At 59.5% G+C, this 112,568-nt stretch carries 118 protein-coding genes (1 of these 118 running past the window's edge); 40 read left to right on the forward strand and 78 right to left on the reverse strand.

What is annotated here, in order from left to right:
* Positions 1-8 precede the first annotated feature (8 nt).
* Positions 9-395, reverse strand: coding sequence for a hypothetical protein (locus J4D97_RS15205; protein WP_243900341.1), 387 nt, complete (start codon positions 393-395; stop codon positions 9-11).
* Positions 396-955: 560 nt separating this feature from the next.
* Between J4D97_RS15205 and J4D97_RS15210 the strand changes: the two genes are divergently transcribed.
* Both J4D97_RS15210 and J4D97_RS15215 read left to right on the forward strand, forming a co-directional pair.
* Positions 956-2,761: a GmrSD restriction endonuclease domain-containing protein gene (locus J4D97_RS15210; RefSeq protein ID WP_208308281.1), complete on the forward strand. Its 1,806-nt coding sequence runs from the start codon at positions 956-958 to the stop codon at positions 2,759-2,761.
* On the forward strand, positions 2,751-5,105 hold the full coding sequence (locus J4D97_RS15215) for a DUF262 domain-containing protein (RefSeq protein ID WP_208308282.1): 2,355 nt from the start codon (positions 2,751-2,753) through the stop codon (positions 5,103-5,105). The genes J4D97_RS15210 and J4D97_RS15215 overlap by 11 nt, the downstream gene beginning before the upstream one ends.
* A gap of 8 nt (positions 5,106-5,113) precedes the next feature.
* Here J4D97_RS15215 and J4D97_RS23875 read toward each other — a convergent pair whose 3' ends face one another.
* Both J4D97_RS23875 and J4D97_RS15225 read right to left on the reverse strand, forming a co-directional pair.
* Positions 5,114-5,332 (reverse strand): integrase core domain-containing protein, encoded by a 219-nt coding sequence (locus J4D97_RS23875; RefSeq protein ID WP_208308283.1) that lies wholly within the window; start codon positions 5,330-5,332, stop codon positions 5,114-5,116.
* Between the two features lie 63 nt (positions 5,333-5,395).
* On the reverse strand, positions 5,396-5,713 hold the full coding sequence (locus J4D97_RS15225) for a hypothetical protein (protein ID WP_208308284.1): 318 nt from the start codon (positions 5,711-5,713) through the stop codon (positions 5,396-5,398).
* 503 nt (positions 5,714-6,216) lie between these two features.
* On the opposite strand from J4D97_RS15225, the gene J4D97_RS15230 reads away from it, so the two are divergent.
* The 15 genes from J4D97_RS15230 (at position 6,217) to J4D97_RS15305 (ending at position 22,380) form a co-directional block, all read left to right on the forward strand.
* Positions 6,217-6,786 (forward strand): restriction endonuclease subunit S, encoded by a 570-nt coding sequence (locus tag J4D97_RS15230; protein ID WP_208308285.1) that lies wholly within the window; start codon positions 6,217-6,219, stop codon positions 6,784-6,786.
* Entirely contained in the window at positions 6,783-7,118 is a 336-nt protein-coding gene (locus tag J4D97_RS15235; protein WP_208308286.1) for a hypothetical protein, read from the forward strand. Before J4D97_RS15230 ends, J4D97_RS15235 begins: the two co-directional genes overlap by 4 nt.
* Positions 7,119-7,131: 13 nt before the next feature.
* Positions 7,132-7,440, forward strand: coding sequence for a hypothetical protein (locus tag J4D97_RS15240; protein ID WP_208308287.1), 309 nt, complete (start codon positions 7,132-7,134; stop codon positions 7,438-7,440).
* Between the two features lie 86 nt (positions 7,441-7,526).
* Complete coding sequence (locus J4D97_RS15245; RefSeq protein WP_208308288.1) at positions 7,527-9,050, forward strand: type I restriction-modification system subunit M; 1,524 nt, start codon at positions 7,527-7,529, stop codon at positions 9,048-9,050.
* 9 nt (positions 9,051-9,059) lie between these two features.
* Positions 9,060-10,262: a restriction endonuclease subunit S gene (locus J4D97_RS15250; RefSeq protein ID WP_208308289.1), complete on the forward strand. Its 1,203-nt coding sequence runs from the start codon at positions 9,060-9,062 to the stop codon at positions 10,260-10,262.
* A gap of 12 nt (positions 10,263-10,274) precedes the next feature.
* Positions 10,275-10,892 carry a hypothetical protein gene (locus J4D97_RS15255; protein ID WP_208308290.1) on the forward strand — a complete coding sequence of 206 codons (618 nt, stop codon included), beginning with the start codon at positions 10,275-10,277 and terminating at the stop codon, positions 10,890-10,892.
* 48 nt (positions 10,893-10,940) lie between these two features.
* Positions 10,941-11,729 (forward strand): hypothetical protein, encoded by a 789-nt coding sequence (locus tag J4D97_RS15260; RefSeq protein ID WP_208308291.1) that lies wholly within the window; start codon positions 10,941-10,943, stop codon positions 11,727-11,729.
* Positions 11,730-11,829: 100 nt separating this feature from the next.
* On the forward strand, positions 11,830-15,048 hold the full coding sequence (locus J4D97_RS15265; RefSeq protein ID WP_208308292.1) for a type I restriction endonuclease subunit R: 3,219 nt from the start codon (positions 11,830-11,832) through the stop codon (positions 15,046-15,048).
* Positions 15,045-15,794 carry a M48 family metallopeptidase gene (locus J4D97_RS15270; protein WP_208308293.1) on the forward strand — a complete coding sequence of 250 codons (750 nt, stop codon included), beginning with the start codon at positions 15,045-15,047 and terminating at the stop codon, positions 15,792-15,794. The genes J4D97_RS15265 and J4D97_RS15270 overlap by 4 nt, the downstream gene beginning before the upstream one ends.
* Positions 15,795-16,249: 455 nt before the next feature.
* Positions 16,250-17,287, forward strand: a complete 1,038-nt coding sequence (locus J4D97_RS15280; RefSeq protein ID WP_208308295.1) for a type II TA system antitoxin MqsA family protein — start codon at positions 16,250-16,252, stop codon at positions 17,285-17,287.
* Between the two features lie 320 nt (positions 17,288-17,607).
* Positions 17,608-17,829, forward strand: coding sequence for a DUF2188 domain-containing protein (locus tag J4D97_RS15285; RefSeq protein ID WP_208308296.1), 222 nt, complete (start codon positions 17,608-17,610; stop codon positions 17,827-17,829).
* Between the two features lie 107 nt (positions 17,830-17,936).
* Positions 17,937-19,169, forward strand: a complete 1,233-nt coding sequence (locus J4D97_RS15290; protein WP_208308297.1) for a nucleotidyltransferase domain-containing protein — start codon at positions 17,937-17,939, stop codon at positions 19,167-19,169.
* A gap of 3 nt (positions 19,170-19,172) precedes the next feature.
* Complete coding sequence (locus J4D97_RS15295; protein WP_208308298.1) at positions 19,173-19,586, forward strand: hypothetical protein; 414 nt, start codon at positions 19,173-19,175, stop codon at positions 19,584-19,586.
* Between the two features lie 42 nt (positions 19,587-19,628).
* A complete protein-coding gene (locus J4D97_RS15300) occupies positions 19,629-20,846 on the forward strand; it encodes an SAVED domain-containing protein (RefSeq protein ID WP_208308299.1) in 1,218 nt (405 codons plus the stop codon).
* A 346-nt stretch (positions 20,847-21,192) separates the two neighbouring features.
* Positions 21,193-22,380 carry a DUF4105 domain-containing protein gene (locus J4D97_RS15305; RefSeq protein WP_208308300.1) on the forward strand — a complete coding sequence of 396 codons (1,188 nt, stop codon included), beginning with the start codon at positions 21,193-21,195 and terminating at the stop codon, positions 22,378-22,380.
* A 259-nt stretch (positions 22,381-22,639) separates the two neighbouring features.
* Here the strand turns inward: J4D97_RS15305 and J4D97_RS15310 are convergent, their stop codons facing one another.
* The 4 genes from J4D97_RS15310 to J4D97_RS15325 all read right to left on the reverse strand — a co-directional run bounded on the left by J4D97_RS15310 (position 22,640) and on the right by J4D97_RS15325 (position 26,475).
* Positions 22,640-23,680 (reverse strand): RtcB family protein, encoded by a 1,041-nt coding sequence (locus tag J4D97_RS15310; protein ID WP_208308301.1) that lies wholly within the window; start codon positions 23,678-23,680, stop codon positions 22,640-22,642.
* A gap of 291 nt (positions 23,681-23,971) precedes the next feature.
* Positions 23,972-24,589, reverse strand: a complete 618-nt coding sequence (locus J4D97_RS15315) for a hypothetical protein (protein WP_208308302.1) — start codon at positions 24,587-24,589, stop codon at positions 23,972-23,974.
* 581 nt (positions 24,590-25,170) lie between these two features.
* Positions 25,171-25,383, reverse strand: coding sequence for a hypothetical protein (locus J4D97_RS15320; RefSeq protein WP_208308303.1), 213 nt, complete (start codon positions 25,381-25,383; stop codon positions 25,171-25,173).
* A gap of 129 nt (positions 25,384-25,512) precedes the next feature.
* Entirely contained in the window at positions 25,513-26,475 is a 963-nt protein-coding gene (locus J4D97_RS15325; RefSeq protein WP_208308304.1) for a site-specific integrase, read from the reverse strand.
* A 231-nt stretch (positions 26,476-26,706) separates the two neighbouring features.
* On the opposite strand from J4D97_RS15325, the gene J4D97_RS15330 reads away from it, so the two are divergent.
* Positions 26,707-27,675 (forward strand): tyrosine-type recombinase/integrase, encoded by a 969-nt coding sequence (locus J4D97_RS15330; RefSeq protein WP_243900342.1) that lies wholly within the window; start codon positions 26,707-26,709, stop codon positions 27,673-27,675.
* Positions 27,676-28,241: 566 nt separating this feature from the next.
* Here J4D97_RS15330 and J4D97_RS15335 read toward each other — a convergent pair.
* The 3 genes from J4D97_RS15335 to J4D97_RS15345 form a co-directional block, all read right to left on the reverse strand.
* The gene (locus tag J4D97_RS15335) at positions 28,242-28,907 is read right to left on the reverse strand and encodes a hypothetical protein (RefSeq protein ID WP_208308305.1); all 666 of its coding nucleotides are present in this window, start codon (positions 28,905-28,907) and stop codon (positions 28,242-28,244) included.
* Positions 28,908-29,163: 256 nt separating this feature from the next.
* Positions 29,164-31,608 (reverse strand): TonB-dependent receptor, encoded by a 2,445-nt coding sequence (locus J4D97_RS15340; RefSeq protein WP_208308306.1) that lies wholly within the window; start codon positions 31,606-31,608, stop codon positions 29,164-29,166.
* 7 nt (positions 31,609-31,615) lie between these two features.
* On the reverse strand, positions 31,616-32,533 hold the full coding sequence (locus J4D97_RS15345) for a DUF4249 domain-containing protein (RefSeq protein WP_208308307.1): 918 nt from the start codon (positions 32,531-32,533) through the stop codon (positions 31,616-31,618).
* 509 nt (positions 32,534-33,042) lie between these two features.
* Here J4D97_RS15345 and J4D97_RS15350 point away from each other — a divergent pair.
* From J4D97_RS15350 to J4D97_RS15360, 3 genes are all read left to right on the forward strand, one after another.
* Positions 33,043-33,249, forward strand: a complete 207-nt coding sequence (locus tag J4D97_RS15350; RefSeq protein WP_208308308.1) for a hypothetical protein — start codon at positions 33,043-33,045, stop codon at positions 33,247-33,249.
* A gap of 433 nt (positions 33,250-33,682) precedes the next feature.
* A complete protein-coding gene (locus tag J4D97_RS15355) occupies positions 33,683-33,946 on the forward strand; it encodes a CPCC family cysteine-rich protein (protein WP_208308309.1) in 264 nt (87 codons plus the stop codon).
* A complete protein-coding gene (locus J4D97_RS15360) occupies positions 33,930-34,307 on the forward strand; it encodes a hypothetical protein (RefSeq protein WP_208308310.1) in 378 nt (125 codons plus the stop codon). Before J4D97_RS15355 ends, J4D97_RS15360 begins: the two co-directional genes overlap by 17 nt.
* A gap of 47 nt (positions 34,308-34,354) precedes the next feature.
* Here the strand turns inward: J4D97_RS15360 and J4D97_RS15365 are convergent, their stop codons facing one another.
* From J4D97_RS15365 to J4D97_RS15375, 3 genes are all read right to left on the reverse strand, one after another.
* Positions 34,355-34,708 (reverse strand): helix-turn-helix domain-containing protein, encoded by a 354-nt coding sequence (locus J4D97_RS15365; RefSeq protein ID WP_208308311.1) that lies wholly within the window; start codon positions 34,706-34,708, stop codon positions 34,355-34,357.
* Positions 34,709-34,746: 38 nt separating this feature from the next.
* Positions 34,747-35,055 (reverse strand): type II toxin-antitoxin system HigB family toxin, encoded by a 309-nt coding sequence (locus J4D97_RS15370; RefSeq protein WP_208308312.1) that lies wholly within the window; start codon positions 35,053-35,055, stop codon positions 34,747-34,749.
* Positions 35,056-35,184: 129 nt separating this feature from the next.
* Positions 35,185-35,445 (reverse strand): hypothetical protein, encoded by a 261-nt coding sequence (locus J4D97_RS15375; RefSeq protein ID WP_208308313.1) that lies wholly within the window; start codon positions 35,443-35,445, stop codon positions 35,185-35,187.
* A 307-nt stretch (positions 35,446-35,752) separates the two neighbouring features.
* Here J4D97_RS15375 and J4D97_RS15380 point away from each other — a divergent pair, with 307 nt between their 5' ends.
* The 6 genes from J4D97_RS15380 (at position 35,753) to J4D97_RS15405 (ending at position 42,159) form a co-directional block, all read left to right on the forward strand.
* Positions 35,753-37,534 (forward strand): S41 family peptidase, encoded by a 1,782-nt coding sequence (locus tag J4D97_RS15380; protein ID WP_208308314.1) that lies wholly within the window; start codon positions 35,753-35,755, stop codon positions 37,532-37,534.
* Between the two features lie 778 nt (positions 37,535-38,312).
* Complete coding sequence (locus tag J4D97_RS15385) at positions 38,313-38,756, forward strand: hypothetical protein (RefSeq protein ID WP_208308315.1); 444 nt, start codon at positions 38,313-38,315, stop codon at positions 38,754-38,756.
* Positions 38,757-38,817: 61 nt separating this feature from the next.
* Positions 38,818-39,114: a hypothetical protein gene (locus tag J4D97_RS15390; protein WP_208308316.1), complete on the forward strand. Its 297-nt coding sequence runs from the start codon at positions 38,818-38,820 to the stop codon at positions 39,112-39,114.
* A 136-nt stretch (positions 39,115-39,250) separates the two neighbouring features.
* Positions 39,251-39,727: a hypothetical protein gene (locus tag J4D97_RS15395; RefSeq protein WP_208308317.1), complete on the forward strand. Its 477-nt coding sequence runs from the start codon at positions 39,251-39,253 to the stop codon at positions 39,725-39,727.
* A gap of 287 nt (positions 39,728-40,014) precedes the next feature.
* Positions 40,015-40,917, forward strand: coding sequence for a hypothetical protein (locus J4D97_RS15400; RefSeq protein WP_208308318.1), 903 nt, complete (start codon positions 40,015-40,017; stop codon positions 40,915-40,917).
* 867 nt (positions 40,918-41,784) lie between these two features.
* Positions 41,785-42,159 carry a hypothetical protein gene (locus J4D97_RS15405; RefSeq protein WP_208308319.1) on the forward strand — a complete coding sequence of 125 codons (375 nt, stop codon included), beginning with the start codon at positions 41,785-41,787 and terminating at the stop codon, positions 42,157-42,159.
* Positions 42,160-42,164: 5 nt separating this feature from the next.
* Here the strand turns inward: J4D97_RS15405 and J4D97_RS15410 are convergent, their stop codons facing one another.
* Complete coding sequence (locus J4D97_RS15410; protein ID WP_208308320.1) at positions 42,165-42,476, reverse strand: hypothetical protein; 312 nt, start codon at positions 42,474-42,476, stop codon at positions 42,165-42,167.
* A 323-nt stretch (positions 42,477-42,799) separates the two neighbouring features.
* On the opposite strand from J4D97_RS15410, the gene J4D97_RS15415 reads away from it, so the two are divergent.
* Entirely contained in the window at positions 42,800-43,489 is a 690-nt protein-coding gene (locus tag J4D97_RS15415) for a DUF932 domain-containing protein (RefSeq protein ID WP_208308321.1), read from the forward strand.
* Between the two features lie 52 nt (positions 43,490-43,541).
* On the forward strand, positions 43,542-44,315 hold the full coding sequence (locus J4D97_RS15420) for a hypothetical protein (protein WP_208308322.1): 774 nt from the start codon (positions 43,542-43,544) through the stop codon (positions 44,313-44,315).
* 600 nt (positions 44,316-44,915) lie between these two features.
* On the opposite strand, the gene J4D97_RS15425 is transcribed toward J4D97_RS15420, so the two are convergent.
* From J4D97_RS15425 to J4D97_RS15535, 24 genes are all read right to left on the reverse strand, one after another.
* Positions 44,916-45,926 (reverse strand): hypothetical protein, encoded by a 1,011-nt coding sequence (locus J4D97_RS15425; RefSeq protein WP_208308323.1) that lies wholly within the window; start codon positions 45,924-45,926, stop codon positions 44,916-44,918.
* A gap of 1,033 nt (positions 45,927-46,959) precedes the next feature.
* A complete protein-coding gene (locus J4D97_RS15430; RefSeq protein ID WP_208308324.1) occupies positions 46,960-47,328 on the reverse strand; it encodes a DUF3703 domain-containing protein in 369 nt (122 codons plus the stop codon).
* 185 nt (positions 47,329-47,513) lie between these two features.
* Complete coding sequence (locus tag J4D97_RS15435; protein WP_208308325.1) at positions 47,514-47,780, reverse strand: hypothetical protein; 267 nt, start codon at positions 47,778-47,780, stop codon at positions 47,514-47,516.
* Positions 47,781-48,040: 260 nt separating this feature from the next.
* Complete coding sequence (locus J4D97_RS15440) at positions 48,041-48,310, reverse strand: hypothetical protein (protein ID WP_208308326.1); 270 nt, start codon at positions 48,308-48,310, stop codon at positions 48,041-48,043.
* 97 nt (positions 48,311-48,407) lie between these two features.
* Positions 48,408-48,773: an STAS/SEC14 domain-containing protein gene (locus J4D97_RS15445; RefSeq protein ID WP_208308327.1), complete on the reverse strand. Its 366-nt coding sequence runs from the start codon at positions 48,771-48,773 to the stop codon at positions 48,408-48,410.
* Between the two features lie 173 nt (positions 48,774-48,946).
* Positions 48,947-50,146 carry a family 1 glycosylhydrolase gene (locus J4D97_RS15450; RefSeq protein ID WP_208308328.1) on the reverse strand — a complete coding sequence of 400 codons (1,200 nt, stop codon included), beginning with the start codon at positions 50,144-50,146 and terminating at the stop codon, positions 48,947-48,949.
* A gap of 56 nt (positions 50,147-50,202) precedes the next feature.
* Positions 50,203-50,931 (reverse strand): SDR family NAD(P)-dependent oxidoreductase, encoded by a 729-nt coding sequence (locus tag J4D97_RS15455; protein WP_208308329.1) that lies wholly within the window; start codon positions 50,929-50,931, stop codon positions 50,203-50,205.
* Positions 50,932-50,938: 7 nt separating this feature from the next.
* The gene (locus tag J4D97_RS15460) at positions 50,939-51,232 is read right to left on the reverse strand and encodes a hypothetical protein (protein WP_208308330.1); all 294 of its coding nucleotides are present in this window, start codon (positions 51,230-51,232) and stop codon (positions 50,939-50,941) included.
* Between the two features lie 23 nt (positions 51,233-51,255).
* Entirely contained in the window at positions 51,256-52,077 is an 822-nt protein-coding gene (locus J4D97_RS15465) for a ZIP family metal transporter (RefSeq protein ID WP_243900343.1), read from the reverse strand.
* 5 nt (positions 52,078-52,082) lie between these two features.
* Positions 52,083-53,495 (reverse strand): dihydrolipoyl dehydrogenase, encoded by a 1,413-nt coding sequence (lpdA, locus tag J4D97_RS15470; protein ID WP_208308331.1) that lies wholly within the window; start codon positions 53,493-53,495, stop codon positions 52,083-52,085.
* 25 nt (positions 53,496-53,520) lie between these two features.
* Entirely contained in the window at positions 53,521-54,417 is an 897-nt protein-coding gene (locus J4D97_RS15475; protein ID WP_208308332.1) for a cation diffusion facilitator family transporter, read from the reverse strand.
* The gene (locus tag J4D97_RS15480; protein ID WP_243900344.1) at positions 54,414-56,615 is read right to left on the reverse strand and encodes a heavy metal translocating P-type ATPase; all 2,202 of its coding nucleotides are present in this window, start codon (positions 56,613-56,615) and stop codon (positions 54,414-54,416) included. Before J4D97_RS15480 ends, J4D97_RS15475 begins: the two co-directional genes overlap by 4 nt.
* 52 nt (positions 56,616-56,667) lie before the next feature.
* A complete protein-coding gene (locus J4D97_RS15485; RefSeq protein ID WP_208308333.1) occupies positions 56,668-57,279 on the reverse strand; it encodes a hypothetical protein in 612 nt (203 codons plus the stop codon).
* Positions 57,280-57,297: 18 nt separating this feature from the next.
* Positions 57,298-58,491 carry an efflux RND transporter periplasmic adaptor subunit gene (locus tag J4D97_RS15490; RefSeq protein WP_208308334.1) on the reverse strand — a complete coding sequence of 398 codons (1,194 nt, stop codon included), beginning with the start codon at positions 58,489-58,491 and terminating at the stop codon, positions 57,298-57,300.
* 24 nt (positions 58,492-58,515) lie between these two features.
* On the reverse strand, positions 58,516-62,940 hold the full coding sequence (locus tag J4D97_RS15495; RefSeq protein ID WP_208308335.1) for a CusA/CzcA family heavy metal efflux RND transporter: 4,425 nt from the start codon (positions 62,938-62,940) through the stop codon (positions 58,516-58,518).
* A gap of 162 nt (positions 62,941-63,102) precedes the next feature.
* On the reverse strand, positions 63,103-63,426 hold the full coding sequence (locus J4D97_RS15500) for a DUF6660 family protein (RefSeq protein ID WP_208308336.1): 324 nt from the start codon (positions 63,424-63,426) through the stop codon (positions 63,103-63,105).
* 60 nt (positions 63,427-63,486) lie between these two features.
* Positions 63,487-63,972 carry a hypothetical protein gene (locus tag J4D97_RS15505; protein WP_208308337.1) on the reverse strand — a complete coding sequence of 162 codons (486 nt, stop codon included), beginning with the start codon at positions 63,970-63,972 and terminating at the stop codon, positions 63,487-63,489.
* A 16-nt stretch (positions 63,973-63,988) separates the two neighbouring features.
* A complete protein-coding gene (locus J4D97_RS23985; RefSeq protein ID WP_208308338.1) occupies positions 63,989-64,144 on the reverse strand; it encodes a hypothetical protein in 156 nt (51 codons plus the stop codon).
* 2 nt (positions 64,145-64,146) lie between these two features.
* The gene (locus J4D97_RS23990; protein WP_432207214.1) at positions 64,147-64,659 is read right to left on the reverse strand and encodes a transporter; all 513 of its coding nucleotides are present in this window, start codon (positions 64,657-64,659) and stop codon (positions 64,147-64,149) included.
* Positions 64,660-65,066: 407 nt separating this feature from the next.
* Positions 65,067-66,137: a tyrosine-type recombinase/integrase gene (locus J4D97_RS15520; RefSeq protein WP_208308340.1), complete on the reverse strand. Its 1,071-nt coding sequence runs from the start codon at positions 66,135-66,137 to the stop codon at positions 65,067-65,069.
* A gap of 34 nt (positions 66,138-66,171) precedes the next feature.
* Positions 66,172-66,303, reverse strand: a complete 132-nt coding sequence (locus J4D97_RS23750) for a hypothetical protein (RefSeq protein WP_279592445.1) — start codon at positions 66,301-66,303, stop codon at positions 66,172-66,174.
* A gap of 522 nt (positions 66,304-66,825) precedes the next feature.
* Positions 66,826-67,440 (reverse strand): hypothetical protein, encoded by a 615-nt coding sequence (locus J4D97_RS15525; RefSeq protein ID WP_208308341.1) that lies wholly within the window; start codon positions 67,438-67,440, stop codon positions 66,826-66,828.
* Between the two features lie 4 nt (positions 67,441-67,444).
* Complete coding sequence (locus J4D97_RS15530) at positions 67,445-67,666, reverse strand: hypothetical protein (protein WP_208308342.1); 222 nt, start codon at positions 67,664-67,666, stop codon at positions 67,445-67,447.
* A gap of 483 nt (positions 67,667-68,149) precedes the next feature.
* Entirely contained in the window at positions 68,150-68,539 is a 390-nt protein-coding gene (locus J4D97_RS15535) for a hypothetical protein (RefSeq protein ID WP_208308343.1), read from the reverse strand.
* Between the two features lie 215 nt (positions 68,540-68,754).
* Here J4D97_RS15535 and J4D97_RS15540 point away from each other — a divergent pair, with 215 nt between their 5' ends.
* Both J4D97_RS15540 and J4D97_RS15545 read left to right on the forward strand, forming a co-directional pair.
* Positions 68,755-68,985 carry a hypothetical protein gene (locus J4D97_RS15540; protein WP_208308344.1) on the forward strand — a complete coding sequence of 77 codons (231 nt, stop codon included), beginning with the start codon at positions 68,755-68,757 and terminating at the stop codon, positions 68,983-68,985.
* Between the two features lie 73 nt (positions 68,986-69,058).
* Positions 69,059-69,310, forward strand: coding sequence for a hypothetical protein (locus J4D97_RS15545; RefSeq protein ID WP_208308345.1), 252 nt, complete (start codon positions 69,059-69,061; stop codon positions 69,308-69,310).
* A 192-nt stretch (positions 69,311-69,502) separates the two neighbouring features.
* On the opposite strand, the gene J4D97_RS15550 is transcribed toward J4D97_RS15545, so the two are convergent.
* Complete coding sequence (locus tag J4D97_RS15550; protein ID WP_208308346.1) at positions 69,503-70,564, reverse strand: IS110 family transposase; 1,062 nt, start codon at positions 70,562-70,564, stop codon at positions 69,503-69,505.
* 667 nt (positions 70,565-71,231) lie between these two features.
* On the opposite strand from J4D97_RS15550, the gene J4D97_RS15555 reads away from it, so the two are divergent.
* Genes J4D97_RS15555 through J4D97_RS15570 form a run of 4 tightly spaced genes read left to right on the forward strand, consistent with a single transcriptional unit; the run spans position 71,232 to position 72,267 of the window.
* Complete coding sequence (locus J4D97_RS15555) at positions 71,232-71,480, forward strand: hypothetical protein (RefSeq protein WP_347879354.1); 249 nt, start codon at positions 71,232-71,234, stop codon at positions 71,478-71,480.
* Positions 71,429-71,764 carry an NAD(P)/FAD-dependent oxidoreductase gene (locus J4D97_RS15560; RefSeq protein WP_208308348.1) on the forward strand — a complete coding sequence of 112 codons (336 nt, stop codon included), beginning with the start codon at positions 71,429-71,431 and terminating at the stop codon, positions 71,762-71,764. The genes J4D97_RS15555 and J4D97_RS15560 overlap by 52 nt, the downstream gene beginning before the upstream one ends.
* 13 nt (positions 71,765-71,777) lie before the next feature.
* Positions 71,778-72,011, forward strand: a complete 234-nt coding sequence (locus J4D97_RS15565) for a GDCCVxC domain-containing (seleno)protein (protein ID WP_208308349.1) — start codon at positions 71,778-71,780, stop codon at positions 72,009-72,011.
* Positions 71,995-72,267, forward strand: a complete 273-nt coding sequence (locus J4D97_RS15570; RefSeq protein WP_208308350.1) for a hypothetical protein — start codon at positions 71,995-71,997, stop codon at positions 72,265-72,267. Before J4D97_RS15565 ends, J4D97_RS15570 begins: the two co-directional genes overlap by 17 nt.
* 150 nt (positions 72,268-72,417) lie before the next feature.
* On the opposite strand, the gene J4D97_RS15575 is transcribed toward J4D97_RS15570, so the two are convergent.
* The 17 genes from J4D97_RS15575 to J4D97_RS15655 form a co-directional block, all read right to left on the reverse strand.
* Positions 72,418-72,675, reverse strand: a complete 258-nt coding sequence (locus tag J4D97_RS15575) for a heavy metal-binding domain-containing protein (RefSeq protein WP_208308444.1) — start codon at positions 72,673-72,675, stop codon at positions 72,418-72,420.
* 79 nt (positions 72,676-72,754) lie between these two features.
* Positions 72,755-73,021, reverse strand: a complete 267-nt coding sequence (locus J4D97_RS15580) for a hypothetical protein (RefSeq protein WP_208308351.1) — start codon at positions 73,019-73,021, stop codon at positions 72,755-72,757.
* A gap of 60 nt (positions 73,022-73,081) precedes the next feature.
* Positions 73,082-73,246 (reverse strand): hypothetical protein, encoded by a 165-nt coding sequence (locus J4D97_RS15585; RefSeq protein WP_208308352.1) that lies wholly within the window; start codon positions 73,244-73,246, stop codon positions 73,082-73,084.
* Positions 73,247-73,498: 252 nt separating this feature from the next.
* The gene (locus tag J4D97_RS15590) at positions 73,499-74,866 is read right to left on the reverse strand and encodes an efflux RND transporter periplasmic adaptor subunit (protein ID WP_208308353.1); all 1,368 of its coding nucleotides are present in this window, start codon (positions 74,864-74,866) and stop codon (positions 73,499-73,501) included.
* Complete coding sequence (locus J4D97_RS15595) at positions 74,859-76,232, reverse strand: efflux RND transporter periplasmic adaptor subunit (RefSeq protein WP_208308354.1); 1,374 nt, start codon at positions 76,230-76,232, stop codon at positions 74,859-74,861. The genes J4D97_RS15590 and J4D97_RS15595 overlap by 8 nt, the downstream gene beginning before the upstream one ends.
* Entirely contained in the window at positions 76,210-77,505 is a 1,296-nt protein-coding gene (locus tag J4D97_RS15600) for a TolC family protein (RefSeq protein ID WP_208308355.1), read from the reverse strand. The genes J4D97_RS15595 and J4D97_RS15600 overlap by 23 nt, the downstream gene beginning before the upstream one ends.
* 10 nt (positions 77,506-77,515) lie before the next feature.
* Positions 77,516-79,408: an efflux RND transporter permease subunit gene (locus J4D97_RS15605; RefSeq protein WP_208308356.1), complete on the reverse strand. Its 1,893-nt coding sequence runs from the start codon at positions 79,406-79,408 to the stop codon at positions 77,516-77,518.
* Entirely contained in the window at positions 79,401-80,762 is a 1,362-nt protein-coding gene (locus J4D97_RS15610) for an efflux RND transporter permease subunit (protein ID WP_208308357.1), read from the reverse strand. Before J4D97_RS15610 ends, J4D97_RS15605 begins: the two co-directional genes overlap by 8 nt.
* A 159-nt stretch (positions 80,763-80,921) precedes the next feature.
* The gene (locus J4D97_RS15615; protein ID WP_208308358.1) at positions 80,922-81,311 is read right to left on the reverse strand and encodes an HYC_CC_PP family protein; all 390 of its coding nucleotides are present in this window, start codon (positions 81,309-81,311) and stop codon (positions 80,922-80,924) included.
* A 115-nt stretch (positions 81,312-81,426) separates the two neighbouring features.
* A complete protein-coding gene (locus J4D97_RS15620; protein ID WP_208308359.1) occupies positions 81,427-81,663 on the reverse strand; it encodes a hypothetical protein in 237 nt (78 codons plus the stop codon).
* Positions 81,664-81,699: 36 nt separating this feature from the next.
* The gene (locus J4D97_RS15625) at positions 81,700-81,918 is read right to left on the reverse strand and encodes a hypothetical protein (RefSeq protein WP_208308360.1); all 219 of its coding nucleotides are present in this window, start codon (positions 81,916-81,918) and stop codon (positions 81,700-81,702) included.
* A gap of 176 nt (positions 81,919-82,094) precedes the next feature.
* Positions 82,095-82,472, reverse strand: a complete 378-nt coding sequence (locus J4D97_RS15630; RefSeq protein WP_208308361.1) for a DUF6799 domain-containing protein — start codon at positions 82,470-82,472, stop codon at positions 82,095-82,097.
* 68 nt (positions 82,473-82,540) lie between these two features.
* Positions 82,541-83,152 (reverse strand): helix-turn-helix domain-containing protein, encoded by a 612-nt coding sequence (locus tag J4D97_RS15635; RefSeq protein WP_208308362.1) that lies wholly within the window; start codon positions 83,150-83,152, stop codon positions 82,541-82,543.
* Between the two features lie 50 nt (positions 83,153-83,202).
* Positions 83,203-83,742: a heavy metal-binding domain-containing protein gene (locus J4D97_RS15640; RefSeq protein ID WP_208308363.1), complete on the reverse strand. Its 540-nt coding sequence runs from the start codon at positions 83,740-83,742 to the stop codon at positions 83,203-83,205.
* Between the two features lie 389 nt (positions 83,743-84,131).
* On the reverse strand, positions 84,132-84,527 hold the full coding sequence (locus tag J4D97_RS15645) for an HYC_CC_PP family protein (protein WP_208308364.1): 396 nt from the start codon (positions 84,525-84,527) through the stop codon (positions 84,132-84,134).
* A gap of 169 nt (positions 84,528-84,696) precedes the next feature.
* The gene (locus tag J4D97_RS15650; protein WP_243900346.1) at positions 84,697-85,245 is read right to left on the reverse strand and encodes a hypothetical protein; all 549 of its coding nucleotides are present in this window, start codon (positions 85,243-85,245) and stop codon (positions 84,697-84,699) included.
* Between the two features lie 261 nt (positions 85,246-85,506).
* Complete coding sequence (locus J4D97_RS15655) at positions 85,507-85,758, reverse strand: heavy metal-binding domain-containing protein (RefSeq protein WP_208308445.1); 252 nt, start codon at positions 85,756-85,758, stop codon at positions 85,507-85,509.
* 425 nt (positions 85,759-86,183) lie between these two features.
* On the opposite strand from J4D97_RS15655, the gene J4D97_RS15660 reads away from it, so the two are divergent.
* From J4D97_RS15660 to J4D97_RS15670, 3 genes are read left to right on the forward strand one after another with little or no spacing between them, the layout of a single operon-like run.
* Positions 86,184-88,502: a heavy metal translocating P-type ATPase gene (locus J4D97_RS15660; protein WP_208308365.1), complete on the forward strand. Its 2,319-nt coding sequence runs from the start codon at positions 86,184-86,186 to the stop codon at positions 88,500-88,502.
* Between the two features lie 23 nt (positions 88,503-88,525).
* Positions 88,526-88,903 (forward strand): cupredoxin domain-containing protein, encoded by a 378-nt coding sequence (locus J4D97_RS15665; RefSeq protein ID WP_208308366.1) that lies wholly within the window; start codon positions 88,526-88,528, stop codon positions 88,901-88,903.
* A gap of 1 nt (position 88,904) precedes the next feature.
* The gene (locus J4D97_RS15670; RefSeq protein ID WP_208308367.1) at positions 88,905-89,522 is read left to right on the forward strand and encodes an AraC family transcriptional regulator; all 618 of its coding nucleotides are present in this window, start codon (positions 88,905-88,907) and stop codon (positions 89,520-89,522) included.
* Positions 89,523-89,832: 310 nt separating this feature from the next.
* Here the strand turns inward: J4D97_RS15670 and J4D97_RS15675 are convergent, their stop codons facing one another.
* The 11 genes from J4D97_RS15675 to J4D97_RS15720 form a co-directional block, all read right to left on the reverse strand.
* On the reverse strand, positions 89,833-90,129 hold the full coding sequence (locus J4D97_RS15675) for a heavy-metal-associated domain-containing protein (protein ID WP_208308368.1): 297 nt from the start codon (positions 90,127-90,129) through the stop codon (positions 89,833-89,835).
* Positions 90,130-90,221: 92 nt separating this feature from the next.
* Positions 90,222-90,347, reverse strand: coding sequence for a hypothetical protein (locus J4D97_RS23755; RefSeq protein WP_279592446.1), 126 nt, complete (start codon positions 90,345-90,347; stop codon positions 90,222-90,224).
* Between the two features lie 423 nt (positions 90,348-90,770).
* Positions 90,771-92,147 (reverse strand): NADH-quinone oxidoreductase subunit N, encoded by a 1,377-nt coding sequence (locus J4D97_RS15680; protein WP_243900347.1) that lies wholly within the window; start codon positions 92,145-92,147, stop codon positions 90,771-90,773.
* Positions 92,140-93,615, reverse strand: a complete 1,476-nt coding sequence (locus J4D97_RS15685) for a complex I subunit 4 family protein (protein ID WP_208308369.1) — start codon at positions 93,613-93,615, stop codon at positions 92,140-92,142. The genes J4D97_RS15680 and J4D97_RS15685 overlap by 8 nt, the downstream gene beginning before the upstream one ends.
* Positions 93,616-93,633: 18 nt before the next feature.
* A complete protein-coding gene (locus J4D97_RS15690) occupies positions 93,634-95,592 on the reverse strand; it encodes an NADH-quinone oxidoreductase subunit 5 family protein (RefSeq protein WP_208308370.1) in 1,959 nt (652 codons plus the stop codon).
* Entirely contained in the window at positions 95,589-95,900 is a 312-nt protein-coding gene (gene nuoK, locus J4D97_RS15695; protein ID WP_133658818.1) for an NADH-quinone oxidoreductase subunit NuoK, read from the reverse strand. Before nuoK ends, J4D97_RS15690 begins: the two co-directional genes overlap by 4 nt.
* 8 nt (positions 95,901-95,908) lie before the next feature.
* Positions 95,909-96,424 carry an NADH-quinone oxidoreductase subunit J family protein gene (locus J4D97_RS15700; RefSeq protein WP_208308371.1) on the reverse strand — a complete coding sequence of 172 codons (516 nt, stop codon included), beginning with the start codon at positions 96,422-96,424 and terminating at the stop codon, positions 95,909-95,911.
* Positions 96,421-97,323, reverse strand: a complete 903-nt coding sequence (locus J4D97_RS15705; protein WP_208308372.1) for a complex I subunit 1 family protein — start codon at positions 97,321-97,323, stop codon at positions 96,421-96,423. The genes J4D97_RS15700 and J4D97_RS15705 overlap by 4 nt, the downstream gene beginning before the upstream one ends.
* A 9-nt stretch (positions 97,324-97,332) precedes the next feature.
* Entirely contained in the window at positions 97,333-99,315 is a 1,983-nt protein-coding gene (locus tag J4D97_RS15710) for a hypothetical protein (protein ID WP_208308373.1), read from the reverse strand.
* 1 nt (position 99,316) lies between these two features.
* Positions 99,317-99,679 carry an NADH-quinone oxidoreductase subunit A gene (locus tag J4D97_RS15715; protein WP_243900348.1) on the reverse strand — a complete coding sequence of 121 codons (363 nt, stop codon included), beginning with the start codon at positions 99,677-99,679 and terminating at the stop codon, positions 99,317-99,319.
* 80 nt (positions 99,680-99,759) lie between these two features.
* Positions 99,760-100,104: a VOC family protein gene (locus J4D97_RS15720; protein ID WP_208308374.1), complete on the reverse strand. Its 345-nt coding sequence runs from the start codon at positions 100,102-100,104 to the stop codon at positions 99,760-99,762.
* Between the two features lie 450 nt (positions 100,105-100,554).
* Between J4D97_RS15720 and J4D97_RS15725 the strand changes: the two genes are divergently transcribed.
* Both J4D97_RS15725 and J4D97_RS15730 read left to right on the forward strand, forming a co-directional pair.
* The gene (locus J4D97_RS15725; RefSeq protein ID WP_208308375.1) at positions 100,555-100,815 is read left to right on the forward strand and encodes a hypothetical protein; all 261 of its coding nucleotides are present in this window, start codon (positions 100,555-100,557) and stop codon (positions 100,813-100,815) included.
* 13 nt (positions 100,816-100,828) lie between these two features.
* On the forward strand, positions 100,829-101,005 hold the full coding sequence (locus J4D97_RS15730) for a hypothetical protein (RefSeq protein WP_208308376.1): 177 nt from the start codon (positions 100,829-100,831) through the stop codon (positions 101,003-101,005).
* Positions 101,006-101,131: 126 nt separating this feature from the next.
* Here J4D97_RS15730 and J4D97_RS15735 read toward each other — a convergent pair whose 3' ends face one another.
* The 11 genes from J4D97_RS15735 to J4D97_RS15785 form a co-directional block, all read right to left on the reverse strand.
* A complete protein-coding gene (locus J4D97_RS15735) occupies positions 101,132-101,668 on the reverse strand; it encodes a DUF6122 family protein (protein WP_208308377.1) in 537 nt (178 codons plus the stop codon).
* Between the two features lie 291 nt (positions 101,669-101,959).
* A complete protein-coding gene (locus J4D97_RS15740) occupies positions 101,960-102,415 on the reverse strand; it encodes a DUF305 domain-containing protein (RefSeq protein WP_208308378.1) in 456 nt (151 codons plus the stop codon).
* A gap of 67 nt (positions 102,416-102,482) precedes the next feature.
* Positions 102,483-102,824, reverse strand: coding sequence for a VOC family protein (locus J4D97_RS15745; RefSeq protein WP_208308379.1), 342 nt, complete (start codon positions 102,822-102,824; stop codon positions 102,483-102,485).
* Between the two features lie 43 nt (positions 102,825-102,867).
* Positions 102,868-103,392: a hypothetical protein gene (locus J4D97_RS15750; protein WP_208308380.1), complete on the reverse strand. Its 525-nt coding sequence runs from the start codon at positions 103,390-103,392 to the stop codon at positions 102,868-102,870.
* Positions 103,393-103,557: 165 nt separating this feature from the next.
* Positions 103,558-106,137: a multicopper oxidase domain-containing protein gene (locus J4D97_RS15755; RefSeq protein ID WP_208308381.1), complete on the reverse strand. Its 2,580-nt coding sequence runs from the start codon at positions 106,135-106,137 to the stop codon at positions 103,558-103,560.
* 201 nt (positions 106,138-106,338) lie between these two features.
* The gene (locus J4D97_RS15760) at positions 106,339-106,548 is read right to left on the reverse strand and encodes a heavy-metal-associated domain-containing protein (protein WP_208308382.1); all 210 of its coding nucleotides are present in this window, start codon (positions 106,546-106,548) and stop codon (positions 106,339-106,341) included.
* 143 nt (positions 106,549-106,691) lie between these two features.
* Positions 106,692-107,024: a four-helix bundle copper-binding protein gene (locus J4D97_RS15765; RefSeq protein ID WP_208308383.1), complete on the reverse strand. Its 333-nt coding sequence runs from the start codon at positions 107,022-107,024 to the stop codon at positions 106,692-106,694.
* Positions 107,025-107,138: 114 nt separating this feature from the next.
* On the reverse strand, positions 107,139-107,723 hold the full coding sequence (locus tag J4D97_RS15770) for an AraC family transcriptional regulator (RefSeq protein ID WP_208308384.1): 585 nt from the start codon (positions 107,721-107,723) through the stop codon (positions 107,139-107,141).
* A gap of 10 nt (positions 107,724-107,733) precedes the next feature.
* Positions 107,734-110,955 (reverse strand): efflux RND transporter permease subunit, encoded by a 3,222-nt coding sequence (locus J4D97_RS15775; protein WP_208308385.1) that lies wholly within the window; start codon positions 110,953-110,955, stop codon positions 107,734-107,736.
* A 78-nt stretch (positions 110,956-111,033) separates the two neighbouring features.
* Positions 111,034-111,519: a YybH family protein gene (locus tag J4D97_RS15780; RefSeq protein WP_208308386.1), complete on the reverse strand. Its 486-nt coding sequence runs from the start codon at positions 111,517-111,519 to the stop codon at positions 111,034-111,036.
* 19 nt (positions 111,520-111,538) lie between these two features.
* Positions 111,539-112,568 carry the 3' portion of an efflux RND transporter periplasmic adaptor subunit gene (locus tag J4D97_RS15785; protein ID WP_208308387.1) on the reverse strand. The gene runs 116 nt beyond the window's last position, so the window shows 1,030 of its 1,146 coding nt (coding positions 117-1,146); the start codon falls outside the window, past its right edge; its stop codon occupies positions 111,539-111,541.

A 112,568-nucleotide genomic window follows, 5' to 3' on the forward strand; every position in this document is an offset into this window, starting at 1 on the left:
GAGCTGGACTACTTGGTAGCGGACTTTTTTTCGATGCTCAGGCCCAGCTCCTGCTCGGCCACCCGGATCACGTTTTTATAATAGAGCACCTGCAACTCGGCTTGCTCCAGTTGTTGTTGCAACTGCTTGACCTGTCCAGTGAGCGCATCGGCATGCTGCACCACGTGCTCGACGAGCGTGGTGGGTGGCTTTTTTCGGTTGTCTTCCATGGCATGGATACGGGCCTGCTCTTCCTGGCGGACACGTTCCAACCACTTGGTCACGGTCGAGCGAGTGAGCACCTGGTACTTGCTCATCGCCGACTCAATCGTGTGGCGGCCGCAGGTAATCTCCTCGACCATCTGACGCATTTTCAGCTCGTGCGCCTGCTTGCGAAACAGAAATAAGTGTTCCATCTGACTGCGATTGATGGTCAACCTATTTTAGGACAAGACAGCGAAAATTCGGCGCTACGATTCTACTAGAAATGTCTGTGCTTACTCTTGCGCTACTCCTAAGAAGGCCAACCAGTTGTGGGTATGCGATGTCACTTCCCTACTGCTGGTAGGCGGACCCTGGTACTACCTAGCCACCTAGTACAATTCTTGTTTGTAATGGGTGGTAGGCTGGCACCCAGCCGCGTAGATGCCCATCGAACTGGTGCTCAAGGCGCCGGAACAGACCCTGACCCTATGCCAGCTTGCCCCGGCCTTATTGCCCATGTCAATTGGGGCAGCCAGTACACCAGCCATGTCTGTCGCTAGCGCATCGAATAGAGCCCTAGTTGTTGCTTGAAGTAAGTATTTGAATTGGAGGCTACGACCTATTTAGACAACGCCGCACAACAAATAAGATTCTAATAATTAGGCAGCTTTTCGTACGCTATTAATCCGATCTGGATAGCTTTGCCACCAGCCAGATCTTACTAAACTCAATTGAAGGTCGAAAACTTCAGATCATTATATCTCAATACTTTATGACTGCACCGGCGCAACCGGCGGAGAATACGATTGGCCTGAAAGGCATCGCCGACCTGATAAACTTAAATTTTCTGGTGCCGCAGTACCAGCGGGGATACCGCTGGACGCAAACTCAGGTTACGGAATTACTAGAAGACTTGCTGCACTTTCGGAGTACTGCCCCTCCCAACACCTTCTACTGTTTACAGCCGGTGCTGGTAAAGCGTCGGGGCGACCAGTGGGAAGTGATAGACGGGCAGCAACGACTTACTTCCATCTACATTCTTTACGAGTTTATTCAACAGAATTACCTGCGAGGTGGCAAGCCGTTATTCACGTTGGAATACGCTACTAGGCCTCAAAGCCAGGAGTTTTTGGAAAACATCAGCGCGGAGCAAGCTGACAACAACATCGACTTTCATTTCATGTATCAGGCGCAGGCCAGTATGAAAGACTGGTTCGAGGCGCAGCAAATACCCTCGCTGGCGGCAAATAATATCTTCTCGGTCCTGCTGGAACGGACGCAGGTCATATGGTACGAACTGGACCCCACGCAGGGCGGGGAACATGAAGCCTTTATTCGAATTAACTCGGGTAAGATTCCGCTGACCAATGCGGAGTTGATAAAGGCACTTTTTCTCAAGCGGGCACAGGTAGGAGATGATAATGACCAAAGACGCTTTGAACAGCGGCAGTTGGAATTGGCTACCGAATGGGACATGATAGAGGCGCGCCTCCGTCAGCCGGAGTTGTGGTATTTTCTGAATGAAAATGCGAGCAACAAGCCGACCCGCATTGAATTCCTGTTCGAGCTGCTAGCCAGCTTAGATGAGAATTCTGCGAAGGAAAAAGCGGCCAGACCAGACGACTACGCTACATTCCGCTACTTCAACGGCCTACTGCAACGGGCTAGTACCGAAAAGCTGCTGGATGAGTGGAAGAAGGTTAAGAACCTGTTTTTGCTGCTAGACGAATGGTATAATACCCGGGACTGGTACCATCAGCTGGGCTATCTGATAACAACGGGTACGCCGATATCCGAACTGGTTAAGGAAGCACATGACAGCACCAAAACGCAGTTCAAGAGCCACGTGCTTGAACAGATAAAATTGAGTGTAGCCGGGCCGTTGGAAGAATGGACGTACAGGGACGACTACACGAAACTCCGAAACGTGCTACTGCTACTCAACATTGAAACGTTACAGCAGAATCCTGGGGCCAGTTATCGTTTTCCATTTCAGTACTACAAGGGCAATGGTCAGGAGGCTCGGCGCTGGAGTTTGGAACACATTCATGCCCAAAGCTCACAGGGCCTGAAGGGCAAACAGGCGTATCAACAATGGCTGCGCGATGTAATTCCCTACGTAGCCGAACAGCCGGATATGCTACCAGAACAGACCGCCTTGACTGACGGGCAAGGAAGCGTATTGACAGCAGCACAGGTACTGACAGAGATAGAGCGGCTGCTCGAACAGACGAACATCGAAAAAGATGATTTCGAGCAGGTGCAGCGGCAGATTTTTTCGCTGTTGGGTCAGCCAGAAGTTCACACCATCGAAAACCTGGCGCTCCTGACTACTAACGACAACTCAGCACTTAGCAACAAAGTGTTTCAGCAGAAGCGCCAGCGGATAATAGAGTTGGAGCGCGAGGGGTCGTTCATTCCAATTGCCACGCGAAACGTGTTTCTGAAATACTACAGCAACGACTTCGATCATCTAAGCTACTGGACTGCCAATGACCGTAACAGCTATGCTCAGGCCGTCCGAAAGACGCTGATTGATTATCTAACCCCTATCACGGCCCCAGCAAATGCAGACTAATTACTACACTCTTTGGACGTTGCTGCAAAGCCCAGAAATCGAGCGTATTCAGGTGCCGATTATTCAACGGGACTATGCTCAGGGTCGTAACGATGAGAAAGCCAAAAATATTCGTGGGCGGCTGTTGGACGCACTTTATACAGCGCTGGAACAGAAGCAGCCGCTGACACTGGATTTCGTGTATGGCGAGTTGCATGATAAGACCCGGCTATTTGTGCCGCTCGACGGACAGCAGCGGATGACTACGCTGTTTTTGCTGCACTGGTATTTGGCCCTAGTAGATGGCAAGCTATTTGACGCGAAGGAAGCGCTCGGCAAGTTCACTTACGAAACGCGCATCAGCTCGCGGAATTTCTGCGAGAAGCTGGTAGCTACCGAACTCGGCCCTTGGAACACCTACCATAAGCTGAGCGATGCGCTACGTGATACGACCTGGTTTCAGCCGGCGTGGGAGCGTGACCCTACGGTAGCAGCCATGCTGACGATGCTGGATGCAATAGACAAACGCTTTGGTAAGGAGCAAAATTGGTTTGAACGGCTAACTGATGCCGAGCAGCCGCTTATCGGATTCTACTTTCTGGATATGCCGAAAGTGGGCCTCACCGATGACTTGTATCTGAAGATGAATGCGCGGGGGAAGCCGCTGACCAATTTCGAGAACTGGAAGGCGGAATTCGACTTGTTGCTTCAGTGTCAAAAATGGTTTGACTTACAAGCTGATTTCGGGCAGAAGGCAGATGGCGACTGGACAGATTTATTCTGGAATCATCGCCACGAGGGTTCGGATTTAGTTGATGGAGTCTTTGAACAGTACCTGCATTTCGTTACGCGGATGCTGGCTTATCAAGGCGGCGAAAGCAGCCCCGAATTGGCAGCCGGTCAGCTCAGCTTCCAGTGGTTTAGTAGTGTCTATTCCAAGCGGGAAAATGTGGTGTTCCTATTTCAAACACTTGATTTTCTGGCCTCGGCACAGAAAGATAAGCCGGCAGGAATTGCGAGCCTGCTGGAAAGGCTGTTAACGAAAGACACTGAGTCGGAACGAGTACGCCTGTTCGGTAACTCGCAAACGAATATTTTCAGCCAGTGCTTACAGGAGTTCAACCCGGCTCGTTTGCTCCAGGAGCAGGTGCTACTATTTGGACTGCTGACTTACGGGGCAACCGTAGCCACCGAGCAATTTTCAGACGCTGATGCCCGCAATGTGCTGCGTGTGTTACGGAATCTGTTGGAACGGGCGCGGCAGCAGCAAGACACACAAATCGGCTCTAACCTGCGTGTCGAAGATTTACCGGCCTTCACCACTGCCTGCGCGTTGTTGGCTACGGCTGAGGGCGGGATCTCGCCACAAGTTTATGAGCGGCTGGCAGCTGGCGTAGTGCTACCAAATCTGCGCCGTGGTGTAGATCATGAGCGCAATAAAGCGAAGCTGTTGATAGTACGGCCGGAATTAACTTCAGTGCTGCACGAATTGGAGAATCAAGCTGTATTCAGGGGCGACCTACACAACCTGCAACCAGTCGAGAATGCTGACTACTTGACGGTTTTCGGGCAAGCCGTACGAGAAATCTGGTCGGGTAATATTGCGCAGAGCAGCATTATTCGGGCTTGGCTGACGTTGGGCGACTATTCGATAAGTCAAGATAGATGGACTGGTGGCGCAGAAAAATACTTCTTCGGTAATGATGCGAACTGGTACACCGTGCTGGTGTTTGACTTAGGCAATGGCCTGAATGATATGCTATCAGCATTCCTGCTGGCTTATAATAAAGTACCGGGCAACACGCCCCAACTGAAGTTGGAAGAGATGGCAGCTGATTGGCTGGATAACAACCAGAATTTCAACGATTGGTGTTACTACTTCATCAAGTACCCCGAGATGACTGAAAACTCACAAGGGTACTTTGCTTGGAATTCTGATTTTACCCTACGCTTGCTGCGTCGGAGATCAATAGGTAGCTGGCATATCAACCCCTATGTTCACACAATTCTGCGGCGAGGTAAGGTGGCAAATGCGGTAGTATCTGAGCAGTGGGTTTATAATAACTGGCTAAGCCCACTGCGGCTCCGAGATATTCCCGGTGTAGCAAACACTGATTGGGAAACTGCTTTGTATTGCACGGATGAGGGATGGAAATTGACTTTGCCCAGCAATTATTCTCTGTTGCCGCAACTTGAAGTGGATTTTGACTTGCAGTTAGATTCGGATGGTAAATACCTGCTGCGGGCAACGGCAGAACAAGACCGTATCGAGCTGGCCGAAGAATTCATTGCGGCCCTCCAGGCGCAGGGCGTTGAATACAAAGTGCCTGTAATGGATCTTGGTGCAGCCAACGAGCCAGGTTAGTCGAACCACTAATGAAGAGTCTCGGCCAGTTCTAGCCGGGTCTCTTCCAGGTCAGCAAAGTAGGCTCCGCGGGGCAATAGCTCGGTTTTAAGTGTACTCCATCCGCTCTCGTTCAGGGTGTTGTCATACGGACTACCGGGCCGGCTCAGGCTGGCAATGTCCTGGGTGCGGTCCAGCAGTTGGGTAAAGGCGTCGCTGGTATACTGGCTGCGCCAGTCGACGTGCACGAGCAGGCCGGGTGGGGCTGACAGACGGCCATCGCCCGGTTAAGTGCGCTCATAATCAAGTCTTTATTCAGTGATTCGCTCACGTGCCAGCCCACCCCTACTGGGAGAAAGCAGCGCGTCAGCAAGCCAGGTGTGGCCCGTAGCCAGAGCCAGGTAGGTGATGTCGCCCACCCAAATTTGGTTCGGGGCCGTGGCCGCGGGCCAGGTGGCGAGCTTATTAGCGCCGGCGATGGCCTGCGGGTCAGCCTGAGTAGTGCGCGGGGGCCGGCTGCTGGCGTTAGCTGCTATGACCAGCGTGGGTGGCGAAAACGCGCTGAGCCGCCACTTGCTAGGCAGGCAGCGCGTTTTCGCCACCCACTTGCCCAACACAGTCTCGCTCATGCCAAATGCTTGCGCGATCCGTGTCGCCGCCTGACCGTCGGCGGATCGCCTCGGTCCGAAACGCTGCACCATACTTCGTTCACTGCCGTTCACCGGCTGGTTTTTCTGCTTCCATGACAAGGGAAAGTTACTTTCTCCATGTCCACTTTTACCCGACCACCTCACACTTTCTTCTAAAAAGGTAGTGGACAAAAATTCCGGAATCATAGCACGTAATTGCTATAAGAATGCCATGCGGTTAGTAAGGAATAGCTGCTATTCTCTAAATCCTCAGACTCATTCTGAGATGACAGTTTCCATCCAAAAGCAGATCAGCAGGTTAAGTGAATATATTCTATTATGAATTTTATTGATTTATATTAAAAATTATATAACTGATAATCAATTAATTATACATTATTACGAATACAGTATAACTGTACTGACAACTTTTTTAGTGTTAGTGCCGATACAATCCTCATATTTGTAAAATAAAATACAGCATAACTATACTGATGATTGCTTTGCAGGAACTTGTCGACATTGTTTCCGGGGCTACGCTTCGGGAGAAACCAACCCCTGAACCCAATGGCTCCACCTACGTCATCCAAGTACGCGACGTTACCAGCCCCTACAACGAGCTGGCTGACGACCCGCTCCGCACCGAACTGCCCTCCGTCCCGAAGCAGCAGCTCCTGCAGCCCCACGATATCCTGTTCCTGGCAAAAGGGCCCCGCAATCCGGCCGTACTCTATACTAAGCCCTGGCCCCGAGCCATTGCTATGTCCTTCTTCTTTCGCCTCCGCGTCTATGACCCGACTACTGCCGATGCCGGCTACCTGACCTGGTACCTTAACTCTACCCCAGGGCAGGCTGCTGTCCAAAGCCTCCGCCAGGGTAGCAGTGTCGCTGGCATCACCAAGCCCATGCTAGGCTGCCTCGAAATCCCGGTGCCCAACCTGCAGGTCCAGCGCCACATTGCCCACGTCGCCGACGCACTCCGCCGTGAGGCAAAACTCGCCGATAACCTACGCGGAAAACGTGCCTGGGCTATTGAACAAGCACTTTTAAACCAAATAACTTCCTCATTATGAATGATGATCAACTAATTGTCAAGACCAATCTTGACCCGCTACAAGCCATTTGCAGATTCCTTATTGAAGGAATTGTCAATAAGATAGAAGTGGTCAAATCGGACACAGCCTATACTATGTCGCCTGATCTTCAAACAAGTAAGCTTATGCAATTGAAGAGCATCCTGAGCGAGCTTAAAGATGTTAAGAACAAGCTGGACATCATGCACGGTCAACTACTAAAGACCGATGCACTTGATTATGCTTCGCTTGATGCTGTCTATCCAGATTTCAAAGTAAAAGCACAGGACCTGCGGGCCGAGCTCATCATCATATACAACCGCAACATTTAATCACACTTGCACCATGACTAGAAAAGAAGTTCGCGCGCACGGGCATCGTCTTCATAAGCAGATAACGAGCATGTACATGTCAGCCGAAGATCTGCCGGAGGACAATGTAAAAAGAATCACTGCTATCGATGAGCTCGACAAAATAAAGAACGAGCTACATGAGCTGGAAATAGATCTAGAGGCTCCATCAGATGCTCTAGTTGATAGCGAAGCAGGTGTGCCTTTGCTCAACAAAACATCGAAGAATTTCCATGCCATTGAGCGTGGGCTAAATGCATTGCACCAGGAGTTGCGTGATGTAGTTGATAGAGCATCAGAATAATAAAAAGCCAAACTAAATATCACCAAAGCCCGCCTGGCTCCCCTCCTCCCCCTGGAGAAGGGGCCGGGGGTGAGGCCCACCAACCCATGACCCGTCCAACCCAAGATCAGATCAACGCTGCCCTCTGGCGCGCCTGCGACACCCTCCGTGGCCCCGTCGACAGCACCGAGTACAAGGATTACATCCTCATTTTTCTGTTCGTCAAGTACATTTCCGACGTCTGGAACGACAAGCGCGAGGAACTGCGCGCCCAGTACGGCGATGACGAAACCCTGCTCCAGCGCAAGCTCGGCCGCGAGCGGTTCGTCCTGCCCGAAAAGTCCAGCTTCCAGTACATCGCTGACAACCGCAACGATGCTGACCTAGGCGACCTTATTAACAAGGCCCTGGCTCGAATCGAGGATGCCAACAAGGCCAAGCTCGAGGGTGTATTTCGCGGCGTTGATTTCAACAATGAGTCCCGCTTGGGCTCGGCCAAGGACCGCAACCGCCTGCTCCAGCACCTCATCAGCGACTTCGACCAGCCCGTGCTCAATTTCAGCCGTGAAATTTGGGGCGATAAGCGCGAGGATATCGTGGGCAATGCTTACATGTACCTCACCGAGCGCTTTGCCAACGGTGCCGGCAAGAAGGGTGGCGAATTCTACACGCCTCACGCTGTGAGTGAGTTGCTGGCCAAACTGGTAGCTCCCCGCGAAGGCGACCGTATATACGACGGCATGACGGGCTCCGGTGGCTTGCTCATCGAGGCGGCCCAGGCGGCACGCGACGACCAGGGCCAGCCCACCCGCAACTTCGCCCTCTACGGCCAGGAAATCAACGGTAGTACCTTCGCGCTGGCTAAGATGAACATGTTCCTGCACGGATTCGACTCGGCCCGCATCGAGCGCGGCAACACGCTCACCAATCCGCTGCTGCTTGAAGGCGGCCGCCTCATGAAGTTCGATGTGGTGGTGGGCAACCCCCCGTTCTCCCTCGACAAGTGGGGCATCGATGTGGCCGAAAACGACCTGCACAACCGCTTCAGCCGCGGCCTGCCGCCCAAAAGCAAAGGCGACTACGCCTTCATCCTGCACATGATTGAAAGCGCCACCGAGGGCCGCGGCCGCGTGGGCGTCATCGTGGCCCACGGCGTGCTGTTCCGGGGCTCCTCCGAAGGGGCTATCCGCAAGCGCCTCATTCAGGAAAACCTGCTCGATGCCGTTATCGGCCTGCCTGGCAACCTGTTCTTCGGCACCGGCATTCCGGCCGCCATCCTGCTGTTCCGCAAAGACCGGGGCGACAAAAAGGACGTGCTGTTCATCGACGCCAGCCGCGACTTTGAGGCCGGCAAAAAGCAGAACCGCCTGCTCGACGAGCACCTCCAGCACGTGGTGGACACCTACCAGGCCTACGACTCGGTGCCGCGCTACGCCTACCGCGCCACCCTGGCCGAAATCCAGGAGAACGACTACAATCTGAATATCGCCCGCTACGTCGACACCTTCGAGGCCGAGGAAGCCGTGGATGTGCAGCAGGTGCAGCGCGAAATCCGCCAACTGGAAACCGACCTGTCCGGCGTGCGCCAGGAATTGGATGGGTATCTGAAGGAATTGGGTATTGAACTGTAAGCGGGCTGTATGAAGAATCTACCTAAAGGCTGGACGGCTTGTGAAGTCAGTACAGTAGCCGAGGTGAATCCTCGCAAACCCAAGGCGGCGCCTGAGGAATTGGTCAGCTTCGTTGGTATGGCTGATGTATCGGAGGAGATGCGCCTGGTTAATCATGCGCCCAGGCCATACGCTGAAGTAGCCAATGGCTTCACGGGGTTTGAAGACAACGACATACTGGTTGCCAAAATCACGCCCTGCTTCGAGAATGGCAAAGGCGCCTTGGTAACGGGTCTTACCAATGGCAAGGGCTTTGGCAGCACTGAATTTCACGTAGTGCGGGCCGAAGATGAAAGCACGCGCCGGCTACTGTACCATCACTTCAGCACGCATGAATTTCGAGTGCGCGGCGAAGCAAACATGACGGGTAGTGCCGGGCAGAAGCGTATTCCCACATCATTCATTAGCAAGTACGTGGTGCCTCTGCCTCCACAAGCAACGCGTGAGAAGATTGTAGCTATCCTCGATGCCTGCGACCGGGCCATTGACGGCACCGACAAGCTGCTGGAGAAGCAGGAGAAGCGGTTTGACGTCTTGCTGCATGGTCTGCTTGGTGATGAAGCGGGTAAGTTACTGGAGCGTGCCACCAGTTGGCCAATGACACCGCTCGGTGAGGTAGGCGAAGTGGTAAGTGGTGGCACTCCTGACTCGGCTAATCGTGCGTTCTGGGATGGTGATGTAGCTTGGTGTACCCCTACGGACATTACCGCTCTAAAAGGAGACAAGTACCTGTCTGGCACGGCCCGCAGCATCACGCCGCAAGGGCTGGCAAATTCATCAGCCAAGCTACTACCCGTAAATTCAGTGTTGGTCTGCACCCGCGCTACCGTCGGAGAATGTGTTATCAATACCATTCCGGTTGCCACCAATCAGGGTTTCAAAAATATCATTCCCCACAGCATACAGACCGAGTTCCTGTACTACGCGCTAATGGCACGGAAGCAGAAGCTTATCAGCTTGGGCAGCGGGAGCACCTTTCTGGAAGTATCTAAAAAGGACTTTGTAAAGCTCGAAATCCCGACGCCTGATGATGCCACGCAAACGGCAGTGTCTCGCGTTTTAGCTGCTGCTGACCGCGAAATAGCTATCAGTAAGCTGCTTATTCAGCAGCACCAGCAGCAGAAAAAAGGGCTGATGCAGCGGCTGCTGACAGGCCAGGCTTTCATCCACTAACTCCCATCATCGATGCCCGCCATCTACCTCACCGACTTCGTGGATTTCGTGGCCCGTAGTGGCCAGCCCAAGCTCACCAAAGTGCAGGAGCTGTTCTCGCGCCCCAACTACCACCCGGCCACCGACTTCTACAAGCCGCTGCGGGATGGTCTGCGCGAGCATCACCGCCAGGCCGGCACCCGCGCCGAGCTGCCCGGCCTGTTGCCGGCCCTCTCGCCCGACGTCCGCAAACAAGCCAGCTATGCCCTGCGCTTGGCCGGCTACGGCCGCTTCTGGGGTCGGCGCACGCTCAGCTGGTTCGAGCCACCCACCGCCTGCTGGCAGCACGCCACCCTCGACGTGAAGGTATCGCCCCACCTGGGCCTGCGCATCAACGACCAGCCCCACCTCATTCAGGTCTGGTTCAAAGACGAGCGCCTTAAGCCTACCCAGGTGCAACTCATCCTGAGTGTGCTCGAAACCGAGCTGGCCCCGCACACGCCCGTTGGCACCGCCTTTGGCCTGCTTCAGCTCAGCACCGGCAAGCTCCACGTAGCCGGCCCCCGCCGCCCCGACCTCGACCTGCTCCTTGCCGGTGAAGCCGATTCTTTCCTCCGCATCTGGGATGGCCTGGAGCAGCGGGCGGCGTAGGCTCATCCTCTCGCATCAACTATTTACCACCAAACCAATCTAATTTTTATGTACCATTCAGTTATTCCCGATGGCCAAAATGGTCATTATCACATTACCAAAGTTGGAGACTTCGAATTCGTTAGGCCTCTTGAAAAGTTAATGGAGCTCTTTATACCGTCGCGCATCCGATTCCTCAAGGCTGCAATAGATGTAGAAGCCAAAACAGGTGTAGGAGCAGGTATTCCTGAAGAAACATGGATGAAGGTCCTGCTAAGGGAGGCTATGGAAGCGTGGGAGGAAAAGAAAAAAGAGTACATGACTACGAAATCACCGCAGGCACTTTGGGACGTGTTGGCAGCTGGGTCTAAAAAAGACCAGGTAAAAGCTCTGCGTGGTCTTGCTCTTTCTTGGGATGAGTTCTTTGCCTTCGTATGCCAGGCCGGTGAGAACTTGGGCTTTACCTATAGCTCCTACAGAGCGCACCTAGACCACAAGGGACTCGATAGAACCAAGCTGCCCCGGTTAATACGCCTACACAAAAACAATGCAGTGGAGTCAGTAGGGCCTACCACACTCACTCCCGGCCAGCTAAAGCAGGTGATTACTGCTAGGAAGGTGATTAATGCCAAATTCCTGGATAAAGGCGACGAATGGCACTGCTTTTTCTACACCGAAAAAAGCATTGCTGGCAAGGAGAACTACCAGGGTGAACAACCCCATATCCACTATATCTCCAGTAAGTGGGGCATACCCCGAGCGGACATTATTGCAGCAATCCAGAGCGGAAACTACAAGGCAACTCCTGTTCATATTGATTTAATCAAGCGTCATCAGGACGAAGAAGACGAGGATTAATGTCTAAGTGTAATCTTCAATCATAATGCCCAATCCACGCCGCCGCGGCTCCCCCTCTCCCTGAGGAGAGGGGGCCGGGGGGTGAGGTCCTACTACCGCCATGTCCACGAACTCCTACGCCGAAAAATCCGACGCCGAAACCCCCGCCCTGCGCTTTTTGCAGCGCCTAGGCTACCAGCTACTCACCCCCGAGCAGGCAATGGAGGCGCGCGAAAACCGCCCTCATGCCGTGCTACTGGAAAACATCCTGGCCAAGAAGCTACGTGAAATAAATGGGTTTGACTACCTCGATACCCGCTACGAATTCTCCGAAGCCAGCATCCAGCTGGCTGTCCAGGCCCTGCGCGACATTCCCGACGAAGGCCTCGTGCGCACCAACGAGCAGGTGTACGAATTGCTCACCCTGGGCAAAAGTGCCCCCGAAACCGTGCAGGGCGACACCAAGAGCTACACTCTGCGCTACATCGACTGGGCCGAGCCCCGCAACAACGACTACCACGTAGTGCCCCAGCTGCTGGTGCAGGGCGCCCAGCACAAGCGCTGGCCCGACCTCACCCTCTTCGTCAACGGCATCCCCTTCGGCATCATCGAGGCCAAGCGCCGCGACGGTAACCATACCGTAGAAGAGGGCATCCGTCAGCACGTGCGCAACTACGACTACGAGGAGGGCATTCCGCGCCTCTACCACTACGCCCAGCTGCTGCTGGCCCTACAGCCCAACGAGGTGCGCTACGGCACCACTGGCGCAAAGCTCGATTTCTGGTCGGGTTGGCGCGAGCAGGGCCAATCGGAGGCCAGCCTGGAAGCCGCCGTGCAGCGAGTGCGCCTGCGCAAGCTACCCGGTCTGCCCCCCGAGCCCACCGATACCCTGCCCACCGAGCAGGACCGCCAGCTCTACTGCCTCTGCCGCCCCGAGCGCCTGCTGGAGCTCATCAACCGCTTCACCCTCTTCGATGGCGGCGTGCGCAAAGTCGCCCGCTACCAGCAATACTTTGCCGTGCGCAATACCCTGGAGCGCGTGCGCACCCGCAACACGGCCAGCGGCCCCGAAGGAGAGGCTCCGGCTTCGCGGCGCGGCGGCATCATCTGGCACACCCAGGGCTCCGGCAAGTCGCTTACCATGGTGCTGCTGGCCAAGGCCCTGGCCCTGCAGCCCGATATCCTGCGCCCCCGGGTGGTGCTCGTCACCGACCGCCGCGACCTGGACCGCCAGATCCGCAAAACCTTCCAGCAGTGTGGTAAGGAGGTAGCCCCCGCCCGCAGTGGCCAGCACCTCATCGAACTGCTCCAGGACCGCCGCGCCGACGTCATCACGGCCATCATCGACAAGTTCGACACCGCCCTGCGCGGCCGCGAGTTCCAGGACCCCGACGCCAACATCTTCGTCCTCATCGACGAGAGCCACCGCAGCCAGTTCGGTAACCGCCACCAGAAAATGCGCCGCCTGTTACCCTCGGCCTGCTATATTGGCTTCACCGGCACGCCCCTGCTCAAAGCCGACCGCAGCACCGCCCGTCGCTTCGGCGGCTTCATCGACAAGTACACCATCCGCCAGGCCGTGCACGACGGGGCCGTACTGCCCCTGCTCTACGAGGGCCGCCACCTGAGCTTCGACATCAACGCCCTACCGCTGGACAGGGGCGTAGACCGCGTAACCGAGTCCCTGCCCGAGTACCAGGCCCAGACCATCAAGCAGCGCCATGCCCGCCGCGTTACCCACCTCTACGGCAGCCCCCAGGTCGTCGAGGAAATTGCCCACGACATTGCCAAGCATTACACCGGCACCTGGCAGGGCACCGGCCTCAAGGCCCAGCTGGCCGTCACCAGCAAGCGCGTGGCCGTGCTCTACCACCAGGCCTTTCAGCGCCTGGCCAAAACCAACCCCGCCCTGCGCATCAACTCCGCCGTCATCATCTCCCCCCCCGACCGCCTGCTCGCCGCCGATGAGGATGTGAACGTGTACGAAGAAGCCGACCAGACCGGGCTTGTCAAGCGCTTCTGGGACGAAACCGTTACGCCCTACTACACTTCTCCCGAGGCCTATGAGGAGGATATCATTGACCGATTCAACTCGTCGTCCGATGAAGTGGAATTGCTCATTGTGGTCAGTAAGCTGCTCACCGGCTTCGACGCGCCCCGCAACACCGTCCTCTACCTAGCCCGCCACCTCGAAAGCCACACCCTGCTCCAGGCCATTGCCCGCGTCAACCGCCTGTTCACCGGCAAGCAGTTCGGCTACATCATCGACTACGCCCACCTGCTCGGCCACCTCGACAAAGCCCTGACGGACTACGACGAGCTGCAGGGCTTCGACGAGGAAGACCTACTCGGCACCGTCACCAACGTCGATGAGGAAGTCGAAAAGCTGCCCGACCACCACAGCGCCGTCTGGGCCCTGTTCCCTCGGGAGCTCAACCGCCCGGCCCTGGACCTCGAAGCCCTGGAGCGCCACCTGGCCCCCGCCGACCGCCGCGACGAGTTCCGTGCCTGCCTCTCCCGCTTTGCCCGCACCCTGCAGATTGCCCTGTCCGTGGCCGTGCCACCGGCTCACCTCAACCTCGATTACTACCGCCAGCAGCTGGCCCTGTTCACCACGCTGTGGCGTTCCGTCAAGGCCCGCTACGCCGATGATCAGGATTTCCGGGAGTACGAGGCCAGCATCCGTAAGCTGCTCTACACCCACGTTGGCGTGGTCGATATTGAGCCTATGGGGGAGCCCATCAGTATTTTCGAGCAAGTCGGAGAGCAGCAGCCCGAGCCCGCCGGTCCCGCCAAATCCCGCGCCTCCAAAGCCGACTTCATCGCCCACAACCTGAAGAAGGTCATTTCCGAACGCCTCGACCAGGACCGGGTGCTGTACGAGAAGTTCTCCCGGCTACTCCAGACCGCTATCAACGACTTCCACCAGCAGCGCACTTCCGAGGTAGAATACTTGCGCCAGGTGCAGGAGCTCACCAGCCTGGTAGGTCAGGGGTATGATGCCGGCATTCCAGCTGCTCTGCGCCACCAGCCCGAAGCCCGCGCCCTGTTCAACACGCTCAAAAAGGCCCTGAGCGAAGTGTCCGCCGTAGCTCAGCCCGCCCCCGAGCAACTGGCCTCGGTGGCCCTGGAAGTCGAACAACTGCTCCGCACCCTGCTCATCCGCGACTGGCGCCGCAACCCCGACGTCCAGAACCAGATGCACAACGCCGTAGAAGACTACTTCCTCGACCACCAGGTAGAGCTCGGCCTTGCTCACCTCATCGAGAAGGATAAATACGACCTGCTCGATAACCTCTGGGACCGTACCCTGGAAGTCGCCCGCAACAACTTCGCATGAGTATCGCGCTACACCATGTCTCCTATGGCACCCGCGAGTTGGGTTTTCAGCTAAGCTACTCTGCCCGCCGCCAGACCGTAGGTATCACTGTCCTGCCCGACGGCCGCATCAATGTCACGGCCCCCACCGATACCCCGCTCGAACAGGTGCAGGCCGCCGTGCTGCGCCGTGCCTCCTGGCTAGTAAGCCAACTGCAGTTCTTTGCCTCCGTACCAGCCCCAGTTGCCCCCCGCGAGTACGTAGCAGGCGAAACCCACCGCTACCTCGGCCGCCAGTACCGCCTGCGCATTGTGTCGCTGGTTGAGGAGTTCAAATCGGAAGTAAAGAAGCCCGTCGAGGCAGAGGGCGTGCTCCTGCGCGGGGCTTACCTAAACGTGTACACCCGCCGTCCCCAGGTGCCAGACCACACCCGCCGTCTGCTGGAGCGCTGGTATGCCGACCATGCTCGCCGCCGCCTCACTGAGCGCTATGCCCACTGCGCCGAACAGGTGCGCCGCTATGGCATCACTGCCCCCGAGTGGCAGCTGCGCACCATGCCCACCCGCTGGGGCAGCTACACCCGTGCCGGCCGTATCCTGCTCAACCCCCGCCTCATCCAGGCCCCCACTGCCTGCATCGACTACCTCATCATGCACGAGCTCTGCCACGTCGCCCATCCTCACCACGGCCCCGAGTTCTACCAACTACTTACCCGTCTGCTTCCTACTTGGCCCACGCTACGGGCGCGGTTGAACAAGTATAGTTAGCCTACTGTAAATGAATTATAATCAAAAACATCAACGAATAAGTTGAACTTATCGTAAATATCCATAGTTTTGATATCCAAAGGCCTACCTCCGCTTTCCCAAGTCGAACAATACCTGCGCGACTTTAAGGAAAAACTCCAGTTCTTCGGTTTTATCATCGTTGACCGTGATAAAAACAGTTCCAAAACGCTGCTCCAGCTCGGAATTAACGGCAGTAATGTTCGCGACTGCTTACTCGAGCTCCAAGCTACCGATTACTTTCAAGGTCCCATGCCTAACCAGCTAGCTGGTAATCCTGACGTATGGGTGTTCGGTCATGCTTGCCGCGGCCAGGAAATGTATATCAAAGTTCATCTCGGACGCCCCAGCCGTTCAGTCATCTGCATCTCGTTTCATTTGGCCGAGCATCCTATTCGATACCCACTCAAGCCCTGCCCTCCCCAAACGCTTTAACCATGATTAAGCCCCGCATCGAAAGCCCTTTCTCCGATGGTGATGCCACTCTACACTGGGAGGCCGATACGCAGGCATTCCGCAAGGAAGAGTTCCATTATTGCTACCATTATTACGAGTGCGACGAAACCGGCGAGCGTTTTGTCACCCCCGAGTTGGCCAATCTGAACACAGCTCAGATTTACAACCAGTACCGGTCCAAACACCGCTTTTTGTTTCCCGACCAGATTAAGGCTCTGCGCGAGCAGTATGAGCTGACGGCTGCCCGCATGTCCCTGGTGCTCGATTTAGGTGCCAACCAGTACCGGCACTACGAAGATGGCGAAATGCCCAGCGCCTCCAATGCCAATCTGCTACGGCTGGCCTCTGACCCCGCCGCTTTCCGCCGCCTAGTCGATGCCCACCAAGCCGACCTGCGTCCCACTGAATACCAGAAGTTGTGCAGTCGACTTGACCAGCTCAGTCAGCCAATTGCTTCATACGGCCAGGCAGCAGGCTTGCCCGTATCCACCGCCTTAGCTGAAGAACCCAACGAATTCACGGGTTTCGCAACCCCTGATTTTACCAAGTTTGCCGAAATGGTGCTCTTCTTCTTCCAGCCCCTCCGCCACTTGGGTACCGTCAAGCTCTGGAAGCTTATGTTCTACTCCGATTTCTGGCATTACCGCCTCACCGGCAAAGCTATATCCGGCTTCCGCTACCAAGCGCTTCCACATGGCCCTGTACCCCGTCAATACGAAATGCACATCGGCGCCATGGTAGATGAGCAGTTACTCAATCGGGTCATCGATACCGACCGTATCCGCACCGATGGTAATGGTCCCGTTATCTGGTATGCCCCAGCTCGCCCTTCCCAAACTGAGGTATTTACTGCTTCCGAACACACTGTATTGCAAGAGGTACTTCAAAAGCTGGGCTACAAGAAACGTTCGGAGGTCGAAGACCTCAGTCATGAAGAACAAGCTTGGCAGGACAACGAAGCTACTTTTGACCGCATCAGCTACCAGGCCTACGCCTATGATCTAAAGGCCTTGCTCTAATCAGTGCCTGAGCAATGCCATACCATTTAATGAACCTTGTATTATTTAAATGACTTAGCCCCTTTAACACGAAAACCGCCCGCCACGGGATGTGACGGCCGGCTTCATTCGCTCAAGTGCAACAGGCTCGATTTCTCAGGTCAGCGCCCGTTTGCCCTCGTTGAGAACCACCGGTTAGCCACCCGTGGCCCTCTCTCTTGCGACAATTCGTTTCGCGAAAGTAGTTGCTTTTTACGCAATTCGTCTCCTCGCGTTCGATTGTCTGGCTCGGTGTGCCCTCCCGTTGGGGGTAGTAAATCCTTTAAGTACAGTCAGAAATTATGGGCAAAAATGTCCACGTAACCCCCCGCCCCAACGGCTTTGCCGTCATCACAGCCGGCGCGCAGCGCGCCTCCGTTGTCAAGCCTACCCAGGCCCAAGCCATTGCCGTAGCGCGCTCCCAGGCTGCCCGCAATGGTAGCGAGTTGGTCATCCACCGTCCCAATGGGCAGATTCGGGCTAAAGACAGCCACGGCCGCGACTCGCGTAACATCCCAGGGTAATTCAAATGAGTAGCGCCACCCCTCAGCGGGTGGCGCTACTCATGCGCCTGCGCGAACGAGTTGCTAGCTCTATATGCCTTTTTACGCCTTTTCAAGTCTTTGGTACTATGCCTAACTATGACTACCTCACGCCGGCGGAAAGTCCGGCCCAACGCATTGCCCGCAAAAACGGAATTTTCGCGCTGCTCGACCAGATTGGTCAAGAGTTGGAAATACCTGAAAGTCGTTACCTGGAAGCAGAAAAACGCTACAACAGCATTATTGCTTACCTCAACGGCTGTCCCGTGCTTAGTAGGTTCAACCCCCATGCTTTCCCGCAAGGCTCATTCGCGCTCGGCACTACGGTGCGTCCGTTGCACGGCGAAGAGTACGACCTCGATTTTATATATCTGTTGCGCAAGGCATACCCTACCACCTACAACGAGCAGCAGGTATACGACTTTCTGTTTGCCCGTCTGAAAAGTAGTGGCATTTATGCGGGCATGGTCGAGCTGAAGAAGCGTTGCGTGCGCATCATCTATGCCAACGAGTTTCACCTCGATATTACCCCAGCTGTCAACAAGCATTCCTGTCCGCAAGGTAGCATCTATGTGCCCGACCGAAAGCAGCGTATTTGGAAGCCATCTAATCCACAGGGTTACGTTAACTGGTTTAAGCCCATTGCTGCACTGACGCCGCGCATCAGTCAACTCGAAAAGTCTTTTTCAGAAGGTCGGCACTTGGTCACGTTGGCTTCGGCCGAGCCGGTGCCCTCGCAGCATGAGCCTCGTGGCATTCTGCGGCGGGCCGTGCAGTTTATGAAGCGCCACCGCGACGTGTATCGTGAGAACAATCCGCACCAGGCCGATTTCGTGCCCATTTCCATTATTATTACCACGTTGGCTGCTCATGCTTACCGTACTGTAGTTAGCTTAGGTGAGTATGAATCGGTGTTCGACGTGCTAGAAGCGGTGGTGCGACTAATGCCGCAATTCATTGAAGTAAGTCAGGGCTGGCCGGATACGCGGACTTACACAGTGAAAAACCCCACGATTGACGGTGAGAATTTTGCCGACAAATGGCAGAATGATGAGGGAAAATACTATAAGACTTTCATGGCTTGGCATCAGGCCCTGCAAAGTGATTTGCTCAAGCTACAGAGCCTGCACGGGCGCGACGAGCTGCAAAAAACTCTACAGCTCACCCTTGGCGGCTCGGAAGTAATGCGAGTATTCGCCCGTCAGGTGCAGCAAGTATCGCAGGCCCGTGCTACCAACCAACTGGTGGTTCCGAAGCCAGCCCCTCTCGTCGCAGCGGCTGCCCCGCTGGTAGTGCCTCGTAATAATTTTTACGGTCGTTAGGCCATGTTCCAAGGGATCAGGCCGCTGACACTGGCTCAACAATTAGGCTCCCTCCGGCAAGACTGGCCGGAGGGACAAGGCCAGTTGACTAAGCACGGGCTAAGCTGGCTGATACCGCTCCAGCCCACTCCGCTCAGCCGCATCTACGTTATTCGGCTTACCTATTCTGCGCTTGGCCAATGGCCCCATGTCCACGTCGTCAGCCCATCGCTGCGGGCGCTGGCTGGTACTCGCAAGATTCCGCATCTGTACTGCCAGCGCACTATTCAACTCTGCCTGTTCGCACCCTGGCTACGCGAGTGGAAGCCTCAGCAGCGTATTTCGCGCACCTTAGTGCTGTGGGCTAAAACCTGGCTTTACTACTTCGAAGACTGGTTAGTCACCGATGATTGGCAGGGTGGTGGGATAGCGCATTAGCTTATTGCTGCTGGTAGCATTCAACCCTTATTGTCATTTTTTATGTCCAAAAGTACCCAAATTGCTCAGCCAGCTTCATCTGCTTCACAGCCTCAGCGCAAAAAGATCAAGCCTAAAGTGGAGAAGCAGCTGTACGTCCGAGCTGGTGGGCGTTGCCACATCTGCAACACGTATTTGTTGGAAAGCACTGATATAGGTTACTATCAGTTAAACCGAGGCGAGATGGCTCATATTGTAGGACAGAGCCAAGGCCCAAAGTCTCCTCGTGGTAATCATTCCCTCGCCAAAGAGCTACGTGATGAAGTAGATAACCTATTACTGCTCTGTGCCGACCACCATCATACTATCGATGATGTTGTGGCTAGGGGTGATTATACGGTTGAGCAGCTACACGAAATAAAGCGCCGTCATGAAGACCGTATTCTGCATGTAACCGGCCTGTCAGCACATAGTAGCAATACTACTATCGTCCGAATGCTGGGTAGTATCCGTGGTTACACTACACATCTTACCCGCGCCGAATGCAATAGCGCCACTATCTGGCATAATCCCTCTCGGTTCGCTGACTTCGCCCTCGATATTAACCGGCAAGGCACCGAAATAAACTTGGTGCCCTTTGATAACCCCGAAGGTGACGTTGAATTTTATTACAAGAATGTGCGCAAGTGCATAGATAGCGGCCTTAAATACATACGGCAGGGTATTGCTGAGAGGCAAATCGAGCACTTATCAATTTTTGGCTTTGCGCGCATTCCGGCGCTAGTTTACCTGGGCTTTAGCCTCGGCAATAAAGTCGGCAACACTTTATTTCAGCGTCGGCGTGTGGACGATAAGCATTGGCACTGGCAGGTTGATGCGCCAACCCATTCTTTCGAATGGCAGCTTATACAAGCAGGTAATGATTCCAAACGGGTTGCCGTAATCCTGAATGTTAGCGGAACCATTCACCCCACCGAGCTTCCAGAGCACATTGACGACAGCTATTATGTTTTTTTAATTACGGTAATAGGTATTACTCCTAGTCCCGATGTCATATTATCGGTAGAATCATTAGACAATTTTCGCTTGTGCTACCGCCAATGGTTGGCTCACCTGGAAAATGGGCATAAGCTTGCGCCTGAAATTCATTGCTTCTCTGCCATTCCCTGTGCTATTGCCATTGCGTGTGGTTTAGACTTAATGCCGAATGCTCATCCGGCTCTAGTAGTGTATGACCGTATGCCTCGTGATTTTGCAATTGCCCTAACTGTGAATGAATAATTGGCCTTGGACATTTTCTAAACGGTCCCCGTAAAATGTCCAAGTAGGATGTCTTCAGGTCAGCTGTTCCCGGCCCAACTGCCCCAGCATGGGCAGACACCATGCACTTCAGTGTCCCCGGGTTCTTTCTGCTGGGCCCAGCAGCGAACAGCACTTCAGCCATTCACGCGAGTAGAGCACTTGCCGCTGCCTACTGCCAGCCTCGTGGCCTTGCTCAAAGGGGTGGGGCAAAAGTTGATGGCTGTTCGTTAAGTTGGCAGACTGGAAACTCCTTGGCTCTTTCCCGCACAGCGTAGCTTGTCAGCGAAGCGAGCAAGAGGAGCCGTGTGCAACCCGTACCCCCTGTATGCTACCTCGCCCGCTCGCCTGGCTCCTGCTGTACTTGACGATGTGCGTGACGACGCCCCTGGCCGCCAGGCCCCGGCTGTTGTCGCCCGCCGCAACTGTTCGCCTGGTGACCTGCGCTCCCGGCACGGAAACGTATGCCTTGTTTGGCCACTCCGCCCTGCGTATCACCGACCCCGGGCAAGGGCTGGACCACGTCTACAATTACGGCACCTTCGACTTCCGCACGCCGAATTTTTATGGGCGCTTTCTGCGCGGGGATTTACGCTATTTTCTGTCGGCCACCTCGTTCGCCACGTTCTATGCGGCCTATCAGGCGGAGCAGCGCCCCCTCACCGAACAGGTCCTGGCGCTCCAACCAGCGGAAACACAACGAGTATATGACGAGTTGGAAGCCACGCTGGCCTCGCCGGCCCGCTTCTATCGGTATCAATTCTTTGCTGATAACTGCACGACCCGCTTGTATGAGCTGATCACGCGCAGCGTGACCGGCTCGCTGCAACTCGACTCCACTTACGTACCCGTTGGGCAAACCTACCGCCAGCTGTTGGCGCCGTACCTGGCCCCGGCTCCCTGGGTCAAGGTAGGGATGAATCTGGGGTTGGGCTGGCCCGCTGACCAACCCACCGTCTTCCGACAACGACTCTTTTTACCCACGGAGCTAAGTCAGGCATGGGCACATACGAGCCGGCAGCACCGCCCTTTTGTGACGCGCACCCGTTCCCTACTCGCCGCTCCGATCCTCCCGGACCAATCGCCGGGCTGGGGTACGCCTGGGCGAGTCTTGGGCAGCTTGGCTATCCTGTTTGCCCTCGCCGCCAGCCTACCGGCCCGCTATTCCCTGCTTGCAGCGGTGCTAGGGCGCGGCGTACTGGCCGTCGTGGGTCTGACCGGGTGTCTCATCGCGGGCCTGCACCTGTTTTCGCTGCATACGCCGGCGCACTACAACTACCAACTGTTGTGGCTGCTGCCCACACATCTGCTCGTGGCGGTCTCCCCCGTGCGCCGCTGGTGGCGGCTCTATGCGACGGGGGCCATCGGGCTGTTGGTGATAGGCAGTCTCCTGGGGTACGGGGTGTACTACGCCCGTCTGCTGCCGGAGATCGGGTGGCTGCTGGGGGTACTGTTGGGCCAGTTGCTGCTGCTTCGAAAGCAGCCGTTCGGCGTTGTTCAGCAAACGGGTGCGTGAACGCATGAACGGGCGAGCCCTTCACTCAACCCATCACCCTTCAGAGATAGATCAACAAGTGAACGATGATCAGGAGAACGTTTTCATCCGAAGCGAGCTAGGGAGCAAGAGCGAAGATCCGTCTTGTATCCTTACTTCAACACAGGATCGTGTTATGATAAGAGTAGATAGATGAGAGATCTGGGTATTAGTGTGTTGTGTCCTTACGTAGTACGCTGGCTCCTCACCCGTTTCCGTGCGAAGAACCAGCGTGCTTCGTCTAGATTCCCGTACTTTTCACCGTCACAATCGGCTTGGTTTCGTCACAGAGGATCAGGTGGGGTTGGGTCTGCAGCAACGCCGCCGCGTCTTTGTAGGCAAAGTCGAATTCCTGCAACAGGCTGCTGTCAAACTCGCCCTGTCGGTTGAGCAACTCCGGGAAGCGTTGCCGGTAGGCGTCCTTCTCGGCTTTCTTAAGCGAATGCCAGTGCTTGAGCGTATCCGTGCGGCTATAGCGGCGACCGGCCCCGTGCGCGCAGCTCCAGAGCGCTGAGGCCAGCGACGGCTGCCAGCGGTTGGGCTTGACGATGAGCGAGCCGCGACTCATCGACAGCGGGATCACTACCTCCACGTCGCCGACCAACTGCGTGCTGCCTTTACGATGGAGGACGCCGGCGGGCGTAAACTCGAGCAGGTTGTGGCAACTGTCAGCCACCACGGGTGTCCCGGCTCGGACATAGCCGTTGCGTTGCAGAAAGTCGTAGGTCTTTGCCAGGAACTGCTGACGTCGGCTGGCTGCATACGCCAGCACCCGCGCGTACTCACGCCGATAGGCCGGCGTCGCGAGCGCCAGCGGCAACCACTCCTGCCCAGGATTATGCTGCTCTAGTAAGCGGCAGTTCTCCTGATATAGATAGATGCCCAGGTTGCGGCTACCCGTGTGCACGATCACATACAGGTACTCCTCCGACGCTTCGAGCGCGAGGAAGTGATTGCCGCCGCCCAGGCCTTCATCGGTCATGTGGTGCACCTCCCGCTCCAGAGCGCGATAGTGTTGGACTTTGTCGAAGGAGCGGAGCACGTCCTGTAGGGGAATGCGCAGGTAGGCCACCCCGCAGCCTAGATCCTTGCCCGTGACCAGCGGATAGAAGACATCGGTGGTGTGGAAGGCCACCCCCACGGGGATGGCGCGTTCGGAGCAGTAGTGAATGTCGGGAAACACGGCGATCTGCCCGATGCGTTCGTGTTGCTCGAAATGGAGAAGGGATTGTAGCGCGTGCTGCTCCACGCCGCTACGATCCGTAAAATAGACGGTGTTCACCAGGTCTTCTTTACGTGATAAGAAAAGGACGCGCGCCGGGAAGCAGCCGCAAAAAGGGCGCGCGAGAAGGGAGCCTCAGCATGGGCTCGCACAAAGCTACACTAAATCCGTTCGGCAGAAAAGCAGGTGTGAGCTTCCTACTGCAAGAAGTCCGTTAGCCGGAGCGAAACCCCTTATTGTATCATTTCACAAACGTCGGTTGATAAAAGAGTGCGTCGAAGCGCTAGGACATAAAAAATATTTCATAATACATTGATATCCAAATTGTGATAGAACTCAACTTTCTTTGTCTTATCCTTTCCGCGAACGTGGTTTCGGGTCTAGGTGAAGCAGGTGTTGGTAGTGGCTCACGAGCGATGGGTCGAACGGTTCACGCGCAAAAAGAGTTATGCTGTCGGGGCTTTGTCGGATCAACCACGTCTCGTTCCTACCCCAGAAAATGAGGTCTTCCGGAAACGCCGGGTAAGCAGCCACCTGCAATACTTCGCACAACATGGCCGTCGGCAGCATGTGCTCGACTTCTTCCAGCATGTGCACCCATTGCTGGCGATATCCCGCCGCCCAGACCTCCGCCCACACGGCGCAATCTTCGACTATTCCATCAAAGCTTGATGCCTGCCGTTGGAACCCCTCGTAGTAACCGCCGTTTTCGTCCAGTGTAAAATCCGCTTGGTAGTCGGTGGCGGCGCACCGGAAGTGACGGACAGGGGTGTCGGCATCCGGCTCCCAGTAATCGGGTTCGTAGCGCGTAACCGGTGGGCGTAGCCACCGGTGGTGCACCTTGGCATGGACCAAGCTGAAGTAAATGGGCGTTAACCCGGCATAGAGGACCAGACCCGCATAATCCCGCTGAAAGGCTTGTAAGGCCGCACTGGGAACGAGTCCGGCGTTGTCAAATGCCTTCGCCAACTCCTGTGGGGTATGGTAAGGGTCCGTGCGCCGTTCTTGTTGGTGTAAATAAGTAGTTGCTCGGGGCGTTAGGTTCATTGGTTCGTTCCACGAGTGGCCTTCGTACAGCAGAGCAGTGAATGATCGGGTGGCTTCTACCCTCTAAAACAATACCCCTTTGAGTCATCAGCAGCCTATAGCCTAAACAATCGCTCGGTTTTGACGCAAGGAGGTAGGCTCACTGTTGAACCCTGCTGTTGCCTTGCTGTTGCCCTGCCTACATGTTGCAATAAAGCAACAAGTACTGGCTTTCTGCAGCGGTGTTCAAAAGAGGGTAGCGTACTCTCTATTCCTTGCTGCTTCAAAAAAGCTAACATGTCGTTAAGGTGTCGAGCGTGATCGGATCGGGGTATTGTCGAAATATCAGCTGCGAAAAGCGCCCTTCGAAGCGCTTTGCTATAAAAGTTACATACTAAGGAGGGTGGTCCTCAAGCTGTAACATGGGACTTAAGCACCGCTCGTCTACCGCTGGCTTGTTGTGGGTAATGAAAAAGCTTCGCCTATTGACGGAGCTTTCAACTATATGCTAGGTCTGTGCCGGGTTAGCGCACGAAGAAACCTTTGGCCAGCCAAGTGTCCACGTTCTGCGAGCGCACAAAGCGGGTTTCCACATGGCCCCACGCATCCACGTGGTACATGATGGTCTTGCCCACCTCGCGGGCCTGTAGCGCCGCCAGGTGTTCGGCCGGTGACAGGGAGGGAGCGGGTGATTCCGCGGGTTTACGCACCCGCGAGCGTTTGGTAGAGTCAGACATAGTAGAATAACACGCCGACCATCTGAAGGTTCCTGCTCCCTGCACCGTCGCTCGTCACCACTAGGTAGGACAAAGCGGGGCAAAGCCTTTGCTACGCTTAATTATGGTACATCTAAATCTTTTTAGTTGTTACAAGCCCAGCTTCTGGGCGGCATTGTGCTGGCGTACGTTATCGAGGCGGGTGTAGCGGCGGATCATCTCGGAGGTCTTATGCTTGGTCTGATTCATCACCTCCGAATCATCCGCCCCCGCCAGCTTGGCTACTGTGACAAACGAGGCCCGCAACGAGTGGGCCGAGAACTTCGCGCCTAGGTACCGCTGCACGATCAGGTTCAAATGATGGTCCGTCAGGCGCCGCTCGGTGAGTCGTCCGCCTTTACGGAAGGACACAAACACGGGTCCCTCCGTGCGATTCAGCCGCTGCAACCACGCCTGCAGGGTACGGATGGGGCAGAGTTTGAACTCGGGGGAATAGAAGATGGCCTTCTCTTCGGCCGCGCCCAGTTGGTTGGTCTTACTCTTCGTGAGGTTGACAATGAGTCCTTCCTCCGAGAAGGAAAGGTCTTCGATATTCAGCGCCGCCAGTTCCGAGCGGCGGAAGGCGCCGGTAAAACCCAGCAGCAGAATTACTCGGTCACGCAACCCAAATAAGCTCGTCGCATCCATGCTTTTTACCGTGCGTTTGAAGGTGGCCAGCGTAAAAGCCGGCGCTTGTTTCTGGCGCACGCCCTTCAGGCGACTGATGCCTTCGAGCAGTACTTTGAACTTCTTGTCATCGGTAGGCGAGTCCAGTCCCTTCAAAGCATGGGCCTTGGAGATGGCCGCGCAGTGGCGCTGGATGGTGGCCACCTTTTTGCCCGATTCCGCCAAGTGGGTGATGAAGCCGGCGAGCGTATCGACCGACGCCGGTAGCGGCTCCAACGCATGTTCTTGGCACCACGCGCCGAAGCGCTTCAAGTCGCCAGCGTAAGCCTTGGCTGTGTTGGGTGCGCCCGACAAACCGGCCGCCACATACTTGGCCGTGTGCTCGGTGAGGTCGACCAACGACAGACTAGAGGTCTTCGGAGCCGAGGGAGCGGGCAGCTGTTTCATGCGACCTATATATATAGGAGTGGCGAGACGATTTTGGTGGAAACTTACGAAAAAATGATAAGGTTCGATAAGTCTTAATTATCGTACCTTATTTCTAATAATTGAACGGTATCGAAAAGTAAATTATCATAACCAAGTGTAGTATCTTTGTAAGGCGTACTTTTTTCGCCTTTTCGCGTCGCGCTACTCCTATATTATATAGGTACAAGGAAGCGCGCTATTTTTTCTGCCATGAGCGAGTTGATTCCAGTCTCCGCGATGTTGCCCGCGGGCTTGTCCTCCGTCTCCGATGCGGTGGCCCGTTACGTCGAAGTCGGCTTGGCCGGTGCGGCCAACACACGCCGCGCGTACGCGGCCGACCTGCGCACCTTCGAGCAGTACTGCCAAGAGCGCGAGCTGGAGCACCTGCCCGCCGCCGTCACGACCGTGGCCCAGTACGTGACGCATCTGGCTGACCAGCCCCGCAAGCTAGCCACCATCCGCCGCCACCTCTCCGCCATTGCCAAAGCGCACGAGCTGGCTGGCTACCAAACCCCCACGGACTCCAAGCAGTTGGCCGTCGTGCTCGAGGGTATCACCCGCGTGTTGGGCAAGCGGCAACGGCAAGCCCCCGCCTTCACGGTCGACGAGCTCAAGTGGGCGATTGACACACTGGATCTGACTGCCCCGGCCGGGCTGCGTGACCGCGCCCTGCTGCTACTGGGCTTTGCTGGCGCCTTCCGCCGCTCCGAGTTGGTGGCCCTGAACGTGGAACACCTGGAGCTTACCCCGCAAGCGCTGCTGATCCACCTGGACAAGAGCAAGACCAACCAGTACGGCGAGGTCGAAGATAAAGCGGTCTTCTACGCCCCAGATGACCGCTACTGCCCCGTCCGCTCCGTGCAGGCCTGGGTGGACGTGCTGGGACGCGATACGGGGCCGTTGTTCGTTTCCTTAAAACGGGTACCCAAGCAAGTGTCGCAACCCTCCGCCTTTCGCCTCTCCGACATCAGCGCCAACAAGCTCGTGCAGCAGCACCTGGGCGCGCAGTACACGGCGCACTCGCTGCGCGCCTCCTTTGTCACTATTGCCGTGGAGGCCGGGCAGTCGAACAAGGCCATTAAGAACCAGACCAAGCAGAAGACCGACGCCATGATCGAGCGCTACGCCCGCCTAGAGGATGTCAAGCGCTTCAATGCTGCCAAGTTCCTGGGCTTGTAGACGCGCTACTAACTACAAGCCGGCCTTGGGCAGAGGGGGTGTTGAGGGCATCAGTAAGAGAAACCAGACCCACGTCCTGGAACTACGGCTTTGATTAAAAATTTGGTACAAATGTTACATTGCTACCATTTATCGCCTTGATTATCAAGGTAAAGAAACGAAAAAGGGCGTTTCAGGTACCGATTGTTCACTACTTCCCGGTGGCTGCTAGCAGGGCAAAATGCGGTACCCAAAACACATAGACATGATCAAAGTATCCGATAGGCGCATCTAGCGACTTTCTGATACTCTGATTCGGGTAGGCGGGCGGGCAATGTAACATCCGTACCAAACTTTTAACCAAGGCCACTAGTATCCAGCGCGGCCGATAGTAATTCCCTGCCTCCTACTTCTTCCAATCGGGCGGATTTACACGGTAAGCGTCCTACTGTTGTTTTCCGTTACTACTCTAGTCGTCCGGCAAATGCGACTTTTGGACCAAACTTTTAATCAAGGCCGACAAACAATATAGATAGCAGGGAATTCCGCGGATTTTGCGGCCTGTTCCCCGCAAAAGCGCCTGGCCACTAGCGGAACGTGCGAATACCGTTGTCGTAGTAAATCAGCTGACCGGCCTCGTCCTGATAGTAAGCAAATGGATACTCCTGATTTTTCAGGCTCACCCGCCAAGCTTTGACCAGCTTTTCAGGGGCGTAGCTGATACCCGCGTTCAAGTTATAATATCCAAACTCGGCACTCACGCACTGGCGCTGCACTTCTTTCAAGCGGTCGGCATCGAACTCAGTGATGGTGGCCTGAAAAAGGTCGCGCACCTGCCCGGCGCTGAGCATGGGCGAGGTACTAAGACTGGTGCCGCTGCTAAGCTGCCCGTTTTGGAAGTTGAACGACCCGTTTTTAAATGCGAAAATTGTTTGGCTCGTAAAGATGCGCAACCCGTTGGTGTATTGCTCCACCGTCACTACCTGTGAGTCGAAGCTGGCATAAGGCGGAAAATAGGTTTGCACTGATTCGCGCACGTAGCGCACGTAGCGGAGGTTGCGGCTATCGAGGCGGTTGCGAACGAACAGGCCGTTGATGGTTGCCACCTCGGCGCTGCTTAGGCCGTGGGCACTCACCGGCACGGCCAGCAGTTCGCTGCAACCCTTGTCGGGGCCCGCCTCCTGCTTGGCGCAGGAAACCAGGAGAAAAGAAGAGGCCAGCGCGGCGGGCAGCAGGGTGCTGAGGCGAATCATCGGAGCGGAAATTAAATATTCTATTACTGGAGCCCTGGCTCCTGACAAAGGTTGCAATGCGGCCTTCTTATAGCAGCGGGGGGATAAAACGGGCTGCAAATAGGCCCTTTACTCTAATCAACCTTACTCCTCCCTGTCACTGTCAGCACCTGAATGTAAGCCCGCTGCAAACATAGGATTACGCTAAGCCTACTGCCTGTTGGAACAGGTGCCAACCAGTCTTGGTGGCCACCTTACTGGCCAATGGCCACCATGCTCAGAAGCTGCGTTCGTAGCTGATGGCTGGCAGGATGGGAAACAAACTCAGCTGATAGAGCCGCCGCTGCCCCTTCGTGAAGTAGCTGTCGTTCTTGCCGGCGCTATAGTAGATGTAGTACGGGTTGTGCCGGCTGTAGGCATTGTAGGCACCCACCCGCCAGATTCGTTCCCCGTGCTTGACGGACTTGGTAAAGGTCGCGCCCAGGTCCAGGCGGTGGTAGGCCCGCATCCGGTAGCTGTTTTTGTCGCCATACACCTCGGCCTCGGGGTAGAGGTAACGGTCCGACGCGGTTCCGGCGATCAGCCCGTAGCTCTGGTCGATGACGTTGTAGTTGCCCTGGGCCAGGGTCAGGGCATTGCCGGTGCCGTACGTCCACGTTGCCGAGAGGGTGATATGGGGCCGCACCTGGTAGATGAGCACCACGGACGCATCGTGGCGGCGGTCATACTTGTAAGGGTACCACTGGCCTTGGTTGAGTTGGTCAAACTGCCGCTCGTTGCGGGCCAGCGTGTAGCCCACCCACCCGGTGAGGCGGCCCGTCTTGCGTTGCACCAGCACTTCCAGCCCCCGCACCTGGCCCCGGCCCCCGGTCACGACTTTGTCCTGCCAGTTCTGGGAGCTGTTGTAGAAGGTTGCGCCCTCGCGAAACTCGATCAGCTCGCGCATCGACTTCTGGAAGGCTTCCACGCTGACTTCCAGCCCCCACGCGGGGAGCGTGCGGGCCACGCCCAACGCCACCTGCCGGGCCCGCTGCGGCGCCACCCGCCGGGTAGCGGGCACCCACAGGTCCGTGGGCAGGCCGGCCCCATTGTTGGAGAGCAGGTGCAGGTACTGCTGCATGCTCGCATACGAGGCTTTCACGGCGGTGTGTTCGCCCACCCGGTACGTAGCCAGCACCCGGGGCTGCACGCCGCCGAAACCCTGCCCCTCGACCCAGTAGCGCACGGCCCGCAAACCCAGGTTGGCCGAGAGTCGGGCGGTCAGCCGGAGTTCATCCTCGCCGTAGAGGGCTACTTCCTGGGCGCCCACGCGCTGGGAACCGAACGTCGTATCGAGCGCTGCCACCGGGGTGCGGCTCGTGAAGAAGTTGCTGCCGGGGGTGAAGGCGTGCTGCACGGCCGTCGCCCCGAATCGTAGTTGATGGGCTGGGCTGGGGTAGTAGTCAAAATCGGCCTTCACCAGCACGTCCTGCACGCTGGAGATGAAACGTGCGCGGCTGTCCTCGCTCAGCTGACCGGTCGGCGAGCGGTCTTCCAGCTCAAAGGTTTGCTCGTTGGCGTAGCGAAAACGAGTCGCCGCCAGCGTCGCGTGGCCGAACAACTGGGGGGTAAGGGTTCGGTTCCAGCGTAGCGAAGCCAGGGCGTTGCCGTAGCGCAAATTACTGGCGTTCTGGTAGCGCAGCTCGCCCTGCGGGCCGGCGATGGGTTGCGGCTTCTGCGTCACAAACAGCCGGTCGCCGCCCAGGTACACGGCAGCAAAGAGCTGGTCGCGGGGCGTGAGCTGGTGGCTGACCTTGGCACTGGCATCGTAGAAGGAATACCCGACGACGCTGTTGCCCCCGGAGGAAAGCCGGCTGGCCACCCGGGAAAACAAGTCCAGGTTGCCCCGCCGGGCCGAAACGAGGAAGGTGGTTTTGCCCTTCTTCAGTGGCCCTTCCAGCGTGAAATGGGTGGCCAGCACGCCCACGCCCGCGTTGCCGCTCAATTTTTCTTGGTTGCCCTCCTTCAGGCGCACATCCAGTACCGACGAGAGCCGCCCCCCGTAGCGGGCCGGGAAGCCGCCCTTGATGAGGCGCACGTCGCTGATGGCATGGGCATCGAACACGGACAGGAAGCCGCCGACGTGGCTGACGTAGTAGAGGGGCACGTCGTCGAGCAGCGTCAGGTTTTGGTCCGGGGAGCCCCCGCGCACGTAAAGCGCGCCGCTGCCCTCGCGGCCGGCCTGCACGCCGGGCATGAGCTGGAACGCCCGCAGCACGTCGGGTTCGCCCAGCAACGCCGGCAGTTGCCGCAGTTGCGCGACCGGAATCTGGAGGGTGCTCATCTCCACGCGGCGCTCCAGCGGCACAGCGGCTGCGCCGCTCACCCGTACCTCGCTCAACTCGTTGCGGGTAACCAGGGAAAAGACGTAGGTCGTCGTTTGACGGCCGGCCAGTACGACGGTGATTCGCCCGTACCCCAGGTAGCTGGCCGTCAGGCGCACCGAATCCTGCGCCGGCAGGGTCAGCGAGTAAAAGCCGGCCGCGTTGGTCGTCGTGCCGACCTGGCCACCGGCCGTGTACACGGCCGCCCCCGGCAGTTTCTCACCGGTGCGGGCGTCCTGCACCGTGCCGCTAAACGTGACGCGGCCACTGGGGGCCTGGGCTTGCACCGTTGGCGGGTCCGCCAGCCACAGAAAGGCAGCGGCGGCAAAGGATGCCGCGTAAATAATCTGATGCATCATCCGGCTATCAGCGAACTGGTACTATTCTCACCTCTTGCGCGTGGCCCACGACCACCCCGTACCCGCTGTCCACGTTGGAGTACATCCGGGTGGGGTCACCCAGGAACAGCAGCTGGTTTACGTCGCCGCCCGGACCCTTCGTGCCTTGGTTATAGAAGTGCCGGGTCCAGCTCTTGCGGTACTGATAATAGGCGCGGCTGACCGAGCGCAGCACCACGTACACCTCACCCGATACGCTGGGACCTACGGGCAGCCCGTTGCGGATGCCCCCCCCGGTGCGGCCAAACGGCGCAAACGAGGCCCGCAGCTCAAACGCCTGGCCGTTGAAGAGCTTATCCGAGAAGACCAGCGACCCGGGGTTAAACGCCGCGTCGCCTTCCGCCGCCAGCGCGGCGTTGCCGCGCGCATCCAGCGCAAAGTCCTGACTCCGGTTATACCCTTGGCCTTGCCCCAGGGACTGTTGCTGGTAGGCGGTGATTTCGTAAAAATTAGCGGTTTGCGCCGGGTCCTCGAAACGCACGACGATGGTGCCCAGCAACTCGTTGTTGCGATCCGTCCCCGTGGGGTAAGAATGCCAAGCCTCCCGGATAGGCACCGCGGCGGGTACCGTGTCCGTGGCGCTGGCGGCCGGGTAGCCGTCGGCTTCGGCCCGCAGGGTGTAGGGTACCCCACTGACGGGTCTGTTGGGGCTGGCATACAGGCCCCGCCCCTGGTTGCGCAGCAACTCTTCTCCCCGACCAGGAGTCAGCAGGTACACCCGGGCCGAAGACACCAGGCGCGCAGCAGAGTCCACCGTACTGGTGACGCGGCTGACCTGCACCCGGAATATGCTGTCGGGCATGAGAATGGAATTCACCACCAGTACGTTGGGGGGCGCGGGCAAATCAGCACTGATTTGGTCGATACAGCCGACTAAAAGCAGCAAGAGGCTGGCAAGAATCGATCGTTGAAAGCACGTATAGCGTGGGGGCATAGGGCTAAGCTAGGATAAGGACTACGACAGCCAACGACAGCCAACGGGTAATCGTATGACGCCGCCCTGGGGTAAGCCGGCATTTACCAAGGGCCTGGTGGCAGTGCACTGATCCGGCAATACGGTAGCGTAGCGCGGCCTTATTCTCCCTGCGAGGCGATAAAAAGGCCCACAGGCAGATAAGAAAGCGTCCCGTCATTCGTTCTGGCGCTATGAGGACGAAGCAGTGGAGTAGCAGGATCGGAACGCTGGGACTCCTTTCAACCCTGATCGGCTGGCCGGCTACGGTGGCGGCCCAAACGGCGACCGCTCGCCTCGTCGTGTACCGCCCCTATGCCTTCACGGGCTTGCCCATGTCCTTTCTGCTCTGGCAGGATCGCCCAGCGCTCTGTCGCCTCCGCAACGGCCGCTACGTCACCACCTCCGTTCCCGCTGGGATGGTGACGTTGCGCTCGCACGTGGTGGGGGCTCTCTGGCCCGTGCAACGCGAGCGGGTCCTGCGCTTTCCGGCCCAAGCCGGGGCCACGTATTATGTGCAGACCGACGTCTCGTGGCTGATGAGCACGTTAACGATGGCCGTGGTCCCCGCCGCTTTTGCCGAAGCGCAACTCCGGCAGCGGCTGAAGCCGAGCCCCTGTACCGATGCCTGGCCGGTTGGGCAGCCCTAGCCCCTGCCTCGGCGACCCGCTTCGCCTGGCGCCTGGCGCTGCCAGCGGCCTAACAGGGCAGGCGACAGACTCTGGGCACGGGCCACATCGGTTTACCGGGCTCCGGCCGCCACTTGGCGCACGCACTCGGCTTGAAAGGCGGGCGTGTATTTTTTGTGAGTCAGCGGCGAACCGCTTGAATGTGTTTTATCGGGCATGGGCAGTGGAAGGTAAGACTTGCCACTGTCTGTTTTTACTCGACCACCTCACTGTTTTCACTAGACCACCTCAATCAATGAAATGTTTAAATCAGGTTTATAACATTTAAAGAAGACCCTTTGCTAAAGGTTATAGCCTGTTTACATGCTGCACATGGTCGTTTACAACACGTAAAAGACTTGCTGTCTTATTTAAACCACCGATTAAGCGAGCTTATAGCTCTACCTTTTAGGCCATGAAAGCCAACCGTTATGGCAGTTACCCATGCCCTTGCTGTGGGTTCTATACGCTGGATGCTCCACCGGCTGGCAGTTTCGATATCTGCCCAGTGTGTTATTGGGAAGATGACAGCGTGCAACTACATGACCCAACTTATGCCGGTGGGGCAAACAAGCTCAGTTTAGAACAAGCTCGCCTTCATTTTACGCAACACGGCACTTGTGAACCTGGCTTGCAGCGATACGTTCGGTCTCCCTTGCCCGATGAGCTTCCGGATTAAGTGGAGAATAAGCGATACGATTATGGTAAAGTACCACGTCGGGCGCAGCGGCTGGGCAGACCGAAAATCATTGCTTTTCCAAGGCGTGTCCGAGATGCCATCTTATGTTAATCAGCTTTTCCCAGGACCCGGCCACCTTGTCAGCTCGGCTGCTTTCTGGCTTTTATCTAGTTTAAGTCAACAGCAGAAAAGCAAGCGTAGCCCCTTTATATTAAAGACGGCGGTTCAACTACCGTTTGATCACCGCGACCCCTACATCAATCTTGTTCGTCGCCATTCCGCCTGGGGCTACCGTTCGCCCCATCAAATGGAGGCGGACCACTTGAAGCACCTAGCCTCGCTCACTGTCCGTGCCCGCTAGACCACCCCAGGGGTCTTACCTGATGGAAGACCCCTAGCAATAGGTAGCTAAGCCGTTAACTCTAAAACTTCTGCGGCTGGAATGCCCAACTTCTGGTACATCCGGCGCAGAAAGTCGACGTTGGCCGGGCGTCGGCCGCGCAGCACCTCGCTCAGGCGCGACTCGCCCACCTCCAGCAGCTGCGCGAGTTGCTTCTGCTTCAGCTGGCGCTTGAACATCTCCACCTGCAGCCGGCCGGCCACGGTGGTCGGGGGCCCGGGGTTGTGGCCGTTCGCCTCCTCAAAGGCGTGGATGGCGTCGCGTAGCACCAGCAGCTGGGCATAGTTAGCTTCTTCGTCGGTGGCCAGCGTCCGGAATTCCTTCACGGCGGCTTTGTGCTCGGCTTCGGTGGTCAGGGTCACAGTTTTGGGAGTTAAAACAAAAGGGAAGAAAGTCGACCTCACAGGTCCTGCAACTGCTTTTTACTGAGCTTGCTGTACTCGGCGTGGGTCATGATGCGCCGGATATCTACGGTTTTGAGGGAAAACAATACCTGGGCCACGAGGCGATAGTGGTTGCCCTTGATGTCAAACACGTAGCGGCCCTGGCCGATGTAATCCGCCGTGGCGAAGTCCGCCAGCAGGTCGTTGTGGTTTGCCCAGGTGCAGAGCTGCACCTGGGCAAACCACACCTTTAGGGCTTCCCGCGCCTGGGCATTCTTGCGGCCGTAGCTGGTGATAGTCTTTTCCTCGATGACTAGCATGGCCATGCAGTAAACATACGCAATCCGGAATTAAATTCCATATTGCGTAGAAAATACCTGACTTGTGGCCAACAGGGTCCGCTAACGGGGCCTTATCGTGCCCTATACCAGCGGATGCTCGAACGACCTCTTCCGTTAGTTTTTCTTTTTCGAGGGGATATCCCGGGCGCGCAGTAGGATGCCATCAGCAGGGCGTCCGGCGCGACGAAAGGCAGTGGTGTCTAGTTTCACGGCCGACACCGACGTCGTGCGCGGTGGCGCGGCGGCCCTTTTGGGGGGAGGGACTCTTTTCTCCGGGAGGGCGTTCGGTGCAGGCGTTGGCGTTGTTTGAGCGGAAGCAGGACCGGATAGGGCCACTAGCATCATGCCCAGCAGGAACATGGGGGTGGGTTTCATAACTAGAGAATAAGGTGAAAAGATGAAGATACTGATTATGAGCTGTATGGACGTTCATTCAAATGGTCGTATAACTCATTTCAGGTTTTACAAGAATCGATACATTTACTTTTATCGGGCCTTATTTAACATAAAAACGACTTCTCAGACAACTCTTGGAAAATTAGCGTTCTTGGTTGTCTAAGTTAAGCCCCTTATTGTAGAATTATTCTATGATAACCGCTTCAGATAATCTGTGAAGGTAAATGGGCTAAGCAACCTAAGTAGGTCATTAGGCATCTACTGATCAGTACTTTTTGTGGGCCTGATGCGCTTCCTTCTCTTTATCTGGGGTCTTTTCTGGAGCATAGCTGCTGCCAGCCGGACGTTACCAGTACCGGCTCAGCCGGCTCGTCCGCTCACGCCGCAACAGCTTCAGCACCTGGTGCTGTTTACGCGCTTGGCCGGCAGCATCCGGTATTTTTATCCCAATCAAGCGACGAGTCGGGCGGACTGGCAGGCGTTTTATGTCGCGGCTATTCCGCCACTGCTTCACGCGCCAACACCCGAGGCTTTTGTCGATACCCTCCGACGGACCTTTGCTGCCGTTGCGCCCGGCGTGGTGATTCAGCGGCCTGGGAACACACCCGCCCGCACTCCCCCAGCCGCCGAGCTGTCCTATCGATGGGAACATCATAGCCTCAACCTGGATAAGCAGGGGCTAGGGCTAGTACCGGTCCTGATGCGCCTGGCGCACCTGCCCTTCACGAGCCGCTTGGTGGTGGCCTCCTCGGCCACGGCCCCGTTGCCGGCCACCTATACCCTGCCGCTTAGTCATGCCGCGGCGGCTACCATCCCGTTGGTGCTTCCTGCTGCCCAAGCGTATGCCCCCATCGCGTTTGGCCAGCGTAGCCGCCGTTTCCAAGTGGCCCAACAGGCGCAGCGCCTTGCGGTGCTGATGCAGACCTGGAATGTGCTGCAACAATTTTATCCTTACCGGGAGCAGCTGCAACAGGTCGACTGGCCAGCGGCGCTGCAAGTGGGACTGCTCGCCGCCAACGCCGCCCAGACGGACCAAGCGCTACTGGTCGCCTGCCAGCAGATGGTTGCTCGCTTGGGGGACCGGCACGTCCAGATAGCCAGACGGACCCGCACGGGACTCTACATCACGCCCCCCGACTTTGCCTTGGCCTTTGAGTTACTGGCTGATGGCCGCACCGTCGTAGCCCGCGCACACGGAAAATGGGCCGCTACTTTTCCCCTAGGCAGCACCTTGGAGCAAGTCAATGGGCAGCCCATTAAGCAGGTGTTGGACAGCTTGCAGCGTCAGACCAGCGCCGTGAATGACGCGATGGCGCGCCAACTGGTCGTCCACCAGTTACTGCGCTACTTCTGGCAGCCGACCGCCACGGTTCAACTCACCGTGCGCACGGGGGAAGCGCTACAGAGCCACCCGGCCGCCTTTCGGCAGTTGCGCCTACCGCCTAGCCGGGCGGGGGCGTTTCGGTTCCTAGCGGATAGCCTAGTGTACCTGGATGCGGCCCGCCTCCAGTATGCGGATTTTGTGCGGCAACTCCCCGCTTTGCAGCAAGCGCGGGGTCTGATTGTCGACCTACGGCAGCGGCCGGCCTACGGGATGCAGGCTGCCCTCGCGCACTGGACGAAGGCGGCCGTACACTCCGACTGGTTTGCTACCCCCGTCTTGCAGGCGCCTGATTTTACTGCCGCCACCTATGATTCGGTGCGCAGCGTCACAGCCGCTCGCGCACCTCATCTAGCTACCCGCACCGTCTTTCTGATTGGTCCTGATACCTTTAGCTACGGCGAAACGCTGGTAGAACTCATTCGCCACTATCACTTAGGCCTGCTACTGGGGCAATCGACGGGCGGGACCAACGGCGAAATGAACTTTGCCAGCATTGGCCATCATTTCCGCTTAAGTTGGACGGGGCGGCTGGTGCGCAACCGGGATGGGCAGCCCTATCAGGGAGAAGGAATACCCCCAGACATTGAAGTCCACCCCTCGCTCGCGGCTATTCGCCAGCAACAGGATGTTGCGCTTCAGCAAGCCATTACTTATTTGATAGATTCCAAGTCGAAGAAGAACTGATTTTTAATTCGTAAACTGCTCATATTCTAGTATAAAACAAGTATTTTACATCTTGTAATTCACCGTTTCCAGAACGTAAAATGACGCGGTAAACGCTGGTTAAGGGCTGAATTAGAGACGTTTCCTTACTCATTTCTGCCCTTTCTTAGCTGGTGCAGGGTCATTGGCGGTGGGGAAGTACCGATAGGCCAACTGCGGTTGCTCTTTCAACAATGGGCGTTGTTAAACAAATAGGGCAAAACCTCCGACTCAGGAGCGCAGCTGCCCAAATTTCACATTTAATATACTGGATAACAATATATTACCTATATCCAGAGGCAAAGCGATAGTCTTAACGTTCGTTTTCGCTATTCTCCTTTGATGGCATTAAGGGGCGTGTAAAACTATCGTTCCTCACTACTCTTATGGCTCATTTGTGCCTTATCAATAGCATTCGAGCTATTTAGTCACCGAGTCGGCGGTTTTTCCCTAGTTGTTTAACAACACCCCACCTTCTACTAACGCCCCCCATCCCAAGCGAACCGCCCAGTGAATGCTTGGCTGCTTTCTGCTTGCCGGCTCACGTGGGCAAATGGCTGTGGGAGACGGTTGACGGGGAGTTTTGCGGCTTTTGCCCCTGCGGTCGGGTAGGTGATCCGCTCTGGGTGAAGGAGCACTACTATCAATTCGGGTACTGGCATTTAGATTGCCCGATTATTTCGTCTTAGAGACTGCTTCAGTAGATAGCCTAGTACCCAATCAAGTACGTATATGGCAATTCACCAACCAACTGACCAACTTGCGGAAGGTTAATCTATCGGGGTCTTTCTACCTGCCAGCAGAGCGGCCACAGGGAGAGCAGCAATTTCCTGCATTACAAGTGCTGGTTCGACTGTTGCAGCCATGGCGACCTGAAATAATAGCAGCAGTGGGAGAGGACACCGGGCAAGGGGCCAGTTGGTGGCTTTTAGATCATGGTACAGTGGAGGGACAAATTGAGTCCAGTAGTTTTTTAGAACAGTTAAACTCGATTGGCTCCCCCTGGGAGCAGGTGCAAATGGGCAAGAATCTCACTGTACTGGAGCACTTACCCAACGGCCGGCAACTTGTCCAGGAAGTAAATGAACAAACCTATTTCGTCAGGGAATATCATCATTCTTTTATAGCCGAGCTTAATTCAATTAACCGTTTAGATTTGTACTCTAAAGGCGTTACCGTTAAGCAACAGAATTCAGATACATAGGACTTCTGGTTTCAGGCTTTGCTATATTGGCTGCTAATATTCCACAATCTTAATTTTTCGTATGGACCAAACCCCCAAAAAGAAGGGCGACAAGGAAAAGCCCGAGGGACCGTTCAGCAAGATGCTCCGGGCTAAAAACCCTACGGAGCGAACGTTGATGATGGGACTTAAACTAGCGTACCGATCAATTCAGGACCGGGAATTCTTCCCGGAAAAGCTCACAATTGAAGAGCTGTTCCGCGTGTCTGCTTTGCTTAATATACCGCTCGATGAGGTTATTAATACCGTTGTCGGAGAGGTTCACCAGTCCGGCCGTATGCCAACCGTACGGATTAATTCTGAGCGACAGGAAGCTTAATGCTTGAATTGCCCGTACCCGCCCGCTAGGGCACCCCGCCCCATACCCGCTCCTTGCTACTATAATGCGCTCTTCACACCGGCCATTATACTTAACGGCTTGCCTAAGCCTATTTGCATCATCATTTACTCTAATCATGTTACAGCCTAGAACTTTTCGAGTGTTAGTTCCGCCAAAGAACCCAGAGCGTCTGGGGTTCCCCCGCGAAGCTGAGATAGAAGCTGGTAGTCTGTTAGAATTAGTTGAACAGAGCCCGCTTCGCTTAACTACTTTAGTGAAGCTGCTGGGCATCAACGTGCGCACGATCAAGAGTCACTTAGAAGCACCTGGTAAGCTGCGAGTGGACGAGATCATTACGCTGGCCCAGCAGCTGGGTCTTGAAGTAAGCGACTTATTCGAGTTTATCCGGGCGGAAGCCGCTGAACAAGCGGCAGTGAGAGCGAAACAGGAAGCGGCCGATGCTGCTTTGAAAGCCAGTAACCTAGAAGCGAAGGCGAAAGCAAAATCGAAAGCGAAAGCTTCCGCCAAGAAAGCGCCTGCCAAGAAAGTGTCCGGCAAAAAAGGTGGCGTTAAGGCCACCACCCGTTCGACCAAAACCAAACAGCAGGACTAAGCCTAGTGAGGGGTATCTCTGTAACTACAGCACCAAGGAGGCATTAGCCTCCTTGTTTTCGTTTTGACGGTACCAAGCTGCAGTTCAATTGAATACCGGTGCGTGTTACCAAAACAAAACATTCAGTGTATCTTCGGGGCACTTGAGTAACTAGTGTCCCCTGAGCACTAACTGAATCATTATCTCTACTCTTCTGCTTCCCCGACACAAAAAAACGGGAGTACTGCGGCAAACAGTAACTCCCGTTAAGCTTTGAGATTGACATGACAAATATATACCCTGTCTACTTGGATTCCAACATTTGTCGGACTCCCCATGTGGTGCGCAAGTATGGTCCGTATTACGGATTCGCGCTGGACTTGCTGCTATACGTGGCCAAACACAGCCACGACCCCAATTACCGGAAGAACCTGGGGGAGTTTCACCAAAACAAATCCATTCAGTTCTTTGCCAACGACTTTTACAATGAGTTTGGCCACAGCAAGTCCCACTTGCTGCACAAGCCGACACCAGCGGCCATCCAACGGATTTTCGGGGATGCCAGGGATGATGTTGCGGATCACGGTAAAACCGTACTGGAGGCCGCGCTATATGCCATGGGCGCCCGCAACCTATCCTTCAAGTATGGCTATGACATAGCCGACCAGAACCGGGGGGTGGCCCGCCGCACGGACTTCCTTCAGCTCTTCACCAGTATCGAAGTTAAACGGGGACGGAACACCTTATCCCAAATTCAATTCTCGATTGCCAGGGAATGGATCTGGAACAACCATCTGCGGCCCCAGGCAATCAACCTCGATAGGTATTGCGCTATCCGCACACCGGGCACTGAAAACGAGCCACGCGGCCGAAACTGGCCAGTAGGTCGCATGCTCTACCTCCGCTTGATCTATACCTGGGGTAGTGCCAATGCGGAGAAGCACAACTTAGCGCAGGTTAGCGAGACTTTTCAAGCGTTAGCCATCGTGGCCGGAGTTGACTTGCGCAGCAACTACAAGCACATGGCCAATGATCTCCGCCAGTGGTGCCAACGGGTCTGCGAGCTGGGCGAGTTGCCCTTCACCGTCGAGATTACCCCGACTGCTCGTGGGCCGGTTTTACTTCAAAGTGGTATCAAGCGCAGCCAGAGTCCCTATAGCGTCACCCTGCTTCGGAAAGCCTATCAAGGAAGCCTGAAATTGCAGGCATAAAACCAGTTAAAGAGCTGATAATCAGTAAACATAAGAGGTATAAAAAAGTCTATTCTGCATAATTGCGGGATAGACTTTTTTATGCTTTCTACTTAAGTTGGTTTTGCCTGACCAAACGTTGGTTTTACTTGATTTAAGGTTGGTTTTACCTGACCCGAGGTTGGTTTTGCCTGATTCACGGTTGGTTTTGCCTGACTACAGGTTGGTTTTGCCTGACCAACAAGGTTGGTTTTGCCTGACCGCAGGTTGGTTTTGCCTGACCGTACTCCTTATAGTATTGGAAAAGAAGAGAAAAAAGTATTAGAAACGGACGGTTCAAAATGAGCAGATCAGCCAAAAGACAAGCTTTTAGGGTGTCGTTCACTCGGCAGGGCGACCCCGACGAACAGGGCCAGGAAGGGCACGAAACGCACGCAGGGGGAATCTTCAGCAGGGGGCGGGCCGCGCCACTAGGTCAGAAAGCAACGCCAGCGTAGCAGCGTTTCTGAAGTAACTGAAGGGTCTGCCGCGTAAGCGTTCGTCCTGCTTTACTGCCAACTCGGACTAGGAATCTACCCAGAGAGAGTTGAGGCAGCAACTATCCCCCCGGAATTCACCCGCAAACGCGGGCTAGTAAGCCTATCGGGGGCTAGGCTTAGGTGCTACACTATCCGACGCGAGAGCGAGCCACAGCGGGCATAAACGACGGAAAGCCAAAACCAAACAAAAGGGAAGAAAAAGGGAGCCAGACGCATTACTATATCTTGTAAAAAATACATTTAAAATGTTGTTAATAGGTAACAAACCGCGTAAATTGAGCGTATTAAAAGAAAGCTTTAGCGGTCTTTTTCTATATACAAATCAACAATTAATCATATATAAATTGTCATGAGCCCCACCACCACCGCCAGCACTACCGAGATTACGACGTTCAAAGAATTGATTCGGCACAAGTCCCGCTATACCGACCGGGATTTAATGGCCATCATGAAGATATCCTTTACCACACTAAAGGAGCGCGAGCGTGATCCATCCAAGCTGAGCATGGAGCAGCTGTTTCGGATAGCAGCGCATTTCGACCAGTCGTTAGAGTATGTGATGGGACTGGTATTGGCTGAAGTCCAGGAGAAGGTGCAGCAAGAAACCGAAGCCTTGCGGGCGGGTAGCCAACAGCTGGGCCGCAAATACAAGCGCAAGGGCAGTGAGCCCGCTGCCGCCCCGGCACCGCTTAAGCCGAAAGGCCGTCGAGAAGCAGTAGGGTAGCCGTACTAGCGGCGAAACAGGGTGAACAGTTGGTGCTCGTGGAACAGGTTATGCAACTGGCAAACCGTGTACCGCTCTTCCAGTTCCGGCCACCGGATAGCACTGGTAATGCCAGCCCCTTCCACTATCCAGCCGCAGGCCGATTCCATCGTTTTCAAGGCCCGTTGTAAGAAGGGGAAGTAGGCCAGCGGTAATTCCATGCGCTCGCCCAGCTCAGCGACCGGGTGCAGGTTGATTAGCAGGGCTTGGTCACCGCCAAGTTCGACCAGCGTTACGTTCTGAATCCAGCAGGCAAGGTCAGAAGCAGCAGTTGACATATAGGGAGAGAGGGAGTTGAACAGAACCTAAATATAGGGACAACCTTGTACTATCAGTTGTATTTTGGTAGCGTTATACCGGTATTTTCTGCTAAATTTGCGACAGCGAAATAATTTATTTATTTGTAAATAATACATTAAAAGTGTTGTATTTTAGCAACAATAGTGTTATCTTTAGCTATACCAATAAACCTCCTGTGTTATGTTCGATATCGCCCAGCACCCCGAAATTTTCTTCCCGGTTGAGCGCCGGTCCTCCACAGAGCTTTTCACGGGCTTTGCCTTTACCGAGCCCCGAAAGCCAGGCTATCTACGCGCCCTCGATGCAGAAGCTAATCAACCTGTGCAGCACGGATTACGACCTGGTGACTAATCAGCAGCTCGTGGAGCCCGCGTATGATATGCTGGCCGGCATCTACGGCGAGCAGTACATTGAAGTCAAGACCCGCGCCATTGATGATCGTAAGTTTTACGTCGAGCTGGTGGTGAAGGCCCGGCTGTTCGAGGTGCAGCTAGGCGACCCGGTGCAGATCAAGATCGACATTGCCAACAGCTACGACGGCTCCCTGAAACACAGCTACGCCCTGGGCTGGGAGCGGTTGGTGTGCCTGAATGGGATGATGGCCTTCCAGACCGAGTACACCACCCAGCGCAAGCACTACGCATCCCAGAACTTCGATCCCCGGCCGGTAATCGAGATGATGAAAGACCAGATTCTGACGGTTGATACCCGCCTGGAGCGGTTCAAGAAGCTCACCGAGCGCCGGTTGCTGCCCGCCGAGGTGGAAGAGTTGACCAAGACCGTACTGGCCAAGACCAAGTTCCCGAAGAAAATGGTAGTAGACGTGCCCACCGTGGCCTATGGCGAAGCCGAGCGCCTGGATGTGCCTATGTCAAGCTGGCTGCTCTACAACGGCTTTAACTACCAACTCAACCACGGGCAAACCAAGCTGCATCCCGAGCAGAAGATAGCCATTGATGCCAGCGTGTTAGGTATCTTGGAACTTGCCTAGTAACCATAGTCCCGCCCGTTACAACGGGCGGGACTATTAACTATCCGCTACCATGCACATTGTCGAGAAGCACTATTTGGGATTAGAGCTGAAAAGCCCGGAGCGCGTTCCGATGCTACGAAAGCTCGCAACTTCTGTAGCGGGGTCTTGGCTGGATAAAATACCGGATAGTGACCCGGCCATACAGGAGGAAATTGTTAAAGGCGTCTGGCACTCTTTTGTGGGCCTTGATATTGATAATTTACTGCTGACCGAAACCGCGCAGGAAGTAGTTAGCAACATTAAAGTGGGGGAAGCCTTCGACGTAGAAATACTACGCGTTCTGCCGCCTAACCAAATGGTCTGCTATAATTTCCTGCTGGGGCCAAACCGAGTTATTAAATGCACCTGGAGCAATGAGTATTTAATAGCCATTGAGCTGACCCGACACGATGATAATGCCGGCGTCCATTGTGAATCAGCCATCACGTCGTTGGAGTCGAGTATCAACGGGTTTAACAGTGCGTTGGTCGGGGCCATCCAGTGCCTGATCTTTTTAAAGCTGACGGAGCCGGAAATTATTCACGTTGCGGCGGGGAAGAAGCACGGCACCCGCAAACAGGGCCACTATAACGCCTCTGCCTTCCCCGTAACGATTGTTGACAGCACTTGGAATAAATTCATTGTCCGAACGGAAGGATTCGGGGTTTCCGGTCACTTTCGGATGCAGCGGTACGGCAAAGGCAACGCGGATTTAAAGCTGGTGTGGATCAAGCCATTCCTGAAACACGGGTATGTTCGCTTGCCGAAATCACAAGCGTTAGAAGAAGGTAATGAGCCCGCCTAACGGTACTATTAAACGGCCAGATAGTATGTTCGCTCCCAACAACTCCGTGACGGCCTTAATTAAGGCGCTGGTTGAACGCTACAGCTGGCAGCGTGAAGTAACGCCCCAGTAGATCAGCGAGTGCCTATGCGACCAGTTTGCGCTCGATATACTGGTACAGGTTGGGGGAGGCCCCGCAACCTATACGCTATGCACCGAAGAAATTGTCTGTGATGATCTGGACTACGCGCAGGCTGAGTGGCCGGGCGACTTGATTCTGACCAGCCGGGCAGCCTGGTCCAAGACCGCGCTCGATGCGTACGGGTACCCAACCAGCGTGCTACTGGAGAACATCCGCCTCGGGGGCCATGTGTGGCTATTTCACGAGGGCATGCATTACGATGCCGAATGCCCGGAGGGAGTAGCCAACTTCTTCGACTTACCCATCAACAAGCGCTTACTGGGTTGTTGGGTGGCTAAGTTCAGCCACCCAACAACCCAAAGTAAGAAATTTAGAACTTCAGGTCGAACCGGCCGGCCGTCACTTGGATAGTAGCCGTGTTCGACCGCTCTACAGCTGAGAACTCAAAGGTGTCAGCCACCACGCGGGCCACAGGGCCATTACTCGCCAAGCAGGGGCTCTTGCAGCGCTTGGGCAGCTAGGCTGCTGCTACCCGTAGTTGAGAAGAAGTCCGCCAGCAAGTCGGTATTGCTCAGGCTAGGGAGTAGGGTAGTTAGGCACAACTCATCGAGTTCCCCTTCAGCAGCCAGGTCGAGGTGATACTTCAGCGCCGAGATACTGATAGAGTGGTTGGGCAAATCGGTGGCCAGCACCGGCAGTTCCGCTAAGCCCAGCTCCAGGAAGCCAGGGGCAGACAGGTTCGTTTCAGGGACAACCGGGCGCGAAGACCGGCCCAGCCAGTAACCGACAGCGAAAGTGGCACCCGCGAGCAAGGTTTGACGAATAATAGAGGCCATAGAAATAGAGGGAAAATGGGAGGTGAGAGAAGTTCTCGGACGACGGCCTACGGTTAGTAGCAGACCAGTTGCCACGCCCAGCACCGGCAGCAACCAGGGCCGCGCCGGCACCGACACGGGCCGCAGTTGGGGGACCGGGCTCAGCTCCGGGGCAGGAGCCTTCGCGTAGGGGTTGATGCGGCCGTGACGCTGGCCCTGTAAGCACGAGTAGCAGGTTGGATGATAGGGCGAAGCCCACTGGCCACAGCCGCCCGCGCAGGGAACCGAGTAGTAGGCGCTGGCTACGGCGGACGCCCCGGACGATTCATTGGCGTAGGCGCAATGTTTGGTGCAGCAGTATTTCTGGTTCCTGGCGTTGGGGATGAACGACACTTGACAGAACACCCAGGCGCAGGTAATGGGCGGCAGGCTGGGGCGCAGGGCGCGGGCGGCAGCGAGCCGGGCCTGACGCAGTGGCTTACATGTCGGGCAATACGCGCCCGTATACCGCCAGTAGGAGGCCACGTCGCCGCATTCTTTGCATACGCGGTAACGGCGGTGAAAGCTGGCTGCCTCTTGCCGGCAGTGTGTGCTACAGAAGCGGTGCTTTTGGTGCACGGGCAGCAGCAGGTTCAGGCAGAGCCGATAGGCGCAGGATCGGGGAAAAGGCTTCATAACACTACAGGCAGGTACAGGTTACCGTAATAGTGTTACCAATTTACAACAAAAAATTATCCACGGCGGCAATTAGGGCCGTCTTTTCTTCCCTTTCGTATAAACTTTGGGCTTGCTGCCAAGCAGCTTGCCCGTATTTTCCCCCAGACCAACCGTTATGAATAACGCAGCAGCAGAGTTCGCGCAGCACGTAGCTGAGGATACAGAATTGCTACACTGTTTTGAATGTGAGGTGCCCACCGCGCACCGGCACGAGGAAGTACTAGCCGTCCTACCGGGCGGCAGTATGAGCGAAGTAGAAATGAGTTGTGTGGTCTGCGATTCCCGGCGCACTTGGTTCGATGTGAACCCAGCCCGTAATTAGTTGGCGGCAGTGGGGCGGGCCAGCCACCGGGCCGCTACTCAGGGCGGGATGATGGGTTGATGCGAGTAGGGTTGCAGGGCCTGGGCCAATTCCGCAAAGATTTGCGTATAGGCCGGGCCAGCAATTAGAAAAACGTTGGAGGTAGGGGTAGCACAATAGTGGGAACAGAAATTCCCGCTAAGAGATAAAAAGGAGTCGCAACGGCTTGTAGTGCATTTGCTCCTCAACGCTGGCCACGTAGCCGAAGATGATGATTAAGATGGATCGTATTAAGAAACGTTTTGGCCCGCTTCACGGGGCTAGTGCCACGGCAGAAATTCATTATCCATACTCAGGGATACCTTTGCACGCCATACCCGGACCAAAACCGAACAAACAAGATGGTACAACCGATGAAAGAAGGCGGGTTACTCCAGAAAATCAACCGAAGCCCCCCGATTTAAAGCCTCACAAGCATAAGAAAGGCGCGTAATAGAATCACATCAGCAATCCAGCTGAAGTCGTGTCGACGGGATTCCGATGGCAGTTCTTCTCCGCCCACTACGCAAGAACCCTCGCACCAACTCCCCAAAGGTTAGTGCGAGGGTTCTGGGCTTTTGGCACTTTCGCCAGTGTCTGCGGATGTTGGGCAGCGCATGTTATTCGGGTAGCGCCCGTTTGGTGTTAAGGTCAGGAAGGAGCACTCCGGGCTAGAATGGCCTGCAAATCGGCTGGGATGGGCATGGACTGCTCCGCCGGCACGTTGGCCCCGCCGGTGTTGCCGGTGGGAATGCGGCCAAAAAGAGAGAGCGGGAATCCGCCGATGAGGCCCACGAACTGGCCCAGGATTTCGCGCCCGTCGCGGGTGCGCAGGCCGTGGCGCAGCATCAGCCGGTGCGTGTGGGTGTGCGGCAGCGCCCAGCGCTGGCCCAGAACGTGGGCGCGTTCGAGATGGGCGAAGGCGGCAGCCATGTTGTGGCGGCCAGTGGCGGCGCGGGCCGCGTGCAGCTCAGCGCGGTAGTACGGGCGCAGGTGGTAAGGGAGGCGAAAGTTGCGCATGGGGGCGGGGCTCAGCCGGGTGGTGCTAAGCCCAATTTACGCAACGCCGGCAGAGGCTACAACTGCGTACTGATGACCAGCATTCCAGCGAGTACATACAGGAAGAAGCGTTGCAGCTTATGGGCGGGTTTATGGTGTTCACACATGTGCCTGTAACAGCAGCTGCCTGGCTGCTGGTTCAGTATTTACTGGATTGTAGTGCCAACTAGGTGGCTGCGGGCTTCCCGCTCCCCCTGCTGGCTTTCGTGTTGCACGTAGTATTCCAGTTGAGTACCGGGGGCGAATACATCCTGGTCGTGGTAGGGCGAACGGGCATTGACGGCCACCCGCTGCCAGGGCCCAGACTCTCCGCCCACGCGGCGGAAAATGTGGGCCACTTCCAGCATCTCTTTGGAAAAAGCCAGGTGCCGGCCGGTGGGCGTCAGCGTAAGGTCGATTTTAGCGGTGTGCATAAGAGAGCATCAAAAAATGTGAGGCAGTGGTAGACAACGGCCTCTTAAGCTAACTTGGTAAGCCATAATGGCCGGTAAAACTGGGGCCTCAATCACGCGTTCCTAGCCCTCCGCTGCCCCACTGCCTCACACTTTTTGATGCTCTCTTATGCGAAAAGGAGAAAGACAGCAAGACCGCTCCTGATGAGGGGCGTAAAGCCAAGAAAGCCCATCTCAGGATGAAGATGGGCTTTCTTCCACAAGTGTTTCGCGCCGCCAGTCTATTGCTGGCCCCCGCGCTGCTCATGGGAATGCAGCGGCTCGTTATGGCCATGCTCGTGTGAGTGGTGCAGGGCTGCCTCTTCGGCGTGCTTCTGCGCGTGGGAAGCAAACCCGTAGGCCGTATAGCCGTGGTGGGCCGCTTTTTCGTGGTCGCCTTTTTTCAGGTGCTCGGCGGCGGCGCGGTGCTGCTGCTGCGCGTGCTCAAAATAGTGTGCGGCCTTTTCGTGGGCCTCAATAATTTTCTGGTGCTCTTCGGGATGGTCTGCCATAGCGTTAGTATTGATGGAAAGGAATGAATACCTACGTCTTACGCAACTAGAGTTGCATAGTTGGGACAAGGCCGAAGCAATCCCGTTCCTTTCTTGGCTACAACCTCTTTTCCTGTATCCAGCTTAGCGCTTGTTCCCGCTCCAAAAGATCAAAGTACTTAATTTCGGCACTGCTGAAAGGCTTCATGAGTTTTGTCATCCACTCCTCCCATCGTTCATCGCCAACCATAGCTATCTTTTTATAATCATCAGCGTGCCTGGCATCAAACTGCAGATCTTCCAAAAGACCTTCTGGCTGCCAGCCTGTAAAATCTACCATTTCCCAATAAAGATTGATTTTACCGTACTGACGAATTTTGTTTTCAAACTCAGGTATAAGACTCGCATAATCATGCTGATCGAGTTTGCCCGTGACCCTGATAGCCACTAATTCTTCGGTGTGCTCGTTTAGATACTGGAACATGGCGACTGCTTTGATTAATACTTGCTGTATACGGGGTTCCTGTTTTTTGAAAGGTCCGGCGTGGTAGTTGGACAGCCGGGCGCGGCCAGGCGTTGGCTTTGGGTAGGGTAGCGACGGGAGCGGGAAAAAGCAGCGGGCTGCCGGCCGGTCCGCACAGCCGCCTGTGCTGGGGGCTAGTAATTGATGTGTACGCCGTAGCTCTCGTCCCGGAGCACGTCTTTCCACTGAGCAATCAGGCGCTGATAGGCCACGCCGACGGGCCGCTGCTTGCGGTCCAGGTCGTAGAGGCCCAGCGGGTTCACGCGGCCGTTGTTTTCGCGCAGGGCTGTGTCCCAGTCCACCTGGTCGAGCAGCGAGTACCAGGTAAAGCCCACCAGCGGAGCGCCGTCCTGCTTGAGGCGGTAGGCGTTGGCCCACTGCCGCCACAGCCAACTCACCGAGTCGGGCTCCCACAGATTGGTTTCGGTGTGCATGATGGGCATGCGGTAGCGGTCGTAGTACTGCCTGGCAATGACGTAGTAGCCGAATATGTCGCCGGCCGGGTAAGTGCTGCCGTCCTCGCGCACCATGCGCTCGTTGGTGCGGTAGTAGTCGATGCCCATGATGCACTTGGCCTTGATGCGCTGGTCATCGAACCAGTGGTACTCGGCGTCCGTCATGCCGTTTTCAAGCAGGTACTCGTACATGGCCACGCTCACGGGGTAGCCGTAGGTCAAATCCAGCGACAGGAAGCGCTTCTGGTTCAGAAAGTCGGTCTGGGGCCGCGCGGCCGGCGTTTCGGGGTGGAAGTACTCGGCCGACTCGGCCTGAATGAAGGTGGCGCCCGGCTGCACGGCCAGGATGGCCTGCATGGCCAGTACACCCGCCCGGCAGGCGTGCTTGAGGGCCGTCACGAAGGCCTGGTCGCTGGCCAGGCACTCGTTCCACCACCCGTACTGGGCTGAAAACATGGTGGTGACGAAGATTTCGTTGACGGGCGTGTAGAACTGTAGGTCCGGAAACCGCTCGGCGAAGGCCTGGGCATAGGCGGCGAAGTGCTCCGGAAATTCCGGGTTCTGGAAGTTGCCCAGCCAGTCGGGCAGGCCGAAGTGCAACAGGTCCACGATGGGCGTGATGCCCAGCTCGCGCAGGGCGCCGAAGGTTTCGTCGGTGAAGGCCCAGTCGTACTGGCCGGGGCCGGTGTGCGTCCGGTAGTAGGGCGGGCCGTAGCGCAGAAACTCGATGCCCATCTCCTTGACCAGGGCAAAGTCTTCGCGCCAGCGCGCGTAGTGACCGGTTTTCTCCAGCTCGTCTACCCGGTGGGTAGTGCCATCGGGCAGCTTGATGGTGGGGTAGCTGTTTTCAATGCCGGTGGCAAACATGAAGGCGCTCATAAGCTTAGGAAGTAAGGATGACTGGCAAAGGAAGGCTACGGACGGGTAGGCGGCGGTTACAGAACGCTGAGCCGGCCGCCGTCCACGACCAGGGTGGTGCCGTTGATGTAATGGGCGTCGGTCGAGGCCAGGTAGCAGATGGCACCGGCAATATCTTCGGGGTGGCCCACTTCGCCCTCAATCTTCTCCTGGCCGCTCTTTACGTTCGGATTGTTCCACAGCATGGGCGTGTCCACGGCGCCGGGGGCCACGCAGTTGGTGCGCACCTGGCTGGCGGGGTATTCCTGGCTCATGCCCCGCGTGAAGGCTTCCAGGGCACCCTTGCTGGCGGCGTAAGGAATCACGTTGGCCGTGGTCTGCTGGCCGTGCACCGAGCTGATGTTGACAATGGCCCCACCCCGCATGTGGGGCAGACAAAGCTGGCTGAGCAGGAACACGGCCCGCAGGTTCACCGCCATCACCAGGTCCCATTCCGCCACCGTCAGCTCTACTATCGGCTTAAAAGTCATCATGGCCGCGTTGTTGACCAGCACGTCCACCCGGCCGTAGGTTGCCAGCACGGCGTCCACGGCGGTCTGCACGTCGGGCACCACGCCCAGGTCGGCCCGCACGGCCAGGCCCCGGCCACCCGCTTTTTCAATCAGGCGTAGGGTCTCTTGGGCCGTGGCTTCGTCGCGGTCAATGACGACCACCGTGCCGCCCTCAGCCGCCAACTGTTGGCAGGCCGCCCGGCCGATGCCGGAGCCGCCCCCGGTGACGAGGCATATTTTGTCGGTAAAGCGCATGGTGTTGCTAGTTGGAATTAGTGGGGGGCAAATTCAGGGTGGTGCGCACGATGTTGCTGTGGCCCACGAAGGCGTCCTGCTGGGGAAAGTGCTGCACGTGGTATTCCAGCGTAGTGCCCGCTGGCAAGGCCTCCGTATCGATGAAAGGAGAACGGGCGTTCGTGGCCACCTGTTGCCAGCCGTCGCCCTCGGCCACTACCCGGCGGTAGACGTGCACCTTCTCCAACATTTCTTTCGAAAAGGCAATGTGGCGGCCCGCCGGCACTAGGGTAAGTTCAATAAGGAGCTTGGGCGAATCCATACAAGGCAAGGAAAACGGGCCGGCTACACAAGCATGCCCAGAATAAGAAATACCAGAAACCCGAGGAAAAATGCGGACGTCAGCCAAGGCGATTCCGGCTCCTCGTGGGCTTCGGTCAGCAGCTCTTCGGTCACGAGGAACAGCAGGGCGGCCAGCCCGAAGGAAAGCACCAGCTCCATGACGTTGTCCGAAGCGCCATTCAGCACCGTGATGCCGACACCGGCCCCCACCACCAGCAGCGCCGAAAGGGCCGCCACGATGCCCACCGCGCGGGCTTTGGTCTGGCCCTCCTGCCGCAGCTCCACGGCCGTGGCCAGGCCCAGCGACAGCACCTCGATGGTCAAGGCAATGCCTAGCAGCAGGCCTTCCTCGGCCCCGGCCGCAAAGCCGATGCCCAGCAGCAGCCCGTCAATGAGGATGTCGATACCGACGCCCGTGAGCAGGCCCATGGGCAGCGGGCCGGCAACTGCGGTAGCCTTCAGTTCGGGTTGTGAGGCCCGCAGCGCGGCAGGCGGCGTAGGTGCCGCTTTCTCCTTTTCCGCTGCCTTGCGGGTCAAGGAGCGCAGGGCCAGCATGACGCCCACACCGATGGCGAAGCCCAGCCCGACTTCCAGCGGCCGGTGCCGGGCCACGATATCAGGCAGCAGCTCAACGGCCACCACGGAGAAGACCACCCCGGCCGCGAAGTGCAGAATGGCGCTGCGAATGGCCGCGCCCGGTGGGCGGATAATGGCAATGACGGCCCCGGCCACCATGACGGCGGCGGGCACCAGGGCGTAGAGCAGTACCTGGGTCCAGGAGGGGGTTACGTCCGGCGTAACGGCGAGCAAGAGAGCTGATAGCATACGGGTTACATGTTAAGGGCGCCGATGCCGGCCGCGTTGAGGCAGGCTTCTTTGAAGGCTTCGGCGTAGGTGGGGTGGGCGTGCGACATCAGGCCCACGTCTTCGGCCGCGCCGCGGAAGTGCATGATGCCCACGGCTTCGGCAATGATGTCGGCAATGCGGGCGCCTATCATGTGCACACCCAGAATCTCGTCGGTGTGCGCGTCGGTGAGCACCTTCACCAGCCCTTCCGTGTCGGCCCCGGCCAGGGCCCGGCCGGAGGCAGAATACGGGAAGGAACCCACTTTGTAGGCCTTGCCCTGCTCCTTGAGCTGCTCTTCGGTGTAGCCCACGCCGGCCACTTCGGGCCAGGTATACACCACGCCGGGGATGAGCAGGTAGTTGACTTCCGGCGCTTTGCCAGCAATAAGCTCGGCCACGTACACGCCCTCATCCGAAGCCTTGTGGGCCAGCATGGCCCCGCGCACCACGTCGCCGATGGCCCAGATGCCGGGCGCGGTGGTTTGCAAATCCTCGTTCACCTTCACCCGGCCCTTTTCGTCCAGCTCCACGCCGGCCGCGGCCAGGTTGAGCCCTTCGGTGTAGGGCCGGCGGCCCACCGACACCAGGCAGTAGTCGCCTTCCAGCTTGAGCTCGGCCGAGGGCCCGCCCTGGGCCGTGAGCGTCACCGTGTCGCCGCTGCGCTCCACGGCCGTCACCTTGTGGGAAAGGTAAAACTCCAGACCCTGCTTTTTCAGGCTGCGCAGCAGCTCCTTGCCTAGGGTGCGGTCCATGGTTGGGATAATGGCGTCGGTGTATTCTACCACCGACACTTTGCTGCCCAGCCGGGCATACACCGAGCCCAATTCCAGGCCAATCACCCCGCCGCCCACGATAATCAGGTGCTTGGGCAGCTCGCGTAGCGCCAGGGCCTCGGTGCTGGTGATAATGCGCTCCTTATCCAGGGCAATAAAGGGCAGGGTGCTGGGCTTGGAGCCGGTAGCAATGATGATGTTTTTGGCCGTGAGCTGCTGCACTTCTCCATTAGTTCCTTCCGCGGGCACCACCTGCACGGTGGTGGCGTTCACAAACGAGGCCACGCCGTGGAGGATGTCCACCTTGTTTTTCCTCATCAGAAACACCACCCCGTCGCACACCTTCTTCACCACCTGGTCCTTGCGCGCCATCATGCGGGGCAGGTCGGCGCGCAGGTTATCGGCGTCGATGCCGTGCTCGGTGAACTGGTGAGTGGCTTTCTGGTAGAGCTCGGTGGATTCGAGCACGGCCTTGCTGGGAATGCACCCCACGTTCAGGCAAGTGCCGCCCAGGGTGGGGTACTTTTCGATGATGGCCGTTTTCAGCCCCAGCTGGCCGCAGCGCACGGCCGCGATGTAGCCGCCGGGCCCGGAGCCGATGATGAGAACGTCGTAGTTGGTCATGGGAAAGAAGAGGAAGTAAGGCGGTTTACAAGTGGGTTTCGTGCTTAGCAAAGTCGCCGCGCTCCACCTGAATGGTGGCGTGCTGCACGGCGTGTTTACCCGTTACGTAGGCGTGGGCGCGGGCCAGCACGTCGTCGTGCTGGGCCCCGTCGGCCAGCACCACGTGGGCACTGAAGGCGTTGACGCCGGAGGTGAGCACCCAGGCGTGCAGGTCGTGCACGGCGGCCACGCCCGGCTCGGCCAGCAGCCCCTGGCGCAGGGCCTCCAGGTTCACATCGGCCGGGGTGCTTTCCAGCAGCACGGCCACGGCCTCCTTGAGCAGGGTCCAGGTGCGCGGCAGGATAAACAGGCCGATGCCGGCCGAGAGCAGCGGGTCGGCGTAGTACCAACCGGTGGTGAGCATGATGATGCCCGCCGCGATGACGCCGATGGAAGTGAGCATGTCCGAGAGCACCTCGAAGTAGGCACCCTTCATGTTCAGGCTTTCGCTCTTGCCCTGGCGCAGCAGATACATGCAGTAGAGGTTGATGACCAGCCCCACGCCGGCGACCCAGAGCATGGAGGTGCTTTCCACTTGGGGCGGGTCCAGAAAGCGGAAATAGGCCTCGTAGAGAATGTAGAGCGAAATCAGGATGAGCACCACCGCGTTGGTGAGGGCGGCCAGGATTTCAAAGCGGTAATAGCCGTAGGTTTTCTCCGGGGTGGCCGGCTTCTCGGCGAAGCGGATGGCCAGCAAGGCCAGGCCCACGCCGGCCACGTCGGTGAGCATGTGGCCGGCATCGGCCAGCAGGGCCAGGCTGCCGGTGAGGTAGCCGCCGACGACTTCGGCGACCAGGTAGGCCAGCGTCAGGAAAAACACGATGGTCAACTGGCGCTTGTTGCGCGAAGCGGCGCTGCCGCTCATGCCGTGGGCCCCGCTCATGAGTGGGTGGCTTTTGCTGGTGAAACGGCGGGGCCGGCCGGCGGCGGGCCGTCCGTGCCCGGCGTGGCGTAGTCCATGCGCTGAATGCGCACCGCGTTGAGGATGGCCAGCAGGGCCACGCCCACGTCGGCAAACACGGCTTCCCACATCGTGGCCAGGCCGCCGGCACCGAGCACGAGCACGATGCCCTTCACGATAAAGGCCAGCCAGATGTTCTGCCACACCACGTTGTGGGTAGCGCGGGCAATGCGGCGGGCGGTGGCAATCTTGCTCGGGTGGTCGGTTTGAATAACCACGTCGGCCGTTTCGATGGTGGCGTCCGAGCCCAGCCCGCCCATGGCAATGCCCACGTCGGCCAGGGCCACCACCGGGGCATCATTCACCCCGTCGCCCACGAAGGCCAGCTTGCGGCCCGCGTCCTTGTACTCCTGCACGTAGCGGGCCTTGTCTTCGGGCAGCAGCCCGCCGTGGGCCTCGTCAATGCCGAGCTCCTTGGCCACGCGCTGCACGATGCTGTCTTTGTCGCCGGAGAGCATCACGATTTTGGTGATGCCGTCGGCGCGCAACTCCTGCACGGTGCGGGCCGCGTCCTCCTTGGGCGCGTCGGCCACGGTCAGGTAGCCGGCGTATTTGCCATCCACGGCGGCCACCACGATGCTGTCTTGTATTTGGTCGACTTCGGCCGGATACGCCACGTTGAACTTGGTGAGCAGCTTGGTATTGCCGGCCAGCACATCGCGGCCGTCCACGTTGCCCCGCAGGCCGTGGCCGGCAATTTCCTCCACGTTCTCCACGGGCACGCCGCTCACCGCCGCCTCCACGTGGGTCACCACCGCTTTGGCAATGGGATGGGTGGACTTGGTTTCCAGGGCCCCGACCAGGCGCAGCAGCTGGGCTTCTTCCAGGCCCACGGGCTGCACCTGCTGCACGGCAAACACGCCCTGGGTGAGCGTGCCGGTCTTGTCCATGACCACCGTGTCGAGCTCGCGCATCGTGTCCAGGAAGTTGGAGCCCTTGAAGAGGATGCCCGCCTTGGAAGCCGCCCCGATGCCGCCGAAATAGCCCAGCGGGATGCTGATAACCAGCGCGCAGGGACAGGAAATCACCAGGAACACCAGCGCCCGGTAGAGCCAGGTGCGGAACACGTAGTCGTCGACCACGAAGTAGGGCACCGCCACCAGCAGCACGGCCAGCAGCACCACGATGGGCGTGTACACCTTGGCAAACTTGGTGATGAACTGCTGGGTTTTGGCCTTGCGGCCCACCGCGTCCTGCACCATGGCCAGAATCTTGGCCAGCTTAGTGTCCTGGTAGTTGGCCGTCACGGCCACCTGAATCAGATTTTCCAGGTTGACCATGCCCGCCAGCACCGGCTCGCCGGTTTGCTTGGTCTGGGGCACCGACTCGCCGGTGAGGGCAGACGTGTTAAAGGAGGCCGGGCCTTTCGCCAGGGTGCCGTCGAGCGCCACCTTCTCGCCGGGCTTCACCTCGATGGTGTCGCCGACTATGACGTCCTTGGGGTCGAGCACCACGGTCTGCCCCTGACGAATAACGGTGACCTCCGTGGCCTGAATCTCCAGCAGGGCCTTGATGCTGCGCTTGGCTCGGTTCACGGCCGCGTCCTGAAACAGCTCGCCCACGGTGTAGAACAGCATCACGGCCACGCCCTCCGGGTACTCGCCGATGGCAAACGCGCCCAGCGTGGCGATACTCATGAGCAGAAACTCGTTGAAGATGTTGCCGCTGGGAATGCTCTGCACGGCCGAGCGGATGACTTTCCAGCCCACCAATAGAAACGCTACCCCGTACCAGACCAGCCGCACGTAGCCGGTGAACCAGGCCGCGCCGAAGTAGTCCAGGGCAATGCCGGCCAGCAGCAGCGCCAGGCTCACGCCGGGCCAGAGGTAGGGATTGTCGCCGGCCGGGCCGTGGTCGTGGCCGTGGCCGTCGCCATGGTCGTGGCCGGCGTGCTCGTCGGCTGCTTTACCGCCCAGGTCCACTACCTTTTTGCCCGCCGGGTGGTGGTGGCCACTATGGTCGTGCGCGGCGTGGTCGTGGCCGGGCACGTCGTGGCCTTCGGGCTCCGTGGCAGCTTCGGGGGTGAGCTGGTCGCGGCTGAGTGCGCCCACGTTTTCGAGCTTGACCTGCTTGGCCGTGTTCAGCTCTTCGTTGGTGTCGGGGGAAGTTGGGTCAGGCATAAGAAGGAAGAAAGTATCAGGTGAAAGAATACGGTAGCGGCTGGCGGGGCGGCTACCAGTCCACGAAAAAGCCGGCCACGCCCACCAGCACGAGTACCGCCCCGGTAAGGCGGCGCTCGTAGCGGGCCAGCCCGTCGAGGTTCAGGCGTCGGATGCCCGAGTAGGCCCCCGCTACCAGTCCGCTCATGGCCCCCACGGACACGACCAGGTACGTGGCCATCACCAGCGCCAGGGCGGACGTGCCACGGGTGCCAGCGGCCAGAAAGAAGGTTTGAATTTCCAGGCAGGGCGCCAGAAACATGGTGGCCGCCAGGCCCAGCACCACCTGCCCCCGCGGCCGAACCGGTACCGGGGCCGGGTCGGGATGCGAGTGGCCGCGCCCGGAGAAGGCGTAGAGCAGGCCGATGCCGATGAGCAGCGCCGGGGCAGCTACCCCGGCAACCTGCGAGAACCGCGCCGACAGGCGCCAGCCCAGCAGCCCCAGGGCCAGACCCAGCAGCACCGTGCTCAGCACGTGGGCCGCCCCGGCCACCGCCGTTACCCCCACCGCCCGCCGCAACGACCAGCGCTCAGCCCGCGCCACGGCCAGCACCGGCGCCCAGTGATTGGGAATCGCGGCGTGCAGCAGGCTCAGCAGAAAGGCACCGGTGAGTAGTTCAAACATGGCGGTGGAGACGGAGATTTACTCTTCTTCTTCGGCGTTTTTCATTTTGGCCAGCAGTGAGTAGGCGCTAGCGGTCACGAAGGTGGTCGTGGCCGGCACGGTTTCGGGCAGCGTGATTTCGGTGTAGCCATCCTCGCTGCGGCCCAGCGTGACGGGCACCAGGCGGTAGCGGCCGGGGGCTTCCACGGCATAGGCGTAGTTCTTGCCCTCGAAGCGCACCAGCGCCGCGTCGGGCAGGGTAGCCGCCTGGCTGCGGCCAGTTTCAATCGTGGCCCGTACGTAGAGGCCGGGCAGCAGGGCGGGGTCGTTTTCCTGATCGAGGTGGCCGTGCACGCGCACGGTGCGGTCCTCGCCGATGGCCTTGCCCACCAAGTATACGTGGGCCGTGCGCTCGCGCCGGGAACCGGTGGAGTCGCTGGCTAAGGTGAAGCGTATCAACTGGCCTTTCTGCACCCGGGCTACGTCGCGCTCGAACACGGTCAATTCCACGTGGAGGTGCTCGGGGTCCACGATTTCAAACAGGGCATCGGTGGCCGTCACGGCTTGTCCTACCGTCACGTTCACGGCCCGTACATAGCCGGCGCGTGGGGCACGGATGCTCGCCGTGGTCACAATCTTGCCCCCGACGGGCAGGCTCGCGATGCGCAGCCGGGCGGCCTGCGCGTTGGTTTGCACCTGCAGCGCATTGTATTCGGCCTGGGCCCGCTGGTAGTTTTTCTGGGGGGCTACCTCCTGCTGATAGAGTTCCTTCTGGCGGGCCAGTTCGGTACGGGCGTACGCCAGGCGGGCGCGGGTTTCGAGGTAGTCTTGCTGCAGGGTCACAAACTCGGGGTTGCGGATGGTGGCCAGCACCTCGCCCTTGCGGACGCGGGTGCCTTGCAGCAATTCCGTATTGTCCACGAAGCCGCCCAGCGGAGCCGTGACGGAGACGGCGCTTTCCGGGGGCACGTCCAGCGTACCAGTCACCGCGAGTCCGGCACCCAGGGGGCGGGAAACCAGCTGACCGGTTTTCAGGCCACCAGCCTGCTGCTCGGCCGCCGAGAGGGTCACGATATCGGCGCTTTCAGCGCCCTCGGCTTTGCCCGCCTCACCCTCGGCTTCGTTGGCTTCGGTGGCGGCCGGCTCCGCGTCGGCGCCTTCTTTCTTATCGGCGCTGCAGCCGGCCTGAAACGTCAGGGCCAGCAGCAGGGCCAGGATTGCAATCTTATTCATGGAAATCAAGTCAGGGAAAAGAAATTATTGCGCCGCGGTGCCGAGCAAGTACTCCAGGTCGATGGCGGTTTGGTTGTGCTGGAGCAGGACGTCGAGGTAGGCCGTGCGCACGCTCAGGGCGCGCTCCAGGTTGAGCAGCAGTTCAGAGTACGTGGTTTCGCCGGCCTTGTAGGCGAGCTGGCTGAGGCGCACGATGACGGCGGCCTGGGGCAGGCCGGTCTGCTCGTAAAACTGCACCCGCCGGCGCTGCTCTTGCAGGCGCGTGCGCAACTGGTCGAGCTGCGCGGCGGCCTCCGCCTGATAGCGTTGGTAATTGGCGGTGGCCACCTGCTCCTGCAGCTTGGCGGCCTGCACCCGCGCCTTCTGGGGGCCGCGCAGCAGCGGGATGGCCACGCCGGCCTGCACGCTCTGGAACCGGTCGCCGGTGCCGTAGGTCGTAGTCTGGCCGTCTACTTCGTAGGTGCCCCGCAAGGATTGGTTGCTGTAGCCCACCGTTACCTGGGGCAGGCCTTGGGCCTGCTCCAGGCGGGTTTCGGCCCGGCGCTCGGCCAGTTGCCGCTGCAGCACCTGAGCTTGCGGCGTGGCCGCTAACACCGCCGTATCGGCCGCTGCTCCGGGTACGGGTAGCAGGCGCAGGGTGCTATCAGCAATGGCGACGGGACCGGCCGTTTGCAGCAAGGCCTGCAGCTGGCGCTGAGCAATGCTGTACTCGGCCTGGGCCTGGGCCAGCAGGTTCTGCGTTTCGCCTTGCTTAATCAAGGCGTTAGCCGGTTCCAGGCGGGCCACCTCCCCGGTCTTGAAGCGTAGCTGGGCCGAGCGTAAAAATTCGGCGTAGATGCTGTCCTGCCCGCGCAGCGTGCGCAGGCGGTGCCGGGCGTGCACGGCCTGTTCGTAGCTCAGGCGCACCTGCCGGCGCAGTTCGGCTTGCACCTGGGCGAGCTGCTGCTCGCGGGTGCCAATCTGAGCTTGGCTCAGCCTGGCCTGCGCGCGGTAGTAGCCCGGCAGGGCCACGGTTTGGCCGATGCTGAGCACATTGTCGTTGAGCGGGGAGTTCACTTGCCCGTAGTTGCCCAGAATCGTGGTACGGCCCACGTCAAAGGCCGTTCGGCGCAGGGCCTGCTGGGCTTCGAGGGAACGTTGAGCGGCCTGCACGGTACCGTTCGCCTGCAACGCCTGGCTCACCGCCTGAGTGGACGTCAGCGGGCCTTGCGCCCAAGCGGGCGTCGCGGCCAGTAATCGACCCAGCACGAGCACGAGCACTACCACCGACACCGGAACGGCCGACGTAGGCTGCGACTTTTCCTCTCCCGTTGGCTCGGACTTGCGTTCGGATAGGGCGTAGAGTACGGGCAGCACCAGCAAGGTGAGCAGCGTGGCCGTGACCAGCCCGCCAATCACGACGGTGGCCAGCGGCCGCTGCACTTCGGCTCCCGCCGAAGTGGACAGGGCCATCGGCAGAAACCCCAGCGAGGCCACGGTGGCCGTCATCAGCACTGGCCGCAGGCGCACCTGCGTACCTTCCAGAATGCGCTGGTAAAGGTCGGTGCGGCCTTCTTCCTTGAGCTGGTTGAAGTAGCCGATGAGCACAATGCCGTTGAGCACGGCCACGCCGAAGAGGGCAATGAAACCCACCCCGGCCGAGATGCTGAAGGGCATGCCCCGCAGCCACAGCGCGAGCACCCCGCCGATGGCCGAGAGCGGAATGGCCGTGAAAATCAGTACCGACTGCTTCAGCGACTGGAAGGTAAAGAACAACAGCACGAAGATGAGCAATAGGGCCACTGGCACGGCGATGCTGAGCCGCTCAGTGGCTTCGCGCAGGTTCTCAAACTGTCCGCCGTAGGTGGTGTAGTAGCCGGGAGCGAATTTGAGTTGCTGGTCGACTTTGCCTTGCAGCTCCTGCACCACACTTTCCACGTCGCGGCCCCGCACGTTGAAGGCCACCGTGATGCGGCGCTTGGCATCGTCGCGCTGAATCTGATTCGGCCCTTCCTGCAGGTCCACCGACGCGACCTGCTCCAGGGGAATCTGCTCCCCGGCGGGCGTGGCCACCAGCAGCTGGCGTACCTGGCTGATGTTCTGGCGCAGCTCGGGGGCCAGGCGCAGTACCACGTCGAAGCGGCGCTCCTGCTCGAAGAGCTGCCCCGCGCTCTGGCCGGCAAAGGCCGTTTGCACGGTGCGATTCACATCTTCGGCGTTCAGGCCGAAGCGGGCCAGCCGGTTACGGTCGAGCTTGACCACGATTTGCGGCAGGCCCGTGACCTGCTCCACGTACACGTCCTCAGCCCCTTCCACCTGGCGCACCAGGCGGGCGGCCCGCTCGGCGTAGGACGCCAGCTGCTGCAGGTCCTCGCCGTAGATTTTAAGCACCACGTCCTGCTTGGCGCCGCTGATGAGCTCGTTGAAGCGCATCTGAATGGGTTGCTGGAAGCCGAAGGTCACGCCCGGAATGACGCTTAGGGCGTCGGCCATCTTCTCGGCCAACTCCTCCCGGTTGCTGGCGGAAGTCCACTTGCTCTGGTCTTTTTCCAGAATCACCATCACGTCGGCCGCTTCCACCGGCATAGGGTCGGTCGGGATTTCCGCCGCGCCGATTTTGGCCACCACTTCCTGCACTTCGGGAAATTGCTTTTTGAGAATGCCCCCCGCCTGCTGGCTTTTCTCCACCGTGTAGCTCAGCGACGAGCCGGTGAGCGTGCGCATCTCCACCGCGAAGTCACCTTCCGAGAGTTGCGGGATGAACTCCCCGCCCAGCGTGCGGAACACGAGCAGGGCCCCGGCAAACAAGGCAACGGCTGAAATGAGTACCAGGGCTTTGCGGCGCAGGGCCCATTCCAGCGCGGGCCGGTAGCGGGCTTCGAGCCAGCCCATCATGCGGTCCGAAATGTTACGCTTGTGCTCGGTGTTACGGCTCAGGGCCAGCGCCGACATCATGGGCACGTACGTCAGCGAGAGGATAAAGGCGCCCATGATGGCAAAGGCCACCGTTTGGGCCATCGGCCCGAACATCTTGCCTTCGATGCCGGCCAGCGCCAGCAGGGGCAGGTACACAATCAAAATGATGATTTCCCCGAAGGCGGCGGACGAACGGATTTTCGAGGCCGCCTCGTAGGTGGCCTCATCCATTTGCTCCCGCGTGAGCTCTCCGTGCGCCCCTTCCGGGTGCGAGGCCGTGCCCACGTGGTGCTGCAGGCGGTGCACGATAGCTTCCACGATAATCACGGCGCCATCCACCACCAAGCCGAAGTCGATGGCCCCGAGCGAGAGCAGGTTGCCTGACACGCCGAACAAGCGCATCATGCTGATGGCAAAGAGCATGGCCAGCGGAATGACGGAGGCCACCACTAGGCCCGCCCGCCAGTTGCCCAGGAACAGCACCAGCACAAACACCACAATCAGGGCGCCTTCAATCAGGTTTTTAGTGACCGTATGAATGGCGCGGCCCACCAATTCGGACCGCTCCAGATACACGTCAACGGTCACGCCCTCGGGCAAGGACTTACGCACGGTCTGCATGCGCTCCTTAACCGCCTTGATCACTTCGTTGGCGTTGGCGCCTTTGAGCATAAGCACGATACCACCGGTCACTTCGCCCTCCGCATTGCGGGTCATGGCCCCGTAGCGCACGGCCGAGCCCAGGCGCACGTCGGCCACGTCGCGCACCAGCACGGGCACGCCGTCCTGCGTACTGCGCACCACAATGTTGCCCAGGTCGGCCGCATTCTCGGCCAGGCCTTCGGTGCGGATGAAGTAGGCGGTCGGCTTCTGGTCGAGGTAGGCCCCGCCGGCGTTTTGGTTGTTGGCCGCCACGGCGCGGTACACCTGGTCGATGGTCACGTTCAGGGAGCGGAGCCGGGCCGGGTCCAGCCGGATTTCGTACTGCTTGAGCAGCCCGCCGAAGCTGGTCACGTCGGCCACGCCGGGCGTGCCCAGCAGCTGGCGCCGCACGATCCAGTCCTGAATGGTGCGCAGCTCGCGGGCATCGTACTTCTTCTCGTAGCCGGGCTTGGCGCGCACCAGATACTGGTATATTTCTCCCAGGCCGGTCGATACTGGTGCCAGCTCGGGCCGGCCGGCCCCTTCGGGAATCTGGCTTTCGGCCTCGCGCAGGCGCTCGGCCACCTGCTGGCGGGCCCAGTAAATATCGACGTTGTCTTCGAAGACGATGGTGACCACCGAGAGGCCGAAGCGCGAGAACGAGCGCACCTCCTTGCGGTCAGGAATGGTCGCTACGCTTTGCTCGATGGGAAAGGAGACCAGGCGCTCGATGTCCCCGGCGGCCAGCGAGGGGGCCACGGTGTAGACCACGACCTGATTATTGGTAATGTCGGGTACCGCGTCAATCGGCAGCCGACTAAGGGAGTAGCTGCCCCAGGCAACGAGGGCCAGGGTCAGCAGCCCGATGAGGAGCTTGTTGTGAATGGAAAAATGAATGAGCCGGTCAAACATGCTGGCTGAGGGGTAAGGCTAGAAATCCTGAAAAAGGGCGGTCGGAGCCAAGTGGGGCTCGACGACGGTCGGGTTCGGCGGAACACAAAACGTGCGCATGCGCCAACAGAACCGGGCACCGCAATGTGCCCGGTCCCGCAACGGAACCGGAAAAACAGGAAACTAGGCTTGGGGCGGCTGCCAGATGCTACCCGGCCGCTCATGGGCGGCCGGCGGCACCAGCCGGGCGAATTGGTCCGGCAAAGCAAATGAGTCTGCTTCTGGCGGCAGGGCCACCACGGTGGCCACGGGCAATGAGGTGCCCGAGCAGCACTGACATTGGCATAGGGGCGAGCACCAGTCCAGGCGCGAGTGTGCCAACGAGTTATGCTGCGCAGCCGTCACGTACGTTTCCGTGCTGCGTGCTCGCACTGGTTCCGTGTCTGCACAAGGCAGGCAAGCCAGAACGGCCAGGTAGAGCGCAAAAAACACGGAGAAGAAACGCATGTCAGCAGAGGGGAGCGTGCAAATCTACGAAATAGGCACCAATAAGGATACAGCCGATGGTCAATGGGGTGCCTGCCACGACAGCGTGCGCGAGCTAATCAGCCATTGTCCCCGCTGGCAGAGAAGCACGGAAATGGCGGTGTAGCAGCGCCGCTGACGGCGCCGCGCTGCCCTAGAAACGGGCTCGGACAGGCAATAAGTTTCCACGGCCAGCGCGCGGGCCGAATCGGGCAGGATGCTTACCTGGTAGTTCTGCAGCGGTGGGGCCGGGCGGCACCAGCCGCGACAGCCCGTCAGGTACACGTAACGGGAGTGCACGGGCCGCTCCGTCTGGTCTACTATCCGGGCCGAAGGGGTAAAAGCGGCGATGGCCGCCGCAGAGTCGCCGACTTGCCGGGCGTGGTGGTACGAGAGCAGGGTTTGCCGCACGTCGGCTTCAATTAGGGAAGCACGGCGTGGCTCGCCTGCGGGCGTAGCGGGCAGGGGGCGCGCTAGCACTGGCAACATCAGCGCCGTAGCAAGCAGAAAGGGGGAGGAGAAGGACATGCCGTAGGTTGAATGATTATACAAAGCACGTGCGCCGGTCCGCCAAGGTTTCGCTTACTGGCCGTAGCACGAGCCCGCCATTGAGCGTGGTGCTCCAAGCTCGGTCCCAGGTGTCCCAGGCGGTGGCAATTTCCACGAAGCCACCCAGAGTCTTGTATAAATCGTGGCCCACCGTCAGCGTGGGAGCCAGTTCCAGAAAGTGTTGCCGAGTCTCGCTATCGCGGTTGAGGGTGGCCTGAAACTGCGTGCCCATGGTAAAATTGTGGGGCAACTGCACCGAAAACGGCGTGACGATGCCGCCCTTCCAGGCACCGTTGCCGCAGTTGCGGCCCGTGGGAGCTTTACAAAGGGCATAAGAGCGAAAGCCGTGGGGCCGCCGTCGTTGCCCCACAGGTTGCGCTTGAGCCGCAGGGTGACGTCGCCGAAACCCGCCCGCCGGGTACCCGTGTCGCCCTCGCCCTCCGTCTGCACCGTGTAGGACTCGACTACTACCTGCAGGTCCACGTTGTGGGTGAGGCCCAGTTTCAGGTTGGCATGATTGAACCTCAACTCCTGTTGCGCAACCGGCTGCCTCTTTAAGCGGGAGCGGCCTAGGCGCAGCACGTCGGTTTCCACCTGGAAGTGGCCCGCGTCCACCGAATAGGCGCTTTCCGTGACGTCGGGCCGGTCGGTGCTCAACAGCCGCATCAGGGCCCGTGGTTCGGGCTTGAACAAGGTGTGCTCCCGTTTGCGGGCCCGTAGGTGTCCATGCCGGCGGGTTCGGTGGAGGAAAGAGCATTCGCAAAACTACTGTTTCTCGAATGACTCCGCTACCAACCTTGCCGGTACTGAGAACGGCGTTTTGAGGGTCGGTTTTCGAGAGGGTTTTTCGAACGCTTTTTTCGGCGCCGTTGGAGCGCGCTTTTCCAGGTCCCACGGCCTGCTTTTCCGTACCTGTTCTCAGAGTATTAGAGATGACATATACTCTTAGCGGGAATTTCTGTTCCTACTATTGTGCTACCCCAAGCACTACACCTAAGCAAGATAGGTAGTTTTGTTGTAATGTGGCAACAATAAGATAATGTAAATATCCTTAGATAAATAGAGTAGTTAGGCTACAGTCTGATCTTGGAAGCGGCGTTCTCCACAATCACATTGTTAAGGCGCGTGTATCGGTCAATCATTTCGTTGCTCTTGTGCTTGGTCTGATTCTTAATGGTGTGGGTTGGTTGCCCACTCTGCACGGCAATCGTGATGAAGGAGGACCGGAGCGAGTGCGCCGAAAATTCCGTTCCGAAAAAGCGTTGCACGAGCCGGTTTACCCATTCGGCCGACAGACGGCGGGCAGAGGGTTGAGCCGACCGGTTCAGTGACACGAACAACGGGCCTTCCGAACGCTCCAGTAAGGCCAGCCAATCTTGCACGGCCCGAAGCGGGCAATATAACAGCTCCGGCGCAAAGAAGAATGCTTTGTCTTCCGTGAGCCCGTGTTGGTTGGTTTTACTGTGGTGCATATGCACGAGTAAGGCTTCCCGCCGCCACTCCAGATGCTCGATGTTAATAGCGATCAACTCACTCCGACGAAAGGCCCCGAAGAAGCCCAGCAAAAGCAAAGCGCGGTCCCGTATGCCAGCGGGCTTGGACAGATCCAGGGCCTGCAACACGCCGCGTAACTGGTCGAGCGTGAAAGCCGGCGCTTGCTTTTGCTGTTTGGTTTTGGTGCGGGTGATACCCTTCAGCACCAAAGCAACTCCTTCGGCATTGACCGGCGATGGATACCCGGTCAGCAGGTGGTGTTTGTGGATGGCGGCCAGGTGGCGGCGGATAGTCGATAACTTACGCTTCGGGGGGTCTACCGCGGCCTTGCCTTCCTCCTGCTTACTCTTACTGGCTTCTTCAGCTGTAGCCTTCTGATCCTGCTGCTGCTTCTTGCCCCGCACCGGCAAGGGCGAGTCCGCTAATTCAATAATGAACTTGGAAACAGTAACCGCATCAGCCGGTAGTGGGCACAAGCCCTGCTCGATGCAGAAGCGCTCAAAGTTGCGCAAGTCCGATAGATAAGCCCGCTGCGTATTGTTTGAGCCACGCAGGCCCACCTCAATGTAATGGGCTAGCGCACTGGATTGAGAGGCTAGATCGGCCCCAAGGGCACGATTGGCAGAGGATACGAGTAAGTCTTCAGGCATGAATAGGGCAACAGCAAGCGCATAGGCGCAATCATTAATTGTCTTCGTTTCGCTTATTGAAGCGGAAACCAAAGAATTCTTTCAGGCCCGCGCAAATGATGAGGCCCCCGAAAAAGCCTTGGGCGGTAATCTGGAGGAAAGTCGATAGCTCGAAAGTGGAAAACATAATCGTAGTCGTTAAAGTTAAAGTTAAAGTTAAAGGGTTGGCACGGGACCACGTTACCCCATAACAACAGGTACGACAAAGTTGCCCAGAATATGCACGGAAAATTCGGGCTTTTTTCCAGCTCAGAGTAGTAGAGCCACCAGTAAGCCACAATGCCGCTGCATAAGCTACTGATGCCACCCACCAGATAGAGCACATGAATCTGGCAATACGCGAGGCCCGCCGCCAGCAAGGCCAATACGAGTAGCAGATAAAACAACCCCAGGCTGATTACCACGTCCAGGTGAAAGACCCACACGGCCAGCATCTGCGCAGAGAAGGTACCGAGGGCGACACCCATCCGACGTGGTGACAACGCAAGTACGTTGAAAAAATATAATTATTATAAGTGTTCGAAACAATGGTAATTACGAATGGAAAGGCACTTATTTGTTAACCAAAAAGAACGTTTAACGGGTAAACTAAGCAAAGAGAATGCAGAGAAATTTTCCGGGCTCAGTCCCCTCTTTTTTCCCCTTTCGTTTACTTGAATCGGCTGTCGAGAATCGGCTGATTAGCTGGGTGGGTGAACTGGAAACTAGTAACGTGCCGGCCATAAGGGTTGGCGACAGTAACGGGTACCGTCTTTAGGGTGAGAAAGGCGACCAGCGGGTACGAGTGCACCATCCGGCCCGCCTGCATTACCTGGTTGCGGCTGAAGATGCGCGCCAGATACCGGCCCGCGGCTTCCGGCACTAATTGTATCGAGTCAAGCTGGCAGACTTGCCTGGCATCCTGTTTAGCATAGTAGTCGAGCATTCCTTCCAAGGCAAATTCCCGACGCACAACATTCAGAGCACTTGTATCACCCCAGGGTTGCACCTTGGCCAGTTGCGCGGAGTACGTTTTGCCGTCATGCGAAAAGAGCGTAACCACGAAGGCTTTCACAAACTCTTTAGTTTCGTTGTCATTGGGTTGCGCCGGGTGGGTAGCCGGGCTCGGGACGGTCTGTTGCCCAGTGAGGGGGACTTGAATTCGGGAAGGGGCCGCAGGCAAGCCACTGGAGGTATCACTTTGCCAGTAGGAAATGCCCAGCAGCAGGACAATACCGCCTAGCAGCACTTGCTTGCGGCGATTAGGGTCAAGGTTGAAAGCCATACAATCAAGCGAAAAGAGTGTAGACCAAAATATTACCGCCCCACGCCACGAGGTAGCCGACGCCCCGCCACCATAAAGGCTGACGCCGGCACCAGGCAAAAGGCAGGACGGTGATGAACTGCATCAGCAGGCCCAAGATCAACAGACCCAGATGAAGCCCCAGCAGCAGGGCGCCCCCGGTAGGCGGTACAGCGGGCGAGCCAAGAATGAGTAACGTGGCAGACATAGAACCAAAGGGAAGAAAAGATTCCGTCCGGTCAGCCCATTAACAAGAAAGGCTGGTCGGTACGAAACCAACCAGCCTATATAGACGAGGAAGAGAAACCGCTGTTAGTAGTAGCGACGGGGGCGATTTTGACCCTTGCCCACGAAACTGAAGATGAACAGCACGATAACACAGTTAACCGCAGTCTGGCCCCAGCTGGGACCGAGCGGGCTATAAAGGAAAATAGCCAGGGCGAGGATTGAGAGGAACCGAAGCATAATAGTAAGTAGGTATAATGAACGTATAAAACCGACTTGTACAAAACGGAACGAACATAGATAAGGAAAGTTCCGGTAAGTAAAAATAATTCATAGCGTAGTTGACGAACTTCAAGGCCAACGGGGCAATAGATAAATATAACGCGTGCCATAAAGCTGAGGAAAAGTAGCGGGCCAATTGGCCTAGTGGATAGTGGGCTTGATGAGGAACAGTTCTTTGTATTTGCTATTCGTCGGCTTCTAAGTAGTTATTGTTATGCTCGACCAAAGAAGCCGCCTTGTTGTAGTGCGTATCGCCGCCTAACCAGACCAAGGCCCAATCTATTCCTGTCTCGTACTTCAGGTAAGTAATAAATTCCACCCGCGCTGCTTCCGCTTCCTGGTGACGTTCACTTTCCAAGCTGCCGCCATCGGGAGCCACATAGCAAGAGCACTCACTGTTAAGGTTGGTATGCAGGATAGGTGAGATTAGAAGACTGCCATCATAGTTATCAGCAAAAGCCGACTGGAACAGCCCCACGGCAACAGCGCACACCGCTTCTAGTTCTGCTGCATTATTGGAGCGGCAAATGATCGACTTGGGATGATACGTACCCATAAAAACGGCTGAATTCATTAGGTGTGATAATTAAGACTTATCACACCTAAAGATACGGGTTTTCTCCGCATCTTGTTACCAAAATACAACGTTTTTTTTGTAGTTTCAATCAACTCCCGAAAACGGGCAGTCGCGGACCAGTCAACCGCGCTTACTCCTTATATATAGGCACACAAAATCCGAGCGATGAAAGAGCCACGCACGAGCACCTTTTCTGTTGCCACCAGGTCGAGGTGAAACACTCCAATCCGAAGTATGACAAGCGGCGTGGGAAAGTGGTCGATAAAATCGGGGGCGGCCTGTACGCCGTGCAGCTGCTGGAGCGCACCCGGACTGTTAATGGCCCCACTGGCAAAACTCGCTCGGTCACGGATGCGGCCGAGGAAAAGAAGCTGAAGCTGGGCTCGCTGCGACTACTAGCCGCCGTCGTAGCCAAAGCCGCCCAAGGCAGTCTTTTCGAGTAGCCCTTTTTGTAAATAGAAAACTTTAGCCATGGGTTACATCAAACGAGTCGAGTATTTTCAAGTCGGAGATCCTTTGCCCAATGGGCTCAAAGCGCAAAAGCGGAGCATCCTGTTTCAGTCCGACAACGGTTCCTTCTTGGTGGTGGATGATGAGTTGCTGATACCAGACAACTTCGAGCAGGCCGTACAGAAAATCGAGGCGACCAGTGATCTTATTCGCCGCGAGCACCTGGAATTGGTGCAGACCTGGGCTTACAACGAACTATACAACTGGTTTAAAGGGAATCCACCAGCCCTACAAGTCCAGGTGTATGCCGGCGTATAAGTAGGACAGCTACTTGGACTTCCAATCTTCTCTTTCACCGAAAGGCCCTGCTACACTTAGTGTAGCAGGGCCTTTATATTAGGAGTAGCACAAGATACTGTGTTAAAAGGATTGCCTTTCGGGCAGATACTTTCTACTTTTAGCCTTCCTAAAGGAGAGCTTTCGGGTTCATCCTGTGTAGCCTCGACCCACTCACGTGGTCGGGGCTACTTCTTTTTCAGCCAGGTGTGCGGGATGGTAGTGTGGGTCATACGGACAGTCATTCTTCCAGAGCGAGTAGCAGAGCACCAAAAGTTTACGCATCACGGCAATTACGCCGGGCTTGCCACTGGGCTGCCGCGCCCGCAGTCGGGCATAGAAGGCCATTTGCTGCGAATTATACCGTAAGCTGCTGACCGCCGGCAAGTAGAGCGCGGTACGCAGACGCACATTGCCGCGTCGCGAGATACGCGTGGCTGGGGTCGAGAGCCCACTTTGGCGCTGCACTACATCGAGCCCGGCATAGGAGGTGAGCTGGCGTTCATTTTCGACTAGCACAAAGCCGCTGGTTTCAGCGACGACGACGATGGCCGTGGTGAGCCCAATGCCGGGAATACTAGTCAGATGCGCCAGTTTGCGAGCCAGTTCTGGCTCGGCGGTGAGCAGGTCAGCCAAGTCCTGGTCAAGCGCCTTCAACTGGTGCGTGATTAATTGTTGCTGCGTAGTTAAGCGGGCTAAGGTTCGGCTATCGGGCTGGTAACTATGCGCGTAGGCATGGGCCCGGGTCTTGAGTTGGGCCCCTTGCCGAGTGAGTACTTGGCGCTCCCGGGCCAAGCCGCGCAGCTGACGCAGGGCCGGGGTGGGCGGGCGCCAGGCGGGCAAAACACGCTCCAGGCCCAGGCGGCAGAGCAGGCGCGCATCCAGTTGGTCGGTTTTACTCTTCAGCTCTGTGCTACGGGCGAAGTGCTTCACTTTATTGGGCAGTAGCACACTCAGCAGCTGCTGGTGATCGGCCAGGAAATAAGCTAGCTCCTCATAATAGACCCCGGTTGCCTCGACGACAAACCAGCGCGGGCTAGTCGAAGCGTGTTGCTTGGCCACCCAGCTGAGTAGCTCCGTAAAGCCAGCGGCCGTGTTATCAAAGGTGGTTTCTTTGCCAAAGTGCAGGTGCTGGCTAACTTCCAAGTACCCCAGGCAGGCGACGAAAGAGTCCTTGGCAATGTCGATACCCACCACATACTTCAGCGGGGTAATCGCGGGCTTTACAACGGGCATAAGCAGGTAGGTAATGAGGTGGAACCAGCAGCCAGACAGCCTTTTGCCGCAACTATCCTCGTACAAATGCGGGATGCTTTTCGCCAGGCGAAGCTCCCTCCAACCTGTGCAGTCTTCAGGCAAAAGGGAAACGAGACACCGTTTCTAACGCGCAATGTCAAGGCTGTCGCCTCGCATTTAGTAATTGGTGGTGACCTCGTTTCCTGTTCCGGCTACCTTTCGGCGAAAGGCTAAGAATCATACGAGTAATTGGACAAAGAATTACGGCAAGGACATAAGATACTGATTAACAGCGTTTTTTGCAGAAAAATGCAACTTGCGTTCCCTTCTGTCAGCCTTCTTTTGTAGTTGCTGGGAGCTTCACCTTCGCCAAGCGTGGAGTACAAAAACGAGCGTTTTCCGGTACCAACTGCCCAATGTTTCTCAGTGGCTATTAGCACGACGAAATGCGGTATCCGAAACCCGTAGCGACAATTAAAGTACCCAATAGGCGCTTTTAACGGCTTTCTGGTACTCTAATTCTAGTGAGTGGTAGCCATGTAACATTTGGACCAAACTTTTAACCGAGGCCAACTCCGCGCCGAATCGGCTGGACAACCCCTGACCCTTACCACGTCCACCGCCGTGCACGCCGCCGGCCGCGAAGCAGGCCCTGCAAGCGCTGGCCCTGGAAAAGGCTGGCGTGGCCTATGGCCCCAAGGGAATTGCCGTTAATGAGTACCTGCATAGCACCTCTCACCCCGAGGTGTACGCCATCGGCGACGCCGCCGACTCCGGCCTGCCCCTGCCGCCCGTAGCGGCCAAGGCCGCCTTCGTGACGCCAGCAACCTGCTCAAAGGCAGCCACGCGCCCGTCGACTACGGCGTGGTGCCCACCACCGTGTTTGCCCACCCGCCGCTGGCCGCCGTGGGCCTGACGGAAGCCGAGGCTACCGCCCAGGGCCTGAAGTTCAAGGTCAAGCACGAAGTCACCACCGAGTGGTTCACGGCCCGACGCCTGCGCGAGCCGGTTTCCGCTTACAAGGTGTTGATTGACGAAACTACCGACCTAGTGTTGGGCGCACACCTGTTAGGCCCCCACGCCGAAGAAGTCATCAATCTCTTCGCCGTCGCCATGCACACCCGGCTGCCGGCGCGCGAGCTCCAAAAGCTACTGTTTGCCTACCCCACCAGCACCTCCGACATCGTGTATATGCTCTAATCCCAGTTTTCTTATGACCCCGACCCAACCCGTCACCCTCACCTCCGTGCTCACCTGCCCCGACTGCCAGCACGCGCAAGCCGAGCAGATGCCCACCGACGCCTGCCAGTGGTTCTACGAATGCACGAGTTGCCACACTGTAATCAAGCCGCTAGCCGGCGACTGCTGCGTGTACTGCTCCTACGGCTCCGTGCCCTGCCCGCCCATCCAGGAGCAAGGCAAAGGCGCCTGTGGCAGCTGCTGCTAATCAACCCCAACCCTCATTTTTCACCTTTTTAAAGAAAGAATCCATAAAAAGCCTCCTGCTTGCCCTGGCCCTGTTCGCCGCCATTGGCACCGCCGCCACCAACGACAGCCAGCCCGGCAAAAAAGCCAAAAAAGTCACCGCTGCAACCAAGATGCAGTGCTCGAAAGACGAGAAAGCCGGCGCCAGCTGCTGCGCCAAGAAACTTGCCACGGCGACCATCGCCACTCCGGCCAATCCGCAAGTAGCCAAGAAGTAGGTGTCGTAGCTGGCGAATGGCCAAGCCCCGCTTTGACCCCATGAAAAAGCGCCTGACTACGGAAGTAAAGCGCTTTTTTGGTCGTGCAGATTATTTACGGAAGGGCAAGCTAGAAAAGTAGAATGAATACTAACTGCTTGGTCCGGGGGTCTATTTTTTCACCAGGTCCATGCCGCACTTGGGACACTTGCCGGGCTCGTTGGCAATGACTTCGGGGTGCATGGGGCAGGTATAGGTTTCGGCGGCCACGCCCGGGCCGGGGGTGCCGGCCGACTTCGCGGTGCTATCCGACGAGGCGGTGGCCGTGGTTGAGGTGGTGGTTTCGGTGCTGCCCTTGTTATCGGAGCAGGCCGTGGTGGCGGCGGAGAGGCCGGTGAGCACCAGGCCGAGGAAGAGAAGCTTTTTCATGAGGTATGAATAGGGTGATTAAAAACGGTTGCCGGATCGCGGCCCCCAACGGGTAATTGCTTGGCTTAGGGCTACATGCTTATGCCGTTCCTGCTTTGCTGCGCGCCTTGCGCAGCGCGTATTCGCATTGTAGCAGGGAGGCCCCTAACACGACGACCTTGGCCCCGGCCGGCAGGTCCGCCGTAACGGCCACGCTGCTGGCCGTGCCCTGGCCCGTGCTGACGTCCGGTACTGCCGGAGACTTCCTGCGCAGCCGACGAACCAGCCACACGGCGAAAAGGGTGAGGAGGACGATGCCTACCACCAGGGCCACGCAACATAGTATAATCGTTGTTTCGGACGTCATGGAAAAAAATCAAAAGGTGAAAAACAAGAATATTTTATCCGGGCCCCGAAGTAGGGTCCGCTAAGACCTGGCCACCACGATGTGGCCCCAGGCGTTGAGGTAGCCGTACGGGCCGGGGAAAGCCGAAAAGTCCACGTGCGCGAATCCCGCGGCTTGGAAAGCGGCGCGCAGCTCGGTTTTGCTGTACAGGTTGGCCTGCCACCATTGCTGAATGAAGGGAACCATGAGAGGGTTGTGGCGCTAAATGAAGACGACGAGCGTACCATGCCAGTGCCGGCGCACGCGCATGTTGGACTGCAAGAAATCGGCTTCCTGAAAAAAGCGGGTTAGTCCCTGCCGGTAGCCCAGCAGCCGAATCATGACTTCGTATAAACTGCTGCGGTGGTATATAGTCGGCGGGCGGGCGCCGGCGTGGGAAAGGATAAAGAAGTCACGAACATGGCAGAACAGAGCGTGAGAGAATACAGAGTGCACTTACTACATCTTCATGTTGGGGTCCATGGCGGGCGCTTTTTTCCCCTCCGCACTGGGCTTTTTCATGTCCATGCCGGGCATGTTGGGGTCCATGCCGCCCATGGGGTCGGCGCCCTGGTAGAGGGCGTATTCGCTTTCGAGCAGGTAGGCGCCGCTCACCACCACCTTGACGCCGGCGTCCAGGCCCCCGGTGATGGCCACGGTCTGGTCGGTTTCGGGGCCGGTGGTGACTTTAAGGCGGCGAAAATTGTTGGCGTTCAACTGCTGCCACACGTAGCTGCCCTGGCTGTCGCGCAGCACCGCGTCCTGGGGCAAAGCCAGGGCCGTGCTGCTGGGGCCGGCCAGGTTCACGTTGGCCTGCATACCGGGCTGTAGCCTCCCGTCAGGGTTGGCCAGCTGCACCCGTAGCAGCGTCACCTTGCTGTTGCCCTGCAGCTCGGGGCTCAGGAAAATTACCTTCCCGCTGTAAGCATCAGCGAAGCCCGCCACCTGCACCTGCACGGACTGGCCCAGCCGGATGCCGGCTACCTCCTCGGGATAGAGCTGGGCTTCCACCCACAGCGAGGAGAGGTTGGTGAGCGAGACGAGCAGGGTGCCCTCGCCCACGTACTGCCCTTCCGTGACTCCCACTTCCTGCACCAGCCCGGCCTGCGGACTGTAAAAGGTGAGCGCCGGCGTGGGCCGGCCGGTGGCCGCCAGCGTGCGCAGCTGCCCGGCCGACACACCCAGCAGGCGCAGCTTCTGGCGGGCCGCCTCGACCAGGCGCCCGTACTGGTTCACATTTTCGCCCACCGCCCGCTGCTGGGCCAGGCTGAGCAGGTACTCCTGCTGCAGGGCCTGCAGCTGTTCGCTGTATATAGAAACGAGGGGTGCGCCCTTGCGAATAGGCTCCCCCGTTTGCCGCACGAACAAGTTCTCGACGCGCCCGCTCACGCGGCTGCTGACCGTACTGGTCTGGGTGGCGTCGGTAGCCAGGGTACCTGTGAGTACGGTGCGTGCCCGTTCCGTGCTCGTCCCCAGGGCTTCCACCCGGATGTTGGCCAGCTGAATCTGCTGGTTGGTGAGCATGACTTCGGGTGCCGGAACAGGGCCGCCGCCGCTGCGCTGGCCGGCCGGCACTGCCGGGGCCGCGTGCTTGGTGGCCTTGACCAGGTCCATGCCGCAGATGGGGCACTTGCCGGGACCCTCTTCGTGCACCTGCGGGTGCATGGGGCAGGTGTAGTAGCTGCTGCCAGCGGCGTCGGTTCCGGTTTTTGCAACCGGCTTGGCTTTCTGGCAAGCCGTTGCCGCGAGGCCGAGCAGGCCCACAAGCAGCAACAGCAGCAGGTACCGGCGCCCTGGTGCCGCGCGCAGGAAAAGATAATCAATCATGATAGTCGGTCTTTGACGTTTGGACGAAGCCTTCGCTGTCCACTAAGAATTGGGCATTGGCCGCCACCCGGTCCTGGGCGGTTACGCCCCGCAGTACCTGCACCCGGTCGGCACTGCGCAGCCCGGTTTCCACGGATACGGCACGAAAAGCGCCGTTTGCACGCACGAAAGCCACCTGCCGGTTGCCCAGGTCTACCACGGCAGTGCGGGGTAGCCACAGGCCGCCGGTCGGGGTTAGCTGCACAGAGCCGGTCAGCAGAAGGCCGCTGCGCAGCCGGCCGCCGGGGTTGGGCAGGTGCACCCGCACGGCCCCTGTGCTTTGCCCTTCGCGGAAAAAGGGCTCCACCAAATCGATGCGGGCGGTAATGGGCTTGCCCGCGCTGCCCTCGGGCACCACGCGGATGGCCTGGCCCACGCGCAGCCCGGCCAGCTCGTCCGGCCGGGGCTCAAACACGCCCCACACCTGCTCCGTGTTCACCACCCGGAACAGGGTTTGCCCTGCTGTCACATAGGAGCCTTCTTTTAGCTCCAGCGCGGAAGAGGGCATCGTTGAACTCGGGACGGAACCAGCGGCTGCCGCGCTACCACCCATCGCATCCCCTACTCCCATACCTTCAATGGCAGGCGGCATCAAGGCAGCCGGTCCAGCAGCGGCTAGGCCGGGCTGCTCCACCACGTAGCCGGTGTAGGGGCTGTAGATGGCCACTTGGTACTGCGGTTGGTGGGTGCGGATGAATTGGCTGATTTGGCCATCGGTCAACCCCAGCAGGCGCAATTTCTGGCGGGCGCCCTGCAGCAGGGAACGGTTTTCAGCGTCGTTGGTCAGGATGAACAGCAGTTCCTGCTGGGCCGTAACAAGCTCGGGGCTATAAACCTCCAGTAGCTTCTGACCTTTGGTCACGGGCTGGTAGTTGTAGCGGATGTAGAGCTTGTCGACGCGGCCGCCGAAGCGGGCAGCGATGGCTTCGTTGCGGCGCACGTCGTACTCAACCCGGCCCGGAAGGGTCAGCGACATTTGTGGAGCACTGGTATCCGGGTGTACCGTCGCCTGAGAAGCCACCACCGTGGCGTCGGGCGATTGCAGCAGGTTCTGCAGCGACTCGCCTGCCGGAGCCTGCGCCGCTCCATTGTCTTTGGGCTTTTTCACCAGGTCCATGCCGCAAATGGGGCATGAGCCGGGCTTATCCCGAATGATTTGCGGGTGCATGGGGCAGGTGTACAGGTCTCCCGCGGTGGCTTCCGTGGCAGGGGTAGTCGTAGCAGTAGCCCCGGGGGTCTTGCCCCCCTTTTGGCAGGCGCCCAGCAGCAGGGCCAGGGGCAGGACTAGCAGCAGGGGCCAGCGGTTATTGTTCCAGCTCTTTTTCATATGCAATTTGCTGGGTGAGTTGTTGTTGTAAAGTGTCCAGGTATTCCAGACGGTTTTTTTTGAGGGTGGTCCAGGCTTCGAGAACCTGAAACAGCTGCCCCGTATTCTGCTCGTAGGCCAGCAGCGTGGCCTGGTAGCTGCGGCGCAGGGCCGGCAGCAGGCTGCGGTTGTAGGCCTGCAACTGTTCCTGGCGCAGGTCCAGGTCCCGGCGCAATCCCGCGAGGCGGCCGGCAGCTTCGTTGAGCACGTCTTCGCGCTGCTTGCGCAGGGCCTGGGCCTCAAAGCCCAGCGCCGCCGTGTTAGCCTTGTATTCGCGGGCGGCCCATGGGGCTAGCGGAATGGTGACCATGCCCATCACGCTGAACTGGTTGGGCGTCCGGCCCAGCCCGCGCATGTGGTCGTAGCGCACCCCGAAGTCGGGCCGGCGGCGGCTCGCTTCCAGGTTCTGGCTCAGGCGCACGGTGGTCAGGGCCCGGTCCAGCCGGCGCACGTCGCTGCGCCGGCTGGCCAGCGCGGCCGTATCCGACGGCGCCGAGAGGGGGATGGGGGCCGTGAGCACGGCCGTGTCCACGGCAAAGGCGGCGAGGCGCGGCCGGTTCATGAGCGTATTGAGCGCAATGAGGTTCTGGTCAGTCAGCGCCAGGGCCTGCCGGTGGTCGTTAAGGTGCATTTCCAGCCGGGCCTTGGCGTCGTAGATGCTGGGCAGCGTGGCCTGGTTGTAGGGATAACGCGCCTCGGCCAGCTTGATGAGGAAGCGCAGCAGTTCCTCGTCCTCGTCCAGCACGGCCAGCTTTTTGGTGAGCACGGCCTGTTCGAAATACAGGGTTTTGGCTTGCGCCCGCAGCTGCACCACGGTGTTTTGCTGGTCGGCCTGTACCACGGCTGCCTGGCTGCTGAGGTACTCCCGCTTCGCCCGCTGCTTGGCCGGGTTGGGCAGCATTTGCTCCACCGACACCATCTGCATGCCTTCACCCTGGCCGCCGTTTGCTTCCCGGATGGGCTGCTGGTTGTAGGGCGTCATCCAGTAGCCGGCGCTGACTTTGGGGGCTTCCCAGCTGTCGGCGCCCGCCACCGCGGCTTGCTTGGCCTGGGCCTGGTAGGTGTACTGCTGCACGGCCGGATTGCGGCGTTTTACGAGTTGTAGCACCGAATCGAGCGGCAGCACGGGGCCATTAGGGGGCGCCATGAGCATGTTTTTGTCCATGGCCTGCCCGTAGGCCGCCGGCCGGCCGGCCAGCAGCAAAAGCACGCAGAAGTGCAGCCAGTATTTCATGGGACGGTGATTAGTGTTTGACGGCGAGTACATCGATTTTTCCGAATTTGCGCAGCTCGTACTCCTTGGTGTACAAGAAGATGAGCGGCGTGACGAGCAGAATGTGCGTTGCCGAGGTGAACACCCCGCCAATCATGGGCAGCACGATGGGCAGCATCACGTCCGAGCCCGTGCCCGTGGCCCAGAGCACCGGCACCAGGCCGAAGAGCGACACCGAGACGGTCATCAGCTTGGGGCGCAGGCGCTTGGCCGCGCCGTGAAACACGGCCTCCTGCAGGTCCTCCCGGGTGATGGCCTCCCGGGAGTTGCCTTTTTCGGCCACCAGCTTCTGCATGGCGTCGTTGAGGTAGATGACCATGATGACGCCCGTTTCCACGGCCAGGCCGAACAGGGCGATGAAGCCCACGGCCACTGCCACCGACAAGTTCACGCCGTAGAAGTAAATCATGTAGGCCCCGCCAATTAGGGCGAAAGGGATGGTGATGAGGCTCATAAACGCCTCCCGGATGGAGTGGAACGCGAAGTACAGGGCCCCGAAAATGACGATAAGCACTAGGGGCAGAATCAGCTTGAGCGTGCGCTGCGAGCTAATCAGGTTCTCGTACTGGCCGCTCCACTCCAGGTAATAACCCTGCGGGAGCTTATTTTCCAGGCTCTGCAGCTTTTGCATGGCCGCGTCCACGGTGCTGCCCAAATCGCGGCCCCGCACGTTGAATAGCACGGCCCCGCGCAGCTGGGCGTTTTCCGAATTTATCATCGGCGGCCCTTCTGTGTAGCGGATGGTGGTAACGGCCGACAGCGGCACCGGGCCATAGTTAGCCGTCTGGATGGGGATGCGCTTGATATCGGCCAGGCTGTTGCGGTAGTCCTGGGCCAGGCGCACGTTGATGGCGAAGCGGCGGCGACCCTCCACCGTGTTGGCCACGGGCGCCCCGCCGATGGCCGACTCCACTACTTGGTTGATTTGGTCCACAGTCAGGCCGTAGCGGGCCAGTTCGGGACGGTTCACGTCAATCTCCAGGTACTTGCCGCCCGTTACGGGCTCCACGTAGAGGTCGGCCACGCCGGGCACGCCCTTCAGGGCCGCGTTCACCTGGTTGCCGATGTCGTTGATGGTGTTCAGGTTCTGGCCATACACCTTCACGCCCACGTCGGTGCGGATGCCGGTAGAAAGCATGTTGATGCGGTTGATGATGGGTTGGGTCCAGCCATTCACCACGCCGGGAATCTGCAGCTTGCCGTTCATCTCCTCAATCAGCTTGGCCTTGGTCATGCCGTCACGCCACTGGTCGCGGGGCTTGAGCAGGATGATGGTTTCAATCATGTTGATGGGCGAGTTGTCGGTGGCCGTGCTGGCCCGGCCGGCCTTGCCGAGCACGCTGAGCACCTCGGGCACCTGCTTGATGATTTTGTCCTGCACCTGCAGGATGCGCTTCATCTCCGTGTTCGATACATCGGGCCGGGCCACAGGCATGAACAGGATGGAGCCCTCATCAAGCGGCGGCATGAACTCGGTGCCCAGGCTCATAATCAGCGGGATGCTGATGAGCAACAGCCCGATGTTGATGGCCAACGTGGTTTTGCGCCAACGCATCACCCAGTGCAGCATGGGCGAGTACACGCGCTCCAGGAAGCGGTTCAGCGGGTTCTGCTCCTCGGTTTTGAACTTGCCCTTCATAAAGAAGGATATCAGCACCGGGGCCAGCGTGACGGCCAGGATAGCGTCGATGATGAGGATGAAGCTCTTGGTCCAGGCCAGCGGGTGGAACAGCTTGCCTTCCTGCCCGGTGAGCAGAAACACCGGGAAAAAGGAGGTGACGATGATGATGGTCGAGAAGAAGATTCCCCGCGACACCTGCTTGCTGGAGGACTCGATGATGTCGAGCCGTTTCGTATTATTCATGGTAGGCGGGAGTTAACGTAGTAGAGGTACTGGCCGAAGCCCCCGTGCTGCCCGTGGGCGGGCCCGCGCCCGGAGGGCCGCCTGCTTCTTCCTCGGCCTGGTACAGGGCGAGGTTGCGGTAGGCATTTTCGGTCATCACGATACCGTTGTCGACGATAACGCCGATGGCCAGGGCAATGCCGGTGAGCGACATGATATTGGAGGAAATGTCGAACGCGTTGAGCAGAATGAAGCTTGTGGCAATCGTAATAGGAATCTGCAGCAGGATACTCAGCGCGCTGCGCCAGTGGAAGAGAAAGAGCACCACCACTAGGGAAACGGTAATCATCTCCTCAATCAGGGTGTGCTTGATAGAGCCTACGGCGTCCTCAATCAGACCGCTACGGTCGTACACCAGCTGGAAGGAAACGCCCTTGGGCAAGCCGGTGCGGATTTGCTCCATCTTAGCCTTCACCCGTTGAATCACGGCGTCGGCGTTTTCACCGTAGCGCATTACGACGATGCCGCCCACGGCTTCACCTTCGCCGTTGAGGTCCATGATGCCCAGGCGGCTTTCACCCGTCATTTGCACCGTGGCCACGTCCTTGATGCGTACTGGGGTGGTGCCCTGAGTGACCACGGGCACGTTTTCTAAAGTGGCCATATCTTGGATATAGCCCGACGTTTTGATAATGTAGCCGATACCCGTCTGCTCGAACTTGCGCCCGCCAGCCTCGTTGTTGTTGCTGCGTACGGCCGCTAGTACCTGGGGTAACGTGATGCCATAATAGGTCAGGCGGGTGGGGTCCACCGTCACCTGGTACTGCTTCTGAAAGCCGCCAAAGGAGGCCACCTCGCTCACGCCCGGCACGGTTTGCAGGCCAAACTTGACGTACCAGTCCTGCAAGGCGCGCTGCTCGCCCAAGTCCAGCCCGGGCGCTTTGAGCGTGTACCAGAGCACGTGGCCCACGCCCGTGCCATCGGGGCCGAGGGTAGGCGTAACGCCGGAGGGCAGCAGGCGCTGCGCATAATTGAGGCGCTCGAGCACCTGCTCCCGGGCCCAGTAGATGTCGGTATCGTCCTCGAAAATCATGAACACGAAGCTCATGCCGAACATGGACGTCCCACGCACGGACTTGACCTTAGGCAGACCTTGCATGTTGGTCACCAATGGGTAGGTGACCTGGTCTTCCATAATTTGGGGGCCGCGGCCCATCCATTCGGTGAAGACAATAACCTGATTTTCCGAGAGGTCGGGGATGGCGTCGACTTTGCTTTCGCGCACCGAGTAGGCACCCCAGGCAAACAGGGTAGCGGCTAGCATCAGCACCAAGTAGCGGTTGCGGAGCGAAAAGGAGATGAGTTGCTCAATCATAGGTGATTAGCAATTAAGGTTGCAAGAAGTAAAAATGAGAACAGGGAACAGCTGTTCCCGGTCGGCGCCGCTATTACTTACGCAGGACCGCCCTCAACGGCGTTCATAACCGTCAACCCGGCTTTGGGGGCCGGGAGCGGAACGCAATTCACTTCGAGGCTATAGGCGGAACGCGTGGCCGCGCACGTACACCGGCCAGGGCGGCGGGACTGCTGTCCAGACCTCTACCGGCGGGCTCTTGCGCTTGCGTGCCAGGAGCCAGGGCCGCGCCGCTGGTTTGGGGAACGCCAGGGGTTCAGGCAGCAGCGCCGGCACCAGTGCCGCCAAGGTAGTGGCGGCGAGTAGCGGTGCCTCGTGCGCCGGGCTGCTTACGTGCTTGTCGTGGCAGCTGCCGCAGGGCGCCTGGCTGGGCGGGCAGCAGGACTTGGGCGTTTCCGCCAGTATAGAAACGTCCGTCAGCACCCGGCCACAGTAGTGCATGCTGAACCCCAGCCCAGGGCTGGAGAGCAGGTACACGAATAGCAGTAAAAAGCTAAGGAGGCGTTTCAAAAGAGAAGTGTTATCCGAATCCTCACCAAGGCGAACAGATTCAGGACTTTAGATTACAAAGGTACCGACCAGCCAGGCCGGGGGTATTACAGAATTGAGCCGGGGGCTTGCAAGCTTAGGCGGACAACACGTTGCCGGCAACGCGGTCAAACACATGAGGGCCAGGGCGGTCAACCAGCAGAGTAGCTACCTGCAAAGGGGATAGGGGCTCCACGCTTGACAGGGTAGCGAGGCGCGGCGCTAAGCGTTCCCAGCCCTGAGCGGCTCCTTGCTGCTTGGGGAAACACGACAGCGCGCGCCGCAGAAAGGTGTCAAAGTCCTGGTCGTCGGTTAAATCGGCAGAATATACCATGGGAAGCAGTTGATAAGGTGTACTGAGGTGATAACGCTACCTTCCGTTCATCATCGACCCGTTCATTGCCATGTGGCCGTTCTGCATCGTGCAAGCGCTTGACGACGCAGTCGTGGAGGCCGTCGTAGCCGTTTGCCCTTCGCTCGTGGTCAGCGTACGAGCCGGGGTCGGGTCACCGGTTTTGCAGTGCTCGCAGGAAGCGAGTGTGAAGCCGGCCAGCAGCAAAACGGGGAGCAGATAGGCGAGCTTTTTCATGATAGCGAAGCCAAAAAGTTGAGAAGAGATTTTAAAAATTTTCGGGCTATGCGGGCCCCTGGTTGCTTCCAGAAAAAAAGGAAAGCATTGATTAACAAAGCCAAGGGCGTCGGCGGACGTGTTTAAACTGGTCTACTGCGGCCGACGCCCTGGCCTTCTAATACTTACATTTTTACTTACATTTTCATGTTGCCCATCTTGCCGGACTTCATTTTGCCGCCCTTCTTCATTTCACTCATGGAAGACATTTTGCCATCCATCATCATGCACTGACCGTCCTTCATGGTCATCTTGGTGCCGTCCTTTTTCATGCAGGTGCCGTCGGTCATGCACATCGAGCCGTCGCTCATGGTCATGTTCTCGGTCATGGGCATCATTTTGCCGTCCTTCATCATCATCATTTTACCGTCTTTCATCATGCAACCGTCCATAGACATTTTGTCCATGGACTTGCCGGCTTTAGCCGACTTGGCCTTAGGGGCCGTTTGGGCAGTGGCGACGGTAGTGAGCCCGGTAACGAGCAGCACGGAGAGGAGATATGTGAACTTTTTCATGGTTGATAAGCGAAAGGGTGAAAAATTTGCCGGGAGAATTCCCAGTTGGGTTACTTCTTATCCAGCGGTTAGGATTGGTATAATTCTCGGGGCAATCCTGTAAGATTAGCCGCCGGGTCACCTTCGAGCTGCCGGCGGTAGTCCGTGGGAGAAACCCCGTTGACCTGCCGAAACTGCCGCGACAAATGCCCCAGGCTGCTGTAGCCCAATGCCTGCGCAATGCGCCCAACCTCCATCCCGGAGCTGCGCAGCAGCTGTTCCACCGTGGCGATGCGCTGGCCGATGATGTAGCGCTCCAGGCTCAGGCCCTGCGAGGTCGAAAAAACGTTGCTCAGGTACGAGAACTTGCGGCCCAGCCGCTGGCTTAGGATTTGGGGGCAGCGGCCGCAGCGCAGCTCTTCGGGAGCCGTGCGCAGCAAGTCCGCAACCGTTTGCTTAATGTCGTTCACTAAGTGCTCGTGCGGGGCTTGCAGTTCCAACAGCGCAAACCCTTCGGCTACCAGCTGTTCGCGCAGTTGTGCCCAGTCGATGGCCTGTGCCGGCTCGGCAACCTCTACTTCGCCCAGCTCTACCCGACGGGCCGTCAGGCCGAGCGAGTGCAGGAGCTCGCGCATCACCAGTACGCCGCGCCGGCATACCATGTGTTTGACGTAGAATACGGTGGAACCGGCGTCGGCCATGGGTTCAACAAGACTAGATTAATGGGGGCGGCGGGTCTACCCCGCCGCCTTTAGCTACGCTTTCTCAGGGCCATGTGGCACTTGGGGCACGAACCCGGCACGGCACTGGTCTCGGAAGGGTGCATGGGGCACGCATAAGCGGCGGCGGCCTTTTGCGTTGCCGAGGCCTCCTTCAGCGACTCGAAGCGGGCGCTGATGGACTGGCCGTCGCGTTTCAATTGCACGGTTACGGCCCCCGGAGCCGCCCCCTTGGGCAGCACAGCCTGCAACCGGTCACTGCCCGCGGGGGCTAGGGGCAGGGAAGTGGGTTGGCCACCCCGGTCAATCAGCGCCGTTCCCGTAACCTGTCGATTGGAAAGCGGCTGCATTTTTCCGTCGAACAAGTACACGGCCAGCAGCTGCCCCTGCTGCACCGCCTCGATGTGATAAGTGCCCGCCGTGTGCACGACGCCCCCATGAGGGGAGGGATGAGCGTGGGTTTCGCCGCTGGCCTGATAGGTAGGCGCGGCAGCAGAAGGTTGGGTGGATTGCGCCGGGGATGAGTGCTGGAGGCCCACTAGGAGCGCCAGCAAAAACAGTGACTTTTTCATAAACAGGAATGGGGTTGCCCCGGCTGCCGCGGCGGGAGGGCCGCCGGCACAAAGCCCAGGGTGTGAAGGGAAGTTTGGCGGGAGCAGGCCCCGAAATCAGCAGCGTGTGATGCGGAATGACGAGCGGCCGGAAGTCCCTGAAAAAATGATTAGCTGCAGCAAAGCCGGCCAAAGGATTGGTCAGGGTATTGCCAGCAGGAGAGAAAGGGTCTTGGCAGGTGCGCTATTTTACCCGGGTAGGGTAAGGGCCACACGGGCTAAAGACAGCGGCATAGAAGCCGAAAAGTGGAACGCCGAATGAGGCGTCCAGGCGCGGATAAACGCGCGAAGCCCATGGCCGAAAGCCCCGGTGCCTGGATAAAGGCCGGGGTTGGCAGGGGAGCAATTAGCTAGATAAGAAAAGCATGCCCGCGCACGTAGGCGGGGCACTCGGGCGGGGGCGCGGCGTGGGCCGTGAGCCCGGATTCCGGCTCATCGAGCGGGAGTGTAAACGTGCTAAGGTGCCATACCAGCGGCAGCAGCGCCGGAGCGGGGGCTATGGCCGGGGCGGCAACCTTGACGCCGCTCGTTGTGAGCTTTACGTCCTTAACGGAACTGGTTACGACCTGGTCGTGGCAGCAGCCGCGGGCTGGGGCGCGCATGGCCTGGCAGCAGCAACTGCGGGGGATTTGCTGCTTAATGGAAACTCCTTCCAAGCTTTGACCGCAGAAATGCATGCTGTACACCAACCCAGGGCTGGAGAGCAGATACGCAAAGAGCAGAAATAAGCTGGTAAGACGTTTCACAGAGAGGGCCACTAGGCCTTAGCATACGTACCCACAAAAATACGAGGCAGAAACGCAAGAGTTGGTATAAAATTCCCACCCCAAAGTTGTAAGATTAAAGTACTCTTCCGTAGGTGTCTGCCTATTTCAGGACTAAAAAAGCCGCTGACTGCGGCCTTGCCGGGCATTCTCAAACAAGTTTAGAATCTGCTTTGGGGGTAGCTAGATGGAAACTTAGGCTATAAATTAGTACCGGCAGGAGGGTAAATTGCAGCACGGGGCTCAGACCGGCTCCTGTGCCCGGAATAAGGAGCATCTTATCCGTATACGCCCAGTTTCCAGCTGACAAATGGGCTACCTCAAACAAGATGGCTCCCACGCCGCCCACCGCCATCAACCAGAAGGCGCGTAAAAGGGTCAGAGGCTGTGCCCACAGACCGTTCTGATAAACTAGCGCAAAGCCTAGATACAGTAAATCAACCATGATGGCATCTGCCAGCGAGGCCAGGGCCAGCATGGGGATGTGCGCCAGCGCGTAGGCGCCGCCCTGATACAAGGGGCAGTGAAGTATTTCCCAAGCAAAGTTCAGCAGAAAAGCCAGCGCAGTCACCCAGCGCATAAATCGCTGAAACACTAGCTTATCCGCAGCACTTTTCCGGAAATAAATATACAGCCACACCGTGCCGGCCAAGGCAATGGTTGGCGCCGCGAACATAGCCGGGGTAAGGTTGGTCATCATGTGGTGGCTGAAATAGCTATAAGGAGGCGATTAACAGGCTGCACCAACCGCTGGCTGGTCCCAACCGCGCGTGGACAGGAGCGGCTGGTAGTTGTCACTAATTTCCCGCAAAGCCGGCCCCTGGCACGGAGTGTCTTGGTGCCAAAGGCCGGAAGAGGTAGTGAGGGGCCGCAAATGCGTGAAAAACTACGGTTTGGTACTTGGCCCCAATTCAGTGGTTGGCAAATGCTGTTTCCAACCCAGCTACGCACGGCCTCATTTCTAACTCTTTTTCACCAGAGCCATGCCGCATTTGGGGCATTTGCCGGGATGGTCGGAAACTACATCAGGATGCATGGGGCAGGTGTACTGGGCGGCCTTTGGCTCAACAGCCGGGCCGTGTACATCCGTCGAAGCGGGCTGAGCCGTGGTGGTGCTGGTGGTTGTATCGGTCGGGGCGCTGCCTTTGTCGGAGCAGCCGGTGGCTAGCAGCAGGCTGGCCAAGGCGAAGCCGTGGAGCAAAATACTTTTCATGGGTCTGGACTGGTGATAAAATTTAATGCCTGGCCACCGAACGGCCGGCAAGGCAAGCAAGGGTTGAGTTGAAGCGGCAAGCTTTATGAGGCTCTCCCCAACGCAGCCAGCCGCGGCGAAGTTGGGAAGAACATCTTTGACCAATGGGGGCTGTTCATGGTCTGCTCATTTGATGTTTTCGCCTTTATCACCGTCAGAAAGCCTTTTACCACGTAAAAAGCAGGCTTCTATAGCCAACTGATGGTCAACAGTGCATCCTCGAAATCTACCAATCTTACAAGCTGGCCGTGGAAATTTTGCCCGTCAGGACCAGCATCACCGAATCTTACAGGTCCCGATGCAAATTCCAACAATCTTTCTGCCCTTACAAACTGTTTAAGGAGTTGCACCTGCCATTGTCGGTGGTGCTGCAACCCCCATGTTTTATGCAGCCTAAGCACTTGCCTAATCCCGCAGTCCCGACGGGTAGCCCTGCTTCTGTCGTAACCGAATCCGCTACCCTTAACATCGAGGGCATGACCTGCGCCTCCTGCGCTAACTTCGTAGAAAAGGCCCTGGCCCGCACGCCCGGCGTGGAACGCGCGATGGTCAACCTGGCCAGCGAGAAAGCCACCGTCGAGTACCGGCCGGCTCAAATTGACCGGGCGGGACTAAAGGCGGCCGTGCAGCAGGCCGGTTACGAGGTGCTCGACACCGCCGCCTCAACCAGCCCACTGGCCAGCGACGACGAGCTCGAAGCGCGCAAAGCCCAGGGCTACGCCCAACTCAAGCGCCGCTTTAAGGTCGCGGCTTGGCTGGCCGCCCTCATCATGCCCCTGAGCATGCTTATGCTCTGGCCCGCCATGACGGCGCGGGTGTCCACGCCGCTCCTGAATTACGGGCTGCTGGTGCTGACCCTGCCGGTTATTTTCTACAGCGGACGGGAGTTTTTCGAGTCCGCCTGGAGCAGCTTCCGCCACCGCACGGCCACCATGGACACGCTCATTGCCGTGGGCACCGGCACGGCTTTCCTCTACAGCCTGGCGGCCACCGTGCTGCCGCACTGGTTTATGCAGCGCGGCCTGATGCCGGAGGTGTACTACGACACGACGGCCACCATCATCGCCCTGATTTTGCTGGGCAAGGTGATGGAGGCCCGCGCCAAAACCCAGACCTCGGCGGCCATCAAAGCGCTAATGGGCCTGCAGGCCAAGACCGCCCGCGTGGTGCGGGCTGGACAGGAAGTGGACATCCCCATCGAGCAGGTGCAGCTCGACGACGTGGTGGTGGTGCGCCCCGGCGAAAAGGTGGCCACCGACGGCGTGGTACTGGAAGGGCAATCGGCCGTGGACGAGGCCATGCTCACCGGGGAGAGCCTGCCGGTGGAGAAGAAACAAGGCGACAACGTGTTTGGCGCCACGCTCAACAAAACCGGGTCCTTCCGTTTCAGGGTGAGCAAGTTGGGCGCCGACACCATGCTGGCCCAGATTGTGAAGCTGGTTTCTGACGCCCAGGGCAGCCGGGCGCCCATCCAGCGGCTGGCCGATAAAATCAGCGCCGTCTTCGTGCCCGTAGTCATCATTATTGCCCTGCTCACCTTCGGGCTGTGGTTCGACCTGACGCCGGCTAACCTGCGCCTGCCGCTGGCCCTGGTCAACTTCGTGGCCGTGCTCATCATTGCCTGCCCCTGCGCGCTCGGGCTGGCCACGCCCACGGCCATCATGGTGGGCACCGGCAAGGGCGCCGAGCACGGTGTGCTGATTCGCAACGCCGAAGCCCTGGAAAAAGCATACAAGGTGAACACCGTGCTGCTGGATAAAACCGGCACCATCACCCGCGGCGAGCCGTCCGTCACCGATTTCGTGCTCACCAACGGGGGCACTCCCGCCGGCGTGCTGCCGCTGCTGGCCGCCGTGGAGCGGCAGAGCGAGCACCCGCTGGCCGAGGCCGTGGTAAAATATGCCGACGCCAGCGGGGGAACGTCTGCCACCGCCACCGGCTTCCAGGCCTATGAAGGCCGTGGGGCTGGAGCCGATGTGGAAGGGCAACAGATTCTTATTGGCAACCGCCGCCTGCTGGAGGAAAACCAGGTGCAAGTGTCCTCGGCCACCGAACAGCAGGCAAACCAGCTGCTGAACCAGGCCAAAACGGTGCTCTACGCCGCTATCGGCGGGCACGTGGCCGCCCTGATTGGGGTGGCCGACACGGTGCGAGAATCCAGCCTGGCCGCCATTCAAGCCTTGCAGGCCCAGGGGTTGGAAGTGGTGATGATGAGTGGCGACAACCAACAGACGGCGGCGGCGGTGGCCGAGCAGGTGGGCATCAAACGCTTCTTTGCCGAAGTGCTGCCGGCCGACAAAGCCGGCAAGGTGAAGGAGCTGCAGGCCGAGGGCCGCACCGTGGCGATGGTGGGCGACGGCATCAACGATGCCCCCGCCCTGGCCCAGGCCGACATCGGCCTGGCGATGGGCGGCGGCACCGACGTGGCCATGGAAGCGGCGGGCATCACCCTCATGCGCTCGGACCTGCAGGGCGTGGTGACGGCTATTGACCTGTCGCGCCAGACCATGCGCACCATCAAGCAGAACCTATTCTGGGCCTTTTTCTACAACCTGCTGGGCATTCCCATCGCGGCCGGGCTGCTCTACCCGTTCACGGGCTGGCTGCTCTCGCCCATGCTGGCGGCCGGGGCCATGGCCCTGAGCTCGGTGTCGGTGCTCACCAACTCGCTGCGCCTGCGCGGCTTCACAGCCGGTGCGCGCTAAGCGCCCGGACCTCTCATACGCTTATGGATACGACTCAACTAGTGGTTACTTTTACCGTGACGGGGCTGATAAGCTTCGTCGTCTGGTTTTTCTTTTTTGCGCCGCACCGGGTGGCCACCGCCGTGTCTACCAGTGCGGGGGTGCAGCAGGTCGACATCACCGTAAAAGGCGGCTACTCGCCCGACGTGATTGAAGTAGAGCGCGGCAAGCCCGTGCAGCTCAACTTTTACCGCGACGAGGAAAACAGCTGTTCGGAAGAGATTTTATTCCCCGACTTTAGCATCCGCCGCGACCTACCCGCCTTCCAAACAACGGCCGTGGAGCTGCTGCCCCAGCAGGCGGGCCAGTTTGAGTTTACCTGCGGCATGCACATGCTGCGGGGGAGCCTCGTTGTCAAGTAACATGAACCTTCCTGCCGGCTTGCCGTCATCTGCTCCGGGTACTTCCCGCTTGTTTATCCGCAACATGGTGTGCCCGCAATGCGTGCGCATGGTACGCCGCAAGCTGGAGGAAGTGGGCCTGAGCGTGCAGTTCGTGACCCTGGGCGCGGCCGATGTGCTCACCCCCCCGGACGGCGAACTACCGCTGGCCGCCGTGCGCGCCAGCCTGGAGGAGGTAGGCTTTGAAGTGGTGGAGGACCTGGCCCGCCAGCTCGTGGAACAAACCAAAACGCTGGTGCTGGAACTGGTGCATTACACGGCGCCTGCCGACCGGATGCACAACTTTTCCTATTACCTCAGCCAACGCCTGCAGCGGGACTACCACTACCTGTCCCAACTGTTTTCCGCTCACGAGGGCCTGACGCTGGAGAAGTATATCATCCGCCAGAAGGTAGAGCGCGCCAAGGAGCTGCTTAGCTACCAGGAAGCCACGGTAGCCGACGTAGCCCAGCAGTTGGGCTACAGCAGTGCCGCCTACCTGACCAACCAATTCAAGCAGGTCACGGGCCTCTCACCCTCGGAATTTCAGCGCCTGGGTCCCGGCAGCGCCGGCCGCCGCAGCCTCGATGACTTGATTTAAGTGGAGAGCATCAAAAAGTGTGGGGCAAATAGTTCACGTGGACATCGATGAGGGCTCTGGGTAAAAAATTACTCACGCAGTTGGACCTTTACTGGCAAGAGCACAGAAGTAATCCATACTTTTTGATGCTTTACCGCATTTGTTGTCCTTGCACAGGCGCCAGACACTATAACAAGGCCACTACTTGGGGAGGCCAAAAATTCGCCTGTTGAAAGAGCTAGTGAACTGTCGGGTCGAAAAAACAAAGAACAGCGCTACCACCGGTCTTGTCGGTCGTAGCGCTGTTCTACATGCGTAGGGTGCCGCCGGATTAGCAGCAACACCCGCCGCCTTTACTCCGGGGTGCTTTGGCTGGGGCCTCAGCCTGGTCGTGCAGCGTGTAGCCCGCCTGGGCCACGGCCGCTTTAAGGTCCACGGGACGCGCCACGGTCGAGTCGTACGTAACGGTAGCCGACGCGGACCCCACCTCAACCGTGGCAGTGCTCACGCCGTCCACGGCGGACAGGGCGCGCTGGACCGTTCCGGCGCAGGACCCACAGGTCATACCTTCAACGGCAAAGGTTTCCCGCACTAATGAGTCGGGATTATTGATGCGGACAGTTTCCATAACAAAAAAATTAGAGGGTGGACAAAAGCGGTCAATACGGCCCCAGGTGGAGGGACAGAACGATTAGCATACCTGGCTTGGTGCCTTGATGCTTATTTACGAAGCCGTTTAAACAGCCATAAAATCCCTACTAGCAGCAGCACGAAACCCAATCCCACCAGCATCATGCCGATGCCCATGCTGCCGCAATAGCCGTTCATGTTCATTCCACGCATCATAGCGTTGGGATTGGGAAGAAATATGCGCAAAGGCTGCTGGCCCGATGCTGTAATGCCATATGCCTTCGTATGGCGTTAAAACCAGCAGGGCAGCGCATTTTTCATGGTAGTTGGGCTGGTCGGTGAAAAGTAGCGTTGCAGTACCTACTATTATACCCCCTCCTTGACAGGTAGGTTTGTCATAATTCCGCCTGGAAGTTATAAGATTTGCCGGCTCGCTTCGGGCATCGAAACTCCGCCAAGCATATTGCTTATCTAGTAAATGCCCCACAAACGGCCTCAATAAACATTTGTGAAACACTATTGAGACCAACGGCCGCGGGGACGAGGCCCGCCGAATCAGGCCGCATACGTCAGCTCTCCCTCTTGTTGCTTTACAGGGCCATTTCGCTCCCATTAAGTCAAGGCTGTCGACCTAAAAATCTAGAATACGAACATCAGCAGGACTGTAACCAGAAAACAAGTCACTACTACCGCTTGCCCGGCCCAGGAAACCGGCCCCGTCTGCGGTGTCTCCCCCGTGCCGCCGAAATACATGACGGCGACAATGCGCAGGTACACGGCCAGCGAAAGCACGCTGTTGAGTACGGCGGCCACGGCCAGCCACGTATAGCCCGCGGCCATCGTCGCCTCGAACAGCAGCAGCTTGCCCGCGAAGCCGGCCAGGGGCGGAATGCCCACCAGCGAAAACAAAAACACGCTCAGCGCGGCGGCGGCAAATACCCGTCGGGTACCGAGCCCACGGAAATCGGCCAGGGTTTTGCCGGTGCTCAGCACCACGGCGAAGGCTCCGATGTTCATGGCGGCGTAGGCGGCGGCGAAGACGATGAGGGCCCGCCGCGCCCCGGCGCCGGCCGGCAGGCCCACCACGCCCAGCAGGAAATAGCCCGCCTGCGCGATGGTGGAATAGGCCAGCAGGCGCACCATATTCTGCTGGAGCAGGGCCAGCAGGTTGCCGAAGGTCATGGAAGCCACGGCCAGCACGGCCAGCACCAGCGGCCAGGCCACCGGCCCGTTGGCCGGCAGCGAGCGGCCTACCTGCGCCAGGGCGAAGACCACCCCGATTTTGGGCACTACCGACAGGTAGGCGGCTACCGCCACCGGCGCGCCTTCGAAGGTGTCGGGCGTCCAGAAGTGAAAGGGGAAGATGGAGGCGGCGTAGCCCAGCCCGGTAAGCAGGGTCACGAAGCCGAAGGCCAGCGCCAGCGGGGGCAGTCCGGGCCGGCTCAGGGACGTCAGCAGCGTGTCGCCGGTGATGCCCACCCAGTAGGTGAGGCCGAAGATGAGAATGCCCGTCGTCACGGTGCCGTAGATGAAGTACTTGAGGGCCCCCTCGGTGCTGGCTTTGGTCTTGGGGTAGGCAGCCAGAGCGAAGCCGCTGAGGCTGTTGATGAGCAGGCCCAGCACCAGAAACATCAGGTCGCCGGTGCCAGCCAGCAGCGCCGCGCCCAGCGTGCCGAAGCACAGCAGGCTGTAGACGGTGCCCTCGCGGGGAGTGCCGCGCAGCTCCTGGCGGGCCAGCAGGCAGCACAGCCCCGCCGCCGGGGCCAGAATGAGCACGCCCCAGTGGCTGAGCGCATCCACCCGGAAGGTGCCGGAGAAAGCCGTGGTATCCGCGCCCAACTGCCGGAGCGCGGCGGCCCCGGCCGCGCCCAGCCCGACCAGCGCCGTGCCCAGCCCCAGCCGGCGGCGGCGCAGCATCTCCGCCACCAGCGCCCCGACGGCCGTCAGCAGCAGCAGAATCTGCGGCAGCACCAGCAGCAGGTCGCGCTTCATGTCCATGCCGCCACCGCTACTCATGGCCCGCCATGATGAGGCGCTGCGTGGCGTGAATCAGGCCCAGCAGCAACTCGGGGTAAATGCCAATGAGCACGATGAGCACCACCAGCGGCCCGATGGCCCACAGCTCCCGCGCGTCCAGGTCGCCCAGCGGACTCAGCACCGCGGGCTGCTCGCCCAGAAACACCCGCTGAATGGCCCGCAGGTAGAGCGCCGTGGTAATGATGAGGCCCACGAGCAGCAGGGCCGTGGCCACCGGCGCCACTTGGTAGCCGCCCAGGAAAATCTGAAACTCGGCCGGGAAGTGGGCCAGGGCAGGCAGGCCCAGCGAGGCGAAGCTGGCCAGGATGAACAGCCCGCTCAGTACGGGGTAGGCCGGGGCCAGGCCGCCGAGCTGGCCCATGTCGCGGGTGTGGGTGCGGTCCTGCAACGCCCCAATCAGCAGGAACAGCCCGCCCGTCACGATGCCGTGGCTCACCATCTGCAAGACGGCCCCGTCGAGGCCGAAGGGGCCGCCGGCCGGGCTCAGAGCCGCCGCCGCTACCCCGAACACCACGTAGCCCATGTGGTTGACGCTGGTGTAGGCCACCATGCGCTTGATGTCGGTCTGGCCGAGGGCGGCGAAGGCCCCGTAGAGGGCCGAAAACACGGCCAGCCCCAGCACGTAGGGGGCCAGTTGCCGGAAGGCGTCGGGCGTCATTTGCAGGCCAAAGCGGATGAAGCCGTAGCAGCCCAGCTTCAGCAGCACCCCGGCCAGAATGGCGCTGCCGGCGGCCGGGGCGGCGGTGTGGGCCGTGGGCAGCCAGGTATGAAACGGGAACAGCGGCGTCTTGATGGCGAAGGCCAGCGCCAGCGCCCCGAACGTAAGAACCGCCGCCGTGCCGCCCAGGGGCGGATGGGCCAGCAGCGCCCGCATATCGAAGGTGTGCGGAGCGGCCCCGAGGTAGAGCGCCAGGATGGCCAGCAGCAAAAACAGGCTCCCCACCAGCGTGTAGATAAAGAACATGAGGGCGGCCTGCTTGGGGTTGTCGTGGCCCCAGCCGGCGATGATGAAGTACATCCCGACCAGCGTTACCTCAAAAAAGACGTAGAACAGCAGCAGGTCCAGGGCCAGGAAGGCGCCCAGGCAGGCGGTTTCCAGCAGCAGCATGAGCGCCACGAAGCTGGCCGGCTGCTCGCGGGTGTTGGCCGAGTAAATGAGGGTCGCCAGGAACAGCGTGGCCGTGAGCAGCACCAGCGGCAGGCTCACCCCGTCCACGCCCAGGCGGTAGGCCGCACCGATAGCCGGAATCCAAGGCAGCTCTTCCAGCTGCGCGAAGCCGCCGGGCACGCCCCGCGCCCACACCAGCCCGGTGGCGAGCAGCGTGAGGGCGGCCGTGCCGATGCCAATGGTGAAGGCCGTGCGCCGGCCCCGCGACCGGAGCAGCAGCAGGAGCGCGGCGCCCAGCAGCGGCAGAAATACGCTTAGGGAAAGAAGGGGGAGAGTCATGCAGTCAAGAAAAACCCGTTAAAACCAGCGAAAAAGCGAGATAAACAGCGCTGCTACCAGCGCCAGTACGCCCAGCATCGTCCACAGCAGCTCACGGTGTACCAACCCCGACTGCACCGGCCGGCTGAGCTGCCCGGCTTGCCGGAACGCGCCGGCCAGGCCCTGCACCGCGGCGGACAGGCCAGCGTCGGCGCGGCGGGCGCGGGCGGCCAAGGCCACGGTGGCGGTCCCTACTCCCGCGGCGGCTTGCCAGAGGCGCGTATCGGCGCGACGGGCGTGGGCGGCCAGGGCCAGGGTGGCGGGCCCTACCGCTGAGGCGGCTTGCCGGAGGCGTGTATCGGCTTGTCGCCCACGCCCGGCCAGCGCCAGCACGGCCCCGCCCAGGCCCACCACTTGCCCGTGCAGGTACTCGTCGAAGCGGCCACACGCGGCGGCCAGCGCCAGCGTGGGCCGCCCCACCAGCGCCGGAAAGCCGCCGCCGATGGGGTAGTTGTCCTGCACGAAGCGGAGTACCGGCATCTCGAAGTCGGCCGCCCGCAGGAACCAGCCCAGGCCCAGGCCCAGCGCAGCGGCCGTCAGGCCGGTGAGTTGGGCCGCACGGGCTTCGGGCAGCGCGTAGCCGACGAAGCGCAGCACGTCAGCCAGGAAAAAGCCGACCACGACCACGAACCCCACCAGCCCCAGCAGCCCGGCCCGCATGAGGCCGAGTCCCGCCGCAGCGGCCGCCGGGCGGGCCGGGCCGCGCCACAGCAGCCCTAGCGACCGGCCGATGTAGAGGGCCGTGAGCAGCGCCCCCCCTGCCGCCACGCCGAAGTACCACGCCGGATTGCCGGCGCCCAGACCGGCGGCCAGGATGGCATCCTTCGACCAGTAGCCCACCAGGGGCGGCACCCCCGCCAGCGCCAGGCCCGCCAGTGCCCAGCCGGCCAGCGCCACCGGGGCCGTGCGCCCGCTGCCGCTGATGCGGGCGAAGAGCGTGCTCTCGTTCTGGTGCTGAAACAGGCCCGCACTCAGAAACAGGCTGCTTTTCATAAAGGCGTGCGCGAACAGATGGCCCACGGCCGCACCCGGAAAGCCCGCCGCCAGCGCCACCAGCATGAAGCCCAGCTGGCTGGACGTGGAGGCCGCCAGCAGCTGCTTGATGTCGTTGCTGCACAGGGCGGTAAGGCCGGTCAGCACGATAGTCGCGCCGCCTACCGCGCCGATGTAAGGCAGGCTGGCCGGGGGCAGCAGCGGGTAGGCGCGCAGCAGCAGCACGACCCCGGCGGCTACCATCGTGGCCGAGTGCAGCAGGGCCGACACCGGCGTGGGCCCGGCCATTGCCCCGGCCAGCCAGCTCTGAAAAGGCACCTGCGCCGACTTGCCCATCACGGCCAGCAGCAGCGCCAGCGCCCCCACCAGCGGAATGGCCGGGCCCCGCTCGGCTTGGATGAGCGAGGTGCCGGACTGCAGCAGGATGATGATAATGCCCAGGTAAAGACCTAAATCGGTGAAACGGGTGAGCAGAAAGGCTTTGACGGCCCCCTGCCGGGCCTTATCCTCCCAGTGCCAGGTGGCAATCAGCAGGAAAGAGGCCAGGCCCATCAGCTCCCAGCCCGTCACGAACAGCAGCCAATCGGCCGAGAGCACCAGCAGCTGCATGGCCGCCACGAACAGCGACATGCTGGCCCAGAACCAGACCTTGCCCCGCTCGTGCGCCATGTAGCCGCGGGCGTAAACGAAAATCAGCAGCGCCACCATGGCGACGATTACGGCTAGCAGGGCCGTGAAAGGCGTGGCTCCCAATCCGTAAGGCAAGCCCGGCAGCCCGGGCAAGGGGAAGCGCACCACCGGGTGGTGGCGCACTTGCCAGAGCAGCCCCCCGGCCCCCACCAGGCAGCCCAGGCTGCCGGCCAGACCGAGCGCGGCCGGCCAGCGGCGCAGAACTACAATGAGCAGGGCGGCCAGCAGGGGCGCAAGGAGCAGTAGGGCCATCATGCGTTTTCCTTTAAATCAGCGGCCTCCTCGACTTCTACCGAACCCCGGCTGCGGAAGCGTTGGGTAGCCAGGGCAAAGCCCACGGCCGCCTCCAGGGCCATCACGGTCATCACGACCAGCACGAATAGCTGCAGGGCGTAGGTGTGGGGGTGCAGCAGCCGCCAGAACGCCACCAGGTTGAGCATGGCCGCGGCCAGCATCAGCTCCACGCCCATCATAATCATCACCAGGTTGGTCTGGCTGATGACGCCGTAGAGGCCAATACCAAACAGCACGGCGGCGATACTCAGGCAAATCGTAAGGGCCATAGGTCGGATTAATCGGGTTGTTTGGGGTAGGCCAGCGCCGTGGCGATGGCGGCAATCATGGCGACCAGAATGCTGGTGCCGGCCGTCTCGAAAATCATCATCGAGCGGGTCATCAGCTCGATGCCCAGGTCGTGGTTCTGCTGCGTAGCCGAAGGGGCCAGCGCCTGCGCGGGCGGCCAGGGCGTGAGCAGGGCCAGGGCCAGTACCAGCCCCACGGCGCCGATGCCCACGGCGGCGGCCGGCCGCTGCTGGTGGGTCATGTCCATGCTGCTCAGGCCGCCGGGGTCCATCATGTACATCATCATGAAAAAGGCCATGATGCTCATTTCGCCGGCCATCATCATGATTTGCAGCACGCCCAGAAACTCGGCGTCCAGGGCCAGGAACATGCCGCCCAGCGCCACCATCGCGGCCAGCAGCGACAGGGCCGAGCGGACCATCGACTTGGTGCGGAACACCCGCCAGCCGAACCAGATGGCTGCCAGGCCGAACACCCCCAGGAAAAGCAGTTGCAGCGGCGTCATAGCAAGAGCAGAATACCAACCCACAGAATATTGACCAGCGCCGCCGGCGTGGCGTACTTCCAGCTCCACTCCAGCTGCTGGTCGTAGCGCAGGCGCGGCAGGTAGCGGCCCACCCCGAAGAAGGAGGCTGCCACCAGCAGCGTTTTGAGGAACGTCCAGGCGAAGCCGGGCAGCCAAGGCCCCTGCCAGCCGCCCAGGAAAAACACGGTTACGGTCAGCGCCAGGGTCATAATCAGCAGCAGCCGGCCCAGTCGGAACAGCAGCCGCCGGGCTCCGGTGAACTCGGCCCACACGCCCCCGGCCAGCTCCCCCGCCGCCACCGGAAAGTCGAAGGGCGGCAGAAAGGCCAGCGCCAGCGCCGCCAGGTAGAACAGCCCGAAGCCGATGGGCTGGTAGACGATATTCCACAGTTCCCGTTGGGAGGTAACGATGCGGGCCGGCAGCATGGACTCGGCCCGCATCACGGTGGCGGTCAGGGCCATCACCAGCGGCATGGAGTAGGCAATGAGCTGCCCCAGGAAGCGCCAGCCGCCCAGCATGGCGTATACCCCGTTCACGGCCCAGCCGCCCATCAGCATCGCCACCATCACGTAGGCGAAGGCGGCATTCACGAACAGCGCCCCCGTGGCCAGGCCCAGCAAGGGCGCGTTGGCCGACCAGGGCAGCACCGCGGCGGCCAGCGCGGCCGTGGCTAGGAAAAGCACCGGCGCGGTTTCGTAGAAAACGGTATCCGCCTGGCGGGGGCGGATTTCTTCCTTCAGCAGCAGGTGCAGGGCCAGGCGCACCGGCCGGCCCCAGGCCAGTTGCCCGGCCACCGACCAGTATTCGAGCACCGCCAGCGCGTACACGCCGCCACCAAAAAGCAGCAGCACGACCAGCAGGGTAAGCGGATTTTCCATAAGGCGGAGCTAAGCGGTGATGGTCCAGGGTGAAATATCGAGCGAGGCAATGGTTTTCAGTGCGTCGCCCAACTCCTGCTCCCGAACGAACTCATTGACCAGGGCCACGTGCAGGGCCGAGGGGGCGTGCAGGGTGTAGGCCGTTACCTGCCCACCTTGCAGTGTCACTTCCAGCGTGGCCGTGCCCCGCGGCGTTTCCACGGAGGCCCGGCCCGTGCCCGCGGCGGCCTGGTCAGTGCTGGAGAAGGCAGGGGTAGGCGGCGCCGCGCCGAGCTGGTGCACTAATTCCTGGCTTTGCAGCATTTCCTGCAAGCGCGCCTGCAGGCGGCCCCACACGTTGTTTTCCGTCAGCACGACGGGCTCAAAGCCTACTTGCTGGTAGAGCGGGTCGAGCTGACGGGCGTCGTGAGAAACGCCCGCGGCCCTGGCCACCGGCCCGCGGGCGTGGTGCAGCAGCGGGGCCGGAATCTGGCCTACCGCAGTCAGTGACTGGCGGAGTAGCGGCAGCCGCCGCACCTGCCGCACGAATGCCGTCACGGCCGCCGGCTGGTCCGGCACCTGGCGTAGCTGCCAGTACAAGTGCTCCGCTGCCTGCCGCAGCCAGGCGTGCCCGATGGTCACGCCAAAGTCAATCAGCCAGTTGAGGTGACTGGCTATTCTTTCCTGTTCCAGCAGGATGAGCTGCGGCAGGCCCCCCGTTGCGGGCAGCCGCGTGGCCTGCGCCAGGGCTCGGTGCGCCAGCAGGTGGTAGGCCGCCGGCGTCAGCGGGTCGAGGCCAGCCAGCCAGGGGGCAAACTCCCGCGCCGGCAGGGGCAGGCAGTCCACCCGGTCCTGGTCGAGCTTGCCCCGCGTAATCACGGCCTTGGTCACGGTATCGCCGTCGAGGTGCAGGTGCAGGTTCAGGCCGCCGGGCAGGCCGGGGAAGAAGGGCCCGAAAGCGGCTTCCGAGGCTTCCATCGCTAAGCCGTCGGGGCTGCGGGGCAGGTCTTTGGTCATCTCCACCATCGACATAAAACCCATATCCATGCCGCTCATGTCCATGTCGCTCATGTCCATGCCGCTCATATCCATGCCTGGCATTTCCGTGCCCGCTTCCGCTTCCGGTTTCATCTGGTCACCCATCATGTCCGGCATGTTCATGCCTTCGGCGTGCGGCATGGGGCCGGCCGGCATGGCCGCGTGGTCGTGGCTGGCCTGGGCGGCGGGAGGCTGGTGGTGCTCGGCGTGGGGGCCGGGGTCGGGCGAATCAACTGCGGGCGGTGCAGGCGGCTCCTTTGGGTCTGTCGGCGGCATCGTTTGATGCGCGTGTTGGTCGTTCGCCGCGGGCTCCTTAGCAGTCTCCTTCCCAGACGGTTTGTCGGCCGCCTCCGGCATCGGGTGGTGCTCATGCGGCCCGTTTGCAGGCAATGCGGCCGCATCCGGCTGGGGCTTCATGCCGGAGTGGTCCAGGTCTTTCATCATGCCCTCCATATCCATGCCGCCGTGCTCCATAGCGCGGTGGTCCATGCTGCCATGGCCTTTGTGGTCGCCTTTTTCCTGCTGCCCCGCGATAACCTGCTCGATAAAGGCCGGGGCAAAGGGCTGCGCTTCCGGGGCCCAGCCCTGGGCGGTTAGCAGGCGGCAGGCTTCGGGGCGCAGCGCCAGCAGGCCCTCTTGATTGAGTGGCAGGCGAATACCTGGAGCCGGCAGAGGGGCAGTTTCCAGCTCCCCCATCACGGCCAGCAGGCGCGGTCGGGGCAGTTGAGCAAAAATCACAGCCGCGTTTTCAGCCAGGCCGGACGGCAAAGACCCTGTTATCAGCAGTATATCGGCTTCGCGCGGGTTTCGGGCAATAGTCAGTCCGGCTGGGGCCAGCTCTAATCCGAGGGCCCGGAGCACGTCCTCGCCCGGCACTGCGAACACCTTCAGGGTCTGAAACCCGGTTTTCATGAGCCACTGCTTCCATGGACTCAGCCGGCCCGCGCGGGCCCCAAACACGAAGGCTGACAGCATCTTACTGGCGTTTTAGCCCGCCCTGGCTCCAGGTGTACACCAGGCCCAGAAAGAGAATTGTTAGAAAAACGCCCATGTCCAGCAGGGCCGTGATACCTAATTCTTTGTACACCACCGCCCAGGGATACATGAATGCCATCTCCATGTCGAAGCACAGAAAGAGCAGGGCAAAGCCATAGTAGTGCACATGGTAGCGAACCCAGGCCGGTTTCAGGGCGAGTTGGCCGCTCTCGGCAGGCACGTCCTTGCCAGGCTCGGCCAGCGGCTTGCCCAGCGAGGCTTTGAGCAGATACAGCACGAGCGCAAACGCCACGGTAACCACCAGCATACCCAGGAGTAGCAGGTAGTGCGGGATGCTTTTCATAGGCCACGACTCACGATAGGACAAAGTGTTGTCATTCGCTGGAATTTAAAGGCTAAATAAAGATGTGGCGGGCAGCGGCCCTAGCAATCTGGCGGCCCGGCGGATTGGCTTGTCATGAACTGCAAGTGGTTGCCGGCGGGGTCAACCAGGGTTACGCTATCCGGCTGGGTTTCCAGAATCCGTCCTTGATTCTCGCCGCTGACGGTGACACGCTGTTCAAACCGCTGCTGGTAAGCCGCCGCCTGCGGCACGGGCAAGACGACTTTAGCGGGCTGGCCGCGCGCGGAGAGCAGCAGGGAGTAGCCGTTCATCAGGTCATAGCGTAGTCCGTCCGGTGTAGGCGTGCCCGGTTGCCCGAGCACATCCGTGTACCAATGCGCGGAAGCCGGCAGGTCAGAAGCAAAAATTGGCTGCTCGTTGGTCATCCTAGGCAGGTAAGTCGTACGACGTTTTTTTGGCAGGCCGCCAGGGCTGCCAATACGCTGGGGGCACACAGCTCTTGTTCAGTCACTGGTGCGGCGGCTGGTTATCCCAAGCGTTACGCTGCCAGCGGCACAAAAGGTTAATCATATTCCCACTTTTCAATTACAGGATTCCTGTGAGCGAGCGAGTCTGCCACTGCTCGGGTGAGGTGGCCCGGCTAAGCCAGATACTTTGGGACATTGTTTGGCGGCGGGTTTCTGAGGGTTGGGCGATTGGTAACCTGCCTTCATTAGCTGATAAGCCCAATTCCCCGCCTAGTACGTACAGACTAAAGTGGTGCGGCTTTCGGCGAACGGGTGGTCTTTACCAGACGCGGCCAGCACCGCACCGAAGCGCACGTCCGTTGCATTCGAAGCGTTGCCTTATAATGCAGGTATTCAAAGAGCTCTGCTATGTCCCTTTCCGCTGATGATACTGCCGGCATGACGCAACTCCTGCGTTACGTACTCACCATCGACAACATGTGCGCGCCGGACTGCATCGTGTGGGTGCGCGAGCAGCTCACGGGGCTAGGCCTGGTGGTAGACCGCGTAGCCGTGAGCGAAGCCGAAGTGGCTACTGCCCACGTCAAGGGGCCCGACCTGGAGGCCATCCAGGCGGCGCTGGAGGCGGGCGGTTACCAGCTGGTGAGCGCCGTGACCAAAGTCGGCTAGCGCACCGGCGCTGTTGGGAACGGCCGCTTCGGCCCTGGTAAAGCAAGGCAACAACGCTCCGCCCACCGTCAGCACCAAGTGCCACCGGTACATCTCGCCAGACGAAGACGCCGCCCAGCAATTCCTGGACACCAAGGGCACCATCAGCAAAGACAAAGTCTGCCTGCGAGCGGCGCTCAACACGCCCTAGGAAACGCGCCCATTACCTTGCCTCCGGCACTCGCCGCTTGTTCGTATGCGTGAACAACGACAACTACACTACCGACGCCACGGCCACGCTGAGCGTGAGCGCCCTGGTGCAGGCGTGTAAGCAGTATTAGTCCATTGCCTTGCGGCTTAGAAGCTTCCGCACCCAACTGCGCAATGCATAAATACGGGAGCGGAGGTAGCACTCGTGGCAATGGCTGAAGTTCCACAAGCAGTCTACCGTATCCGTGATGAGGTGAAACAGCAGGCCCATGGCAACCGGTTGCGTTGCCGGAAACAGCAGCAGCAGCGCGTACAGGGGGATGGCGTAAAAAGAGTGCAGCGGGTGATACCCGATGCTGCAGCGCAGCGGGTCGAAAATGGGCTTGGCCAGCAGGTGGTCCAGGTCCATGAGCATCGTGGCCAGCATCATCAGGTAGGCGGCTTGCCACATCAAGGGGAAAAACACCAGTGCCAGCACGGCCGGAAACAGAAAGTGCAGGCTGTAATGTACCAGCGTCTGGGCGCTGAACAGCTTCGTTGGGAACTGCCGGCGGAGCCCGCGCGGCGCTACCGGCCGGGTTTCACCGCGCGCGGTATCCCCGGGCGCGGCTTTAGCATGCCCCCTGCCTGATTTGCCCACCGGCTCCTTTTTCTCCCTGCGCACGTGGGCCGGCGAGCTCACTTCCCGAGGCCGCACCTCCGGCTTACTCTTTCCCGGCGGGGTGACAGGGTGCCCGGGGGCGTTAACCACCACTGCCGTATCAACGCGCGGGGCCCTCGGCGGGGGGCGATATCCAGCGGAAGCGGGAAACTGAGGGACTACAACGGACGACCGGCAACTAGCCAGTACCAGCGTTAGACCGACGGTGACGTACAGCATGACGCGGAAGACAGGCAATGGAAGCATAGGGGGCTTGTGGTAAAAGCCGGGTGCCGGTAGCGTTGCCCCGGGCTGCTACTTCTGCAGGCGGAGAAGCATGCGCTTCATCTGGCCAATCTCGCGCTGCTGGGCGCTGATGATGCTGTCGGCCAGAGCCCGCACTTCGGGGTCTTTGATGGTGGCCCGCTTGCTGACCAGAATGGCAATGGAGTGGTGCGGAATCATGGCTTTCATCCACAACTTATCATCGACGAACACCTGCGTGCGGACCATGAAGATGACCACCGCAAACAGCACCAGGCTGCCGCCCATAATCAGCGCGTTGCGGCGCTTGTCGGGATACATGCTCCACATAAAGCCCATCATAATAAAAGTCATGGGCACCAGCATGAGCAAGGCCATGTACACGCGCGTCAGGCTGAAGTACACGTGGTCCCATTCGTAGACGTTCAGGTACATCACGGGATACATGGCTACCAGCGAGACGGCCAGCATCAGGAAAAAGCGGGGATAGGGATTCTTATGTTCCATACAGGCGAGGGATGTTGGTTAGGGGCGTTCGGTTAAGCTGTCCACCCAGGTTCATCAATAAAGAAAATCAGCTGGGAAGTGCCTCGCCGGTTGGTTCGAGGAGCGTGAGCTCATTGTTGGCCGGGTCGACCAGGGTGAGATGACCTGGTCCGGCCGCTACTATCCGTCCCTGATTTTCGCCCGGCACCAACGGGCGGTGCTCAAACCGCTGCCGGGCGGCGTCCACGGACTCCACCGGGAGCACGTGCGCCCCGGGCGGAGCCTGGGCGGAAAACACCAGGGTATCGGCGCCGGGCAGGTGCAGCGTGGCGGCATCTGCCGGCGCAATGTCTGCCGGCAGGTTGAGTACGTCGGCATACCAGCGCCGCGAGGCGGACAGGTCCGGGGCGAAAATGTAGCGAGTGGCCATAAGCGAAAACAAGTATGTCTACCGGAAATACCGGCCCCGCCGGCTACTGGTTGGCCTGGGCCTCGTGCCGCCGGCGCAGCGGGAGGTCCAGCAGCATGGGCACGCCCTGAATCAGGGCCAGCACGAGGTACTGGTAGCCTTTCAGAAAGTCGGGGTTGAGCCCCACCATAATAGCCCCTAGCAGGTTGAGGATGGCCGCGCCGGCGTAGAGCTGTTTGCGGGCGGTGCCCTTTACGGCTACGGCTGTATAGGCAAAGCCCGCCGCCCCAAAGAGAAACCACAGCGCGTGAAAGCTAAACTGCATCAGCGGCTTGGCTTCGGCGGCGTGGGCCCCGAAGTTTTCGAGCATCGCCAGCGCCGTGGCCCCGGCCCACACCCACACCAGCGCATTGGCCCGGCGGCCGAGCGCCAGCGTGAGCACCACCGGCAGCAGCATGGTCCCGGCCCAGGTCCAGAGAATGGCGCTGTGGGGTTCCTCCAGCGCGTGGCCGAAATATTCGGTGAGCAGGTAGGCCCCGGTGACGGTGAGCCCCCACCCTAGCAGCAAGGTTTGACGGGTAATGTTCATAAGCGTAAACGGGACCGGCCAACGGCGCTACCCGTGGTTAGAAGCGTGCTGCAGGCCCAGGGTGGCCGTGAACTTGTCGGCATAGGTGCCCAGGCCGGCCAGAACTCGAACGATAAATGCCCGGACCAGCCGGGGCCAGCGGTGCGGGGGCTTCCGCTTCAGGCGTTAGAAACGCACCGTCAGGCCGCCGCCGCCGCCAAAGCGGTTGTCGTAGCTACCCATGAGGGAGAAGTTACGGGAAAGCATGTACTCCAGGCCGGTGTTCCAGACGACTTCCTTGGTGAAACGGCGGTTGTTTTCCAGCTTGTTTACCCAGCCAAAATCAGCCTGGTACTCGTAGTAGCCGAAGGCCAGCAGGCGGGGAAAAATCATGATTTCGCGGCCCAGACTCAGGCGCGGGCGCAGCTGGTTGTCGATGCGGGCGTCGAGGCTGAACAGGTAGGGCGTCAGGAAACGCAGACCGGCCACCGCCGTAGTCGAGGTTTCGGTTGTCATCGGGCCGGGCCCCTGCTCGCTGGGCGCCGGCGCCGCCCGGCGGCGGGTGTTCTCCACGTTCACGCCCCCGAATACGCGCAGGTAGTCGTAGAGGTAGCGCTCATAGCTGACCTCGGTTTCCATGTTGCGGTTCCAGCCATATTCCACGCTCAGGTTGAACTGGTTACGCACGTTGGAGGACACCAGGTTCAGGCTGCTCATGTGGGACGCCGCGTCGAGGCGGCCCCAGGTGTAGTACTTGTTGGTTTCGTGTACCAGCTTGCTCACCGGGAAGCCTTTCAGGCGCGGGTCGCGGGGCGTGTCGTAGCTCACGATGCGGGCCATGCCGCCCACCAGATGGTAGAGAATGTGGCAGTGCAGAAACCAGTCGCCGTACTCGTTGCCCAGCACCTCAATGGTCACCTGTTTCATGGGCGGCACGTTCACGGTGTGCTTGAGGGGCGAGTACTCGCCGTTTTCGTTGATGACCCGAAAAAAGTGCCCGTGCAGGTGCATGGGGTGGTGCATCATCGTCAGGTTGTTGTAGGTGATGCGGGTAATCTGGTTGCCCCGAATGGGAATTTTATCCGCCGACGACAGCGGCACGCCATTCAGGCTCCAGATGTAGCGCTGCATGTTGCCGGTCAGGTTGAGCAGAATCTCGCGTACGGGTATGGTGTCGGCATAAATCGTTTTCTGGGGGGCGCGCAGGTAATCGTAGCCATACTCCGAGAACATATCCATGTCGGCCATCTTGCCATCACCGCCCGCACCGTTCATTTTCATGCCGGCCATCTTCGCGTCGTCCGGCTGTCTGTTGCCCGTCTTCGCGTCGTTCATCTTCATGCCGGCCATACGCGCGTCAGTGCCAGTTTTCGGGCTGGCCTGCTGGGCGTCGGCGCCAGGCATTCTCATCCCGGCCATATCAGTGCTGTCGGCCATTGTCATCGGCTTAGCGGCCGGGTCGGCCCGGCTCATGTCATGGCTCATCGGCATTCCGGCCATTGGCATCTGGTGGCCGGCGGGCATAGTGTCGGCGGGCGAGCCGGCAGCGGGCCGGAGCTTCGGGCCTTTCGACATGCCGCTCGGGCCGTCCATCTTCATGCCCTGCATCCCGCTCATGCCGTCATCTTTCCCCTTCTTACCCATCTGCATCCCCCAGTTGGCCTTCATCTGCTGCGGGTCGACGTGGTGGGGACGGAACTTGAGAGCGGGCGCGCCCATCCGCATGTCCATTTTGGCCATCTGCTGCATCAGGCCGATTTTATCGGGGCGGGGCAGCACCGGGGCCTTCAGCACCGGCCCCGTGCCCAGGTAGGCCGAGGTAGTGCCGGAGCCATCCTGGGCCATGGCCCGGAACTCCAGCTGGCCGTTGGCCGGTACGGTTACCAGGAAATCGTAGGTTTCGGCTACCGCAATAAAGGTTTTGTTGTGCGGCACCGGCACCACGTCCTGGCCGTCGGCAGCCACCAGCAGCGGGTCTTCTCCCCCAAACGTCATCCAGAACTGCGTCGAGGCCGAGCCGTTGATGATGCGCAGCCGCACCCGCTCACCGGGCTTGAACTCGGGGTAGTGCTGCACGGGCTGACCATTCACCAGAAAGGCATTGTAGTACACGTCGGCAATGTCCATGCCCTCCATGCGCTGCTTCCAGAAGTTGAGCTGGGCCCCGAAGGCCCCGCGGGCAACCACGCGGTTGAGCGGCGTGGCCGTGCCCTTGCGGATATTGTACCACTCGGTGCCCCGCTTGAGGAAGCGCAGCACGTTTTTGGGCTGCTGATTGGTCCAGTCCGAAAGCACCATCACCAGGTCCTTGTCGTAAGTCAGGCGCTCCTGCCGGGGCTCGATAACGATGGACCCGTACACGCCACTCTGCTCCTGCAGCATGGTGTGCGAGTGGTACCAATAGGTGCCGGCCTGCTTGAGGGGAAACTCGTATTTCTGGGTCTGGCCGGGCCGGATGGGGGGCGTGGTAAGGTAGGGCACGCCATCATAGAAATTGGGCAGCAGTAGGCCGTGCCAATGCACCGACGTTTCCACGTCCATCTCATTTTTCACGTAAATGACGGCGTAGCCGCCCTCCTGGAAGCGGATAGTCGGACCGGGAATACCGCCATTAACGGTCATGGCCGGCACGGCTTTGCCGGCTTTATTTACAAGTTCCTGGCGGATAGTCAGCTGATACACGGCTGTATCCATCTGAGCCCAGGCTGGCCGGGTGGTAAGTAGCAGAAAGAGTAGCGCTAAAAAGGACTGCGTAATGATTCTCATAGAAAGGGAAAAGAGCCTCCCCGGAAACGGGCAGACCAGCAGAGTAGCTTGCCAATGGGCATACGAGTGCAGATGCCACAATGAAGCCGTTTTAAGACCCGTCAGCGTACGGGTAACCGTTATTTGCTCATACGGCACACGCCAGTGCCTAAACAAAAACGCCCGGCCTCACCGGGCGTTTTTGTTTGATAAGACAACTGCCTACGCTGCCTGGATTTTGAATCCGGCCTCTTCCACGGCCTGCACCACCTGAGTGGCGGTGAGCGTATCAGAATTGACGGTCAGTAGCTTATCGGGGTTAGCGGTATCTACCTGCCAGTTGCCGGGGCCGGCTTGCTGGTTGAGCGTGGGCGTCACGGCTTTAATGCAGCCGCCGCAATTGATGTTGGTTTTGAATTGAAGGGTTTTCATAATGACACAGGGTTAGCGTACCCGAAGCGGGTTCGTACAAGTTCAACACGCAAAGCTGGGGCAAAGGTGTCCCGAACCGGGTACAGAATTGCGCCGGGCACTTGCATGATTTCCCGGTGCCTGACCGTCAGGGAAGCGCGGGACTAGGCGGCCACGCCCTGGCGGCAGGCTTCTTCGCAGCGGCGGCAGGCCTCGGCGCACTCCTGGCAGTGCTGCATCTGCGTGTGCTTGGCGCACTCGTCGCCGCAGGCCTTGCAGATTTCGGCGCACTCGCGCAGCAGGTGCTGGGCGTGCTCCGAGCCGCGGGCCACGAAGCGGGCCGTCAGGGCGCAGATGTCGGCGCAGTCGCGGTCCAACTGAATACAGCGGGCCATCATTTTCACGTCATCTTCCTGCAGGCAGGCGGTGGCGCAGTGTTCGCAGGCGTTAACGCAGGCGTAGAGGGCGGCGAGGAGGCTTTGGTTTTGGGAATGCATGGAGTGAAAGGTTAGGTTGGTGATGGTATTCACTGATATACTCCCTGCCGCGGCGCGTGTTGTGCACGATTGCCCCGCTGGGGCTGCATAATTCAAATGGTTTGCCCAAAACAGTTACGGCTCACCGCTTACTTGACTTAACGTTGGTACCAGGCTATGCTCGCGCCGGTACTGGCTCGGCGAGGTGCCCGTCTCGCGCTGAAACTGCCGCGACAAGTGCCCTAGATTGCAATACCCCAACTCCCGCGCTACGCGGCCCACGGGCAGGGTGCCCTCGCGCAGCAGGCGCTGGGCGGCTTCCACGCGCTGCCGGATGACGTACTGCTCCAGGCTCAGGCCTTCGGTGGCCGAAAACACGTCGCTCAGGTAGGCAAAGCGCCGCTGCAGCCGCTGGCTGAGCTGCCGCGAAAAGTGGCCGCTGCGCAACGCGGCCGGCTCGGTGGTCAGCAGCTGGGCGATGACTTCCTTGATTTGGGCCACCAGCCGCTGCTGCGGCGAAAGCCGTTCCAGCAGCTCAAAGCCTTCCGCCTTCAAGCACTGCCGCAGCCGGAGCCAGTCGATGGTGGCGGCGTCGTCGCGCAGCTCCACCTCCCCCAACTCCACGCGCAGTGGCACCAGCCCGAGCTCCACGAGCTGTTCGCGCACCACCAGGATGCACTTGACGCAGACCATGTGCCGGATGTAGAGGGTGGAGGCCATGGAGCGGGGATTACAGGGCCGGTGATAAGTCGTTCTGGTCGGCGGGCGGCGTGAGCGGCTGCGCGTCCAATTCCTGCGGGTGCTCGTCCAGGCCCACTTCCTGGTGCGAAGTGAAGTATTGGGCCAGCGCCTTCTCCCCTACCAGCCAGAAAACCACGGGCGTGACGATGATATCGAGGAAGGTGGAGCTGAGCAGGCCGCCGAGGATGACGGTGGCCACGGGGTAGAGAATTTCCTTGCCCGGCGCATCCTTGGCCAACGTGAGCGGCACCAAGGCCAGCGCGGCCACGAGGGCCGTCATCAGCACCGGCACCAGGCGCTCCAGGGAGCCGCGGATAATCATCGGCATTCCGAACTTCTCTCCTTCGTGCTCGACGAGGTGGATGTAGTGCGAAATCATCATGATGCCGTTGCGCGAGGCAATGCCGGTGAGGGTGATGAAGCCCACCAGCGAGGCAATGCTGAAGGTGCCGCCCGTGAGCAGCACCGCCACCACCGAGCCAATCAGGGCCAGCGGAATGTTGAGCATGATTTGCCCCACCATGTAGCTGGACTTGAAGTGCGAGAACAACACGAGGAAGATGCCGGCCAAGGAGAAAAAGCTCAGCCAGAGAATTTTTTGCGAAGCCGACTGCTGGCTTTCGAACTGCCCGCCGTAGGTCAGGTAGTAGCCCGGCGGCAGCTTCACCTGCGCGTTCACTTTAGCCTGAATCTCCTTGACCGTGGAGCCCAGGTCGCGCTCGGCCACGTTGAGCGAGACGGTAATGCGGCGCTGGGTGTTCTCGTGGTTGACGGTGTTGGGGCCGGGTTCATAGACGATTTCAGCCACCTGACTCACGGGTATCATGGCCCCGGAAGGCGTTTCGATGCGGGTTTGGCCAATGGTGGCGATGTCGTTGCGCTGCGCTTCGGGCAGTTTCACCACCAGGTCGAAGCGCTGCTGCCCGTCGAGCATCTGCGAGACCACCGCTCCTTGGAACAGCGTTTCCAGGTCACGCACTACTTCGCCGCGCTCCATGCCGTAGGCGCGCAGGGCCTCGTCGCGGGGCCGAATGAGCAGCTGCGGAATCTGCACCTGCTTTTCCACCTGCAGGTCCACGACGCCGGGCACCGTGCTGGCAGCCGCACGGATTTCGTTGGCGTAGCGGCGCAATTCCAGCAGGTCGTTGCCGAACACCTTGATGGCTACCTGCGCCCGCACGCCCGACAAGAGGTGGTCGAGGCGGTGGGAAATGGGCTGGCCGATGTTCACGTTCACGCCGGTTATCACGCTGAGCTTGTCGCGCATGTCGGCCAGGATTTCGTCCCGGCTGCGCATGGTTTTACCCTCTTTTTCCAGCTCGGCTTCGGTCTTGAAGGCCACCTCGATTTCTGAGTTGTTCACGGATTCGGCGTGCTCGTCGAGCTCGGCACGGCCGGTGCGGCGGGCCGTGTAGGCCACTTCCGGAATCTTGAGCATTTGCGCTTCGCCCAGGCTGCCCAGGCGGTTGGATTCGGTGAGCGAAGTGCCGGCGGGCGCCGAGAAGTTGACTGTCAGCGAGCCTTCGTTGAAGGGCGGCAGGAACTCGGTGCCGAAGAAAGGAATCAGCGCCATGGCCGCCACGAACATCGCCCCGGTTACTCCGAGTATTGCCTTGGGATGTTGCAGGCCCCAGCCCAGCAGGCGCGTATCTTTTTTCTTGAGCCAGCGTACCAGGCCCCCATCGGTTTCGGGGTGGTCCATCTGCTTCATTTTGGGCAGCAGGTAGTAGCAGAGCACCGGCGTGACGGTGAGCGACACGAACAGCGAGGCCACGATGCTGGTGATGTAGGCAATGCCCAGCGGGGCGAAAATGCGCCCTTCCATCCCTTCCAGCGCGAACAGGGGCAGGAACACGAGCACCACGATGATGGTGGCGTACACGATGGAGTTGCGCACCTCGGAGCTGGCAGCGTAAATTACCCTGAGCACCGGCTGCGGATTGGGCCGCTGCTTGTTTTCGCGCAGGCGCCGGTACACGTTTTCCACGTCCACGATGGCGTCATCGACCAGCTCGCCGATGGCAATGGCCAGCCCGCCCAGGGTCATGGTGTTGATGCTGATGCCGGCGAAGCGGAACACAAGCGCAGTCACCAGCAACGACAGCGGGATGGCCACCAGCGAAATGAAGGTGGTGCGCACGTTCAGCAGGAAGGCAAACAGCACGATGACCACCAGAATGGCGCCGTCGCGCAGGGCCTCTTCCACGTTGGAAATCGACGACTCGATGAACTCGGATTGCTTAAACAGGCGCGTATTCACCTGCACGTCTTTCGGCAGTGAGGGCTTAAGCTCGACCAGCGCCTTTTCCACGGCCTCCGTGAGGCCTACGGTGGCGGCCCCCGGCTGCTTCTCAATGCTCAGAATCACGGCCGGCTGGCCGTTCACGCTGCCGTCGCCGCGCTTGAAGCGGGCGCCGAACTCCACCTTGGCCACGTCGGCCACGCGAATGGGCGACTGCTCGCGGTAGCCCACGATGATGTTCTCGATGTCGGCCACCGAGCGCAGCCGGCCCAGGTTGCGGATGAGCACCTCCGAGCCTTGGCGGTCGAAGAAGTTACCGGTGGTATTCAGGTTAGACTTGCGCAGCGACTCTTCTACTTGGTTGACCGTCAGGCCCGTGGCGTTGAGCCGGGGCATGTCCAGCAGCACCTGGTATTGCAGGTTGTCGCCGCCAATGGGAATGACTTGGGCCACCCCGGGGATGCTGAGCAGGCGCTGCCGGACGGTGTAGTTGGCCAGCGTGCGCAAATCGGCGGCGTTGGTCTGTTTACCTCCCGACAAGCCCACCAGCATAATCTGGCCCATGACTGAGGAGATAGGCCCCAGCACCGGCGTAATGCCCTGCGGCAGCTGCTCGCCGGTGGTTTGCAGCTTCTCGCTCACAATCTGGCGGGCGGTGAAGATGTCGGTGCCGTAGTCGAATTCCACGAACACCATGCCCAGGCCAATGGCGGAGTTGGAGCGCACGGCCGACACGCCGGTGGCCCCGTTCAGGGCCGTTTCCACGGGCAGGGTCACCAGGGCCTCCACTTCTTCGGGCGCCATGCCGGGGGCTTCCAGGAACACGGTCACGCGGGGGCGGTCCAGGTCGGGCAGCACGTCCACCGGCAGTTGTTTGGCCGTGTAGGTGCCGGCAATAAGGAGGCCCACGGCAAAGGCCAGCATGAGCAGGCGGTTCTGCAGGGCAAAGCGAATTATCTTGTCAAGCATTGTCAAAAAGCAAAGTCCGGCCGGGCACAAGGCCGCGGCTGGTCAGGTAAGGGGTATCCCGGCAAGGGGAGGGCACGGCTACTTGCGCGCCGAATTGTGGTTGCTCACGAACTGCCACTGGCCGGCTGCGTTCTTGCGCAGCACGCTGGTGGCCACCCCGCGCCGCTTGATGGGCGCGGGCACGGCCGTGTCCTTGGGCCCTTTTTTCAGGCCAATGGTGTAGGTGTAGCTTTCGGTAGCGAAGGCGTAGGGGCCGTCCACCGTCACGTCGGCCTTGTAGTCGCTGTAAGTGAACGAGCTGAATTCCTTGAGCTCGGGGCCCAGGTGGTGGTCCCGGTAGTGGGCGTAGGTTCCTTCCCGACTGCCCGATTCCAGCACCACGGAGTTGGCCACGAACAGCCGGGTAGTGCCGGTGGTATCGAGCTTTTGCACGGCCTGCTGGTACTGCTTCAGCACGGCGCGCACGGCGGCTTCGTCGGCCGAAACGACCGGGGCGGTGGTTTGGGCAAGGGCCGGGACCGACAAAGCGGGCACGGCGAGCAGGGCAACAAGGAAACGGCGCATAGCGGGAAGCAAGGAGGAATTATTGATTGAGGTAAATGGACTTGAGCTGGTAGGTGCCAGTGGTCACCACCCGGTCGTTTTCGTTCACTTGGCCCTGCACCAGCACGGTTTGCTCGCCACTGGCGGCGCCGGGCTGCACGTAGCGAATCTTGAAGCGCTCCGGCTCGGTGTGCACGAACACCACGGGCTTGCCATTCAAGTCGGTAATGGCGGAGGTGGGCACGGTCAGCTGCGGCTTGCCGCCGCCGGTCTGGCCCACGACCTGCACGTTCACGGCCTGGCCGGCGCGGTAGGCGCTGCCCTCCTGGGCATCGAGCTCCAGCACCAGCTGGCGGGCCTGGTTCACGGGGTTCACGACGTTGGAGAACACCACCAGTCGGGCGGGCACGCCGGGCTGCCCCTGCAGGCCTTCTACCCGAAACACGGCCCCGGGCGTCACCTTGGCCAGGTCCTGGGCAAACACCTGCGCTTCCACGCGCAGCTTGCCGGGATTGATGACCCGGAACAGCTCGTCGCCTTGGCTTACTTGTTGACCAACCGCTAGATTGAACACGTCCACCGTCCCGCTCACGGGCGAGGTGATGCTGACCCGCCGCTGCTGGGCCTGACCATTGTAGATAGCTGCATTCTGGCGGGCCTGCCGCAGGCGCAGCTCGGCGGCCACCACGTCCTTGCGGGCGGCGATGTCGGCGATGCTTTGCAGGCGGGCGTAGTCCTGCTGGGCGGCGCGCAGCTCGGCCTGGGCGTTGGCGCGCTCGGTGCTGAGGCCAATCTGCTGGGTGGCGTCGAGGGTTTGCTCGATGACGGCCAGCGTCTGGCCGGCCCGCACGGGTTGACCCACCTTCGCCGCCAAACTCACGATGCGTCCCCCTTGGGGCACCACGATGCGGCCTTCTCCGCCCGCAGCGGCCGACACCGTACCGTAGAGCGTGGCCCGGCTGTAAGTGGTGGAGAAAGCGGCCAGCGTGGTTTGCACCTGAAACAGAAATTGGCTTTCCTTGGGCAGCAGTACCTCGTCGGTCAGGGCCACGCCGGTGCTGGCTTTGGCT

It is taken from the genome of Hymenobacter defluvii, from assembly GCF_017589435.1.
GTDB lineage: Bacteria > Bacteroidota > Bacteroidia > Cytophagales > Hymenobacteraceae > Hymenobacter > Hymenobacter profundi.

Coding starts and splice junctions, on each gene's coding strand:
- J4D97_RS15205 (WP_243900341.1), bottom strand. CDS start 395: ATGGAACACTTATTTCTGTTTCGCAAGCAGGCGCACGAGCTGAAAATG.
- J4D97_RS15210 (WP_208308281.1), top strand. CDS start 956: ATGACTGCACCGGCGCAACCGGCGGAGAATACGATTGGCCTGAAAGGC.
- J4D97_RS15215 (WP_208308282.1), top strand. CDS start 2,751: ATGCAGACTAATTACTACACTCTTTGGACGTTGCTGCAAAGCCCAGAA.
- J4D97_RS15225 (WP_208308284.1), bottom strand. CDS start 5,713: ATGAGCGAGACTGTGTTGGGCAAGTGGGTGGCGAAAACGCGCTGCCTG.
- J4D97_RS15235 (WP_208308286.1), top strand. CDS start 6,783: ATGAATGATGATCAACTAATTGTCAAGACCAATCTTGACCCGCTACAA.
- J4D97_RS15240 (WP_208308287.1), top strand. CDS start 7,132: ATGACTAGAAAAGAAGTTCGCGCGCACGGGCATCGTCTTCATAAGCAG.
- J4D97_RS15245 (WP_208308288.1), top strand. CDS start 7,527: ATGACCCGTCCAACCCAAGATCAGATCAACGCTGCCCTCTGGCGCGCC.
- J4D97_RS15250 (WP_208308289.1), top strand. CDS start 9,060: ATGAAGAATCTACCTAAAGGCTGGACGGCTTGTGAAGTCAGTACAGTA.
- J4D97_RS15255 (WP_208308290.1), top strand. CDS start 10,275: ATGCCCGCCATCTACCTCACCGACTTCGTGGATTTCGTGGCCCGTAGT.
- J4D97_RS15260 (WP_208308291.1), top strand. CDS start 10,941: ATGTACCATTCAGTTATTCCCGATGGCCAAAATGGTCATTATCACATT.
- J4D97_RS15265 (WP_208308292.1), top strand. CDS start 11,830: ATGTCCACGAACTCCTACGCCGAAAAATCCGACGCCGAAACCCCCGCC.
- J4D97_RS15270 (WP_208308293.1), top strand. CDS start 15,045: ATGAGTATCGCGCTACACCATGTCTCCTATGGCACCCGCGAGTTGGGT.
- J4D97_RS15280 (WP_208308295.1), top strand. CDS start 16,250: ATGATTAAGCCCCGCATCGAAAGCCCTTTCTCCGATGGTGATGCCACT.
- J4D97_RS15285 (WP_208308296.1), top strand. CDS start 17,608: ATGGGCAAAAATGTCCACGTAACCCCCCGCCCCAACGGCTTTGCCGTC.
- J4D97_RS15290 (WP_208308297.1), top strand. CDS start 17,937: ATGCCTAACTATGACTACCTCACGCCGGCGGAAAGTCCGGCCCAACGC.
- J4D97_RS15295 (WP_208308298.1), top strand. CDS start 19,173: ATGTTCCAAGGGATCAGGCCGCTGACACTGGCTCAACAATTAGGCTCC.
- J4D97_RS15300 (WP_208308299.1), top strand. CDS start 19,629: ATGTCCAAAAGTACCCAAATTGCTCAGCCAGCTTCATCTGCTTCACAG.
- J4D97_RS15305 (WP_208308300.1), top strand. CDS start 21,193: ATGCTACCTCGCCCGCTCGCCTGGCTCCTGCTGTACTTGACGATGTGC.
- J4D97_RS15320 (WP_208308303.1), bottom strand. CDS start 25,383: ATGTCTGACTCTACCAAACGCTCGCGGGTGCGTAAACCCGCGGAATCA.
- J4D97_RS15325 (WP_208308304.1), bottom strand. CDS start 26,475: ATGAAACAGCTGCCCGCTCCCTCGGCTCCGAAGACCTCTAGTCTGTCG.
- J4D97_RS15330 (WP_243900342.1), top strand. CDS start 26,707: ATGAGCGAGTTGATTCCAGTCTCCGCGATGTTGCCCGCGGGCTTGTCC.
- J4D97_RS15335 (WP_208308305.1), bottom strand. CDS start 28,907: ATGATTCGCCTCAGCACCCTGCTGCCCGCCGCGCTGGCCTCTTCTTTT.
- J4D97_RS15340 (WP_208308306.1), bottom strand. CDS start 31,608: ATGATGCATCAGATTATTTACGCGGCATCCTTTGCCGCCGCTGCCTTT.
- J4D97_RS15355 (WP_208308309.1), top strand. CDS start 33,683: ATGAAAGCCAACCGTTATGGCAGTTACCCATGCCCTTGCTGTGGGTTC.
- J4D97_RS15360 (WP_208308310.1), top strand. CDS start 33,930: ATGAGCTTCCGGATTAAGTGGAGAATAAGCGATACGATTATGGTAAAG.
- J4D97_RS15370 (WP_208308312.1), bottom strand. CDS start 35,055: ATGGCCATGCTAGTCATCGAGGAAAAGACTATCACCAGCTACGGCCGC.
- J4D97_RS15375 (WP_208308313.1), bottom strand. CDS start 35,445: ATGAAACCCACCCCCATGTTCCTGCTGGGCATGATGCTAGTGGCCCTA.
- J4D97_RS15380 (WP_208308314.1), top strand. CDS start 35,753: ATGCGCTTCCTTCTCTTTATCTGGGGTCTTTTCTGGAGCATAGCTGCT.
- J4D97_RS15390 (WP_208308316.1), top strand. CDS start 38,818: ATGGACCAAACCCCCAAAAAGAAGGGCGACAAGGAAAAGCCCGAGGGA.
- J4D97_RS15395 (WP_208308317.1), top strand. CDS start 39,251: ATGTTACAGCCTAGAACTTTTCGAGTGTTAGTTCCGCCAAAGAACCCA.
- J4D97_RS15405 (WP_208308319.1), top strand. CDS start 41,785: ATGAGCCCCACCACCACCGCCAGCACTACCGAGATTACGACGTTCAAA.
- J4D97_RS15410 (WP_208308320.1), bottom strand. CDS start 42,476: ATGTCAACTGCTGCTTCTGACCTTGCCTGCTGGATTCAGAACGTAACG.
- J4D97_RS15415 (WP_208308321.1), top strand. CDS start 42,800: ATGCAGAAGCTAATCAACCTGTGCAGCACGGATTACGACCTGGTGACT.
- J4D97_RS15420 (WP_208308322.1), top strand. CDS start 43,542: ATGCACATTGTCGAGAAGCACTATTTGGGATTAGAGCTGAAAAGCCCG.
- J4D97_RS15425 (WP_208308323.1), bottom strand. CDS start 45,926: ATGAAGCCTTTTCCCCGATCCTGCGCCTATCGGCTCTGCCTGAACCTG.
- J4D97_RS15430 (WP_208308324.1), bottom strand. CDS start 47,328: ATGCGCAACTTTCGCCTCCCTTACCACCTGCGCCCGTACTACCGCGCT.
- J4D97_RS15435 (WP_208308325.1), bottom strand. CDS start 47,780: ATGCACACCGCTAAAATCGACCTTACGCTGACGCCCACCGGCCGGCAC.
- J4D97_RS15440 (WP_208308326.1), bottom strand. CDS start 48,310: ATGGCAGACCATCCCGAAGAGCACCAGAAAATTATTGAGGCCCACGAA.
- J4D97_RS15445 (WP_208308327.1), bottom strand. CDS start 48,773: ATGTTCCAGTATCTAAACGAGCACACCGAAGAATTAGTGGCTATCAGG.
- J4D97_RS15450 (WP_208308328.1), bottom strand. CDS start 50,146: ATGAGCGCCTTCATGTTTGCCACCGGCATTGAAAACAGCTACCCCACC.
- J4D97_RS15455 (WP_208308329.1), bottom strand. CDS start 50,931: ATGCGCTTTACCGACAAAATATGCCTCGTCACCGGGGGCGGCTCCGGC.
- J4D97_RS15460 (WP_208308330.1), bottom strand. CDS start 51,232: ATGGATTCGCCCAAGCTCCTTATTGAACTTACCCTAGTGCCGGCGGGC.
- J4D97_RS15465 (WP_243900343.1), bottom strand. CDS start 52,077: ATGCTATCAGCTCTCTTGCTCGCCGTTACGCCGGACGTAACCCCCTCC.
- lpdA (WP_208308331.1), bottom strand. CDS start 53,495: ATGACCAACTACGACGTTCTCATCATCGGCTCCGGGCCCGGCGGCTAC.
- J4D97_RS15475 (WP_208308332.1), bottom strand. CDS start 54,417: ATGAGCGGGGCCCACGGCATGAGCGGCAGCGCCGCTTCGCGCAACAAG.
- J4D97_RS15480 (WP_243900344.1), bottom strand. CDS start 56,615: ATGCCTGACCCAACTTCCCCCGACACCAACGAAGAGCTGAACACGGCC.
- J4D97_RS15485 (WP_208308333.1), bottom strand. CDS start 57,279: ATGTTTGAACTACTCACCGGTGCCTTTCTGCTGAGCCTGCTGCACGCC.
- J4D97_RS15490 (WP_208308334.1), bottom strand. CDS start 58,491: ATGAATAAGATTGCAATCCTGGCCCTGCTGCTGGCCCTGACGTTTCAG.
- J4D97_RS15495 (WP_208308335.1), bottom strand. CDS start 62,940: ATGTTTGACCGGCTCATTCATTTTTCCATTCACAACAAGCTCCTCATC.
- J4D97_RS15500 (WP_208308336.1), bottom strand. CDS start 63,426: ATGCGTTTCTTCTCCGTGTTTTTTGCGCTCTACCTGGCCGTTCTGGCT.
- J4D97_RS15505 (WP_208308337.1), bottom strand. CDS start 63,972: ATGTCCTTCTCCTCCCCCTTTCTGCTTGCTACGGCGCTGATGTTGCCA.
- J4D97_RS23990 (WP_432207214.1), bottom strand. CDS start 64,659: ATGCGGCTGTTGAGCACCGACCGGCCCGACGTCACGGAAAGCGCCTAT.
- J4D97_RS15520 (WP_208308340.1), bottom strand. CDS start 66,137: ATGCCTGAAGACTTACTCGTATCCTCTGCCAATCGTGCCCTTGGGGCC.
- J4D97_RS23750 (WP_279592445.1), bottom strand. CDS start 66,303: ATGTTTTCCACTTTCGAGCTATCGACTTTCCTCCAGATTACCGCCCAA.
- J4D97_RS15525 (WP_208308341.1), bottom strand. CDS start 67,440: ATGGCTTTCAACCTTGACCCTAATCGCCGCAAGCAAGTGCTGCTAGGC.
- J4D97_RS15530 (WP_208308342.1), bottom strand. CDS start 67,666: ATGTCTGCCACGTTACTCATTCTTGGCTCGCCCGCTGTACCGCCTACC.
- J4D97_RS15535 (WP_208308343.1), bottom strand. CDS start 68,539: ATGAATTCAGCCGTTTTTATGGGTACGTATCATCCCAAGTCGATCATT.
- J4D97_RS15550 (WP_208308346.1), bottom strand. CDS start 70,564: ATGCCCGTTGTAAAGCCCGCGATTACCCCGCTGAAGTATGTGGTGGGT.
- J4D97_RS15565 (WP_208308349.1), top strand. CDS start 71,778: ATGACCCCGACCCAACCCGTCACCCTCACCTCCGTGCTCACCTGCCCC.
- J4D97_RS15575 (WP_208308444.1), bottom strand. CDS start 72,675: ATGAAAAAGCTTCTCTTCCTCGGCCTGGTGCTCACCGGCCTCTCCGCC.
- J4D97_RS15580 (WP_208308351.1), bottom strand. CDS start 73,021: ATGACGTCCGAAACAACGATTATACTATGTTGCGTGGCCCTGGTGGTA.
- J4D97_RS15585 (WP_208308352.1), bottom strand. CDS start 73,246: ATGGTTCCCTTCATTCAGCAATGGTGGCAGGCCAACCTGTACAGCAAA.
- J4D97_RS15590 (WP_208308353.1), bottom strand. CDS start 74,866: ATGATTGATTATCTTTTCCTGCGCGCGGCACCAGGGCGCCGGTACCTG.
- J4D97_RS15595 (WP_208308354.1), bottom strand. CDS start 76,232: ATGAAAAAGAGCTGGAACAATAACCGCTGGCCCCTGCTGCTAGTCCTG.
- J4D97_RS15600 (WP_208308355.1), bottom strand. CDS start 77,505: ATGAAATACTGGCTGCACTTCTGCGTGCTTTTGCTGCTGGCCGGCCGG.
- J4D97_RS15605 (WP_208308356.1), bottom strand. CDS start 79,408: ATGAATAATACGAAACGGCTCGACATCATCGAGTCCTCCAGCAAGCAG.
- J4D97_RS15610 (WP_208308357.1), bottom strand. CDS start 80,762: ATGATTGAGCAACTCATCTCCTTTTCGCTCCGCAACCGCTACTTGGTG.
- J4D97_RS15620 (WP_208308359.1), bottom strand. CDS start 81,663: ATGGTATATTCTGCCGATTTAACCGACGACCAGGACTTTGACACCTTT.
- J4D97_RS15625 (WP_208308360.1), bottom strand. CDS start 81,918: ATGAAAAAGCTCGCCTATCTGCTCCCCGTTTTGCTGCTGGCCGGCTTC.
- J4D97_RS15630 (WP_208308361.1), bottom strand. CDS start 82,472: ATGAAAAAGTTCACATATCTCCTCTCCGTGCTGCTCGTTACCGGGCTC.
- J4D97_RS15635 (WP_208308362.1), bottom strand. CDS start 83,152: ATGGCCGACGCCGGTTCCACCGTATTCTACGTCAAACACATGGTATGC.
- J4D97_RS15640 (WP_208308363.1), bottom strand. CDS start 83,742: ATGAAAAAGTCACTGTTTTTGCTGGCGCTCCTAGTGGGCCTCCAGCAC.
- J4D97_RS15650 (WP_243900346.1), bottom strand. CDS start 85,245: ATGATGACCAACCTTACCCCGGCTATGTTCGCGGCGCCAACCATTGCC.
- J4D97_RS15655 (WP_208308445.1), bottom strand. CDS start 85,758: ATGAAAAGTATTTTGCTCCACGGCTTCGCCTTGGCCAGCCTGCTGCTA.
- J4D97_RS15660 (WP_208308365.1), top strand. CDS start 86,184: ATGCAGCCTAAGCACTTGCCTAATCCCGCAGTCCCGACGGGTAGCCCT.
- J4D97_RS15665 (WP_208308366.1), top strand. CDS start 88,526: ATGGATACGACTCAACTAGTGGTTACTTTTACCGTGACGGGGCTGATA.
- J4D97_RS15670 (WP_208308367.1), top strand. CDS start 88,905: ATGAACCTTCCTGCCGGCTTGCCGTCATCTGCTCCGGGTACTTCCCGC.
- J4D97_RS15675 (WP_208308368.1), bottom strand. CDS start 90,129: ATGGAAACTGTCCGCATCAATAATCCCGACTCATTAGTGCGGGAAACC.
- J4D97_RS23755 (WP_279592446.1), bottom strand. CDS start 90,347: ATGATGCGTGGAATGAACATGAACGGCTATTGCGGCAGCATGGGCATC.
- J4D97_RS15680 (WP_243900347.1), bottom strand. CDS start 92,147: ATGAGTAGCGGTGGCGGCATGGACATGAAGCGCGACCTGCTGCTGGTG.
- J4D97_RS15685 (WP_208308369.1), bottom strand. CDS start 93,615: ATGACTCTCCCCCTTCTTTCCCTAAGCGTATTTCTGCCGCTGCTGGGC.
- J4D97_RS15690 (WP_208308370.1), bottom strand. CDS start 95,592: ATGATGGCCCTACTGCTCCTTGCGCCCCTGCTGGCCGCCCTGCTCATT.
- nuoK (WP_133658818.1), bottom strand. CDS start 95,900: ATGGCCCTTACGATTTGCCTGAGTATCGCCGCCGTGCTGTTTGGTATT.
- J4D97_RS15700 (WP_208308371.1), bottom strand. CDS start 96,424: ATGACGCCGCTGCAACTGCTTTTCCTGGGGGTGTTCGGCCTGGCAGCC.
- J4D97_RS15705 (WP_208308372.1), bottom strand. CDS start 97,323: ATGGAAAATCCGCTTACCCTGCTGGTCGTGCTGCTGCTTTTTGGTGGC.
- J4D97_RS15710 (WP_208308373.1), bottom strand. CDS start 99,315: ATGCTGTCAGCCTTCGTGTTTGGGGCCCGCGCGGGCCGGCTGAGTCCA.
- J4D97_RS15715 (WP_243900348.1), bottom strand. CDS start 99,679: ATGAAAAGCATCCCGCACTACCTGCTACTCCTGGGTATGCTGGTGGTT.
- J4D97_RS15720 (WP_208308374.1), bottom strand. CDS start 100,104: ATGACCAACGAGCAGCCAATTTTTGCTTCTGACCTGCCGGCTTCCGCG.
- J4D97_RS15725 (WP_208308375.1), top strand. CDS start 100,555: ATGTCCCTTTCCGCTGATGATACTGCCGGCATGACGCAACTCCTGCGT.
- J4D97_RS15740 (WP_208308378.1), bottom strand. CDS start 102,415: ATGGAACATAAGAATCCCTATCCCCGCTTTTTCCTGATGCTGGCCGTC.
- J4D97_RS15745 (WP_208308379.1), bottom strand. CDS start 102,824: ATGGCCACTCGCTACATTTTCGCCCCGGACCTGTCCGCCTCGCGGCGC.
- J4D97_RS15750 (WP_208308380.1), bottom strand. CDS start 103,392: ATGAACATTACCCGTCAAACCTTGCTGCTAGGGTGGGGGCTCACCGTC.
- J4D97_RS15755 (WP_208308381.1), bottom strand. CDS start 106,137: ATGAGAATCATTACGCAGTCCTTTTTAGCGCTACTCTTTCTGCTACTT.
- J4D97_RS15760 (WP_208308382.1), bottom strand. CDS start 106,548: ATGAAAACCCTTCAATTCAAAACCAACATCAATTGCGGCGGCTGCATT.
- J4D97_RS15765 (WP_208308383.1), bottom strand. CDS start 107,024: ATGCATTCCCAAAACCAAAGCCTCCTCGCCGCCCTCTACGCCTGCGTT.
- J4D97_RS15770 (WP_208308384.1), bottom strand. CDS start 107,723: ATGGCCTCCACCCTCTACATCCGGCACATGGTCTGCGTCAAGTGCATC.
- J4D97_RS15775 (WP_208308385.1), bottom strand. CDS start 110,955: ATGCTTGACAAGATAATTCGCTTTGCCCTGCAGAACCGCCTGCTCATG.
- J4D97_RS15780 (WP_208308386.1), bottom strand. CDS start 111,519: ATGCGCCGTTTCCTTGTTGCCCTGCTCGCCGTGCCCGCTTTGTCGGTC.